Annotated in this window: 113 protein-coding genes and 3 pseudogenes (2 of these 116 running past the window's edge); 26 read left to right on the top strand and 90 right to left on the bottom strand. The window is 52.5% G+C overall.

Going from position 1 to position 114122, the window contains the following annotated elements; translation table 11 throughout:
* The 4 genes from ABC395_RS10195 to ABC395_RS10180 all read right to left on the bottom strand — a co-directional run.
* Positions 1 to 315, bottom strand: the 5' end (the start) of a protein-coding gene (locus ABC395_RS10195; protein WP_413002712.1) for an MFS transporter. 882 nt of this gene lie to the left of the window's left edge; 315 of the gene's 1197 nt are visible here — the first part of the coding sequence; its start codon is at positions 313 to 315; its stop codon lies beyond the left edge, outside the window.
* Between the two features lie 246 nt (positions 316 to 561).
* Positions 562 to 2088: a sensor histidine kinase gene (locus ABC395_RS10190; RefSeq protein ID WP_413002710.1), complete on the bottom strand. Its 1527-nt coding sequence runs from the start codon at positions 2086 to 2088 to the stop codon at positions 562 to 564.
* A complete protein-coding gene (locus tag ABC395_RS10185) occupies positions 2075 to 2803 on the bottom strand; it encodes a response regulator transcription factor (protein WP_413002709.1) in 729 nt (242 codons plus the stop codon). The genes ABC395_RS10190 and ABC395_RS10185 overlap by 14 nt, the downstream gene beginning before the upstream one ends.
* The gene (locus ABC395_RS10180) at positions 2800 to 3342 is read right to left on the bottom strand and encodes a DUF309 domain-containing protein (RefSeq protein WP_413002707.1); all 543 of its coding nucleotides are present in this window, start codon (positions 3340 to 3342) and stop codon (positions 2800 to 2802) included. The genes ABC395_RS10185 and ABC395_RS10180 overlap by 4 nt, the downstream gene beginning before the upstream one ends.
* A 231-nt stretch (positions 3343 to 3573) precedes the next feature.
* On the opposite strand from ABC395_RS10180, the gene ABC395_RS10175 reads away from it, so the two are divergent.
* The 4 genes from ABC395_RS10175 (at position 3574) to ABC395_RS10160 (ending at position 6687) form a co-directional block, all read left to right on the top strand.
* Positions 3574 to 3735, top strand: coding sequence for a DUF1540 domain-containing protein (locus tag ABC395_RS10175; RefSeq protein WP_413002705.1), 162 nt, complete (start codon positions 3574 to 3576; stop codon positions 3733 to 3735).
* A gap of 214 nt (positions 3736 to 3949) precedes the next feature.
* On the top strand, positions 3950 to 4381 hold the full coding sequence (locus ABC395_RS10170; RefSeq protein WP_413002703.1) for a hypothetical protein: 432 nt from the start codon (positions 3950 to 3952) through the stop codon (positions 4379 to 4381).
* A complete protein-coding gene (locus ABC395_RS10165; protein WP_103994948.1) occupies positions 4378 to 4653 on the top strand; it encodes a DUF2653 family protein in 276 nt (91 codons plus the stop codon). The genes ABC395_RS10170 and ABC395_RS10165 overlap by 4 nt, the downstream gene beginning before the upstream one ends.
* Before the next feature lie 132 nt (positions 4654 to 4785).
* A complete protein-coding gene (locus ABC395_RS10160; RefSeq protein WP_413002700.1) occupies positions 4786 to 6687 on the top strand; it encodes a glycosyl hydrolase family 18 protein in 1902 nt (633 codons plus the stop codon).
* Between the two features lie 59 nt (positions 6688 to 6746).
* Here the strand turns inward: ABC395_RS10160 and ABC395_RS10155 are convergent, their stop codons facing one another.
* The 10 genes from ABC395_RS10155 to ABC395_RS10110 form a co-directional block, all read right to left on the bottom strand.
* Entirely contained in the window at positions 6747 to 9743 is a 2997-nt protein-coding gene (locus ABC395_RS10155; protein ID WP_413002699.1) for a KAP family P-loop NTPase fold protein, read from the bottom strand.
* A gap of 46 nt (positions 9744 to 9789) precedes the next feature.
* The gene (locus ABC395_RS10150; protein WP_413002697.1) at positions 9790 to 10335 is read right to left on the bottom strand and encodes a restriction endonuclease; all 546 of its coding nucleotides are present in this window, start codon (positions 10333 to 10335) and stop codon (positions 9790 to 9792) included.
* A 422-nt stretch (positions 10336 to 10757) separates the two neighbouring features.
* A complete protein-coding gene (locus tag ABC395_RS10145; protein ID WP_413002695.1) occupies positions 10758 to 12356 on the bottom strand; it encodes a basic secretory protein-like protein in 1599 nt (532 codons plus the stop codon).
* A gap of 198 nt (positions 12357 to 12554) precedes the next feature.
* Positions 12555 to 12914, bottom strand: coding sequence for a GIY-YIG nuclease family protein (locus ABC395_RS10140; RefSeq protein ID WP_413002694.1), 360 nt, complete (start codon positions 12912 to 12914; stop codon positions 12555 to 12557).
* A gap of 44 nt (positions 12915 to 12958) precedes the next feature.
* Positions 12959 to 13855: a vWA domain-containing protein gene (locus ABC395_RS10135; protein ID WP_413002692.1), complete on the bottom strand. Its 897-nt coding sequence runs from the start codon at positions 13853 to 13855 to the stop codon at positions 12959 to 12961.
* 209 nt (positions 13856 to 14064) lie between these two features.
* Positions 14065 to 15168 carry an AAA family ATPase gene (locus tag ABC395_RS10130; RefSeq protein WP_413002690.1) on the bottom strand — a complete coding sequence of 368 codons (1104 nt, stop codon included), beginning with the start codon at positions 15166 to 15168 and terminating at the stop codon, positions 14065 to 14067.
* 24 nt (positions 15169 to 15192) lie between these two features.
* The gene (locus ABC395_RS10125) at positions 15193 to 15672 is read right to left on the bottom strand and encodes a DUF6530 family protein (protein WP_413002688.1); all 480 of its coding nucleotides are present in this window, start codon (positions 15670 to 15672) and stop codon (positions 15193 to 15195) included.
* 159 nt (positions 15673 to 15831) lie between these two features.
* Complete coding sequence (locus ABC395_RS10120) at positions 15832 to 16233, bottom strand: hypothetical protein (protein ID WP_413002686.1); 402 nt, start codon at positions 16231 to 16233, stop codon at positions 15832 to 15834.
* A gap of 37 nt (positions 16234 to 16270) precedes the next feature.
* On the bottom strand, positions 16271 to 17065 hold the full coding sequence (locus ABC395_RS10115; protein ID WP_413002684.1) for a hypothetical protein: 795 nt from the start codon (positions 17063 to 17065) through the stop codon (positions 16271 to 16273).
* 60 nt (positions 17066 to 17125) lie between these two features.
* Positions 17126 to 17536 (bottom strand): GNAT family N-acetyltransferase, encoded by a 411-nt coding sequence (locus ABC395_RS10110; protein ID WP_413002682.1) that lies wholly within the window; start codon positions 17534 to 17536, stop codon positions 17126 to 17128.
* A gap of 73 nt (positions 17537 to 17609) precedes the next feature.
* Between ABC395_RS10110 and ABC395_RS10105 the strand changes: the two genes are divergently transcribed.
* Entirely contained in the window at positions 17610 to 18071 is a 462-nt protein-coding gene (locus ABC395_RS10105) for an SMI1/KNR4 family protein (protein WP_413002680.1), read from the top strand.
* A gap of 219 nt (positions 18072 to 18290) precedes the next feature.
* Here the strand turns inward: ABC395_RS10105 and ABC395_RS10100 are convergent, their stop codons facing one another.
* The 16 genes from ABC395_RS10100 to ABC395_RS10025 all read right to left on the bottom strand — a co-directional run bounded on the left by ABC395_RS10100 (position 18291) and on the right by ABC395_RS10025 (position 33723).
* The gene (locus tag ABC395_RS10100) at positions 18291 to 20093 is read right to left on the bottom strand and encodes a helix-turn-helix domain-containing protein (protein WP_413002678.1); all 1803 of its coding nucleotides are present in this window, start codon (positions 20091 to 20093) and stop codon (positions 18291 to 18293) included.
* Between the two features lie 436 nt (positions 20094 to 20529).
* Positions 20530 to 20943 (bottom strand): hypothetical protein, encoded by a 414-nt coding sequence (locus ABC395_RS10095; protein ID WP_413002677.1) that lies wholly within the window; start codon positions 20941 to 20943, stop codon positions 20530 to 20532.
* Positions 20918 to 21451 (bottom strand): MauE/DoxX family redox-associated membrane protein, encoded by a 534-nt coding sequence (locus ABC395_RS10090; RefSeq protein ID WP_413002675.1) that lies wholly within the window; start codon positions 21449 to 21451, stop codon positions 20918 to 20920. Before ABC395_RS10090 ends, ABC395_RS10095 begins: the two co-directional genes overlap by 26 nt.
* A gap of 45 nt (positions 21452 to 21496) precedes the next feature.
* Positions 21497 to 21892, bottom strand: coding sequence for a hypothetical protein (locus ABC395_RS10085; RefSeq protein WP_413002673.1), 396 nt, complete (start codon positions 21890 to 21892; stop codon positions 21497 to 21499).
* 307 nt (positions 21893 to 22199) lie between these two features.
* A complete protein-coding gene (locus ABC395_RS10080; protein WP_413002671.1) occupies positions 22200 to 22655 on the bottom strand; it encodes a TlpA family protein disulfide reductase in 456 nt (151 codons plus the stop codon).
* A gap of 25 nt (positions 22656 to 22680) precedes the next feature.
* Positions 22681 to 24450, bottom strand: a complete 1770-nt coding sequence (locus ABC395_RS10075; RefSeq protein ID WP_413002670.1) for an ATP-binding cassette domain-containing protein — start codon at positions 24448 to 24450, stop codon at positions 22681 to 22683.
* Positions 24447 to 24941 (bottom strand): hypothetical protein, encoded by a 495-nt coding sequence (locus ABC395_RS10070; RefSeq protein ID WP_413002668.1) that lies wholly within the window; start codon positions 24939 to 24941, stop codon positions 24447 to 24449. The genes ABC395_RS10075 and ABC395_RS10070 overlap by 4 nt, the downstream gene beginning before the upstream one ends.
* 385 nt (positions 24942 to 25326) lie before the next feature.
* On the bottom strand, positions 25327 to 26295 hold the full coding sequence (locus ABC395_RS10065; protein WP_413002666.1) for a GNAT family N-acetyltransferase: 969 nt from the start codon (positions 26293 to 26295) through the stop codon (positions 25327 to 25329).
* A 290-nt stretch (positions 26296 to 26585) separates the two neighbouring features.
* On the bottom strand, positions 26586 to 27446 hold the full coding sequence (locus ABC395_RS10060; protein WP_413002664.1) for a carbohydrate ABC transporter permease: 861 nt from the start codon (positions 27444 to 27446) through the stop codon (positions 26586 to 26588).
* A gap of 18 nt (positions 27447 to 27464) precedes the next feature.
* Complete coding sequence (locus ABC395_RS10055; RefSeq protein ID WP_413002663.1) at positions 27465 to 28367, bottom strand: carbohydrate ABC transporter permease; 903 nt, start codon at positions 28365 to 28367, stop codon at positions 27465 to 27467.
* Positions 28368 to 28450: 83 nt separating this feature from the next.
* Positions 28451 to 29872, bottom strand: coding sequence for an ABC transporter substrate-binding protein (locus ABC395_RS10050; protein WP_413002661.1), 1422 nt, complete (start codon positions 29870 to 29872; stop codon positions 28451 to 28453).
* Between the two features lie 32 nt (positions 29873 to 29904).
* Positions 29905 to 30819 carry an N-acetylmuramic acid 6-phosphate etherase gene (murQ, locus tag ABC395_RS10045; protein ID WP_413002659.1) on the bottom strand — a complete coding sequence of 305 codons (915 nt, stop codon included), beginning with the start codon at positions 30817 to 30819 and terminating at the stop codon, positions 29905 to 29907.
* A gap of 259 nt (positions 30820 to 31078) precedes the next feature.
* Positions 31079 to 31375: a hypothetical protein gene (locus ABC395_RS10040; RefSeq protein WP_413002658.1), complete on the bottom strand. Its 297-nt coding sequence runs from the start codon at positions 31373 to 31375 to the stop codon at positions 31079 to 31081.
* A 26-nt stretch (positions 31376 to 31401) separates the two neighbouring features.
* The gene (locus ABC395_RS10035) at positions 31402 to 32265 is read right to left on the bottom strand and encodes a MurR/RpiR family transcriptional regulator (protein WP_413002656.1); all 864 of its coding nucleotides are present in this window, start codon (positions 32263 to 32265) and stop codon (positions 31402 to 31404) included.
* Between the two features lie 442 nt (positions 32266 to 32707).
* Positions 32708 to 33214: a pantetheine-phosphate adenylyltransferase gene (gene coaD, locus ABC395_RS10030; protein ID WP_413002654.1), complete on the bottom strand. Its 507-nt coding sequence runs from the start codon at positions 33212 to 33214 to the stop codon at positions 32708 to 32710.
* Entirely contained in the window at positions 33211 to 33723 is a 513-nt protein-coding gene (locus tag ABC395_RS10025; protein WP_413002652.1) for a phosphoesterase, read from the bottom strand. The genes coaD and ABC395_RS10025 overlap by 4 nt, the downstream gene beginning before the upstream one ends.
* A gap of 456 nt (positions 33724 to 34179) precedes the next feature.
* Here ABC395_RS10025 and ABC395_RS10020 point away from each other — a divergent pair, with 456 nt between their 5' ends.
* From ABC395_RS10020 to ABC395_RS10005, 4 genes are all read left to right on the top strand, one after another.
* On the top strand, positions 34180 to 34434 hold the full coding sequence (locus ABC395_RS10020) for a FeoA family protein (protein ID WP_413002650.1): 255 nt from the start codon (positions 34180 to 34182) through the stop codon (positions 34432 to 34434).
* The gene (locus ABC395_RS10015; RefSeq protein WP_413002648.1) at positions 34431 to 35162 is read left to right on the top strand and encodes a FeoB small GTPase domain-containing protein; all 732 of its coding nucleotides are present in this window, start codon (positions 34431 to 34433) and stop codon (positions 35160 to 35162) included. The genes ABC395_RS10020 and ABC395_RS10015 overlap by 4 nt, the downstream gene beginning before the upstream one ends.
* Positions 35140 to 36546, top strand: coding sequence for a nucleoside recognition domain-containing protein (locus ABC395_RS10010; protein ID WP_413002647.1), 1407 nt, complete (start codon positions 35140 to 35142; stop codon positions 36544 to 36546). The genes ABC395_RS10015 and ABC395_RS10010 overlap by 23 nt, the downstream gene beginning before the upstream one ends.
* A gap of 165 nt (positions 36547 to 36711) precedes the next feature.
* Positions 36712 to 36870: a hypothetical protein gene (locus tag ABC395_RS10005; protein WP_413002645.1), complete on the top strand. Its 159-nt coding sequence runs from the start codon at positions 36712 to 36714 to the stop codon at positions 36868 to 36870.
* A 501-nt stretch (positions 36871 to 37371) separates the two neighbouring features.
* Here the strand turns inward: ABC395_RS10005 and ABC395_RS10000 are convergent.
* From ABC395_RS10000 to ABC395_RS09990, 3 genes are all read right to left on the bottom strand, one after another.
* On the bottom strand, positions 37372 to 38556 hold the full coding sequence (locus ABC395_RS10000; protein ID WP_413002643.1) for an anhydro-N-acetylmuramic acid kinase: 1185 nt from the start codon (positions 38554 to 38556) through the stop codon (positions 37372 to 37374).
* A gap of 223 nt (positions 38557 to 38779) precedes the next feature.
* Positions 38780 to 40237, bottom strand: a complete 1458-nt coding sequence (locus tag ABC395_RS09995; protein ID WP_413002641.1) for an amino acid permease — start codon at positions 40235 to 40237, stop codon at positions 38780 to 38782.
* Between the two features lie 296 nt (positions 40238 to 40533).
* Positions 40534 to 41067, bottom strand: coding sequence for a hypothetical protein (locus ABC395_RS09990; RefSeq protein ID WP_413002640.1), 534 nt, complete (start codon positions 41065 to 41067; stop codon positions 40534 to 40536).
* A gap of 224 nt (positions 41068 to 41291) precedes the next feature.
* Here ABC395_RS09990 and ABC395_RS09985 point away from each other — a divergent pair, with 224 nt between their 5' ends.
* Both ABC395_RS09985 and ABC395_RS09980 read left to right on the top strand, forming a co-directional pair.
* Positions 41292 to 41756, top strand: coding sequence for a MarR family winged helix-turn-helix transcriptional regulator (locus ABC395_RS09985; RefSeq protein ID WP_413002638.1), 465 nt, complete (start codon positions 41292 to 41294; stop codon positions 41754 to 41756).
* A gap of 13 nt (positions 41757 to 41769) precedes the next feature.
* Positions 41770 to 43065, top strand: a complete 1296-nt coding sequence (locus ABC395_RS09980; protein ID WP_413002636.1) for an MFS transporter — start codon at positions 41770 to 41772, stop codon at positions 43063 to 43065.
* Between the two features lie 166 nt (positions 43066 to 43231).
* Here the strand turns inward: ABC395_RS09980 and ABC395_RS09975 are convergent, their stop codons facing one another.
* On the bottom strand, positions 43232 to 43705 hold the full coding sequence (locus tag ABC395_RS09975; protein WP_413002634.1) for an ArpU family phage packaging/lysis transcriptional regulator: 474 nt from the start codon (positions 43703 to 43705) through the stop codon (positions 43232 to 43234).
* Between the two features lie 240 nt (positions 43706 to 43945).
* On the opposite strand from ABC395_RS09975, the gene ABC395_RS09970 reads away from it, so the two are divergent.
* Positions 43946 to 44374 (top strand): helix-turn-helix domain-containing protein, encoded by a 429-nt coding sequence (locus tag ABC395_RS09970; protein ID WP_413002633.1) that lies wholly within the window; start codon positions 43946 to 43948, stop codon positions 44372 to 44374.
* 386 nt (positions 44375 to 44760) lie between these two features.
* Here ABC395_RS09970 and ABC395_RS09965 read toward each other — a convergent pair whose 3' ends face one another.
* The 20 genes from ABC395_RS09965 to ABC395_RS09870 form a co-directional block, all read right to left on the bottom strand.
* On the bottom strand, positions 44761 to 45159 hold the full coding sequence (locus ABC395_RS09965) for a phage holin, LLH family (protein ID WP_413002631.1): 399 nt from the start codon (positions 45157 to 45159) through the stop codon (positions 44761 to 44763).
* 256 nt (positions 45160 to 45415) lie between these two features.
* Complete coding sequence (locus ABC395_RS09960; protein ID WP_413002630.1) at positions 45416 to 46186, bottom strand: N-acetylmuramoyl-L-alanine amidase family protein; 771 nt, start codon at positions 46184 to 46186, stop codon at positions 45416 to 45418.
* Positions 46187 to 46254: 68 nt separating this feature from the next.
* Positions 46255 to 46656, bottom strand: coding sequence for a hypothetical protein (locus ABC395_RS09955; RefSeq protein ID WP_326055742.1), 402 nt, complete (start codon positions 46654 to 46656; stop codon positions 46255 to 46257).
* Positions 46657 to 46689: 33 nt separating this feature from the next.
* On the bottom strand, positions 46690 to 46902 hold the full coding sequence (locus tag ABC395_RS09950) for a hypothetical protein (RefSeq protein ID WP_413002628.1): 213 nt from the start codon (positions 46900 to 46902) through the stop codon (positions 46690 to 46692).
* Between the two features lie 47 nt (positions 46903 to 46949).
* Positions 46950 to 47276, bottom strand: a complete 327-nt coding sequence (locus ABC395_RS09945; RefSeq protein ID WP_413002626.1) for a hypothetical protein — start codon at positions 47274 to 47276, stop codon at positions 46950 to 46952.
* Positions 47277 to 47296: 20 nt separating this feature from the next.
* Positions 47297 to 49753, bottom strand: coding sequence for a phage tail-collar fiber domain-containing protein (locus tag ABC395_RS09940; protein ID WP_413002624.1), 2457 nt, complete (start codon positions 49751 to 49753; stop codon positions 47297 to 47299).
* Positions 49753 to 50316, bottom strand: coding sequence for a phage tail protein I (locus ABC395_RS09935; RefSeq protein WP_413002622.1), 564 nt, complete (start codon positions 50314 to 50316; stop codon positions 49753 to 49755). Before ABC395_RS09935 ends, ABC395_RS09940 begins: the two co-directional genes overlap by 1 nt.
* Positions 50309 to 51433 carry a baseplate assembly protein gene (locus ABC395_RS09930; protein WP_413002620.1) on the bottom strand — a complete coding sequence of 375 codons (1125 nt, stop codon included), beginning with the start codon at positions 51431 to 51433 and terminating at the stop codon, positions 50309 to 50311. The genes ABC395_RS09935 and ABC395_RS09930 overlap by 8 nt, the downstream gene beginning before the upstream one ends.
* Positions 51433 to 51765, bottom strand: coding sequence for a GPW/gp25 family protein (locus ABC395_RS09925; protein WP_413002618.1), 333 nt, complete (start codon positions 51763 to 51765; stop codon positions 51433 to 51435). The genes ABC395_RS09930 and ABC395_RS09925 overlap by 1 nt, the downstream gene beginning before the upstream one ends.
* Entirely contained in the window at positions 51762 to 52151 is a 390-nt protein-coding gene (locus tag ABC395_RS09920; RefSeq protein WP_413002616.1) for a phage tail protein, read from the bottom strand. The genes ABC395_RS09925 and ABC395_RS09920 overlap by 4 nt, the downstream gene beginning before the upstream one ends.
* The gene (locus ABC395_RS09915) at positions 52148 to 52564 is read right to left on the bottom strand and encodes a phage baseplate assembly protein V (RefSeq protein ID WP_413002614.1); all 417 of its coding nucleotides are present in this window, start codon (positions 52562 to 52564) and stop codon (positions 52148 to 52150) included. Before ABC395_RS09915 ends, ABC395_RS09920 begins: the two co-directional genes overlap by 4 nt.
* Position 52565: 1 nt before the next feature.
* The gene (locus tag ABC395_RS09910) at positions 52566 to 53597 is read right to left on the bottom strand and encodes a phage late control D family protein (protein WP_413002612.1); all 1032 of its coding nucleotides are present in this window, start codon (positions 53595 to 53597) and stop codon (positions 52566 to 52568) included.
* Complete coding sequence (locus tag ABC395_RS09905; protein WP_413002610.1) at positions 53594 to 53803, bottom strand: tail protein X; 210 nt, start codon at positions 53801 to 53803, stop codon at positions 53594 to 53596. Before ABC395_RS09905 ends, ABC395_RS09910 begins: the two co-directional genes overlap by 4 nt.
* Positions 53800 to 56385 carry a phage tail tape measure protein gene (locus ABC395_RS09900; protein WP_413002608.1) on the bottom strand — a complete coding sequence of 862 codons (2586 nt, stop codon included), beginning with the start codon at positions 56383 to 56385 and terminating at the stop codon, positions 53800 to 53802. The genes ABC395_RS09905 and ABC395_RS09900 overlap by 4 nt, the downstream gene beginning before the upstream one ends.
* A gap of 6 nt (positions 56386 to 56391) precedes the next feature.
* Positions 56392 to 56544, bottom strand: a complete 153-nt coding sequence (locus ABC395_RS09895) for a hypothetical protein (protein ID WP_413002607.1) — start codon at positions 56542 to 56544, stop codon at positions 56392 to 56394.
* Between the two features lie 2 nt (positions 56545 to 56546).
* Complete coding sequence (locus ABC395_RS09890; protein WP_413002605.1) at positions 56547 to 56894, bottom strand: phage tail assembly protein; 348 nt, start codon at positions 56892 to 56894, stop codon at positions 56547 to 56549.
* A gap of 39 nt (positions 56895 to 56933) precedes the next feature.
* Positions 56934 to 57455, bottom strand: coding sequence for a phage major tail tube protein (locus tag ABC395_RS09885; protein WP_413002603.1), 522 nt, complete (start codon positions 57453 to 57455; stop codon positions 56934 to 56936).
* Between the two features lie 14 nt (positions 57456 to 57469).
* On the bottom strand, positions 57470 to 58918 hold the full coding sequence (locus ABC395_RS09880) for a phage tail sheath family protein (RefSeq protein WP_413002601.1): 1449 nt from the start codon (positions 58916 to 58918) through the stop codon (positions 57470 to 57472).
* A gap of 103 nt (positions 58919 to 59021) precedes the next feature.
* Complete coding sequence (locus ABC395_RS09875; RefSeq protein WP_413002600.1) at positions 59022 to 59495, bottom strand: hypothetical protein; 474 nt, start codon at positions 59493 to 59495, stop codon at positions 59022 to 59024.
* Positions 59496 to 59934: 439 nt separating this feature from the next.
* Complete coding sequence (locus tag ABC395_RS09870; RefSeq protein WP_413002599.1) at positions 59935 to 60387, bottom strand: NUDIX hydrolase; 453 nt, start codon at positions 60385 to 60387, stop codon at positions 59935 to 59937.
* A gap of 302 nt (positions 60388 to 60689) precedes the next feature.
* Here ABC395_RS09870 and ABC395_RS09865 point away from each other — a divergent pair, with 302 nt between their 5' ends.
* A complete protein-coding gene (locus tag ABC395_RS09865; protein ID WP_009675610.1) occupies positions 60690 to 60917 on the top strand; it encodes a hypothetical protein in 228 nt (75 codons plus the stop codon).
* A 114-nt stretch (positions 60918 to 61031) separates the two neighbouring features.
* On the opposite strand, the gene ABC395_RS09860 is transcribed toward ABC395_RS09865, so the two are convergent.
* Complete coding sequence (locus tag ABC395_RS09860) at positions 61032 to 61187, bottom strand: hypothetical protein (protein ID WP_181024366.1); 156 nt, start codon at positions 61185 to 61187, stop codon at positions 61032 to 61034.
* Between the two features lie 244 nt (positions 61188 to 61431).
* Between ABC395_RS09860 and ABC395_RS09855 the strand changes: the two genes are divergently transcribed.
* From ABC395_RS09855 to ABC395_RS09840, 4 genes are all read left to right on the top strand, one after another.
* A complete protein-coding gene (locus ABC395_RS09855) occupies positions 61432 to 62916 on the top strand; it encodes an aldehyde dehydrogenase family protein (protein WP_413002597.1) in 1485 nt (494 codons plus the stop codon).
* Positions 62917 to 63100: 184 nt separating this feature from the next.
* Positions 63101 to 63571 (top strand): DinB family protein, encoded by a 471-nt coding sequence (locus ABC395_RS09850; protein WP_413002595.1) that lies wholly within the window; start codon positions 63101 to 63103, stop codon positions 63569 to 63571.
* 449 nt (positions 63572 to 64020) lie between these two features.
* A complete protein-coding gene (locus ABC395_RS09845; protein ID WP_413002593.1) occupies positions 64021 to 64917 on the top strand; it encodes a LysR family transcriptional regulator in 897 nt (298 codons plus the stop codon).
* 277 nt (positions 64918 to 65194) lie between these two features.
* Positions 65195 to 66493: an NCS2 family permease gene (locus ABC395_RS09840; RefSeq protein WP_413006719.1), complete on the top strand. Its 1299-nt coding sequence runs from the start codon at positions 65195 to 65197 to the stop codon at positions 66491 to 66493.
* 127 nt (positions 66494 to 66620) lie between these two features.
* On the opposite strand, the gene ABC395_RS09835 is transcribed toward ABC395_RS09840, so the two are convergent.
* Positions 66621 to 66821 carry a hypothetical protein gene (locus tag ABC395_RS09835; protein ID WP_103995322.1) on the bottom strand — a complete coding sequence of 67 codons (201 nt, stop codon included), beginning with the start codon at positions 66819 to 66821 and terminating at the stop codon, positions 66621 to 66623.
* A gap of 134 nt (positions 66822 to 66955) precedes the next feature.
* Between ABC395_RS09835 and ABC395_RS09830 the strand changes: the two are divergent.
* Positions 66956 to 67454 (top strand): annotated as a pseudogene (locus tag ABC395_RS09830) (Crp/Fnr family transcriptional regulator).
* Positions 67455 to 67498: 44 nt separating this feature from the next.
* On the opposite strand, the gene hmpA reads toward ABC395_RS09830, so the two are convergent.
* The gene (hmpA, locus tag ABC395_RS09825) at positions 67499 to 68728 is read right to left on the bottom strand and encodes an NO-inducible flavohemoprotein (RefSeq protein ID WP_413002592.1); all 1230 of its coding nucleotides are present in this window, start codon (positions 68726 to 68728) and stop codon (positions 67499 to 67501) included.
* Between the two features lie 194 nt (positions 68729 to 68922).
* Between hmpA and ABC395_RS09820 the strand changes: the two genes are divergently transcribed.
* Complete coding sequence (locus tag ABC395_RS09820; RefSeq protein ID WP_413002590.1) at positions 68923 to 70557, top strand: glycoside hydrolase family 10-like protein; 1635 nt, start codon at positions 68923 to 68925, stop codon at positions 70555 to 70557.
* 38 nt (positions 70558 to 70595) lie between these two features.
* Here ABC395_RS09820 and ABC395_RS09815 read toward each other — a convergent pair whose 3' ends face one another.
* Together ABC395_RS09815 and ABC395_RS09810 are read right to left on the bottom strand one after the other, a co-directional pair.
* Complete coding sequence (locus ABC395_RS09815; protein ID WP_413006718.1) at positions 70596 to 70700, bottom strand: hypothetical protein; 105 nt, start codon at positions 70698 to 70700, stop codon at positions 70596 to 70598.
* A gap of 117 nt (positions 70701 to 70817) precedes the next feature.
* On the bottom strand, positions 70818 to 71186 hold the full coding sequence (locus ABC395_RS09810) for a DDE-type integrase/transposase/recombinase (RefSeq protein ID WP_413002588.1): 369 nt from the start codon (positions 71184 to 71186) through the stop codon (positions 70818 to 70820).
* A gap of 560 nt (positions 71187 to 71746) precedes the next feature.
* On the opposite strand from ABC395_RS09810, the gene ABC395_RS09805 reads away from it, so the two are divergent.
* On the top strand, positions 71747 to 72544 hold the full coding sequence (locus tag ABC395_RS09805; RefSeq protein WP_413002586.1) for a hypothetical protein: 798 nt from the start codon (positions 71747 to 71749) through the stop codon (positions 72542 to 72544).
* A 532-nt stretch (positions 72545 to 73076) separates the two neighbouring features.
* Here the strand turns inward: ABC395_RS09805 and ABC395_RS09800 are convergent.
* The 7 genes from ABC395_RS09800 to ABC395_RS09770 form a co-directional block, all read right to left on the bottom strand.
* Positions 73077 to 73487 carry a hypothetical protein gene (locus ABC395_RS09800; RefSeq protein ID WP_413002585.1) on the bottom strand — a complete coding sequence of 137 codons (411 nt, stop codon included), beginning with the start codon at positions 73485 to 73487 and terminating at the stop codon, positions 73077 to 73079.
* 158 nt (positions 73488 to 73645) lie between these two features.
* A complete protein-coding gene (locus ABC395_RS09795; RefSeq protein WP_413006717.1) occupies positions 73646 to 73927 on the bottom strand; it encodes an IS3 family transposase in 282 nt (93 codons plus the stop codon).
* A 474-nt stretch (positions 73928 to 74401) separates the two neighbouring features.
* Positions 74402 to 74602 carry a hypothetical protein gene (locus ABC395_RS09790; RefSeq protein ID WP_413006811.1) on the bottom strand — a complete coding sequence of 67 codons (201 nt, stop codon included), beginning with the start codon at positions 74600 to 74602 and terminating at the stop codon, positions 74402 to 74404.
* Positions 74544 to 74687 carry a hypothetical protein gene (locus tag ABC395_RS09785; protein ID WP_413006716.1) on the bottom strand — a complete coding sequence of 48 codons (144 nt, stop codon included), beginning with the start codon at positions 74685 to 74687 and terminating at the stop codon, positions 74544 to 74546. Before ABC395_RS09785 ends, ABC395_RS09790 begins: the two co-directional genes overlap by 59 nt.
* 462 nt (positions 74688 to 75149) lie before the next feature.
* The gene (locus ABC395_RS09780; protein WP_413002583.1) at positions 75150 to 75857 is read right to left on the bottom strand and encodes a DNA alkylation repair protein; all 708 of its coding nucleotides are present in this window, start codon (positions 75855 to 75857) and stop codon (positions 75150 to 75152) included.
* A 219-nt stretch (positions 75858 to 76076) separates the two neighbouring features.
* A complete protein-coding gene (locus ABC395_RS09775) occupies positions 76077 to 76433 on the bottom strand; it encodes a HesB/IscA family protein (RefSeq protein ID WP_413002581.1) in 357 nt (118 codons plus the stop codon).
* Positions 76434 to 76571: 138 nt separating this feature from the next.
* Complete coding sequence (locus tag ABC395_RS09770) at positions 76572 to 77954, bottom strand: MFS transporter (RefSeq protein WP_413002579.1); 1383 nt, start codon at positions 77952 to 77954, stop codon at positions 76572 to 76574.
* A 166-nt stretch (positions 77955 to 78120) separates the two neighbouring features.
* On the opposite strand from ABC395_RS09770, the gene ABC395_RS09765 reads away from it, so the two are divergent.
* Positions 78121 to 78780, top strand: a complete 660-nt coding sequence (locus tag ABC395_RS09765; protein ID WP_413002577.1) for a helix-turn-helix transcriptional regulator — start codon at positions 78121 to 78123, stop codon at positions 78778 to 78780.
* Between the two features lie 429 nt (positions 78781 to 79209).
* Entirely contained in the window at positions 79210 to 79575 is a 366-nt protein-coding gene (locus tag ABC395_RS09760) for a hypothetical protein (RefSeq protein ID WP_413002576.1), read from the top strand.
* Between the two features lie 232 nt (positions 79576 to 79807).
* Here the strand turns inward: ABC395_RS09760 and ABC395_RS09755 are convergent, their stop codons facing one another.
* The 5 genes from ABC395_RS09755 to ABC395_RS09735 form a co-directional block, all read right to left on the bottom strand.
* Positions 79808 to 81286: an Lsa family ABC-F type ribosomal protection protein gene (locus ABC395_RS09755; protein ID WP_413002574.1), complete on the bottom strand. Its 1479-nt coding sequence runs from the start codon at positions 81284 to 81286 to the stop codon at positions 79808 to 79810.
* A gap of 435 nt (positions 81287 to 81721) precedes the next feature.
* Complete coding sequence (locus tag ABC395_RS09750) at positions 81722 to 82135, bottom strand: hypothetical protein (protein WP_413002573.1); 414 nt, start codon at positions 82133 to 82135, stop codon at positions 81722 to 81724.
* Positions 82123 to 82341, bottom strand: a complete 219-nt coding sequence (locus tag ABC395_RS09745; RefSeq protein WP_413002571.1) for a hypothetical protein — start codon at positions 82339 to 82341, stop codon at positions 82123 to 82125. Before ABC395_RS09745 ends, ABC395_RS09750 begins: the two co-directional genes overlap by 13 nt.
* 27 nt (positions 82342 to 82368) lie before the next feature.
* Positions 82369 to 82827, bottom strand: coding sequence for a hypothetical protein (locus tag ABC395_RS09740; protein WP_413002569.1), 459 nt, complete (start codon positions 82825 to 82827; stop codon positions 82369 to 82371).
* Positions 82828 to 82903: 76 nt separating this feature from the next.
* Positions 82904 to 83860: a helix-turn-helix transcriptional regulator gene (locus tag ABC395_RS09735; RefSeq protein WP_413002568.1), complete on the bottom strand. Its 957-nt coding sequence runs from the start codon at positions 83858 to 83860 to the stop codon at positions 82904 to 82906.
* Positions 83861 to 84198: 338 nt separating this feature from the next.
* Between ABC395_RS09735 and ABC395_RS09730 the strand changes: the two genes are divergently transcribed.
* Positions 84199 to 85074 (top strand): SDR family oxidoreductase, encoded by an 876-nt coding sequence (locus ABC395_RS09730; RefSeq protein ID WP_413002566.1) that lies wholly within the window; start codon positions 84199 to 84201, stop codon positions 85072 to 85074.
* 97 nt (positions 85075 to 85171) lie between these two features.
* Here the strand turns inward: ABC395_RS09730 and cysK are convergent, their stop codons facing one another.
* From cysK to ABC395_RS09705, 5 genes are all read right to left on the bottom strand, one after another.
* The gene (gene cysK / locus ABC395_RS09725; RefSeq protein WP_413002564.1) at positions 85172 to 86107 is read right to left on the bottom strand and encodes a cysteine synthase A; all 936 of its coding nucleotides are present in this window, start codon (positions 86105 to 86107) and stop codon (positions 85172 to 85174) included.
* 104 nt (positions 86108 to 86211) lie between these two features.
* A complete protein-coding gene (locus ABC395_RS09720; RefSeq protein WP_413002562.1) occupies positions 86212 to 86985 on the bottom strand; it encodes an ankyrin repeat domain-containing protein in 774 nt (257 codons plus the stop codon).
* 66 nt (positions 86986 to 87051) lie between these two features.
* Positions 87052 to 88344, bottom strand: coding sequence for a hypothetical protein (locus tag ABC395_RS09715; RefSeq protein ID WP_413002561.1), 1293 nt, complete (start codon positions 88342 to 88344; stop codon positions 87052 to 87054).
* A 117-nt stretch (positions 88345 to 88461) separates the two neighbouring features.
* A complete protein-coding gene (locus ABC395_RS09710) occupies positions 88462 to 89151 on the bottom strand; it encodes a response regulator transcription factor (protein ID WP_413002559.1) in 690 nt (229 codons plus the stop codon).
* The gene (locus tag ABC395_RS09705) at positions 89129 to 90640 is read right to left on the bottom strand and encodes a sensor histidine kinase (RefSeq protein WP_413002557.1); all 1512 of its coding nucleotides are present in this window, start codon (positions 90638 to 90640) and stop codon (positions 89129 to 89131) included. The genes ABC395_RS09710 and ABC395_RS09705 overlap by 23 nt, the downstream gene beginning before the upstream one ends.
* Positions 90641 to 90917: 277 nt before the next feature.
* Here ABC395_RS09705 and ABC395_RS09700 point away from each other — a divergent pair, with 277 nt between their 5' ends.
* Complete coding sequence (locus ABC395_RS09700) at positions 90918 to 92813, top strand: sensor histidine kinase (protein WP_413002555.1); 1896 nt, start codon at positions 90918 to 90920, stop codon at positions 92811 to 92813.
* Positions 92814 to 92887: 74 nt separating this feature from the next.
* On the opposite strand, the gene ABC395_RS09695 is transcribed toward ABC395_RS09700, so the two are convergent.
* Positions 92888 to 93499 (bottom strand): L,D-transpeptidase family protein, encoded by a 612-nt coding sequence (locus ABC395_RS09695; protein WP_413002554.1) that lies wholly within the window; start codon positions 93497 to 93499, stop codon positions 92888 to 92890.
* Entirely contained in the window at positions 93447 to 94847 is a 1401-nt protein-coding gene (locus ABC395_RS09690; protein ID WP_413002553.1) for a hypothetical protein, read from the bottom strand. The genes ABC395_RS09695 and ABC395_RS09690 overlap by 53 nt, the downstream gene beginning before the upstream one ends.
* A 306-nt stretch (positions 94848 to 95153) precedes the next feature.
* Here ABC395_RS09690 and ABC395_RS09685 point away from each other — a divergent pair.
* Positions 95154 to 96009 (top strand): annotated as a pseudogene (locus tag ABC395_RS09685) (manganese catalase).
* A gap of 74 nt (positions 96010 to 96083) precedes the next feature.
* On the opposite strand, the gene ABC395_RS09680 reads toward ABC395_RS09685, so the two are convergent.
* The 12 genes and pseudogenes from ABC395_RS09680 to ABC395_RS09625 form a co-directional block, all read right to left on the bottom strand.
* Complete coding sequence (locus ABC395_RS09680; RefSeq protein ID WP_413002551.1) at positions 96084 to 98513, bottom strand: glycoside hydrolase family 95 protein; 2430 nt, start codon at positions 98511 to 98513, stop codon at positions 96084 to 96086.
* A 128-nt stretch (positions 98514 to 98641) separates the two neighbouring features.
* On the bottom strand, positions 98642 to 100561 hold the full coding sequence (locus ABC395_RS09675) for a cache domain-containing sensor histidine kinase (RefSeq protein ID WP_413002550.1): 1920 nt from the start codon (positions 100559 to 100561) through the stop codon (positions 98642 to 98644).
* Positions 100558 to 100917, bottom strand: coding sequence for a helix-turn-helix domain-containing protein (locus tag ABC395_RS09670; protein ID WP_413002548.1), 360 nt, complete (start codon positions 100915 to 100917; stop codon positions 100558 to 100560). The genes ABC395_RS09675 and ABC395_RS09670 overlap by 4 nt, the downstream gene beginning before the upstream one ends.
* The gene (locus ABC395_RS09665) at positions 100865 to 101578 is read right to left on the bottom strand and encodes a response regulator (RefSeq protein ID WP_413002546.1); all 714 of its coding nucleotides are present in this window, start codon (positions 101576 to 101578) and stop codon (positions 100865 to 100867) included. The genes ABC395_RS09670 and ABC395_RS09665 overlap by 53 nt, the downstream gene beginning before the upstream one ends.
* 134 nt (positions 101579 to 101712) lie before the next feature.
* The gene (locus ABC395_RS09660; RefSeq protein WP_413002544.1) at positions 101713 to 103263 is read right to left on the bottom strand and encodes an extracellular solute-binding protein; all 1551 of its coding nucleotides are present in this window, start codon (positions 103261 to 103263) and stop codon (positions 101713 to 101715) included.
* Between the two features lie 112 nt (positions 103264 to 103375).
* Positions 103376 to 104248 (bottom strand): carbohydrate ABC transporter permease, encoded by an 873-nt coding sequence (locus ABC395_RS09655; RefSeq protein WP_103995007.1) that lies wholly within the window; start codon positions 104246 to 104248, stop codon positions 103376 to 103378.
* A 16-nt stretch (positions 104249 to 104264) separates the two neighbouring features.
* On the bottom strand, positions 104265 to 105215 hold the full coding sequence (locus ABC395_RS09650; protein WP_413002542.1) for an ABC transporter permease: 951 nt from the start codon (positions 105213 to 105215) through the stop codon (positions 104265 to 104267).
* Positions 105216 to 105276: 61 nt separating this feature from the next.
* On the bottom strand, positions 105277 to 105912 hold the full coding sequence (locus ABC395_RS09645) for an SGNH/GDSL hydrolase family protein (protein ID WP_413002540.1): 636 nt from the start codon (positions 105910 to 105912) through the stop codon (positions 105277 to 105279).
* The gene (locus ABC395_RS09640; protein WP_413002538.1) at positions 105906 to 106928 is read right to left on the bottom strand and encodes a glycoside hydrolase family protein; all 1023 of its coding nucleotides are present in this window, start codon (positions 106926 to 106928) and stop codon (positions 105906 to 105908) included. Before ABC395_RS09640 ends, ABC395_RS09645 begins: the two co-directional genes overlap by 7 nt.
* On the bottom strand, positions 106915 to 108753 hold the full coding sequence (locus ABC395_RS09635; protein WP_413002536.1) for an alpha-L-fucosidase: 1839 nt from the start codon (positions 108751 to 108753) through the stop codon (positions 106915 to 106917). Before ABC395_RS09635 ends, ABC395_RS09640 begins: the two co-directional genes overlap by 14 nt.
* Before the next feature lie 38 nt (positions 108754 to 108791).
* Positions 108792 to 109110 (bottom strand): annotated as a pseudogene (locus ABC395_RS09630) (cupin domain-containing protein).
* Positions 109111 to 109388: 278 nt separating this feature from the next.
* Entirely contained in the window at positions 109389 to 111692 is a 2304-nt protein-coding gene (locus ABC395_RS09625; RefSeq protein WP_413002535.1) for a heparinase II/III domain-containing protein, read from the bottom strand.
* 251 nt (positions 111693 to 111943) lie between these two features.
* On the opposite strand from ABC395_RS09625, the gene ABC395_RS09620 reads away from it, so the two are divergent.
* A protein-coding gene (locus ABC395_RS09620; protein ID WP_413002533.1) for a discoidin domain-containing protein crosses the window boundary here: on the top strand, positions 111944 to 114122 show its 5' portion. Its footprint extends 590 nt past the window's final position; 2179 of the gene's 2769 nt are visible here — the first part of the coding sequence; it begins with the start codon at positions 111944 to 111946; the stop codon falls past the right edge of the window.

Genomic DNA, 114122 nt, shown 5'->3' with positions numbered 1-114122 from the left:
CGTTCCGAGACAATTCATAAAATTGATGACCAGCATGGCCGAAAACGGCGGCAGCGACCACATCATAAACTGGGAACCGGCAATAATCAGGCAAGCCAGCGCCAAAATTTGCTTTTCGCTAAAACGGTTCAGTAAAAGAGTCGCAATAGGCACTCCCACGAGAAACCCGATGGAGCCCCAGAAAACAAGCTGTCCTCCCATCGTGTATGTAACTTCGTAATGCTTTAAGATTTGCGGTAAAACGGAACCGATCGTGGTGATAACCAGTCCCGCCAGAAAATACATGACATAAGATGCTTGTGCAAAACGTTTCAACTCCGACTCACTCCTCTATCGACAGGGCCGGTTCTTTCCGGTCTTAGCGCCCGATCGTATACTGGTTCAGCGCTTCTATCCCTGCTTTCCCGGATTAACGCATCCCCTCTATGCTAGTAAAGGAAGCGGAATTTTACAACGGAAATTTTTTTTCTCAAAAATATCCAACGTTAAAGTTTCATGATTTAAACACTTCTTGAAGTCGTTAGCTTGAAAGAGGAACGATTTGTAAAAGAAATGTGAAAATCACCCAGTAGAGGAGCCGCCGTCCGGCTTTCTACCCGGATAGCCGCCGCTGCCGCCTGCCCATGGAAACTCCACGTAAAAAGAGGTGCCTTCCCCGGGACGGCTCTGTACCGTAATGCGTCCGTTCATCGCTTCGACCAGATGCTTTACAATCGTCAGGCCGAGTCCGACGCCTTCCGTCGTTCCGCCGCGGGTCCGGTCGACTTTGTGGAATTTCTCCCAGATCCGCTGGGTCTCCTCCGCCGTCATCCCGATTCCCGTATCGCTGACGGTGAGAACCGCTTTATCCGCTTTCCGCTCCAGCCGGACCTTGACCGTCCCGCCTTCAGGCGTGAATTGCACCGCATTGTACAGCAAATTGTGTACAATTTGCGCATAGCGGTCAGCGTCGAGGCGGGCGAAAAGCCTTTCCCCGGCCGGCACGTCGACCTCCTCGGCAAGCTCCAGCCGCTTGCGGGCGAAAATCTCCCGCATCACGTCCAGCACTTCCCCGGTCTGCGCCGCCATGTCCACCGGCCGCAGCTCGCGCAGTCCGGCCCCGTTCTGGATGCGGGCCAGATCGAGCAGCTCCTGCACGAGCCGCTCCAGACGGCGGACTTCCGACTCGCAGATGCGGAAGTAGTGGCCGTACTTGTCCGGCTCGATAATCCCGTCCCGCATGGCGGAGATGAGCCCTCGGAGCGAAGTCAGCGGGGAGCGGAGCTCGTGGGACACCTGCGCCAGAAATTCCTGGCGCGTGCCTTCCCACTCCTGAAGCCGGTCGACCACGCGGTTGAAGCTCTCCGCCAGCTCGCCTACCTCGTCCTTCGAGGTGACGGGCACACGCAGGGACAAGTCTCCCTGCTCGATGGCCGAGGCGAGCTCGTTCATCTGCTTCAAGGGGGCCGTCATCCGGCGCGAGATGAAATAAAGCAGCAGTCCGACGGCCAGCAGCGAGAACAGAAGCGGCAGCAGGATGATCAGCCGGATGACCGAAATCGTCCGGTGTATTTCGGCCACCGGCACCTGCAGGAAGACGACGATCGTTTCGCCCCCGATCTGGGCCGGCGCGTAGTACGTCAAGAACGTGTCCTTCGGCCGCTTGTCGCCCGGACGCTTCTCGCCCTGCGGCTGATCAAAGAGGAAGCCGGACTCGCCTTCGAGCCCGCTTCCCAACGTTTTCTCCAGAGTCGGAGGCAGCTTGAAGGTCTCGGATTCGGTGGACCCGTTCAGAATAACTCCCCTGCCGTCCACGAGAAAAATACGCCCGTTCACTCCGCGCGCGACGATCCGTGTCGCCATCCGCAGCTCCCGGGTGGACAGGGTTCCTTCCTGGAAAGGAGCCAGCAGCTTCGTTACCTCCACGTACCCTTTTTTCAAAAACTCCTGCTTGTCTTTGTAAAAAAAATTTTGGAAATACATGTTCCAGAACAGGGCCAGTCCCACGAAAAACAGTACGCATACGGCAAGGAACAGAAGAAAAACCCGCAAATACAAACTGCCGAACCGGCCCCGCCAAAACTCAAGAAGAAGCTTAGTCCTTCTCATGCGCCGTCACCTCGAACGAATAACCGATTCCCCAAAGCGTTTCGATCCGCCATTCGGGACGGCTGCCCAGCTTTTTGCGCAAATTTTTGACATGGGCATCCACCGTTCTCGTACCGCCCGGAAAATCGAACGCCCAGACGCCGGCGAGCAGATCGTCCCGGGAAAACACCCTCCCCGCCCTGCAGGCGAGGAAATAAAGAAGCTCCGTCTCCTTCGGCGTCAAATCGACCCGGCTGCCCTCCAGCTCGACCCGGTAACGGGCGAAATCGATGGTCAAGGTGCCGATACGGATCGGCTGAGGCAGCGACGGATCGGCCGGAAGGGCGGCCGCCTCTTCCGGCTTGCTGCGCCGCAGAACCGCTTTGACCCGCGCGATCAGCTCGCTGGGATCGAAAGGCTTCACGATATAGTCGTCCGCTCCGACATCGAAGCCCTCCAGTTTATCGAACGCCTCCCCGCGCGCGGTGAGCATAATCACCGGCACGTCGCAGAGCGGCTTGCTCATGGCGCGGATCGAGCGGCACACGTCGAAGCCGGACCCGTCCGGCAGCATCACGTCGAGAATCACGAGCGACGGATTGTGCTCGCGCAGCAGAGGGAGCACCTCCGACGCGTGATCCGCCAGCAGCGGCCGGTATCCGGCATGCTCCAGATAGAGGCGGGCTACTTCGGCAATATACGGTTCGTCGTCGACGACCGCGATTTTCTCCTTCACAGCGCCCCGTCTCCCTTCCGCTTCAGCTTCCTGGCTTCCAGCTGTCGCGCTCTTTCCTCCACGACATCGCTGCGGTCCCGCAACTTGTGGCGGTCGATCAGCATGAGATTGCTTCCGTCGCTCGCCGCTCCCCAGTCGAATCCCAGCCGTGCGCACTGCCGCTTGCACGCTTCCAGCAGAAGGGGATCTTCCACCGGAAGATCCAGATCCGCATACGGCACGGCGTCAAGCTCCGCCTCCCGCACTCGTTGCCGCACCCGGGCAACCAGTTCTTCTCCGGCCAGGCCGAGGCCTTTCAAACTTTCCTCATTCAGATAAGAAAGAGAGCTGCCCAACATTTTCACAGCCCCCGCCTTGTTCCCTCTACGCTGATGGTAAAGACCGACGGCCACCTGAATCAAACCGACCAAAGTATCCGCATACGGATGATCCGGGTTTTCCTTCCAATATTCTTCTAATATCTCATGACATTCAAAAAAATCACGGTCCCCGTGAAAATGAACCAAATAATCCACTATTTCTTGCGGATAACACTCCATATTTCGTTTCCCCTCATCCCGGTTTATCGCCGACATCATGCTTTCATTTCCATGTTAACCAAAATACGCGGCATCGTCCAACACCGCTTCGGACAGATAGCCAGAGAGACCGGAACATCGCTTGAAAAAATTTGCCGGACAACTCCAAAAATTATTTTTTTGGCCTGGCACGTATAAAACCATGCCGAATACGACCACCCTAATAAAGCTGGAAAAGGGAGGTGAATCAGCATGGCTAAAGATGTTTTGTGCGAAGTGAATTCCTGCAAGTACTGGTCCAACGGAAACAAATGCGAGGCCGAATCGATTTATGTCGTGAGCCACCACGACGGCAATAAGGCGCGTCATTCCGAAGAAACCGACTGCAAAACGTTCAAATCGAAATTGTCCTGATGCTTTCCGAAAAAGAGAGGCCTTTCACGGGCCTCTTTTTTTGTTTTCCTCAAACATTGTAACCAATAATGATAATTATTATCAGTGATTGCCGAAATTCTTGAACTCTCCCCTAAAATTTTTATAAAAAAGTGAAACCGGACCCCACTTCCGCACGTATAGCATGTTTGCGGACGAGCATCGTTTGCATAATTATTTAAGGGGGACATTTATTTTGAAGAAATGGTTGCTTTTAGTTATGGCCTGTATGCTTACATTTTCGGTGACTATGCCCGGAACCGTCGAGGCCAAGAAGTCGTACAGCTCCACCAAAAAATCGTATACACCGTCCACAACCAATAAATCCAACGATACAGGCGTCAACAAATCCACACCAAGCAATTCGTCCAAAACGACGTCTACCGCTCCGACTCAAAAACGAGGATTTTTCAGCGGCGGTCTGATGAAAGGCCTTCTGATCGGCGGTCTGGCCGGCATGCTCTTCGGAGGATTGTTCGGCGGTATGGGAATGCTCGGCAACGTACTCGGCTTCATGGTCAACATGCTTGCCATCCTGCTCGTCGTAATGGTGATCCGCCGTATTGTCGTCTACTTCATGGACAAGCGTAAAGCCGATAAGCTGAAGGAGAAGCACAACCTGACATGAAACTGACCGAACAGGAAATCACAAACGCGTTATGCGTAAACATGGCGCAGCGCAAACAGCTCCACCCTTCCCAGGTCGAGGTCGTCCTCATGTGGGACGAGGATCTCGGTTTCTCGGCGGAAGTATTTGCGGAAGGCCGCAATCAGATCCTAATCGAGGCTAACATTTATGAGGCCATCATGCAGTATCTGAGCCAGCAGCAGCTCCGCGTTTTCCGCGACCAGATCCAGCTCGATCTCGAAGACGAAATCGTCGCTTATATCCACGAGTAGACGAAGAGGTAGGAAAAAGCCTTTTCCGGCAGAAGCCGGGGAGGCTTTTTCTTTTTTTATGCCAAAAAACGCAACTAAACGGCCTGCCTGAACGTCAAATAGTAGGAAGATTGATAGAAAGAGGCGTGATAAATGAAAGCAGTGCGTTGGATACTAACAGGAGCCGTCGTCGTCAGTCTTTGCTCCCCCCTGCAGGCTCAGGCGGCGGACAAAACCACGAAATACCGGGTTTACCAGAACAACAAAATCGTAACGGAGCTCTCCGACTACAGTCAGGCCGAGGCTTACGCCAAGCAGTTCAAAAATTCCCACGTCGAAGAAATCTCCACACGCAAGTGGCTTTGGAACAACTTTCCCCGCTATCAGGTGTTTCAATATGATTTCACACAACCTCAATGGACGTTTCCTACCCTGGACGCGGCCGTTGCCGAAGCTAAGCGCTGGGGACATGCGAGCGTAAGAGATTTGCAGAGCGGCGGCTGGGTTTGGAACAACTATCCCAGATACCGTGTTTATCAAGGGGACAGCACGCAGGCATCGTGGGATTTCACGACGCTGGCCGACGCGACCGCCGAAGGGCGTAAATGGAGACATGCCCACATTATCGATCTGAACACGAACAAATGGGTCTGGGACAATATCAGTGCCGCGGACAAAAGTTCGTTGCGCTCCGGAACGCCCATATACCGGGTCTATCAGGATACATATTCGGCGCCCGCCTGGAGCTTCGCTTATTTGGAAGACGCCGTGACCGAATCTCTCAAATGGGGAGGCTCCAAAGTCGTCAGAACGACCGACAATGCGGTTGTGCATACGAACGAGGCTTCCTACAAAGTGTATCAGAGCGACAATTTCCTGAGTGAATTCCAGTCGCTGGACGCGGCTGCGGCCTACGCTTCCCGCTGGGCACACAGCGAAATCTCCTACAACGGCAAAATTATATGGAGCAATTATCCGTATTATCAGGTTTTGCAGAACAATACGCTGATCGGAGATTTTAACACCATTCCCCAGGCGCTGGAGTACGCATCCAAATACTCGAACAGCACGATCCGCACCCTGGATCGTAATGTTATCTGGGATAATCTCCGCAAAATGCAGTACTGGGGCTGGACGGGCTCTTCCGCCGCATCGACCATCCAAGCGCAAGCATCCGGCACCGTCGGCCTTGATGTCGTATCGCCTACCTACTTCCAGCTTGCGGACGCGAGCGGCAAGGTCGACGATAAATCCGAAGCGGCTACGGTGGACTGGCTCAAAAAACAGGGATTTACCGTGTATCCCCTGATCAACAACCAGTTTAACGCGCAGATGACTTCGGAATTCCTGGCGAATCCCGCCGCTCAGACGGCCTTTATCCGCCAGATCGTCGATAAAGCCGCCGCTTTGAAAGTGGACGGGCTCAATCTCGACTTTGAGAGTCTGAACGCCAAAGACCGGGCGGGTTACACGGCTTTCGTCAAGCAGTTTGCGGATGCCGCCCACGCGAAAAAACTGAGCGTTTCGGTCGATCTGCCGCGCGGAAGCATCAAATGGAACGAGAAAACCGCGTATGACCATGAGAAGCTCGCTGCGTACGTGGATTACATCGCCATCATGGCCTACGACCAGTACTGGAAAGGCAGCACGGAGCCGGGGTCCGTATCCGGTCTTCCTTGGGCGGAGCAGGGCGTGATCGAATTCCTGAGCTATGGAATTCCGCGCGACAAGCTGATCATGGGCATCCCCTACTATGTCCGTGACTGGACCCTGGATGCCGCAGGCAAGCCTGTAGAGAACAAGGCGATCCTGCTCAAGGACATCCCCGCGCTCATCACGGCCAAGAAAGCCGTTAAAACGTGGGACAACGAGTTCAAGCAGTACCGGGTGGACTATACGGAAGACGGCAAAAAGCACGTGTTCTGGCTGGAAGACAACGACACGGTCAAGCAGCGCCTCGCTATCGCGCGCAAATACGACCTGGCCGGCGTCGCCGCCTGGCGTCTCGGCTACGATACCCCGCAGCTTTGGGAAATGATGCTGCGGGAGAAATAGAAAAAGCTGGCACCTTAAGGGGTGTCAGCTTTTTTTCCTAAATAAATGCGGAAATAGGTTTATAACGAATCGTCTTCTTGCAATAATTCATCAAGCACTTTATAAATGTCTCCCAAACGATCGGTATATGACGTTTCATTTTCAGACATATTAAATTCAACATCTGTTAAAATAGATTCCTTAATTTGAATAATACTCCTGTGGGTTCTCCAATAAACTCTAATTCGATCTTTATCAAGTACTTTTGCAAATTCCTCAATATTAGGGATAAGCTTCACTGAGTATCCAAATGTGTTTTGCAGATTGATAATTAAAAAATACAGAAAATAATCATAACCCTTTTCATACTTTTTTGGGTTAAAGCAAGTTTCAAAAAGATATTTATTAACACATTCCTTGATACCATGTTTATCTTTGTCATCTTCAATATCGTAATAGCCACAAGGAATACCACTACTATATATTGTGCTCCCCAATTGATAAATAATAAAATTTAATAATCCAGATTTTAAACCCACTAATCTTCTATTTAATTCGCTATTAGATATTTTCGATTTAATAAAGTCGTAAGAATTACCACAAATAGCTTCTGTTGAAAGTTCTAAAACTTCCTCGAAAATATTTTTATTTTTGTCAATGTATCTTTCTTTGAAAACCCCGAAGATATATTGAGAAATTTCACGCATTTCTCCGATAACTATGTCTCTCTCGTTTCCCTCAATAGGATTACTTTTTCCGCCATGTTTAGATAAAGCTCTTGACAAATTAAAAATATCCCCCCCTCTATCAGCGCAACAATATAGACGGAATGACAATAAATCATGGAGACCAAGGATACCTCGTTCTTTTTTTGCCATTCTCTCTAGAATTCCAATCTGCGAATACTGGTTTTCTCCAAAAATCCACTCTGCTATCTCAAGAACATTATCATTGCTATTATGCCAATGACTTCCATCCTCGTCGATCCAACCTACTTTATCTAATAACTTCACTATGAAAAAAATGAGAGTATGTCTCCGTAAACCAACATTAAAATTTTCGATTTTAAGTGCTGAATAATGTGGCAAGTTGTCTAAAAGATATAGAAGGATTTCTTTTGTTTTTTCTGATGTAAATTCATTATGAGGTGAATTTATCAAAACTCGCCAAATTTGTTCGTGGTTTTTCTCACCACCTGAAAATGAAAATTCTTCTCGCTTTAGAACCTCGCCGATATTCTTTTGATTCAAAATCTCATTTTTTATATTTACATAGAATCTATATTGCTCTGTGTGGATAGGACGGGACAATTTAATTATTAAATTCAAATATTGCTCAAGATTCCTACTATTTGATCCCCAATGCGATCCATTAAAACAAGCATATGAAGTTAATTGTTCCTGTGAAATATTACTTATCGCTTTCAATCTTTGATTTACATCAAAGATTTTATTTAGAATAAATTTTTGATTTTCAGTCAGGCTTTCTATATAGCAAGTATATTTCGTGGAATTTTTAAACGAATCTTCTTTAGCATGTGAATCAGTATCTATAGGATAATCATCATCATATTTAGTAATAAGTGAAAAAAATCCTCGTTTACCCTGTGCCTCAGTATTATATATTTTTCTGAATATATTGGGATAGTTAATGTAAATTATCAGCAAATGAATAAGATCATGTTTGTCTAGGTCAGTGTTTGAGAAATCTAACTGTTCAACTTCAAGTAAAAGAATTGTATTTACTAATCTTTTCAATTTTCTCGCATCACCTACAAAAGGAATGTACAAATAATATTCATTTGAATTAAATATATCTTTGAGTCCCTCAACTGCTTTTGATACCACTTCTGGATTGCTTAGTAGGTTTCTAGCCAAGGATTCATCTTTGTGTTCTGTAAAATAATTTAATAAAAGCTTATGATCTAAGTATAAACTCGTTTTTATATTGATGAATTTCTCCAAAAACTCAATAATTTTTTCGGTATCTAATTTTTGATGTTCAAGTGCTGTAATGTTCTCTGTATCGTAACAAAGCACATAAGATATATTAGGGAGGATAAAAGATTTTTTAATAACAAACAAGATTTCTTTTATACTTGAAAAATTTAAACGATCTAAGTCATCTACAACAATAACTATTTTTTTATCTATGCTTCTTAAGACACTTTCTAACTTTTCAAATGTTTTATCAATGGATGAGTTATCGAAAGGTACCCCAAATCTAATTCCGAAAAATGAAAAAGTTAACTTAGCATCATTCAGTAATTTTACATATTTTGAGATAAGTGATTCTAATTCGGGTACAAAAAAATTATCTTTGATTACTTTCAATAGACCATCCACAAATTTTTCCAATATGTTGTCACTGTTTTCAAACCTTAGTGGATCGAACGTATATACAATAATTTCATCTTTGTAGTTTTTGTTCCAATGTTCTTGACATAGATTCACAAAAGTAGATTTACCTGTTCCCCAGGGTGCATCAATTCCGAAAACTAAACTTTCAGATGAACCATTATTATGTACTCTGTCGGCAAACCTTTTTGCTGTTTCGAAAAATTCAAATGCGTCATCATTTACATTTTGTCCTTCTCTATCACTCATGAAACTCGAATCTTTATCAATCTTTTTTATCGTTTTAATTTGCAGACTTCTTAATGCTATAGCTGTAAAAAAAACAATTGGAAACAATAATAATACAAACATATGTAACCAAGAAAGAGAAGTTACCCATCTTCGAAAGAAATCTATCCATAAACCACCTAGTATAAACGTCGAAAAAGCACCTAAGGCAAAAACAATTAGAAGGTCAATTCTCCTGCTTTTTATAATGATCCTAGATTGCCGCCATACTTCTCTTCTAAAAAAAAAAGTGCCCGCTACTAGGAGATAAGAAGCGACAATAATCCAGAACCAGACCTCCTTTTGGTTTTCCACAGAAATATTTTTAAAACTTAGGAAAATTACTCTAATACCAAGTGCAATTTCCGCCAATAAAACCCCTAACAGAAATAATTTACATAGCAGGTAATAGTTTGTTTTAATTAATTCATATTTCTTGTTTATTTCCTCCATGTAATTCTCCCCTTATGAACAATATTTCCTTATTTCAAGCTTCACATTATTCTGATCCAGTCAATAAAAAATCTAATAAAGACTGGACTTTTTTACCATGTATAAAGTCAATAGGACAGTATAGCTCTAAGTCATAAACAGCAAAAATAAATTTAGGGATTGAAAAATGTAAAGGCCAAGGAGGCAATGCCGAATTTTGAATGGTCATCAAGAACCCATCAACAACTTGCATAAGTGCAATACCATGATTCTTTGCATAATCCATTGCTCCTTTTTGAAAACTAGAAGTCGAAATAAAGATACCTTTATTTGCTCCAATACTTCTGATCGTGTCATGTAATATTTGTATTTGTGATCGCTTTATCTTATTTTTGTATTTCTTGCATTCTACTACTGTTTTGTATTTCACACCGAGGACTTCAAATTCAATTAGTCCATCAAGCTGGTAGTGGCCATCACTTGCAAGGTATACATGATTATGTTTTATCATGCATTCACTCAAATTAGTTGTTAGGCTATTTAATAATTCAAGGCAATAAATTTCAAATTCTTCTGCCGACAAGTCAGTATTTATATTCTCAAGCAAATTCATATTCCCACTCACTCATTTCACCAGAGGCTATTTTCTGCTCAGCAATAATGCAAATAATTTCAGGAATATTGTAACATACAAAAAGAGACTTCTTGGGAGTTTTCTATAAATATTTCAAGTCTGAATATCTTCGGCTCCTTACCTTTCTAACGAAAGTCAACTGTTATATGCTGTAGAACAGACAACCATTTTTACAACCACGGCCACTAAATGTTTCATGTAAAACTAAACAGCCTTAGTGCGGTAGAATACCGGACTAAGGCTGTTTAAGAAGGCATTTAAAGTCTATCTGCTTGACAAGGTAAATTTCCGGTTGCAGCTTTTTTTGTTTTGTTACTTAATAGTTAGATGAAACATAATCTTTTTCACATTCTACCATATCAAACAACAGCGCTTAACCTTTAATCCCCAAAACCGCACCACTAATCAGACAACGTCGCCTGATACTGACTCCAAAGCGTATTCACGTCTGTCCCCGTAATCACTTTAAACTGATTTTCTTTCCAAAGCTGAATTCCATTGGCATTCCCGAGGAGGTTGTAAGGGATCGCAGCCGCATTAAGTTCACGGATGAAGCCGCGTTTTTTCGTATCTTCAATCCAGCGAAGGAAATTCGCGGTTCCTTTTGTCTGCCAGGTTCCACCCTTGGTCGCGCCGTAACGGTCGTGATAGCCTGTCTGGTAACGCAAGCTGTCGGCTATCGCTTCGACATCAAAGTTGCTGTACTGATAAACATGGCCTATTTCATGATAAAGAATGCCGATGATTTCTTCACGCAGTGATTTGGAAGGGCTGGCTACGAATTTTTTCAGATACTGGGAACTGAAGCCGACTGTCTTCTGCTCAGCGTTTCCTGATGTCCAAGCCACTCCGGGAACGTCCTCGATGGTCACCACGATTTTTTTGACGTCAACAGGGGCGTCTGCGGGATTGCTGTATAACAGCTCGTGTACTTTACGGGCGACGGCCAAGATTTCTTTCTCGGCATCGGGAAGGGCATTCGTGAATAAGCTGCCGCCACCTGTTGGATCCAGGTTCTTTACTTCGATAACCGGGTTGACGGCATGCCCGATATCATTCGTACGGGAAAACTCAACTTCACCCAATTGGATGGAGGTTCCGCTGTGATTTTTTATGTTGTTGAGCCTGTAATACCGGTAGGCCTTAGTATTGTTCGTCAAAAGATAATGCTTGCGCTGGTGCCGGACGTTGAAGTTCTCGCTGCTTTTCGTGTCTATTCCGGTCCAGGTCTTGTTGTCATTGGAGCCTTGGAGAACCCAGCTTTTGGGATCGCGTTCGGGTCTGTCATTAGCTGCCGTAAGCGCATAGCCATCGAGTGTCACCTGTTCGCCAAAGTCGAACTTAAGCCATGCGGTATCGTCTTTAATTAACCATTTGGTAACGCTTGTTCCATCCACCAGGTTCTCTTTGATGTTGGTAGGCGTATGTTCTCCGCTTGCCGTAACTGTGGGCTTGGTCGCACTCCATTTTTTTGCGCTGCCGTCGTAGATTTTGATTTCGGCCAGCTGCAGGATGCCGCTTCCGCTCTGATTGTTAAAATTATCGAATTTTACGTATTTATACGCAGTCGTATTGGTAAATGAATAAGTTTTCGTCTCATGCCGGGAAGAGAAACTCTGGTTTTGCCGTGTGTCCAGCGGAATCCAGTCCGATCCGTCGTTAGAGCCTTTTAACACCCAGCTTTTCGGGTCTCTGTCAGGTACGTCCTCGGCGGAAGTAATGGTGTAGGAGGTTACGGCTTTCGGAGCGGAAAATTCATATTGAAGCCAGGCCGGACTGCTGAATGTCAACCATTTCGAAAAAACATCCTGGTCAAACGCTTTGTCCTTCCCTTGGTGCGGCGCATACTCTCCGCTAGCCGTTACGTTGCCGCCTAAAGCCAAATTGGTCGGTATAGCGATCGAAGTCGGCTGTGCTGCTGCCGCAGATGAAAGGTTTACACTGCTTCCGAAGGCTATTCCTACTGCCGCCGCTAAAATAAGACCTTTGAATTTCCTCACGTTTTGTCCTCTCCTCTATCCTTTTATATGGTAATTACAGGTAAAATATACCATATTAGGATTGGAGCCTCAATTGACGAGAATTACGGAAATTTCTACAGGATCATAAAAGTGTTCATTTATCGCAGGAATCCATTTACACCGACGGTACATTCAAATGTAAACCTGAATAATTTATTCTCCGCTGTTCTCTAGCCGTCACCCTTCAAGCGGCTTGTTATATCCCTTGTCCCCGTAAGGCTCCAGTTTCTCCAGCCACCGCTTTTTCAACTGCTTCCGCTCCCAGCGCATGTCTGTAATCTCCGAAGCTTCTTTCTGCTCCAGCACCTCGAAGGCAAAGTTTTCAGCACCTAGTTCCTTCCAGTCTTTCTGAAGCTGTAAGTTGGCAAACCTGCCCATATCCAGTTGAGCCTGAATGGTAATCCATTTGTTTTTCAGATTGGGATAGGTGTCCACGTATATTTTACCGTTAGTTTTGTTGAGAATTTGAATAGCGCCCATATAGGTCTTCACCTGCTTATACTCTTCCAAAAGCTCTTTGCGCTTGTTTTTATCCATGTCTTTTTCTCCTTTCGCGTTTTACCGTCTGACAGCAGCAAGATTTACACATACCGGGCGATAATCCGGACCAGTTTAGCGGGCAAGTCCGCCAGATTCGTGATATCCAAAAATTTTTCGCTGCCATAAATTTGATGAATGACATCCTTGTCCTGGCCGATCGCGGCCGCAAGAAAAGTAACTCCTCTGCGTTCATATTCAGCCATGGTCTGCTGCATGTCCCGGATGGCATAGGCTCCGGTATAATCATCCATCGCTTTGGACTGCCCGTCGCTTATACTGATGAGCAGTTTCGTCTGCTGCGGGGAAGCGGCTAACCGGTCGGCTATTATTCGAAGCGCCATCCCGTCGCGGTTGTTGCTGCGGGCCCGGATTCCCGTCAGTCTGTACCGGTCGCCTGGATCAGTTTTGTCCGGATCCGCATAGGCGTAGACGGACATTTGCTCCAGTCTGGAAGCGTCCGCCGTATCCCCGTAGATCAAGACCGGAATATGACACAATTGACAAAATTCATAGACCGCTATCACCGCACGCTTGGCGGCTTCCAGTCTCCCGAAAGCGGACATCGATCCGGATTCATCGACCCTAAGACCGACGACAAGAGAAGGAGAATCCGCCGGCGGAATTTTTTTGGCGAAATTTCTGAAATCCCGGTACACCGTGCTGTCCGCCTGAAATTTGCTGCCGTAATATTGATGCCTCGCAAATTCCGAGGAAGTTTCGTGCTCCAGCAGCGGAAGTGTTTTCCGGGCGATTTCCCGTACGATGGGCATGAGCTCCGCACTTAACCGCGCATATTCCGCTTGGGAACCGGCATCGTAATCCGGGCGGTGAACGATAAGCTTCACCTTGCCGTGAATGGAGCCGGACACAACCTCCCTGGCGTCGCGGTTAAGTTTTTGGCGAAAATCCCGCTCCTTCTGCTTGGCCTGGTCCGTCATCGGCTCAGGATGAGCCTGATGATACTTCGGAGCCCCGTCCTCTTCCCGGTCTGAGCTTTCCCCACCGGTTGAGTCATCCGAAACCTCGGATGTATTTTCGTCACTATCGGGGGATTTCTTTAAAGCGATCCCTTGGGCATCCTGCTCATTCTCCTGTTCAACATCCGGGAACTCGGTGGACCCGCCTGTTTTCAGCTCCGCCTCATCCGTTATTCTTTTTTTTTTGCTTCGGCATCGATCTCGTCCAGCCCGTCCAGCAGCCCCCGGCTTTTTAACGCTTCTTCCAACAGGGAGATCTCTTCGGGGTCGGTCGTTATTTTGTAGATGACTTTGTGGTAAAGGGATTGTTTAGCCGAAGCGCCGCCGGCCACGGCATCCGCCCAATAGAAGAAGGAGCGCATGCCCGCTACGCCCTTAATCGCGTTGGCCCGTGCGGTTTTATCCAGCACAATAATGATCTCCGCTAACCTATTCAGCGTCTTTTCATTGCGGAAGCCGGTTTTGGACATGGCCCGTTCTACCATAACTTCTATGGCCGGCAGGTCCATTTTTTCCGTATGCTGAACTCTGTCGCGCAGGGCCTCGTTTAACGGACGGGTTCCCGCATAACTGCGGTTCGTCGTGATGACCGCGATGAAATCCGGATGTCTGCGAATGATCTCCGTTGGGAGGTTCATACTGCCATCCGGCTCCAAAGCGGAGTTGAGCGCCATGAGCACCGCGGCATCCCGGATCACGGTCGGTTCCTGAATTTCGAGAAGATATCCGTTTCGATAAGCCCTGACGATTTCGGAGGGGTAAAAACGGTACTCCACCGTGTTGTCGGGAGAATTTTGCCGGATTTTGTCCAGCAGCTGTTTCAGCTTTAAGGCAGCCTCCTCTCGGGTAACTTCCAGCACGTTCATCACGACTTCAGCCGCGCTTTGAAATCCGTCGCTTTCATACAATGCTTTCAAAACGGTTTGCTCCGCGGATTCCATCTTCCCCAGCCGTTCGGGCGCAATGACGGGCAAAATAGCCCCGATAATATCGGTTTTGTCCATATCGGAGAAGCAGGTCACTTTCGTATAAGGCAGCCCCAAATCAGCCGATAAGGCTTTGGCAAGCTGCGTCTTTCCGGATCCGGCGTCGCCCTCAAGCAAAATAGTGGCGATTTTCATTTCTCCGCGGTTCCAGTTGCGTTTGATTTCTTTGCAAATCCGGATTTCCTCTTCGCTGACCTTGTGAGAGGCCGGTTTTTTCCAAACCAGTGCTTCTTCCGCATCCGTCAGTTTCCTGTCGGGAGACACGTAATAATCCTGGTTGACGTTCATTTCTTTTCACCTCTTTAAAAAGGGTCAATACCCCATTTCCTCCAGCAGCCGGGATAACACGCGAAGCCGCTCCCCGATCATTTCGCCATCCTCGCTAAGAGCCTGGGCAAACAGCTTGATGTCTTGATCCAGCATGGGATTGTCTTCGCAAACGGATACACTCATCGCATCCCCCTGCAGACCGATCCGGTCAATCACAGGGTTCTCGGGATCATACATTTTCGGAAAGCGGTAGGCGTCCTGAAAATATAAGCTGCTTCTGCAAATCAAAATGGCGAGATCAAGCACGCGGTGCATGGGCAGCTCTTCGGATTGCCTGGACCACTTCTCACCCGTATGTCTCCATACTTTGGCCGATATATCGACTTTGCCTCTATCGTTCCACTGAGCCAGTCCCAGAGACAGCCCTTTGGCGTCCGTGTTGCGGGCGAGCCGTCCATCCACCTGCTCGTAATTTTCTGACACGATGACCGGTTTATGTTTTAACGTTGTCGGTATTTTCAAAATAAACACGCTCCATTCGGATTTTACTAATTTACTAAATTACTGATTTACTAAATCTAAAGTTATCTTACTCTTTGTTCCAGCGAATGTCAATCCGGTTATTCGTTCACAAACAAAAGGCCGGCAAACCAGTCGGTTCAGCGGCCCGTATAAAGTGGATTAAGTTGAAGGGGAGGATTTAGTGCTACTCCTGAATATTAGTTTTGTAAATTGCAGCGCAAAATAAAAAATCATGGAAGCAACTAACCCAAGCTTTAGAACAAATTCCTCCAAAAATCCTAAATAAATGTTATACACCAATGAAATCAAAGTACCTGTAATTAAAAACAGAATGAGTAAAGCTAGCTTTCTCTTATATTCTTTCAGAAATAAACGTTGGCTCATTTTGTCCAATACAAAAGAAACAGGAGTGCCGATCAACAAAATTAAAGGAGTGCCGTAAAAACCGAATAAGATTAATAGAGTTGGAAAATCAAGTAACATCTTGTCTAGAAAGTATGCACTCATGGAAAAAATAAAAAGTATGGATGTTATTAGAGCAGCCATTACATATTTGATCATTATTACTCCTTTCAAATTACTATCTTATTAGTCTTCCTTACAAAAACGCTCCGAAGTAGTACTCCAGCGCTTCCCGTGAATAACCGTCATCCCCCTGCCAGCCCGCCACGGAGTTAAAATCATGATCCCCGCCCCGGCGCCTGCGGGGTGTGTCCCCTTCTACCAGCAATCCGGCATATCCCCATATTTCCATGACCACATCCCGTTCATTCTTGCTCGAAGGGAGGACATCTTTCCAGCGTTTTTCCAGCTTCCGGGCACTATCATGAGCTTCACATTCCTGAATCGCTCCCGTCATTCCGTGTAGAATGGCCACATCCTCCGGCGTTACGTCGAAGGCTTCCTCTTTGCTGAACAATTCGAGATCCAGCCAGCAGTAAAGAAGCCAGTTCAGACGAATGCCTCCCCATTTGATCCGCTCGAAATTCAGTACGTTCAGATCCGCATGGACATATTCGCGGTCCGACATGATCCCCCGATAATTACAGTCCCCGCAGCTGTTGTAATTGGGCCGCACTGCGCTGCGCTCTCCATACGTATGCAGAGGGAGCCCGGCTGTTAACGCCCAACTGGAAAGCGCGCTTCGCAGATGGACCTTTTTAGTGGAAAGACTATGCAGAAAAGCGGCGGCCACTCGTTCTTTCGTAACGGTTTGATGAAGGTCGTGAAGGCGCTTGATCAGCTCATCATGCTTAACCGTAAGAGGATCAAACATAAGTCCCTTGCTTTTGGCATATTCGAAATCATCGCCGGCATAAACTTCCGGCTTGTTTTTCCAACCGGCGGCAGACCAGAAAGTGGCTGCCAATATTTTTTTCGCTTTTTTATCCACACGATTCACGTCCTTTTATCCGCATCGCCACCCTATCGGCCGCTTGCAATCTGTCATCGTTTATGGAAGTTTTTTTGTCAGGATAATTTCCATAGGTTCATTATCGAGCAGCAGACATCCCGCGTCCCGGTACCCCAGCTTCCTGTAAAAATGCTGTGCTTCTTCATTGGCCAAGGTAGAGGTCATCACCAGCTTGAATCCGCGATTAGTCATTTCTTTTTCCCAGAAAAGAACAACTTCCTTACCGAAACCTTTGTCCCGATACGGTTCGTCAATCCAGAGCATGTTCATAAACGGGGTGTTATCCCAAAAATAGCCGTATCTCATCCAGCCGATGTTAACATTCTCCTCACTGCGCAGCAGGTAAATTTCCTTTTCCCGGATTTTGGGCAGGATCAGATTTTCTTGAATATGAGGGTGGCGATCACGTATGTACTCAAAATCCGCGGCGTCTGCCGAAACAATTTGCATGGTGTTCTCCTTTTAATAGATTATACTTTACTTATCATATACCATTCGAGTGTGAAAGAAAGAGGTGCAGCCTATGGAAAACCAATCAGTGAAAAAAATCGAGCAGCACTATGGAATCGTCTTCCCTTCCGATTATTTGAACTTTCTGCAAAACGTACAGAAGCGGGGATATAACTTCGTTGAAAACGGAGATTTTACCGATTGGGAAGTCCGATTTTCCGAACTCGATGAACGCTTCATCCAAACAAACCGAGACCTTACGGATGAAGTGAATCCCGATCCCAAACGGCTCATTCCTTTTGCGTGGAGCGTAAGCAGCGGCAACAACTACTTGTTCGATTACCGCACGAACCCCTCTTCCCCTGCCGTTGTTCTCATGGATCACGATGAAGCGATGGTGCGGGAGGACGCGGAAAGCGAGTCGGAAACGCCCGAAGAGGCGCAAGAGCTGATGGAGCAGAACGTAAGGGAGATAGCCGGCAGTTTTGCCGAATTCGCTTCCCGGCTGCAAGCCTATACAGCCACAGCCGATTAACTGTATTTCGAGGCAGCCGCAAACGATTCCAAGCGTAGAGGATACCTGTCCGGACGTTTTTTCATCATCAGGACACCCTGCAAGGGAAAGAGTCCGTTCGTTATGTAATCAAGAGACACCTAAAAGGCGGTCCTCCTCTGTAAAAAGGAGACCGCCTTTTCCGTTTTTCATGTCGGGATTATCTCCGAAAAACGATTCACTTCTATTCATCCCAGACATTTATTTCGGCTGCAGCAGGCTGTCCATTACAAAATCCAGCTGCTTGTCCAGCGAATAAATGTCATTGTAGTACGACAAACCGAAACTGATCTCGAACAGCCGCCCTTCCTTCACTGCGGGAATTTGTTTCCAGGCGGGATTTTGGGACAAATCCACCATCCCTTCGTACGCCGAACGGAACACATAGTCGCCCGAGTATTGATGGAGCACTTCCAACGAGACGTTCTTCGAGCTCCCCGCTTTGCTCCCGGCATCGATATCTTTTTGAAGGACAGCAGGCGCTTTCATGCCTAAATATTCATAGATGACCTGGGAACCGCGGCCGTAGTTCCGTGATGAGACGACAGCCATGCTGCCTTTCCCGCCCTCCATGATGGTAACGGTCTTCTCATAAATCCCCGCCTGCTTCAGCTTTTGCTTGCTTTGTTCCACCTTCTTGTGGAAGTCGGCCAGCAGTTTGGCGGATTCCTTCTCCTTGCCGAGCGCTTCAGCAAGCTTATTCAACCGTTCTTCCATCGTCATCTGTTCATAAGGAATGTAGACGGTAGGCGCGATTTTGTTCAGCATTCCGTAAGTCTCTTCCGAAGGGACGATAATCAGGTCGGGTTCCAGGGCAAGCACGGCTTCCGCACTTGGTTTGAACCATTCGCCGAGCGCCTGGACCCCCGACAGCTCCTTCTCAAACGCCGCTCCTTTGTACATGTCCGATATCCCCACAGGCATCACATCGAAAGCCAGCACATCGCCCAATAAATACAAAACGACGACCCGTTTCGGATTCACGGGAATTTCGACGTCGCCTTTGGCGGTAGAAATGATCTTAGTCGCGGGATTGCTTGCCGCAGCCTGATTGCTCCCGGTGGCGGCAGTAGAAGCCGGACTGGTCGAAGGAAGCGAATTGCTGTTCGCGGAACCGCTCGTCTTTCCCGCCGAACACGCACTGAGCAGGATCATCAAACATAGCAGCAATGTGATTGCCGCGGAAGGTTTTCTGCTGTATAACATGGGGAAGTTTAGCTCCTTTTTATATTGAGAATGATTATCATATTCAATATAAAACAGCGTATCTTTTCCCGCAATGTCAAATACGGCCGTATCGGATGGCAAATCAGGACAGCTTCCCCCGTTTCTTTTTTCTGTACGGTAGCGAATCGGCGCAATTCCTGTCTGTTTTTTGAACATTTTAGCCATCGAATAACTGTCGGGATAGCCGATGCTTTCGGCAATCTCCTGCAATGTCATCTCCGTAGTCACCAGCATTTCCTTCGCCTTCTTCATGCGAAGCCGAACCATATAGTCAATCGGGCTCTTACCGGTTTTGCGCTTGAACAGTCTGCTTAAATGCCGGGGGCTGCTGTCCAGCAGTTCCGCTAATCTCTCCAGGGTAGCAGGTTCCGTATAATTCTCTTCCAGATAGCGGCGGGCTTGCTCCGCGACATCGGCTTTTACCGCCGGAATTCGGCGGGCTTGAATCTGGGCCAGCAGTTCGTGCACGAACTGATAAAACAACGCTTTTACGTGAAGCCGCTCCAGATGCCCCTGTATCACCCATTCCTTATGCATAAGCTGTATGGTGTTCAACAGAGAAAGCGGTTGATAAGGAGCACAGCTATACTGCAGCTGAAACGGATTGCAGCCATTCATCATTTCGGCCGCTTCCTTCCGTAAAGGGACAGGGAAATACGCTTTGTAATACAGCAGATAATAGCTGAATTTATTTTCAGCCGCATAAATGTCTACACGACTGCCTTTCCCCCCGTGCAAAACATGAAAACCGCTTATGTGTAAAAGCTCACCATCCATTCGTACATACCCTGTTCCGCTTATCGTGTACATGAAACAACTGGCCGGCAAAATCAACGAGGAGATCTCCCCCGCCGCAACCGACGCTATAAAGCGGACGTCTAAAATTTTAACGGAAGTCTGATTCCAAAAAAATAAGTGGTCGTCTACCCGCATCGATTTATCACCCCCTGGAACAAATGCTGGTTTATTTGTCCGTTTATTATAATTGATAATGGTTATCATTATCAATTATACATTTTTAGCAGGACTCGAAAATCCGGGAGCTTCCGCTAAAGATTTGGCAAATGAGGAAATCAAATGGCCCGACTTTTTGTATATGCCGGACAAAAAAGCACGCTCCTTCCTCCATTGAGGAAATTTGCGTGCTTTTGTCTGCTCACCGAGAAGGTAACTGCGGGAGTCTCGTATAAATTATTTGTTTCACCATTACTGCCTATGAGGATACGTACGCCAGGTATGCTGCCGCTTCGTCGTAAATATCGTATCCGTCGCCGCGGGTCACAATCATCCCGCTTCTGTTGGAGGAAGGTATCCTGCTGCCATCTATCACCTCATGCGCTGCCCATTTCTTTTCTCTTGCGGCGATCAACCAGGAAGGGGCATGGATCACTACGATAGTTCCCGGAACGTCAGCACTCGCCGAAAGCAGGGAGTCAATCTTTTTAAACGCAGGGTCTTTGTAATCCATGAATAAAATCCTCATCCCCTCTCCTTGTGTTCTAGAAAGTCGTTTGATCTCTTCGATCCTTGCAGTTACTTCTTTATGCTTTTTACGCTTGTGAAGAAACAAAAACAGGATGCCAACAAGAAACCACACCAGATTACCTAGGAACAGAAGATTGCCCACTGCGCTTCCTCCTCTTCCTATCGGTCCACTCAGATTGAATGAGTCCGATCGATATCGACAAAGCCATTACGAAAAGAAGCGAGTTGATCATGGCGTCTCTATCCTGCTCGGGAGCGGGCAGCAGCATATCCACTGCCAACAAACTTATAAGAATGGCGTTGCGGTACACGGGAGAACGATTCAGAAACGCGATATCTCCGTAACAGGCGCAAGCGTCGACACCCGTGAGTTTTGTTTTCCGCCATGAAAAGTAGGCGAACGCCCCCAGCAGAATGATGGCGGCAGGCTCCTTCCAACCTTCGAACAGCCCGCAGGCAAACGTAATAAACAAGGCGCATTCTAAAGAAAGTACGGCAAAAGCCGCTGCCGGAACGAGAGGGCGGGGCAGGCTGCCATAGGAATACAATTCGATCCGAAAATTGCGAAATCTCATGGCTTTTATGTAAAACGGCAGAAAAAAAAGAACCGACATAGTCATATCCAGAATATAGCCAACCCACTGAATCATAAAACCATCACTCTTTTCTCGTTGTCCCTTGGCCGAACTAAATAGTCAAGAGACTTTGCATTCTTGCAGACGAATCGTTAACGGGTACCAGGCCGCTTCTTCTCCGTTTACCATACACCGGATATAAATAATGCCCGGGTCCGTCACGATCAAATTCAGTGATAAATCCTGATCAACACCGGGAACTTGATCCTCGGCTCTGTAATTACGCAGAACGGTAGCCGGTGTACGGTCAATAATTTCGCCCGAAGAGTTTGTAATGATCAAAGCGGTATCGACAAATTCATGACGCGGCAGATCAAACAATTTGATCAGGACATGCAGTTCTACCACATACGGCAGCGCCGGAATCGATACCTGATTCAACACGGTGCCTAAAGCATGGCCTCCCAGCGAGGCATTATTCGTAATCTGATCGCAGACGAGCAATTGAGCGTTCAATACAAGACACCCCTTTGAAAATGGAATAAAAGAGAAGGGACTATCGCCCTTCTCCTTTGTAGTGCTTAGTAGCAGCAGCCGGCGTTGAAAGTGCAAACGATTACTCTGTTGGCAGCATCATTACAGGCAACAGTTTTAGTGGAAGTCAAAATTTTAGGGTATGAAGTACCGTTGGATGTGCAGTTGCCGATCAGGCAGGCTCTTGACTCACTCAAAACTGTTCCTTGCGGACATTCACAAGCCATCTTATTCACCTCCTTTCAATTAGAAAGTTGTATCGTCAGGCGCAAGCACCGTGATACCGGTTTTAGGAAGACGCGATTCGGTTGAATTGCACGATCTGTTTAAAATCATCGGCGTTGTAAACAACACCTTTCGCCGCAACTAAGTCCGACTCGTCCACAAGTAGCATAAAAGGCAAGGCGGTAACTTCGAAATAAGCCTCCATATCGCTCTGATCCATCGTGCTTACCGGAAAGTCCCAGCCGAAAAACTCCCTCATACTCCGATGATCCTCTTCGTCACCGGTAGTAAACAGACGGATAGAAAACGTCGGGTAAGTTTCCGCGATCTTTTGGAGATGCGGCAGCAGATCTATGCAATGGGTGCAATAAACAGAGGCGAACAACAGGACCCGGATGGTGCCCGTTTGGTTCCAGGCCGCCCCTATACTTTCCTTCAAATAGTCCGGAAGTTCAGGCAGCGATGAGCCTAGAGGCAGGCCCGTATCCGATAAGCGGGATGATGGGACAGATGACGTCATGAGTATTTCCCTCCTTGTAAGTTCGTTACACATACCACTGTTTCTGCTGATTCCATATCTCGCTGTACAGACCTTGACGTTCCAGCAATTCCCTGTGATTACCCGTCTCGGCAATTCGTCCGCGTTCCATCACGATAATGCGGTCCGCATTTCGCGCGACTCCGACCCGATGGGAAATGAGGAGAACGGTTTTTCCTTTAAAATGGCTCAGAAGCTCGTTCATCAAGCGCACTTCGCTAAGCGGGTCCAAAGCGGCGGTCGGTTCATCGAACACGACAAGGTCATCGTCATCCCGGACGAAAACGCGGGATAAAGCGAGTCTCTGCCACTGTCCTCCCGACAGGTTGACGGCATCGTCATCCAGAAATCCCAAGCGGCTGTCCAGCCCGTTTTTGAAGGCATCAGCCAGACCTACTCTGGCAAGCATTCGTTCGAGTTTCTCCGAATCTTCGATTTCACCTATATTGCCCGCAGCCACATTTTCTCTTACGTCCGTCATGTACCGGATAAAGTCCTGAAATACGGCGCTGCTTTTCTGCCACATATGAAGGCGGTCCATGTTCTTCAAGCTGACACCGTCGTAAAAGATCGAGTCCTTTTCCGTCTGATACAGCCCGAGAAGCAGCTTAATGAGCGTCGATTTGCCGGAACCGTTCTCGCCCAGAATGGCGACGACTTCCCCTTTCTTGATTTCAGCGCTGATTCCGTTTAGAGCAGGACGGTCTTGATTCGGATATTGGAAGGATAAGTCTTGAATCCGGATTTCCTTATCGAATACAAACGGCTTGCTTCGGACGTTTTTCTCGGCACTGACGGCTACCTCGTTTTGCTCTTCGATCAGGTTCAACTTCTCGATATGCGTGCAGTATTCTTTTAATTGCGAATATGAAGTGAACAATGAGCTGATATTGCTTTCCGTCATGCCGAGCGCCATCGTTATGGCCACATAATCACCGATGCTCAAGGTGCCTGTATAAATTAGGTAAGCTGTTATGGCGGTGACTAATCCGGTGTTCAAGATGGAGACAAGCTCCCCGCGAAAAGTTCGTTGATGATTGATTTTCTCGAGCTTAATTTCCAGATCCGCGGACTCCGCTTTCTTGTCCAGCCAGCGTTTTCGAAAGTACGGAAACAACCGGAATAGCATCATTTCTTTCTGAGTCTCCGAAATTGTGAGTAGGTCGTAATAATAATGATGGCTTCGTGTATTCCTCATCAACTGCTCATTAATCTCAACCCGCCGGCGTACGGCCATCAGATCGTAAACGCCTCTCCACGTGCCGACCAGAAGAGCGAGAATACCCAAAAGCCAATAAGAGTGAAGAAGAAAGAACAGGCTGAGTACGGCGAGAATGAGCTGTTTGACCAGACTGATTGCAATCAAGTATGTATCGTAATATTTGTTGTTGCTGTAAGACCAGTAAGAAAAATCTCCCTTGAAACGCGGGTGCTCTTTCTCGATCAGTTCCGTCTTCTCTACAAGATCGATGAGCTTGCCTTCGGACTGGATGGCAAACATCAGGCTCATCTTACGGCTTTTCAGCTGTGCGTACGCATCCAAAGCCGCCCGGAGAAGTTGAAGCAGGATTAAAAGTGCAATGCCGCCCATCAGCAGATAGAAGTTTTTAATCGTCAGCTGATCCACGATTAACTTGCTGAGATAAACGCTTACATTCGATTGAACGGCGGAGAAGACGTAAGCGAATAAGGAGAAGAGAACTATGATTTTGTTAAACGCGTATACTCTAGAAAAAGCATTCCATGTCGTACGGATTGTAGTTGCGAGCGATCTCATTCGTTCAACTGCTGATTGCGGTAGACGCGTATCAAGGGAGCAGCGGCACGGTTCAAACTGTCTATCTTGTCAAAAACTCCCGCTCCGACCGCCTGTCCGACTTTGTTGAGCACAATCGCATACGGAACCGCGTTTACCATAAGCTGGCTGTGCAGTTTTACCGTTTCGCACCGATGAAGCCGTACCTCAGGGGTGAGTTCTTCACGCAGGTCTTCCACTGACTCCGGGCTTCCTTCGAAAAGGATGCAATAGTTAAAGCCGGGGTGACGGCTCATAAAGGAAGTCGCGAAGTCCATGTTGCAGGCGGAACATGCGGCACTCATCAGGAATACGATCGTTCCGTGTTCGGTATGCCTCATCCATTCAAAGGATACCGGATCCGATTTGGCAAAAAGGATAAGTTCTTCGGGGAAAAATTTCCCCAGCTTGTAATGCTCGATTGTTTGTTTTAAAAATCTTCTATGATCTTTTTCCTCTTGTACCGAATGCACTTTATTCCCTCCCGGTAGAATGGACTGTGTAATTCTTTTGGTGAAGCGCTTTCCTTTATTTGATTTCCTTGCTTATATCTTATCTTTTATCCATTTTAACTTTAAGTAGGTTTTCATTACTTTTTTTGGTACTTTAATGACTTTTATACCTAATACATATAAATATTCTAATATTTAGGATATACATCTAAATAATTCATTCAGAAGAAGCGATTATCTTAGCGCTAAGGATGTTTCTTCCGATTCATTAACACTTTCATCAACTACGCAGTATACAAAAAAAGACATCCTTCTATAAGGATGCCTCTTGCCATCGGTTCAAATCCTATTTTTTTATCAAAGCATAAGACGGCCCCTAAGGGATTCCGCAGAGCGCGTTAGCGCCCTACAATGCTTTGCGCATGACGGCGAATTGCTTTACCGTCGTAAATCCGGCCTTCTCGTATATGCGGATGGCCGGGTTCGTGCTGCCGGTATACAGGGACATGTAATCCGTTCCTATATCCTTGAACGCTTCGCACAGCCTGAAGAAAAGCAGGCTGCCCAGCCCGTGCCCTTCATGCTCCGGATGAACGCCGATGCCGGCAAAATAGCCGCGGCCGTTTTCCTGCCGGATAACGGGACCGGCGAAGCCGACCGCTTGTCCCTGGCGGGCCGCGATAACGACAGGCACGCCGTTTGCCGTGCTTGCGGCAATTTCCTTCTGCCACAGCGGGTTGTCGAAGCCCTGCAGCATGGCTTCTATGCCCTTATGCCGGGCAGGGTCGAACAGCCCGGCGGAGTAGCCTCCGGCAGCGGCCCGCGCTTCCTTGGCCCGGATTTCGTCCGGGATGGAGAATGCCGCCAGGTTCAAGTACATGGCGCATTCTCTGGCCCGCTCGGCATAGCCTTCGCCGAGCAGAAATTCATGCAGGCGGCTGCCCGCCGGAACTCCCGGAGCATTGTTGTGTTCATGTCCCGGCGTATCCGGGATATACCACGGCAGCATCATCGGATTGAAGAAAAGAACATCCGCCTGCTTTTTGCCGAGCTGCCGGAACCGCCTTTCCAGAGCTTCCAGCAGCAGACGGTAATTCGCATCGGTCTGACGGTCCGCCGAGAGCACGATGCAGGTGATATAACCCGCGGCATCGCCTAAAGGAAGGTCGTCGCCCGTGCAGCCGCAGGCGAAACCGACGATTGTTCCATCCGCCTCCCGCATAACGAACGTATTCTCCTCGTCAAAATAAGGACTGGACAGGAAAATCCCGTTAAAGCTCCGGCCCGTCATTTCTTTGTAGCCGTCCTTAACGGCCTCCGTGTTCCACAGCCGGATTACCTCATCCGTAAAGGATTGATTCCATGATTCGATCATCTTGACACTCCCTCTCCCTTTTACCTCATAGACCTGTAATGTCCGCCCGCTGTAAGCCTATCCGGCTTTAAAACATCCCGATTCCCTGCCTGTGCCTATAAAAAAACGGGCTTCCGTAATCCGCCGAGATTCTCGGACAAAGCTCCCGCACGGGCATCGGAAAATGTCCGGATGCCTTCGTGCGGGCCCGCTTTTCGGAATAAAAGCCCGTCTTGTTTGAGTACGCTGCGGTTCCGCCATCCCTGCTCCGTCACAAAAAGAACGGAAATAGCAGGATAAGCGTGTCCGTATTACCCCTTCACCGCACCTACGGTGACCCCTTCAAGGAAGTATCTTTGGAGGCTGAAGAAGAGAACGAACATCGGCAGGGCGGAGATAGTGGCACCTGCCATCATCGGCGCGAAATAAGTCGTGTTCGCAAACCGGAAGTTTTTAAGGCCGACCTGAATGGTCTGCATATCCATCGTATTGGTTACGAGGAACGGCCAGAAGAAGGTGTTCCAGCTGTCCATAAACGTCAGGATCGCCATGACGGCCAATACCGTTTTGGACAACGGAAGAATGACCCGGAAATAAATCTGGAACTGATTGCAGCCTTCAATCTTGGCGCTTTCGATAATCTCGGTCGGAATGCTGCTCATGAACTGCTTGGCAAGGAAGATGTTATACACGGTTACCAGGCCCGGCAGAATAAGCGCACTGTACGTATTCTGAATATGAAAGATGTTTACGATCAGGATATAAAGCGGAACTTGTGTAACCTGATACGGAATCATCATCGCGATCAAAAGGATGGTAAAGAGCATCGCTCTGCCCTTGAATTTGATTTTCGAGAACGCGTAACCGGCCATACTGGCGAAAATCACATTGGACACCATCACGGTCGTGGCTACGATCAGAGAGTTGAGCAGCCAGCGGATGGAATACTCGCTATAATCGAAGAAAAACTTGTAAGATGCCAGAGTAAATTTGGTAGGAAGCAGGGAATAGCTCACCGCACCAGCCTCGATCGGATCTCCGAAAGAAGAAATAAGCATAAAGTAAATCGGGAAAATCGTAGCCAGCGCAAACAGGGTAAGGATTACGATAATGACCGCATTCCGGCTGTATCTGGCTGTGCGATTTCCTGCGTGATTGTTATAGAGCGCCATAGCTCGCCCCCCCTTTCCTCAATATTCCACTTCTTTGCCGAGGAATTTGAACTGAACCAGTGAGATCCCCGCTATAATAAAGGCCAAAATCAGAGACTGCGCGGCCGCTTTGCCGAAGTCGAAGTATTTGAACGCGTTGTTGAACACGAGCAGGCCGACCATCGTCGTCGCATTGTCCGGACCGCCTCCCGTCATGAGATACGCGTTCTGGAAAACCTGGAACGAGCCGATCACACCTGTCACGAGCAGAAACAAAGTAGTCGGTTTCAAGCAAGGAATAACGATGTACCAGAGCTTTTTAAAGAAGTTCGCTCCGTCAAGCTCGGCTGCCTCGTAATAGCTCTCATCGATACCCAGCAGCGCGGCCAAGTAAATAATAATGCTTGTGCCGTGACTGGACAGCCAGGCCATGAGAACCAATGAGAACATTGCGGTAGCGCTTGATCCGAGCCAGTTCTGATTGCTGATTCCGATATAGCTGATCAGTTTGTTCAGTATACCCGACGGCATCGGGTCGAAAATCCACAGCCATACGACCGACAAGGCAACGCCGGAAGCTACGGCAGGCAAATAGTAAATCGCTTTAAACGTCGTCTGCAGTTTTTTCTTCAGCGGAAGAATGAGAATCGCGACCGCAAAAGAAAGGAACAGGGCGACAGGTACCGTCAGAACCGTATAGATGATCGTATTAACGACGGATTTCCAGAACAGCGGGTCTTTAAAGGTCGCGGTATAGTTGTCGAACCCGATAAAGGTAGAACCCAGCGGTCTGTATTTCTGAAAGCTAATGATAAAGGCACTAATAACCGGGTAAGCCGTAAACAGCGCATAGACGAGAAGCGCAACCGCGATAAAGGCATAGCCCCAGGCGCCGTCTCCTCTGATTTTCCGTCTTTTAACCGGTTTTGCTGGTTGAGTCATCTCTCGCACCCCTCTCCATCCTGTAATTCATTCTACATATCAGATAGCCGCATGTTAGTCACACGGCTATCCGATTGTAACCTCTATTCTTTTACGACACCGTCCGCGCCGAACGCCTGCACCGCTGCCGATTTAACCGCTTCGTACATTTTCTCCGGAGTCGTTTCGCCCGAAATGAGCGCTTGAAGCTTAGGAATGATCACTTCTTCTTCCAGTTTGATCGCTTTCGCGCCCAGGTCGGCCGGGATGTCCGGACGGGCAGGAGCCGCGTTCTTCAGCATCGTTTCAACCGCCGCTTTGTTATCGGCATCACGGTTAACGGTCATGCTTTCGGCTTCTTTCTTGCCGCTCTTCGTGATGTGAGCGACAAACAAGTCGTTGTTCGTCGTTGCCGCTATTTTACCGCTTGCAAGGAAGTAGGCCGCTTTCACGACGTTGGCTTTATGCGCGGCCGTCGGTTCTTTCGATCCGCGGAAAGTCACATAACCGTCAACCGCTACACTGGACTGTTGTTTTTGTCCGGCGAAGGTCGGAACCGGCAGAACCGTGTATTCAACCGGAACGCTTCCTTTGACGGCGCTGCCGTCATTGGCTTTCAGCTTCTCGTTGTTTTTCTTGGCGGAGTTCTCGAAAGTCGCCAGGCCTTTACCGGTAATCATCGTTTGACCGGTCAGGAACATGTTCCAGCGCTTGCCGGCGTCGATGGAGCTGAGCTCTTTCGGCATGGAGCCGTCATCGATCATCGTGCGGATGTCTTTTAACACTTCCAGATAGTTCTTGCTGGTGTAAGCGTATTTCAGATCTTTGTTGAACGGTGCAGGCATGCCCGCATTTTTGATCAGGATGTTCAGATAATCTTTCGACGCTACGCCCGCAGTCGCAAACACGAAGCCGTAACGGGATGTTTTGCCGCCTTCGGAAACGACGCCCTTCTTGATCGCTTCGCGGAACTCGTCAAACGTCCAGCCTTCTTTCTGGACTTTCTTCCAGTCGATGCCCGCTTTCTCGAGGTATTCGCGGTTGCCGCCGATCGCGTGAACTTCCATATACGCCGGGAAGCCGTAAAGGCCGTCGCCTTTCTTCATATACTCAAGCGGAGCCTGATCGAAATCTTCCACCATTTCTTTGGTAGCCACGTCTTTGATGTCCATCATCATTTCCTGCTGCATGTACTTCGAAATGCCGTCAGATCCCATGAACGCGATATCGGGAGGGCTGCCCGCATTCACCTGCGTATCCAGCTTCTGTGTAATGTCTTCCCAGCTTGCGGGTTCGATTTTCAGCGTCAGGTTCGGGTACAATGCGTTGAAATCTTTTGCCATCTGGGCAAAATTGTTCTGGTAGCTCGCGGACACCGGCGGAAGCAGGGCTGTGATGGTGTCTTTGGCGTTCGGATCGCCCGCCGCGCCGCCTTCTTTTTTACCGGAATCTCCGCAAGCCGCCAGTGTGGACACTGCCATGGTTAATACCAATACCGATGCTGCTGCACGCAATTTTCTTTTCATGAATAACAAGCCTCCCCCAAGGATATGAAAATTTACACCACGTTTGTCGTGGTTCGTATTGCCGCTTTTAAACTGCCCTCGCACTGATCAAGCACCCGCTGCGCCGAAACGGCGTCCAGGCCGCTTTTGATCATCATGATCGCCAGCTTGCAACTCATGGAAGCGCTTTCCAAAACCACAGCGGCGGTCTTGTCATCCACGCCCGTGGCCGCTTTTATGATTCGTACGGAGCGGTCTTTCAGTTTGATGTTGCTTGCTTTCAGGTCTACCATCAGATTGTTGTAGGTTTTGCCGAGTTTCACCATCGTGCAGGTCGTAAGCATGTTCAGGACCAGCTTCTGTGCCGTACCCGCTTTCAATCGGGTCGATCCCATAATGACTTCCGGCCCGACAACCGGTGCGATGCATACGTCGCAAACGGATTCGAGTTTGGAATGCTTGTTGTTCACAAGACCGATGGTCGCTGCTCCGATTTCCCTTGCCCGGTTCAAGCCGGCAATGACAAATTGTGCGCTTCCGCTGGCCGTAATTCCGATAACCGCGTCTTTATCCGTTACGCCGCACCGTTCGATCAGGGCGATGCCCTCATCTCTATTGTCCTCAAAACCTTCCACAGCTATTCGTAGTGCCCCATCTCCTCCGGCGATATGCCCCTGCACCCGCAGAGGATCGATACCGAAAGTTGGAGGACATTCAGATGCGTCGAGTACACCGAGCCTGCCCGAAGATCCCGCTCCGATATAGAACATTCTGCCGCCGTTTTTAAGAACCCCGTGCAAAATATCAACCGCTTTCACAATTTGCGGTATTTCAGCGGCAACCGCGGCCGGAACCGTCGCATCCTGTTCGTTCATCATATGCAGCATCTGTTCCGTCGTACATTCGTCTATCATTTGTGTCTTCTCGTTGATCTCTTCGGTCGTTAGTCTCGCCAAATACTCATCCACAGCTTTCTCCCCCCATCTGTTTAGTTCAACTTCTTGATTTCATCTTAACGAGAAATTTCAGTTTGGTCAACAGTTTTTGAAATAATATTTTATGATGAAACATTTTATTGTTTTTTTATTTTCTTTTTCTCCTTGCCCTGCGGCATTTTCCTTTTCTTTTCGCGCAAAATAAAAAGGACCTTATCCCGGTCCTTCCTTTGTCTTATTCAAGATAGCCTCCGTTTATGCCAGGACGGCGACCGCGGAGCGGGATACGGCTTCATTGGTCGTTGTCGTCTATGAGTCCGAACTCGACTTCAGAAGGCAGGTCCATGTCGTTCATACCGGACAACATTATCTCATGAAGACGCGGCGCATACTCTTTGGTCAAAATCATACCGCCCAGAATCTTGCAAAGGGTTTCCAGCTCTTGCGGGTCCCATTCCGCCAAGCTCTCTGCGGTAAACGGCACCGGTTTGCCGAATACTTCTACACTCGCGACGGCAAACCGCGCTTTCTCCACCGCGGAAAACCGCTTGAGCAGGGCGGCCGCTTCATCCGCTTTCGTGCCGGACATTTGATTCCCCACCTCTCCGTTTAATTTTAACGCCGCTGCTTTCCCGCCACGATATTGTGCGTTTTGGTTAAATATTTTTTCACGTGTTTGTATTCCGCACTTGCCACACCGGCGAAAAGAATATCTACTACCGTGAGCATCGCAATCCGCGAACCCATCGCGCCGCTGCGGATCGTAATTTCCGGTGTGGAAATGCTAAGCAGGATGTTCGCCTGATCCGCGAGCCGGCTTTTCGTATACTTCGTGATGGCGATCAGACAGGCGCCGTTCTTTTTGGCGATTTCCAGCGCATCGAGAACTTCGACCGTTTCTCCCGAATTGGAGATAAAGATGGCCGCATCCCCCTTCTCCAGCAGTGTTGCCGCCGTCAGCATGCTGTGCCCGTCCGTATAGGTGTGGCACATCTTGTTGATCCGCGAAAATTTCTGTTCCGCATCGATTCCGACCAGACCGGACGCCCCGATTCCGAAAAAGGCGACTCTCCTGCACGAGCGGAGGACGTCAACGGCCCGCGCGATTTCGCTCTTGTCGATTACCTGGAGCGTATCTTCAATGGACTGGCCGTTGGTCCGCGAAATATTCACGATAATCGTGGACAGGTCATCGCCGGGCTGGATATCCCGGTACGGATTCGTTTCCTCTTCGTGCATGGAGCCGAGTGAAGCGGAAATACTGACGATGAAGCTCCGGTAGCCGGAGTATCCCATCGTTTTGCAGAACCGCAGAACGGAGGCGTCGCTGGTTCTCGTCAGCTGGGCCAGATTTTTGATCGAGAGGTGCGGGATTTCCTCCACGTTCTCCAGTATGTACTCGCCCACCGCTTTCTCGACGGGTGTGAGGCTCGTTTTCATCTGCCGGATTTTAATTAAAACGTTATCATTTATGGCCATATTTTTCCCTACTCGCTATAAATTCTTGAAGCTGAACCGGTAAGAAGAGAAGCTGGAACGGCGATGGACATGGTTGACCTCTAAAATAATTTCATCATAAGCGCAATTATTATAAAATACAAGATTAATAGTTAAAATTGAAAAATAATAGCAAGAAGAAGAAAACGGCTCTTACGGAAGAGTAATACCACTCGCCCATAGAAAAAAAGCCCGCAAAATGCTTCGGCAGGAAACGGCTGCAAGCCATTTTCGAAACGCCCGTCATCCAAAGCGGATACCGGCCGAACTCAAATAAAGGGGCCGAATCCGGCAGAGTCTTCGCCGGGCAATGTCTTTCGCCACGCCCAAACGTGACGTCCGGGCACGTACCGCCCATACACAGCCGTTTCCGCAGGCATACGCTGTTGAAGAACGGAAAAGAAACGGAAGGAACGGGCCCGGCCTACCCGTTTCCGTTCCCGCGCTGACTATTCTCCTGCTCGTAAATGTTCATCCGCTCGAAAGCGGCCTCCACCATGAAAGCCCGGGCCAGCTCGGATTTGCCGGTCGCAATGAACATCCGGACCAGAGAACTGCTTGTCTGCATGTTCGGCGTATACGGCGATAAATAGACCGTATCGGCTTTCGTCGTGTTCCGGACGTACTGCTCCAGCTGCAGCTCGTACTCGAAATCCGTCGCGTTGCGGATGCCCCTGACGACCGCCCTGGCACCCGTTTCATTGACATAGTCGGCTACGATGCCTTCGAAAGCGACAATTTTGATCTTTTTGCCGGGAGGAATGGAAAGCCTGACCAGCTCGGTTCTTTGCAAGATCGTAAAACGGTGCTGCTTGGCGCGGTTGTTGGCGACCAGAATGTGGAGCTCGTCGAACAGGTTCGTGGCTCTCTCGATGACCGACGTATGCCCGAGGGTAATGGGATCGAAGCTTCCCGCGTATACGGCTATCATGCCTGCTCCTCACTGACGACAACCGCATCCCGGATCTGTTCGAAGTTCAGCGGCGTATAGTCCCAGTGCTCCACGCACACGTTGAAATAGTTCTTGCCTTCATACTTCTGTCCGTGGATGTGACCGTGCACATTAACGTATGGCATGTGTTTGTTCATATAAAGCGGTTCGTGCGAAAGCAGGAAAAAGTTTTTGTAGAGAACCGGATATTCGCTCACTTCATCAAACCCGGCGTCCAGCCACCAGGAACGGGATCTGCCTCTGTCGTGGTTGCCGAGGATAAGAACTTTATAGCCGTTCAGCCGGCGGACGATTTCCCCCGTCCTTTCCTGATTCAGAAACGAGAAATCACCCAGATGAAAAACTTTGTCTTCGCTGCCGACGACGGCGTTCCATTTGTCAATCATGACAGCCGTCATTTCGTCCGCATCCGCAAAAGGCCGTGACTCGAAATCGATAATCAGTTTATGCCCGAAATGATGGTCGGAAATAAAAAAATCGTTAGACATACGCCGCTCCTCCTTACATATATTTCCGGAATGTTATTCCAGTGGGACTTTATACTTGTTAGTTTACCAACTTCGCCGCAAAAAGGCACGAACGGTACGTTCACCTCCAGCCGGCAGACCAAGACGCGGCACGCCGATACTTTCCGCCAAACAGCACGGCCCGTTCCGGGTCCTTTCTTTTCATCAAAATAAAATCAAGTTTTTTTGGGCGGACAAGGTCCCCCCTATTTTCTTTTACATAAAATGTGGCTAACAAATTAGGACATTCGTCCGTGCGGAGGTAAGATTCATTCCTTCCCCTAAAAGTTTTGCCCTCAAGAAACTTTTTGTTGACAGACAAAAACTGTTTGCCTATACTAACATCATAAAGCAGCGTTAACAGATGGCGGATTTCCATAAATAAAATTTTGCACTCGGCAAACAGTTTGTCCGAAGGGAAAAAAAGAGGTGGACCCTATGTCTTTAACTGAATTGTCATTGGACCAGGTCAGTGTCGGAAGCGCCGTCCGGTTAAGCCGGATCGAAGTACAGGGAGGTATGCGCAGACGGCTCCTTGATCTCGGATTCGTTCCGGGCAACCGCGTGGAAGTGATCCAGCGCAGCCCGCTCGGCGATCCTACCGCTTTCCGCGTCAGTAACACAACCATCGCGCTGCGGAAAGAAGAAAGCTCGCTCATTTACGCGGAGCCGGAAGGAGGCGACAGTCTGTGAAGAAATATACCGTAGCACTGGCCGGCAACCCGAATACCGGCAAAAGCACGCTGTTTAACCGGCTGACGGGACTTCGTCAGCATACGGGCAACTGGGCCGGCAAAACCGTCTTGACCGCGGAAGGCGAATTCGAACGGAACGGAATCGCATACAAGCTCATCGACCTTCCCGGCACATATTCCCTGTATTCGAATTCGGCGGATGAGGAAGCCGCGAGAGATTACATTATTTTCGAGCAGCCGGACGTCACGCTGGTCGTGCTTGACGCGACCTCGCTGGAGCGGAATTTGAATCTCGCGCTGCAGGTACTGGAAATGACCAGCCGTACGGTTGTCTGCATCAATCTGATGGATGAAGCCGAGAAGCTCGGCATCCGGATTGATCTGGACCGCATCCGCGAGAGGCTCGGCGTACCCGTTGCCGCTATTTCCGCCCGCAGCAACAAAGGCATCGGCCCCTTGCTCGATCTCGTCGAGAAGGTCGCGGAAGGCGTCATCCGTCCCGAGCCCCCGCCTATCGAATACAGCGAAGAAATCGAGCGGCAGGTGCGGGAATTGGAGCCCTTCGTCCGTGAGACGCTGGGCGCCCGCTTTCCGGCCCGCTGGATCGCGCTTCGTCTGCTGGACGGAGACGAGAACCTGCTCGCTTCGCTGAAGCAAAGGCTCGGCGAAGCTTCGGAGGCACAAGGACAGGGGGTAATGGGCTATGGCCACACCGCATGCAACTAACCGGCCCGATCCGCTCGATTCGCTGCTGTCGATGGCACAAACGATTACGAGCGGCAGCTCTATCCGGGACGAAATTGTAAGCGACATCTATAAAACGAGCCGCGAGATCTGCGGCGCGGCCGTCCGCTACGAGGACAGGAAGAAGCTTGCGAGCACACACAAGCTAGACAAGATACTGACTTCCAAGCTGTGGGGCTATCCCATTATGTTTGCGGTGCTCGGCGCGATCTTCTGGATCACGATTGCCGGGGCCAACGTTCCGTCCGGCTGGATCGCGGATTTCTTCGGCGTCATCGAAGGCTATCTGACGGCCGGATTCCAGGCCGTCCATGCCCCCGCATGGCTCCACGGCATCCTTGTACTCGGCTTTTTCCGCGGAACCGCCTGGGTGATCTCGGTTATGCTTCCCCCTATGGCCATCTTCTTTCCGATTTTCGCGCTGCTCGAAAACTTCGGCTATCTGCCCCGGGTCGCGTTTAATATGGACCGCCTGTTCAAGAAGTCGGGCGGTCACGGCAAACAAGCCCTGACGATGTCGATGGGCTTCGGCTGCAACGCGGCGGCCATCTTGTCCACGCGGATCATCGAATCCCCGCGCGAAAGAATGCTGGCCATCCTGACGAACAACTTCGTCCCGTGCAACGGCCGCTGGCCTACGCTCATTTTGCTGTCGTCCCTGTTTATGGCGGCAGGTGCGGCAGGAGGATGGCAGACGCTGGGAACCGCTCTGTTCGTCATGGGGCTCGTGCTGTTCGGAATAGTGGTCACCTTGACCGTGTCCTGGGTGCTGTCCAAAACAGCACTGCGCGGTGTGCCCACGCACTACACACTGGAGCTTCCTCCTTACCGGAAACCCCAGATGTGGAAAACGATTCTGCTCGCCTCCCGCGACAAATCGTGGGCGGTGCTCAAACGCGCCGTTATCGTGGCGGCTCCCGCCGGTATCATCACTTGGATTCTGGGCAACATTATGATCAACGGAACGAGCGTTCTTGCCCATACGGCGGCATTCTTCGATCCGTTCGCCCATATGATCGGTCTGGACGGCTATATCGTCATGGCGTTTATACTCGGCCTGCCGGCCAATGAAATCGTCCTCCCCATCCTGCTCATGGGTTACATGTCTTCGGGAGCCATGGTAGATGCGGACGGGATGGACAATATCAAAGACCTGTTCCTGCAGCACGGCTGGACCTGGCTGACGGCTCTTAATATGATGCTGTTTTCGCTGCTTCACTACCCTTGCGGCACGACCTTGTTTAATATTTATAAAGAAACCAAGAGTACGAAATGGACCATTCTTTCGGCCCTTATCCCTTTGGCCATCGCCATCCTCGTTACTTTCGCCACCGCGCAAGCGGCCCGTGCTTTCGGATGGGTGTAACATTTTTATAAAAAAAGAGAACGGAACGGACTCTGTGTGAGTCTGCCCCGTTCTTTTTTATTTTTGCGAATAGGAAACTATAGAAATATTTCCTCGTAAAGGAATAAAAGATAATTATTTCTTTTATGAGGTGTAATTATAAACTTTATCGTGTGAGGTGCAATAATGAAATTTATCGTTTGGCTGCTTAAAGTGATTTTTGTCCTGCCGGCCGTTATTATTACAGAGTTCGTATTCGGTCATCAGGGAACCCTGTTTCTCAAAGAAACGGCCAAACGAGACGATGTTGGCGGAGAACTGTACAGCAAGATCGAAAAACGGTAAGCAAGGATAATCCGCTAAGCCTCCCTATAAAAGCACAAAAGGAGACCGTCCCTAGGGCGTTCTATTTTTTGTTGTTTCCGGAAGAACACGATAGTCTTACCGGGCCGTTTAATACCGAATACGCTCTAAACGGTTGAATGTACTATTCAGGGATACGGAAAGTCCCCCGCGAGCAAACGCAAAGAGACACCGCCATGATCCGGCTGTGCCCCGTGCCCCTGTATAAACATATAATTTACCGTCTCCGTGACGAATTACGACGGCCTCAGCGTGGTCCGCAAGAGCAGTCCTTCCGGTCATGAAGCGGGCGATTTTCCGTACACGTTGCAGATGCGCCGAACGATAAGGAGATCAATCCCACAGGCATGTGGTTTGACCGTCATGTGACGCCGAGCACCGCGCGCTGCGAGCTTGCACGGTGCTGCAGACCGTATCCCATATGCTTAGCAACTCCGTTATGCCGAACCGCCTGGTTTGCTGTTCCCGAGCAAGAGTTCCGGTTTACGGAAGCGCAAGCTTGCCCATCACGGTCGGCCGCGATGCCCCTGTCGCCGACGGCAGATTGTTGGGAATGCCGCGCAGAAAGTCATTGCCGAGCAGCGCGAAGATGACGGCCTCCTTGGCGTCATCGTGCACACCGAGCGCGCCCGAGGTCAGCACCTGCTGGTCCGGCAGAAGCTCCGCCAGCATCGACAGCAGCGTCCGGTTGTGAGCGCCCCCTCCGGAGACGATGACTTCGTCCACGCGGCAGCGCGGGAACACGAACCGCCGGCAGCTCTCGGCAATCGTGCGGGCCGTGAACGCCGTGGCCGTCGCCACGATGTCCGCGTCCGCGAGACCGAGGGCCTGCGCCCGCGCGACAAAATCGGCCGCGTACGATTTGCCGAACACTTCGCGGCCGGTTGATTTGGGCGGCTTCAACGAGAAGTACGGATGTGTCATGGCGTCTGCGACCAGCCCTTCATCCGCACGTCCCTGCGCCGCCCACGAGCCGCTTTCGTCATAGGAATGCCGCCCGCCCGACAGCTGATAGACCACTTGGTCGATCACCATGTTGCCCGGCCCCGTGTCGAAAGCGAACACATCGGACGGCCCCGCCTGAGGGGGCAGGACCGTGCAGTTGCCGATGCCGCCTATGTTCTGGAGCAGGCGGCCTTTCGTTTCATGGCGGAACAAGATGAGATCGCCATAAGGAACCAGCGGCGCGCCCTGTCCGCCGACCGCCATATCGGCCGGCCGGAAGTCGCCGACGACGGGAACGCCCGTCCGCTTGGCAAGGACGGACAGGTCGCCGAGCTGGAGCGTCGAGCGGACGAGGTACGGATTGTCCGCGTCCTCCTCGGGGATGTGCCAGACCGTCTGTCCGTGGGAGGCGATAAATCCGATGCGGTCCATGGACAGACCCGCTTCTCGCGCCGCCTCCAGCGCGGCTTCCGCCATCCGCTCGGCGAGGAAGACGTTCATCCCGCAGACGAGCGCGACGTCCGAGCGGTCGACAGAGCAAAGATCCTTCAGCTTTTCCCGCAGCGCGTCGTCGTAAGGTCTGCTGTAGAAATGCAGCAGTTCCATCCGGGTCTCCGTTCCGCTTCCGTTTATCCGCACAACCGCGGCATCGATTCCGTCGAGCGAAGTGCCGGACATCAGCCCGATAGCGGTGACTTCCTCTTCCTTTTTGCCGAGTATCATGTATACCCCTCCCAAGTTTCGTCTCCGTGCATGCGGAAAACTATGTGGAACAGGCCGCACGGGTTCCGGTTGGCTTCATTATAGAGGGGTAGAAATATTTTTTCAATTAAAATGTTATTTATAAACTTTTATTTCATGTCTGATTCTTTCTGCCTCTTACCTGAACCCTTAACATGAATTACATGACTCAGCGGCGAGATTCGCGTTTGTCCGCCGCTTTTGCTCACTTCGACTTTTTCCGAAAAAACACATCCTCTTTCTCGCGGATAGAGAGGGCGGGCGTAAACACCCATTCCTCTTCGGAACCGGGGATCGCTTCCGCTTGCTCCTGCTCCTGTTCCTGCCCCCCTGTATTGTCTCCGGCTTTGTTCCACTTGCGGATCATGATCCAGGTTACAAGCCCGATGGCGCCGATAAAGCCCAAGCTGACATAGAAGCCCGGGCGGCTGCCTTGATGCGCCAGCGTTCCGCTGACGGCAAGCAAAATAAGGGCGATGCCCGCAAACCGCTTCGTTTGTCCCAGCGCTTTCAGACGGAGCAGTTTTCCCGCCGTTATCAGTATAAACAGCCAGTTGTAGATGAGCAGCAGTCCCGCCGCGGTAGTAATGTATTCGTACACGCCCTCGGGCATGAGCAGGGCCAGCACGATCGAAGCCGCCATCCCGCAGGCCGTCAGACCGAGCGCCGGGATCGGGAGATTTTTTTTCCAGCGGCGGGCGAACAGCTTCGGGGCATCCTTATCTTCCGCTAGCGTCACCAGCATGGTGGTCACCGCGAAAAGCGAAGCCACCATCGTGGAAAATCCGGCGATAATCAGCACCCCGTTGAACACGTGCGGGATAAACGGCAGCCGGTAATGGCTCAGCGCCAGCACGAACGGGCTTTCTTTCGTATGGAAAACGCTCCACGGCAGCAGCGTGACCGCCAGTCCGAGCGAGAGCACATACACGACGGCGAGCAGGAGCAGCATAATTTTCCCCGCCTTCGGCGCTTCTTCCGGCTTCTGCAGCCTGAGGGCCATCAGCCCCATAATTTCGATGCCGCCGAATGCGTAGAAAGCGAAAATAAGCGATGACCAAAGTCCTGCCGCCCCCGCGGGAAACAGCGTTGAAGCTTCTGCGGGAAAGCTCGGCGCCCGGCTTCCGCGAATGACGCCGAACAGGGCAAGCGCCGCAATGACGAGAAACATCACGATGGCGGAAATTTTGATCACGGCAAACAAATTTTCCATCCGTTCGAACCCTTTTGTGCCCAGCAGGATAATGCCGAGCCCGAGAATGCCGTATCCGGTCGCAAATATCCACATGGGAACCGCCGGAAACCAGAAACGCGAAAACAGGGACAACGCCGTCAACTGGCTGCCCATGATGAGCAGCTCCGAGCTCCAGTACACCCACCCGCTGCTGAAGCCGGCCCAGCGGCCGTACGCTTTTTTGGCATAAGAACGGAATGAGCCCTTGATAGGGTCTGCCGCAGTCATTCTTGCCAGGACGTCGAATACCATATAAGTTCCGAAGGCGGCCAGCACGAACGAAATCAGCACGGCGGGCCCGCCGATCGTAATCGCCAGGCTGGAGCCGAGGAAATAGCCGGTTCCGATCGTAAAAGCGACACCCAGAAGGGAAAACTGCCACCATTTCAGCTTTTTTTCGTTTTCTCCGGCCGTCTGTTTCTTTTCCACGGAAGTCTCTCCTTTGTAAATGAGTCATACCTGTCTTTTAAGAAGAGTTCCCCTCCGGCAATCTTTGTATGCCGAATGAGTCTTGCCTTCTGTAGGCGCACAATTCCGGAGAGCGGACGGTCCCGCCCGCCTTATACCGATGCTCTGAAGCGATTGGCGGAACATGTCCGCAAGCAAAAAAACAACCGTCTGCAGGTTGCAGACGGCCGCTGAGCTTGTTTGGCGTTTTCGGTAACAGATCGTTAATGGTGTTTTGTCCTCGTTTGTAAAGGGATTGGGACTTTACCCCTAGTCCGTTATCTCGCGACGGGGTCAGCCGGTTTTCCTTTGGCCAAGTAAACGGTCACCCAACAGGAAACGGCCGCGGTAAGGGAAATAACGACGCCCATCAGGAGCCCGACAAACTGCATGAAAGGATCTTGCTCCGCAGTAGCAGGCGGCAGCAGGAAGATTTGCAGAAGAAGATAGACGCTGAGCACCCAATAAAATGCGCTTCCGATCCCGCCGATGATGCGCTTCTCTTTCTTTGAGCTCCCTCGCGAGATGCTCATTTGAATCCAGATCAGAAAGCTGGTTAACACGCCGATGCCCGCAAACAAAAACAGCGACAACGTGACATTCATCATCATGGTGAACACAACTAGCGCCGTAATGACAAGGAAAATCACCATGTTCACGATAAATAAAAAGCCTCCGTACGCGTAAGGGGATTCCAGTCTGGCCGAAGCGGCCAGTCTCGTAAACCACGGGATCGGACGGAACGTAATTCTCCGAACAAGGATGATTTGGAACAGGACAATAACCAGACCGATCAGCAATAGAACAGTCACTTCCAAGCACTCTCCCTTTTTACTCTGCATGTTTTCCTGATTATAGCAAAGGCGGATACGGTGCAACAAGACGAAGCTCGTTTTTCAGGGATTTGGGGTTTCAGGTCTTTCAGGTCTTTCAGGTCTTTCAGGTCTTTAGAGGCTGTGCTTCCCGCTTTCCATTGACAATGATAGTTGCTTAACATATAGTTGTTAAGACAATTATTTAGCGCGGAGGGAATCAGATGACAACGGAACCCATCTTGTACAAGGACGGCTTGAACGATTCCTTGGGCTTTTTGCTCGGCGTGGCTTACCGGAAAATTTCTAATGTGCTGGCGCAGCGGCTGAAAGAATACGACATCACACCCGAACAATGGTCGGTGCTGTACCGGGTCTACGAGCATGACGGCCTCATCCAGAAGGACATTGCCGCCAGGTCGGGCAAAGACAAGCCGACGACGACACGCATTCTGGACTCGCTGGAGGCGAAGCAATTTATAAGGAAGCAGGTCGGGCAGGGCGACCGGCGTTCTTTTCATATCTACAGTACGGACAAAGGCCGCTCCCTGATCGAGGAAACAAAGCACCTTGAGCAGCAGACCATCCGGGATGCCGCCGCGGGGTTGTCTCAAGAACAATACGACCAGCTCATTTCTTTTTTGCACGGGATTATCGGCAACCTTACTTTGACATCAGAAAGCGAATAGGAGTGTCTGCATCATGTCTAAACATCCAGAAAAGCTGGAACTGCTTCACCATCCGGATACGGGGAAAAGTGAACCGCTCTGGACGAAATCGTTTATTATGCTCACGTTTTGTTATTTTCTTCTGTTTCTCTGTCTGCAAATGCTGCTCTCTCCCTTCCCCACCTATGCGAAGGACCGGTTTCATTCGGGTGATTTCACCTTAAGTCTCTTAACGAGCCTCTTCGCCATCTCGGCCATTATTACCCGGTTCGTGACGGCCGCCCTTATGCGCCGGGTTCACCGCAACACGCTGCTGTTCTGCGGAGTGGCTTTCGCCGCCGTATCGACGGCGGCTTATTCGTTCGCCGGCTCCATGGGCATGCTGCTGGCGCTGCGCGTCTGCTTCGGCATCGGTTTCGGGATGGCCAGCACGGTCATGCCGACGCTGGTCTCCCAGATCATTCCCCGCCGCCGAATCGGCGAAGGGGTCGGGTACTTCGGGCTGTCGAGCAGCCTCGCGATGTCCGTCGGGCCGACCATCGGCCTCGCCATGATCGGCAGCTACGGCTTCGGCCCGCTGACCGCCATGGGCACGGCCGCCGCCGCCCTGATCGTGCCGCTGCTGCTCGGATCGCGGAGCATTCCGCCCCAGCCGGCGGCCGCGGCTGCTGCCGTATCGCCTGCCGGTGAGGCTGCGGACGGCTCTGCCGGCGGAGCCGCGAAGCGCAGCGGCTTCAACAAGAAGCTGCTGCTGCCGGCTCTGCTCAACGCGCTGCTGTCGGTGACCTACGGCGGCCTGCTCAGCTTCATCGCGTTGTACGGCAAAGAAGTGCATCTGGAGCAGATCGGTTTGTTCTTTCTCTTCAACGCGATCACTGTTCTCGTTGTCCGCCCGATCTCCGGCCGCCTGTTCGACAGCAAGGGCCATGCCGCGATTCTCATCCCCGGCGCCTTCATTCTGATCGCGAGCCTGCTCGTTCTTTCCGTGGCGACAACGATGCCGGTGCTGATCGTCTCGGCCCTGCTTTACGGTCTCGGTTTCGGGGCTCTTCAGCCGACGACGCAGGCTTGGATGCTCCGCGAAACGCCACCGGAGCAGCACGGCACCACGAACAGCCTGTTCTACAACTCCATCGATTTCGGAGTGGCTGTCGGCTCCATGCTGCTCGGTCTCGTCGCCTCCGGCACAAGCTATGCGGTAATGTACCGCTATGCCGCCGGTGTAATGGGACTGTTCCTTCTTGTCTATGCCGTTTATATGTTGACACGCCGCCGGAATTCGGACACTCCCGCCGTACCGGCAGTGACCGACATGGAAATCTCCTCTTGAGCGGCGGCTTGAACCGGCGTGATTATTACACCCGGCTTCCTTTGTAATCCCGGCACGGAATCACCTGCTTGCGCATGAGGTGAACTCCGTGCCTTTTTTGTGCGGTGCAGCCTTCGCTTGAGTGTGTTGGCCGGACGCTGGCGGAGACCGATAGCCTGCTTTGCGACTAGCCCGTAGCCCCTTCGCGCTGCTGCCCGGCGGTCCCCGGCACCCCGATCGAAAGCATAAGCGCTAGTTTATAAAAAGCTTTCCAGCGGATAGACGAATAGGTCACCGCACTGATCGGCGGATCGAAACTATGATTGTAAACGGCGTAATCTTTGACATAATCGTCCTTCATATAACGTTCTTCAATCAGCAGCCTTTCTTTGGGGTGGAGACGGCTTACCGCCATTTCGATTCTTTCGCAGTAACGGCGCCGGCGTTCCGGTTCTTCCACGTTATAAATCGCTATGCTTGCGGTCTGATCGCTTGTGACATTCGTCGGCCCGTGAAATTTTTCCGTATAGCTCGAAGTAATCGTCGCGGTTCTTTCTTCGAAGGTGATCGTTTTATACATCCGGTATTTGAGCAGCGCTCCCTCAACGGCTGTTTTCGTCTTTTTCCGGTCAAGTTCCGGCATCTCGATACTCGTTTTCATAGGCGGTAAGCCCTCCTTTATAGGTTGAATCTCCTCTAGCGGCAAGCTTCACGGATTGGCGCTGCTGCCTTCTTTTTCCTCTCTTAAGTATATTACACAATAACGTTATTTCATAATTCAGTAATAATTTAAATACGTTACACGAACAAGTGTTCCCTTTAAAAAGCTCTTGTTTTCTTGACTATTCTTAGTTTTTTAACTACTATTACAGTATTCTGGAATAGATAGAGGGTGAATCTCATGACACTTATCGATACTATAAAAGGATTGATGAAAGAACAGGGCCTTACCCAATATAAGCTCGCGCAGAGGGCCGGAATTCCGCATTCCACGATGAGCACTTTACTGAACGGCAGCATTAAAAATCCGTCCGCCGATATGGTCGCCCGGATTGCCGAGGTTTTGCAGGTCACGACGGATTATTTGCTCGGTCTTTCGAATCATCCCACCCACGAGCATTCCCCTGATCAGACGGACAAAAAAGAAACCCGCAGCCAGTCCAAAAACTCCGACCCGCACCGCAACGAGAAGGAGTTTGTCGATAAAATCGAACTTTCGGATGAAGAATTGCTGAAACAATTCAGTCTGGAACTTGACGGTCGGGAGCTTTCGAAGTCGGAGACGAAGAACATAATCGCTTTTGTCCGCACGCTGCGCCAGAATAAGTAGCGACCTTAATCAAGGTTTTCAGCTCGATGCCAAGTATGACCGCCAATGATTTCAGGTCTACTTTCACGGGTGCGATAGGTCGTCACCTCCAAGATGATGGTAGAGATCCGTGTGAGATGTACGCTTATTATACCACAAAATACCCCTAAATAGGAACGTAAGTTCGTATTTTATGTGCACAAAACCAATTATCCCCTGTCGACTTTGAGCCTCAAGCTTTAATAGCCTTTCTATTTCGTCGTTTTCAACTCCCTGACTGACCCTTGTGATTATCAGAAAATATCCAGCACAAACATCCGAAAACAAAAAAAGCCCTTCCAACCGGATTCGGTTGAAAGGGGTAACGGTATCTTGAATGAGACTCTTTGTGCATTGTTATTCGGACATTAACCGGCTGACGGTGTCGTGCCGGATTCTTTCGGTTCCAAAGTTTTATCCGTTTTAATTTGAGCGGGATTATACTCCATCCAGGCTTTCTGAATCGCCGCGAGAAGCTTGTCCGGCGTTACGTTCAGTCCTCTTGCTTGAAGTTCGCTGGCGGCATATACGATGGCCGCGTTCATTTTTTCCTTTCCCGTTAAAATCAAACCCTGCGTTTCCGCAAAAGCCATCGCTTCCGATGCCACTTTCATGATGATTTCCTGCTGTGCCGCATTCGTTCGAGCCTGAAGCCAGGCAATTATCGACGTTTTAGCCGCGTGAATGAGAACAGTCAAAACTCCGGCCAATGCCGTCACGAGCGCCAGAATGACCGGTGTCAGCAAATCCGTCAACTGCTGTGCCATATGTGAATTCCTCCTTCAAATGTTTAATTGAGCCGATCCAACCGATCAAACTGCGGCTGCCGGAAGCTCCATACAAATAACATAACTGATGGAAGTCCGGCGTCACGTGACACCGCACCCAGCACACGAGCAATGGCACCGTATTCCAGATCCATGGGTTAATAACCCGGTAGGTGAAGGCTTGAATGCGTGTAAAGTGTGCGGGCAGGCAATCAGGGGGACGAAAATTTCCACCGTTCCCTGCAATGTGACACGCTCAGCCGCGCAGTTTATCGGCCATTCGCCGGATAAGAAGAGCGGTGTACTCGGGGTCCGGCGTCTTTCCTCTGCTCAATATGCTGTTCCAGTACGCGGGTGAATCGATTACTCCGTGTTCGTGAAGTTTGGCGATTGCCGCTTCCAGCGCTTTGGATGAATCGGGCTGCGCCTGCGGCCGGGATTTGTCCGGGGACACGGGAATCGGCCCCAGCGAAAAAGCCTCGGCCAGACCTTCCGCTGTCGAAGCGGCCAACTGATCCAAAAACGCCTCGTTTTTCAAAAGTGAGGCATCCGCCGCCCGATCGATAAAACCGTATTCCAGCAAAACCGCCGGCATGACGGTATGACGAAGCACGGCCAGATCGCCGGATTTGCGGCCGCGGTCTTGGAGCCCGTACTTGGCAAACGCCGCCGCCACCTTGGCGTGAATGACGGAACGGAGGGCTTCAGTCCGGGAACCCGCAGCCGTGCCGCTGTACACGAAGGATTCAAACCCCGTACCTCCGCCCGCGTTGATGTGGACCGAAACGAAATAATCGGCTTGAAGCCGGTTGGCAAATGAGCATCTTGCTTTCAGATCGGCGGACTTGTCCGTATCGAAAGCCATGTCATCCGTCCGTGTCATGCGGACATCCGCTATGCCCCTGAGTTTATTCGCAATACGTGACGCGATTTTCAGCGTCAGTTCTTTTTCCATTAATCCGCTGCCGATTGCGCCCGGGTCGTTCATCCCGTGTCCGGGATCCAGGACAATGACTGGTTTTTTCATCGGTCATACCCTCCTTACCAAATAGAAAAAGCCCTCAGCCGTTAAGCCGAGAGCCGGTGTCCGTATAATCAGAACGGGATGAAGCTGAATAAATACGCGATCACGGCCGCAATCGTAACCGCGATTACATATTTTGAGAAGCTCATCCAGGCCAGCTGTGCGCTCGTCCTTTCTTTCTGTCCTTCCAGGCGTTCAGAGCTGCCGTCCCGTGTTACCTGCTGTAGCAGTTCGGCGTTGTCTCTGGTCATCTGCTGAAACACGTTGAACATCCTCGTTTCGAAACCGTCAAATCTCGTCAGCACCTGACCGACCAGGGTCTCTGTCCTGGCCTGGCCGGCATACAGCTGCCGGATATCGGCTTCGTTTTTTTGCTCGCATCTCTTCAGCTCCTCGATATCCGCCCGGAACTGCTGGCTTTCCATGTTCAGTCTTGCGAGATGCTCGCCGAAGTTTTCAGGGGCGATGGCCATCGTTATCGTCACCTCCCGTCATAGGCAGGCTGTTTACCTGCCGGTTTGGTGTTCGGGATGGGAAAGATCCTGATTTTCCCGGCTGATGTCTGGACGTTTAGAATATACATAATCAAGAATACGCTTTTTGTCCTCCACTATTAAATTGTAACTGTCTACAATATCTTCAATTATACCTTGTTTGTTGTTATACCTTGTGATGCAAGCATTCGCAAAAATACGAATTTTAAAGTCGTCCATCAGCATAACGCCGCCTCCATAAATTAATTTAAAAGGGGCCACAGGCCCCACCTTTATGCAGAAAATAATTCAACAAGCGCTAATTCGATATCAGCTATACGGGAAGCATTAGCCTTTGCTTCTTCCAGCTCTTTTTGCAAAAATCGGATCAATTCTTCTTGAGAAAGCGGTCTGTCTTCGAGTTCGTGCCAGGCTAGTCCTGTCAGCGGATTTACATACATAACCGCTTCTTTTCCTGAGGGAACCTCTTTTACTTCCTCATAATCAATTACAATACCCTCTTGCAGTTCCTCTTCCGTCAATAAGTCGGGACGGTAATCTATAAGCGATATTCGAGCTCTATCTTCACGTACGGATATATATTTAACAAATACTTTCATAGGTTCCACCTCGTTCTCATTTATGGTTGTTCAAATTTGATTCGTGTCACAATTCTGTATAAATAACCATTACCGTTACTATTGTTTAATACAAGAACCCCACCTAACGAGTCAGGAGTAATACTCGAATAGTTGGATGCGTTTGAGACAGTGTACCTAGCGCTCATTATATGAACAGCATCTTCCGAATAATGCTCCAAGGTGTTCTTTACAAAAGTGTAAAAACCTGCAACCGTACTAGCCCCACATTTTGATACTTCTGAAGTGCCTGTGTTGTAAGAATATTTTGAACCGTCCGGCCTGATATAACCGATGTACATTGGTTGATCGGACCAAGAGTTATTTTTATAAACGTATCCAATGGAGCCTTTTGCTGTCACCGCCCAATCCGTATTGTAATTGCCCAACTCATATTGGGTAACTACATTTAATCGAGCGTCCATCTTCCTAACATAGTACATATAAGGTGAACTATTAGATGAATAGTAATCATAATAGATGTGGCCCGTGGGACCGACCATCAATTTCCCCTCAAAAAATTCAACTCCAATACGAGGGACTGTCCGCACTAAATTCAAATTCAGATCAAAGTATGAAATACTCCCATAGCTGTCCACTCCATAAAAAGCATCGTTTGCTGCAGCAATTGCTATAAAGGATAGCCCGATCTCCTTTTTAAATATCAAGTTTAGTTCTAAATCGTATACAGCTGTTGAATAATTCCCAGAAGTACTATATACATAAATCCTTTCTTTAAAAATTGCTATTCCATTAGCGGATGATACAGGCACGCTCTTGATAAGTGACATGTCTGCAAGTTCAACCTTGTTTACATTGGAACCATTAATGCAATAAAGCTTGTCTTTATAAGTAGCAAAAGTATTTCTACCGGTATTACATGCCGTCCATTTACTCCATGAAACGGAATCCGAGGAAAATCCAACCGGCACTCCCTCCGCTCCACCCAGACCGGCAGGTTTCCATTCGCCTCCATTCCAATACTCGAGTTTCCCGCCATTTACTCGAACGGTTTCATTTGTTACGACTTGCCGCCATGGATACCAGGTCGTTACGCCGGCATTCGATTGCCCTCTTCGAACAAACACTTTGTCCGTATTGAAGTCATGAGCTGTCTGCTTCACCCAATTCGTATCATAGGTGTGTGAAATCACCTCATAGTAATACCATCCTGCACCAGGTGCGTTCGGGCAGCCTTCACCATTATAAAAACCGGTTTGTTTGATATTATTGAGGTCTGTTCCACTGATTACCGTTGTTTTCCGCGTTAATAGTTCATCGCCGTTCCATTTAGCCATTTGTCCTTGCTGGGTGATTAAATTAATACCGCCATCCGTGTATTCATTCACGATGTGAAAATTATGGATGCCTGCTCCCGGATATCCGACATACCCTTTTCTTCCTTTGGAAGCTCCTTCGGGATATAAGGCTTGGTAGACGTGACCCACCCCAAATAAAGATAGCGCGTCTCCATCACCCGTAAAATTCCCTTTAGAAAACTCGCTTCTGGCACTGCTGGATATAGCAGGAGCCAACGTTTTCCAAACAGGAGTAAACTCAGTCCCTGCAGTTGTGGCGATCCGTCCGGTGTCAAAATACTCGATATTTCCGTAATTCAGCCGCAGACCCGTGGCTCCGAGAGTGGCATGGGTATTGGAATAGCGGTGTTTTCCCCCTTGATCCACGTAACAGTTATTCCCCCATACGGTCTGCCCGCCGCTGCTGGCACTTAAATCGCCCCATGCGTTAACAGAGACTTGCTTGCCGGTCTGGTTAGTCGTATCGACGACAATCGGACCTTTGATCGTTCCGTCCGTTGCCTTCTCAATAAAAGCCGAAGAAGATTTTCCTTGGAGGAAATCGGCATCAAGCCCGCTGCCGGATCCGTCCACTTTTTTCAACTCGGTTAAAATTTCCTCGCCGCTTAGCGTTATGTCGATTGCCGCGATACGATCATCCGTATATTTTTTGGACCGGTCTTCGGCATCATGAAGATCGCCTTGAGTCGCATAAACGAGGGAACTGTCTATGGTTGCCGTCACATTCGCCGCATTGCCCACAACCACGATCGCGTCGATGGACTTCTCGATGATGTCCGCGCCGCCAACAGGCGGAATATATTCCGCATTACTACCTGCGTTGCCGTAGCAGTAAAGGATTTCTCCCTCGTCCGGGTCTTGTGCATAGATGCCGATTTCCCGGAAATAAAAGCCGGTTGTCACATCCTGGTTGGACAGAACGGCCCCGATGACCGCACGGCCATGGGTTTGAATTTTCAGCTTGGAAATCGCTAAAGATTTCTTCTCGCCGATCAGCTTTGTCAATGCCGGAATGGACTGCCCGCCGAGCTGCCCGTCCCCTACTCCCATCCGGGTATAGTTCAGCGTTACGCCTACTTGGGCTTTAGCTTGTAAATTACGCCCTTTGTTCGTCAATACAAATCCGCCAAAGGCTCCCATTATCCCACCTGCCTAATTGTCATTTTTTCGCCCATATGAAAAACGCCCCCGACATACAGAGGCATTTCTTCCGTCTGGGATAAAATCACACGCTCGAGCCGGGCGCTGAGCCGTTTAACGGACTCGACCGCCCGGTAAAATTCGCGCGCTCTTTCCTGCGTCACTTCCGGGTTGTTCGTGATGACGCGAAAACGGAAAGGCTGACCGCCATATTCGAACCATTCCTCGACTCTGCCTTCGCCGAAAAGCGCGGCGACCAGCTCTTCTACCGCGGAAGGCGTTCCTTTGCGTTTGTGCCAGCGGAAAGCGTTCCGGACGAGTTCACGCTTTTGCTCCAGAGGAAGCTCCGGCTCGTAGAAATCGACGTGAAACTGCCACGCCAGCTCATCCGCCTCTTCTTCGGTCAGTTTGTCCAGACGGTCGTAGAACGTCAAACGTCCGATTTCTTCGCTAAGCTGCCGCAGCTGACCGTCCAAGGAGAGAGCCGCCGCCCTAACGGTTTCGTCTCTCTTCAAATTCGGCGGCAAAATGTCCAGTAGACTTGCGTGTTTAAGCTCAATCATCGGCAAGCCCTCCGTAAACGATGTTCACCTTGCCGTCCTGAGCGACTTTAAGGGCGGAAAGCTCCGTATACGCCGGGCTGGCGACATTCACGCGGAGGGCTCCGGCCGCCATCACGCGGCCGATCAGTTCGGAGGGGTTAATATCCCGGCCGAGTCTGGATTTCTGCCAGAGCCGATACCCCTCGACCGCTCCCGTGACGGCCGCTTGAATCGCCGCCGAATCGGCGGCACGGCTGCGGCTGACCCAATAGGTCAAGCCGATGTCGTAGGTCACCGTTTCCGGAGCCCGCACGGTGACATGATCGGTGAGCGGCCTCACCCGCCGGTCGTTGACGGCCTCTTTTACCGCATCGAGAATGTCCGCGGTCGGCAGCTCGCCGCCGCTCAGCAGCGGCAGCACAACGACTTCGCCTTCGGCGGGAGACTCAACCCCTACATCCACGATGGCAGGATTCGCCGATTTCGCCCAATATTCGTACGCGCCTTCCGGGCCTGCCGTTGAAAACGACTCCGGAGCCGTACGGATCCGTTCGCGGTAAGCGTCGTCCGATTCCGTCTCGGAACCTCCCGAAGATTCCGTCGTATTCCGCACGCTGACGACAAACGGAATCGGGTCCACGAGGACGTTCAGAATCCCCGGCTCAAACCCGTTGCCTGCCGTCCCCGGTACCGCGCATTCCGCGGATACGGACGCCTTAAGCTGTCCCGGCACAATTTCGGCGACTTCAGTCGTCACGAAATAAAGGGCGCCGCCGCTGCCCTGAGGCCCGACCCGGGTTCCTTTCGGAATCACCGTGGCGGAATTGAGCGGCATGGACAGTGTGAACTCCACCGTCGTAACGGCCGCCGCCGCTTGAAGCCGCTTTGTTTCGGTCATCTCCCCCATATGATCGAGAAGGGTTCCCCTCGCATATCTAAGCAGATTTTGCCTCGCCGTCTGGTTGATCAGCACACGCTGATGCACGATCATATTCGCCAGCGACATCAAAAAAAGGCGTTCGGGGTCCGCCGGAAAAAGCTTGCGGCCCGTAATCGCCTCATGTACGGCCAGAATTTCCTGAATCGTTTCCGCCGCATCTTCCTCTATAAACTGAACAGCGCCTTCGTTCAAACTCATCACCCCTCTCTCAACCTGAAGCGGACGACAGGGACGAGCCTGCCTGCGCTTCCGCTCGTTTCATCTTCGTAAAAACCGATTTCTTCCACCAGAGCCCTGGGCTCCTGTTCCAGAATCGCAGTCATCACGCTGCCGCCCATTCGCGCTTTCGCAACGGGTAGGGGTTCGTCAAGATCCTGGAAAGGAATCCCCATCCTTCTGGCAAAAGGTGCCGACCCCGCAGGCAGACTGAGAATCGTCCGCAAGTTCTGGATGACTTCTTCCGCTTCGCTCTTAGGACCGAAATAAAATCCGTCCGGTTCCCGCATGTCTACGGTATAATCATTTCTCATACATATTCCTCCAAAGAAACGGAAGCCGACGCGAGTAAAATATTGCCCCGGTTATCGATTTTATCCCAGGATTGCTCCAGAGACGTGATGACCCAGAAGGCTACGCCCAGTCCTTTGCCGCCTATAGTGAGAGACATCGCTTTGCCCGAGCGCTCGGTCTCTACCAGCTTGTCCAGCTCCTTGCGCGGGTTAATCCCGTACCGGAGGTCGAACCGCATCGTAAATGAGATTGTATCGAGCCCCGGACCGATCCACTGCGTTCTGGCTTTTTTACCGAGAATCTCGTGCTTGGACCAGCGGCTGGAACTGCTTCTTTTAAAATCGTCGAAAGTCCGTATCGTGTCGGCAGTCGCAATAAACACAATATCGCCCAATGTGCCGATCATAGCGCCTCACCGCCTCTCGTTAATGTTCCCGTCACGATCAGATCGCCCTCGATTTTCACGCTGCCGGCGGGTTTAACATGGAGCACGCCCGACTGCCGGTCGTAATAAACGCTGCTGCCGTCTTCAAACCATACGCCGCGCTGCGACGGTAAACCGGGAGGTCTTCTACCCGCCGTAAAAAAAGTCCCCAGGCAGAAACCCGCCTGAAGACCGCTGCCCGCAAAGGCGCAGAGCACATTCTCGCCGACCGCCGGCAGGCTGTTTCCCCGGGCCCATCCTCCCACGGGAGAAACGACCGGCAGATCGGCCGTAACGTAATGATTCCGGTCCGGAAAAGTCACCCGGACGGTCCCCTCCGAAGCCTGGACGCTGGATACGATGCCGGCCCGGATTACAGGATTATCTGAAGCCATCTCACCACCCCAGTACTTTTCGGATTTCAATATCGGTCGTGTAGCCGCTGCTGCCCATTTTGTGGCTTGCACTCTCGATCAGGTATTTGCCGTCGAACCGGTTCCATCCCTGAAGAAGAATGGTAACCCCCGAGGCCATACGAACATCTCCGGATAAGGAGAGACTCGCTTTTCCCGCTTCTTTGTTCTTCTCGCGCAAACTCTTGGCCGCAAGACGCATAGCCGCCGCCTCGGAGTCCACCTGTTCGTTGATTTTCAGCACAGGACCTTCCGCCGGAGCGCCCGGAGGCACGTACAGGGCCTGATAAGTTTTGTTTTTCACCGAGTCCGAATAGGTGACCTCACAAGCCCGGTAAGCGGTATAAGCGGTGCTCCAGCCGAACTTGTGACTCGCAACGGCGTCTTCTCCGCGGACGAGGGTCAGCGCCGGATCTTTTTTCTCATACTCCGCCTCATCAAATAAGACGAGCTGGCCTTCGGACACTTTTACCGCAATTCCCTCTTTCATGGCCTGCTCGTTCAAAAAACCCAAATCGGACTGATCGGTCTGTTCCAGTCTCTCATAGGAAGGATTGACGTCAGCCGAATAAAACAGCGTCAGTCCGGCTGCTCTTGCCACATCGCCGGCCAGTGTGCGAAGGGTGACATTTTCCCACGCTTTCGTGCGCTTCTCCTGACGGATCCCGGAATCGACGGGCAGCGAAACCGCCTTAATGCTTACGGTGTCCGGCGGACCTCCGAAATCGAAGGAATCCACTTCAAACGTTCCGCAGGGCAGCTTCTGCTCTTCCTCCGGATAGCTCCAGCCGAAGGTCCTGATTTCGGCCTTGATCGTATCACCTGCTGACGGCGACCAGGGTCCCTGCCAATTTTGCAGCCGGTCCTCAAGGGAAAGCTGAAGATCGTCGAGCGATCCCGGCGCCGCATCGTTGTACGTAAAATCCACAAGGAAATCCGCCAGGGATTGGGTGATGTCTTTGCCGTTATATTCAACGGCCAGTTCTACCCTTCTTGCGTCCAACGTGTCATTCATAGGGGGTCCCTCCTTTTCCAAGGCGGGAGCGTATCCGACGATTGAGCCGGTCTAGGCGGAATCTCAAGAAAGATCCCGGCGGGAAAAACGACGATTGCCGCATGTACTTCGTTGGAATTCAGGAGGAGCGGCATAAACCGCTCGCTCCCGTAAAACTGATAAGAGAGCCCATCCCAGGTATCTCCTTGAATCGTGGTGTAAATCATACAAAGCTCACCCGCGCTTTTTGACGTAAATAGGTGTTGAATTCTCTTTCAAAATCCCGTCTCGTTCTCTGCTCCATCTGCTGGACAGCGGCCTGATCGGCATTTCCGTAGAAGTTATAGGACGGGTTAAAAACAAAGGCCCCGCTTCCGGACGCGCCTCCGGCTGGCGAAACGCCCAGCATCCGGCCTGCGGCCGCAAACAATCCGCGGCTGCGGTCCGAATTGTTGATCGGAATAATAACCTCGCGGTCTCCTCCTTCGCCGATCCAGGCGATCGTCGGGCTGCTTACCACGCCGCCTTTTGCAAATCCACCTATGGGGGTTATAGGCGTAATATTGGCACTGTATGTCTTGCCAGCCGCCCACGGAGACCATTCCGGAATTTCAATTTTGATATTGTTAATAGCTCTGATAACTTCGTTTATCATGCCAATAACCCCATTGATCGGAATGGAAATCGCATTCCCAATGGTGGAGAAAATCCCTTTTACCATATCCATAAGTCCCTGCCAGGCGGCCGACCAGTTACCCGCGAATACATTCGTGATAAAATCAGTGGCTCCGGTCAAGGTTTGAATCACGCTGTTCACGATGGAGCCGAAACTGTTCATTACGGTGCTGACTCCGCCTTGGATCATCGTGAACACGAATTGCACGGCACTGAAGATACTGTCCAACACCGGCTTAATAATGGTGAACAACGTACTGAAAGCCTGAATAATCGCGTTGCCCAACCCGTAAATAGCCGGCAGCATATCCGACACGGCTTTAGTCAGGACAGGGAATACCTGGACGCTCAAAAATGTGAAGATTTGAGAGATAATCGGCCATATTTTGCCCATTAAATAAGCTCCTACGGGTAAAAGAGCCGCCATTGCGGAAGTAAACAGGGTGTAAAAAACGGCACCGACCTTCATGATAACCGGCAGGATCTGCTGCACAATGCTTCCGATGGAAAGAAAAATACTCTGAATATGAGGAATAAAGCTTTGCCATGTGCCGATAAACAGATCTTTCATGCCGGATACCTTATCAAAAACAGAGGCAATGCTCTGCACAATCATCACAGCATCACTGTCCCTGAGTCCGAGCATTTTGGCGTAATCGAACGCTACACCCATCATTTTACCGTCAAAACCGTTCTGGAACAGGTAGGCTACATTGTCTGCCACGCCCGTAATAACAGGACCCACCGTGGAAGCAATACTGCCGAATACGTTCTTGACGATAGGGCCCACTTTCATGATGACCTCGCTGAGCTTCTCCAGTAGCGGAATCGCCATGTCTGCAAGGGGGAACAGGAAATCGGCGGTCAGTTGTCTCCCCAGTCCCTTGAACGCATCGCCGATGGTGTTATATTTGACCGAAGCCATTTCATTCATGGTGTCCTTCGTCATGTCGAACTCGCTGCGCGTGCTGCCCATGGCCGTCAGCACATCGTCGCCGAGATCCTTGAACGATTCCCCGAACAATTGGACACCGAGCTTGCTTTTCAATATAGGGTCCTGTACGTTCCCCAGAGCTTGAGCCACTTGTTTAAAAGCGACTTGCGCTTCAGGTCCACCTGCCGCAAAGGTTTTGACCATTTGCCCGGCATTGAGGCCAAGCGCCGCAAAAGCGTTCCTGCTTTCTTCTCCGCCTTCTTTTGATTTCTCGCTGAACGCTTTGACAGAATCCCCGATAGCCCCCAAATCAAGAGAACCTGATTTCAAGCCCGCACCGAACGTATCAAACATCTGGCTGGCGGAAAAGCCGATCTCTTTAAAAGAAGAACCGTACTTGTCGGCCGATTCCAGCAGTTCATCCGTTCCCAGCCCCTTTTGGGAGCCCTGAGCGAACAAGTTATAGGCTTCCTTACCGGAAATGCCGAATTCCTTCATGACGGATTTTGCCGATTTGGCGGAGTCTTTAACATCGGTCTCAAACACGTCGCTGAAAATCATCGCGTTGCGTGTCGTTTCTTCAAGCGCCGTACCCTGCTCGCCGGTCAGTTTTTTAACCTCCGTCAAGGTACCGACCACATCGCCCCAGCCTTCGCCCAAGTTTTGCTTGTATAAAGACGTTGCCGAACTTTTGATTTGAGCCATTTCCGCTTCTCCGGCACCTGTAGACGCTTGAGCCTGATTTAAAGCCGACTTGTATTCATCAATCTTCCCCACCACGTTTACCACGACGTCAGCAACCTGTCCGAATACGTTAAACCCTTTTTTGAATGCTTCCAGCGCTTTCTGTGCGCCCCCGATTGCCTGCTCGGTCTGTGCCACATCCTGGCGGATGGGCTCGGTTAGATTAGCCGGCACCTCAACCTGGTTCACACTGCTGAGTTCATCTTTTAAAGACATGATAAGTCCGATCGTCGTTAAAATATCCCCAAATTCGAATTCGAATTTGCCGAATTTTAAAGCCGGTTTTGAGGCCGATTTTTCAGCGGAACCCGCAGCGGAAGAGCTGCCGGAATCCGTAGTCGCCACGGCGGTCGAAGCAGCACCTGAACTTCCGCCCGATGAAGAACCGGAACTACCCGACGAACCCGACGTTTTTTTAGGTTTGGCCGCCTTCTTTGCGGATTTTTTTTTAGCCATCTAGTCTCACCCCCTTTTTGCCAAAACTTCTTGGATCGGCTCCGTCCATTCCAGCAGCTCGGCTACCGGCAGACTTAGCCAGTAAGGAATGGGCGTCTTGGTGGCAACCGAGAAGGAGGCCACCAGCTTGCGCAGGGTGTGTCCCCCTTCTTTGCCCATTCCTAGCCCAGCAAAAAATTTTGTGCCCTAACAATAATTTTGGAGAAATCCTTGCCGGGAAGCGCCTTAATCAGATCCACCGGGACTTTGGCCGCTCGGGCGGCTACCAAAGCCTGATACGCCTGGGAAATTTGCTTCACCGGCACGACTTCGTTTCCAGAGGACATCGTGTTCATTTGTCCCTCGCAGGAGAGCAGATCTCCGCCCGTCAAGCTGTCGAAATCGAGCAGCAGCTCGGTATATTCGGTTCCCTCAAAAGTAAACGGCCGACTGAGCTTGTAGACACGCTCATCGACCGTTTCGTTTTGACCTGCCTCTACGGATGGATTTTTGGTTTTATTTTCAGACATGTGGATCATTTCTCCCTTCGGATATCAGTTGAATTTGAATTAAAGTGCGAGATCCGCACGGACGGATGCGAGCTGGTCTTTGCCGTTTACGACAAAAATGTAGTTGAATTTGTCCACTTCCAGCATAACTTTGCCGCCTACGGACACTTTCAGGTAAACGACTTCGAATTCAGTGGAACCTTCCATAGCCGCACCGACTTCGAGACTGCCGAGCGTACCGGTTTTCGGGAAAGCCCGGACCGTAATCTTGGCGCCTTCGGTCGCGTAAATACCGGTCGCCGTATTATAGGACTGCTGGGAAGCGCGGAAATCGAGCGCATGCGCTTCGGGAGCGAGAAGCTCCAGAGCGGCCGGGTCCATCGTGTTCCAGGTTAGCGAACAGGTCATCGGACCGAATTGGCCGATCGTCGGGCTCTCGACTTCACCCGCGATACCCGCTCCTTTTACGGATTCGGAAAGATACTCGAGGCTGGGCAGTTCAACGGTCGCTACCCCCAGAAACTGACTGCCGTTCTTATATACCGTATACCCTACAACTTTATCGCGTACTTGTTTAGCCATTGTGAAATTCCTCCTTAGGATTGGATGGCGCCGAGATACTGCGCATCATATTCGATTTTGAACTGGATTTCCTGAGCCGGGCTCGGCGGTGTAACGAAAATATGGAATTTCAGCTTGCCGTTCATCAGATCGGCTGCGGGATTCTCTTCTTTGATAAATTCCACGCGGCCTCCGAGGATATAACCGCTCGCCTGAAGACCGTTCATCCAGATATTCAGGGAATCCGTCACGGATTCAACGAGACGTTTGTTGGCAGGGTCATCGACATGCTTCCAGTACGTCAGGATGACCGAGTTCTGGATCCAGTCGAACATGCGGCGGACCGGAATAAACGCATTCTGAGGGTCCGTAATTTCCGGGAAAGCGGCCGTGCGGTTGCCCCAAGTCTTCCAGCCTCCGACAAAGTTCAGCGCGGTGAAGATGCCTTGATTGTTCAAATATTCGGCTTCGTCCGGTCCCAGCGGAAGCTCGGTGCCGTTGTCTAGTACCGTTCCGTCAGCTTGGAGCAGTTTATTGGACGGCGATCGGTGCGGCACGCCGTCGCTCTCCAGATCGGTCCGGCACATCACGCCGGCCAGGTGCGTGGAGAAGCGGTACGTACGGCCTTCCTTGGTCACGTTCGGATAAGCGGCGATTTGACGCTCGCTGTTATACCCGTTTTCTTTCTTGAAAACGGCAAGGTCCGTGAAAGGACGGTCGGCAGGCAGATCAGTCAGCGCCATCGCTTTGAAATGACCGTTGATGCTTTCCGCTTTAGCGGCCAGAACGGATGCGACTTGCGGGTCGTGAGAGAAGCCGGGAGCGAGAACAAGCGTCGGAACGAGCTGAAAGCGCGGGAACACCTGCTTGATCAGGTCCAGCCCGGTCACTTCGCCCGTTGCGGCATCGGTTCCGCCGATAAGATCGGCCGCCGTCACTTTGGAGCGGTCCAGCTTGTCGTAGCCGACTTTAAGCGCGGTTGCCGCCGGGCTGATCGCGCCGCCTTTCACAACGGAAAGCAGCAGACGGCCGTTTTTATCAAAAGCGAGCGTGTAATCTTTCTCTTTGATGTAAGTCGTCGTACCGTCCGCGGATTGGACCGTTACGCTGGAAGGCAAAATACCCTCTGCGCTCAGGACGGCCATTCCCGCTGTCACAACCGCTTCGGACGGAGCGGCGGACGTTTTATGCTCGGCCGGATCGAGAACGTTGATCAGCACAACCGGCGCCTGCTTGTACAAACGGAAATGCGAGTACATGAATTCACTCAGCGTGTAAGCTTCCCAGTCTTCCGAGTAGCCGAAAGCATCCACAGCCTCATCCCAGCTTTTGCAAAGGACCGGCGTATTCACCGGCGCTGCGGCCAGTTTCGAAAGATGAACGGGCGCCGTACCGAATACGACCGGAATGGTCGCCTGCGGAGAGACCGGGGTCATGACCGAGAAAGGCACCTCGCTTGTATAAATACCGTGACGTTCTGACATAGTTAATAATCTCCCTTCGAATGTAGACAAATTGGTTTAGATGGAATTCTTACTCACTAATCTTTAAAAACCTGAAGCTGCGTCTCTCCTGAGTTTCTACGAGCTAATCGTAGATCAGGTCTTCGCGGACCGGCGCCGGCACGTTCCATTCGGTGACCATTTCGGCCGTCCACTGCGGGTAAGCCTGCGTATTGGCAAGCTTCCATTTCAACGGACGCTGTAGCTCGAACATCCCGCCGATGACTTCCTTCTTAAGAACGGCCTGTCGTACTTTCTCGATCAGATTCAGCACGTCCGCATAACCGAACGGGTCTGTCGAGGAGGTTCCGAAATGAAGCCGGACCTTAACGGAGCCTTCTTCATTCCCGTCCTCGCCTTCCAACGCCCTGAGCAGTACAAAAGGAAACAAGCCCTCCGGCAGCAGTTCCGCAGGTTCGTCCGGCTTCGCCGGCGGAAACTTTTCGGCTCCGGGAAGCCAGCCGACATGGACGGTTACGGGCCGTTCGCCCGTCCCGGTGTCCCGCACCGATTGTTCCACAAAGCTCTTAAGCGTCTGAAGCAGCATGTTCGTGCTCACCGGACTTCACCTCCACGGATGCGGCTCCGGACGTATTCCGGCCAAAGCCGCTGCCTCCATTTATCGCGGTGCGTTATCGTATTCACCGCCTCCTTTCTATCGTTAAAAATCCTTCATCCCCGGCTGGCGGTTACGGAAGGATCTTCGGTTCAGGCAATCGGGAGAGCTTTCGGATGATCCGGCGAAACAAAAAAGCAGCCCGGCTTTAAAAGCCGCTGGCTGCTGATTGAAATGGTTTCCGGTGTTCGTGTCTCTCTCTCGATTTCCTATGTTATAAATATACCTGACCCTGAAGCAACTAACACATGATTTTCCCATAAAAAACAAACAACAAAAACATAGCTTTTTTAAAGTAATTTTATCGGGCAAAGGCGCAGCCCTCTCCGCTGTGCATCGGGCACTCCAGCCACCGCAAGCTGCGCGGCCTTCCCGCAATCAATCATGCCCGGTCAGGATCGGCCGCCCAGCCGAAACTCTCGAACCAAAGGCCCTCCCGCCGGTTCAAAAGCGCTTCGCGTACATAGGGCACCATCTCGGCGGGAAGACTCTTTTCCGGAAACCAGCGGAGCTCTTCGCATTTATGGGGTTCCATGTTGCCGATTTCTCCCTGCCAGCTGTGCGCCCTCAGGAAAAAGTCGATCCACTCGGAATTCGTGTTTTTGCGGTGCATAATGCCGGTGATCTCCAGATCCTCGGGCCGGATGTCAATTCCCGCCTCTTCCTTCGCTTCCCGCACGGCGGCGGCTTTCACTTCTTCTCCGCCGTCGATTCTTCCGGCTACGACACTCCACTGGCCGTCCGCGAACCCCGTATTTTTTCTCTTTAATAGAAGCGTTTCTCCATTGCGGGACAGAAAAACATGAACGGAACCGTAAAATATAGGTGTTCTCATTTTTTTAACCTCCATGCTATTGAACATTAAGCAAAACTTTTCTGAAACATATTTCGTTTCATATTATGAAAAACCGTTTAGTAGTAAGTGGAGCTTTGCAGATTGACCTGCAAGCTCCCGATTTTTGACTTTAAATTTATGAAAACAAACGCTTTTCCCCTTAAATTTCAAACATTCTGTGGCGGAGGTTGATCGTTTCCAAAAAAAATTTGAAAAATCTATCGTTTTTTTAAGTTTCCTTTAATATTCGTAATCTATACTATTTTCAAAGATTGATCTATCTTACAGGAGGTAGAAATCACATGAAAACCATAATCGTATTTAACAATCAAAAAATACCCGTCTTTTATACAGAAGCGAGCAAAAAAGCGTTAAGCTTACTGAAAATTGCCCTTGAAGCGAAGTGGAACAACGGAAAACGCGCTGTAAAGACTTGTCTGGAGAACCTTATCTCCATCGAAATCGAGGGAACGGAAGCGATTCTGCATTCCCGCCGCGAAAGCGATACGCTGGCTTTGTCTCTCTATTAAAACGCAGTAACCGCTATTGCGCCGCAAACAATTGATCAGGCCTCTTACATACGGCCCCGCGAAAAAGATCCCTTCCGGGATCTTTTTTGTATGTATCGCGGTAATTTTCGCGGCTTACCGTTTTTCGTTAACCGCTTCATTGCGGAGCGCCTGTTCGAAATCGGCGATGGTTTTTTTAAGCATCGGCCCTTTATGGCCCGAAAGCATCCGTTTGTTTTCCTTCTTCAACACCGCCAAAATAAGCTCCTTCTGATCCCGGCTGAGCAGCATGATCCCAACCTCCCTTTCCCCGGCAAATCTTCTGCACGTCATCCTGTAAGGCCGGCTGCCTTTCCTTCCCTTTTACGGGAGTCTCCCTATTTTATCATGTTCGCCGCTTACCGGGATAGACCCGGAAACTTTGCAAGCCTCCTGTCATATTTTCCGCGCTAGTTTGATATAGATACAATATCACGGATGACAAGCTAAGAGAGCTGAGCCGAGCATGATACCTTTCCTAAGGAGGCAGTGTGAAATGAACGAACTGACCCTGACGGTCCGACCCAAAATCCAAAGGTTCCTGAACGGAACGAAGCGGCTATTTATCGACGGGGAATTCGTCGATTCTGTTTACGGACGCACGTTCACGACCCCGAACCCGGCAACGGGCGACATTTTGGCGGTCGTAAGCGAGGCGACCGAAGAAGATATCGATCTGGCGGTAAAAGCCGCCAGACGCGCTTTCGACGAAGGCCCCTGGTCCTCCGTCAGCGCCGCGGAACGGAGCCGGCTCATTTACCGGCTGGCCGATCTCGTCGAAGACAACCTGGAAGAGCTCGCCCAGCTTGAGACGCTCGACAATGGCAAGCCGATCGCGGAAACGCGCGCCGCCGATCTGCCGCTGGCCGTCGAGCACCTCCGCTACTTCGCCGGCTGGTCCACGAAAATCGTCGGCCAGACCATCCCCGTCAGCGGCGGGTATTTCAACTACACGCGTCATGAGCCGGTCGGAGTGGTCGGGCAAATTATCCCGTGGAACTTCCCCCTGCTCATGGCGATGTGGAAGCTCGGCGCCGCGCTCGCTTCAGGCTGCACCGTCGTGCTCAAGCCGGCGGAACAGACGCCGCTCTCGGCGCTCTACCTCGCCGGCCTGATCCAGGAAGCGGGCTTCCCGCCGGGGGTGGTCAATATCGTGCCGGGCTACGGGGAGACGGCGGGACAGGCGCTCGTGGGCCATCCGCAGGTCGACAAGATCGCCTTCACCGGCTCCACGGAAGTCGGCCGCTCCATCATGCGGCAGGCTGCGGACCGCTTGAAGCGGGTGACGCTGGAGCTGGGTGGGAAATCCCCGAACATTATTCTTCCCGATGCCGATTTGTCCAGGGCCATTCCGGGGGCGCTTTCGGGAATCATGTTCAATCAGGGGCAGGTCTGCTGCGCGGGCTCACGCCTGTTCATCCAGAAGAAAATGTTCGACAACGTCGTCGCCGACCTCGTGCTGTATTCCCGCAAGCTTAAGCAGGGTGCGGGTCTGAGCCCCGACACCCAAATCGGGCCGCTCGTATCCGAAGAGCAGCAGAACCGGGTGCTCGGCTACATCGAGCGCGGTCTGGAGGAAGGCGCCGAACTGCTGACGGGAGGAACGAACCCGTTCGAGGAAGGCTATTTCGTGGCGCCGACCGTTTTTGCCGGTGTCCAGGACAGCATGACCATCGCCAAGGAGGAAATATTCGGCCCCGTCGTGACGGCTCTGCCTTTCGAGGATCTGGACGATGTGATCGCCCGGGCCAACGATACGGATTACGGACTGGCTGCCGGGCTGTGGACCGAAAACGTCAAAAACGCCCACTATATCGCCGGCAAGCTTCGCGCCGGTACCGTCTGGGTCAACTGCTATAACGTTTTCGACGCGGCTTCCCCGTTCGGCGGTTACAAGCAGTCCGGCCTCGGACGTGAAATGGGGTCTTACGCGCTGAACAATTACTGTGAAGTCAAAAGCGTCTGGATCAATCTGAACTGAACCTGATTTTACGACGCGGCCGGCATCAGGCTCTGTCCCTTTGGGACAGAGTTTTTTCATGCACAAAATAAACCGGGATAATAATCGATATTTCCGATTGATCTCATCAAAACTTTCGGATTTTCCGATACCGATTTTGATTGTAAACTTGAACAAACGACTTACAACAAATGGAGGTATTCCCATGAAAGAAATCGCCGCAAGGATTCATAACAGGACTTATGAGATCGCATCGCTATTGGAGACGGCGGAGGAGTCGCTGCTCACCAGACGTCCGGGACCGGATAAATGGTCCGTTAACGAAATTCTCGGACATCTCTGCGATTCGGCTCTCAATAATCTGCCCCGGTTTATCGTAAGCCGGTATGCCGCTCAGCCTGCCGTGTTCCAGCCTTATCAACAAAATTTCTGGGTAACCGCGCAGAATTACCGGGATACGCCTTCGGATGAAATTATTACCTTGTGGGGAAGCCTGAACCGCCAGGCTGCGCGGGCTATCGTGTCCGTTACTCCGGAGCAAGAGAATCTGCTCTGCAAAATCGGAGAGAACGAGCCCGTTACACTCCGCTGGCTTATCGAGGATTACGAAGCACATCTGGAACATCACTTGGGCCAGATTATCCGGTTGAAAGAGCAGCTCGAAGGAGAAATTTAACAAACGGCCGCTCCGGAAATATCCCGTAAGCTTTTATACCCCGTGAGCGTGAGGCTCCCGGCGAGCGGTATTTCCCGGCGTGAAGGAGCCGGTCGGCCACAACCCGAGTAATCATCTCCGGCACCAAAAACGAGAAGCCTGTTGATTAAATCAACAGGTTTTTTTCCGTACCCCGATGAACCTGTGCCTGCCTGCGGCGCTGCAATTTCCAGCGGCCCCGGAACGTCCGGCGGGCCAAATTTGCTGAACCCCCCTAGCGTTCCTCCTTGTTTTCTCCTCTTTTATGCGGCTTCACGAGCTGCAATATATGCTGCATTGGCTCGCATCCGGTCGCATCTTTCTTAAGTGTTGCCTGCTCCCTTATCCGCATTTTATAATGAAAGCCTGATAATAAAAAATACATTTTATTACTAATCACTCATTCCTTGAAGTATATAAGAGGAGGATCTATGGAAATTTTGCAGCTCCAGTATTTCCGTACCGTGGCCAGGCTGCAGCACATGACCAAAGCCGCCGAGGAGCTTCATATCGCCCAGCCGGCACTCAGCAAAACGATTGCCCGTCTTGAGAACGATTTGGGCGTTCCTTTGTTTGACCGCCAAGGACGGAAAATCGCACTCAATGCGTTCGGGAGAGCCTTCCTGAAAAAAGCGGAGGTCGCCCTCAGCGCGCTGGAAGAAGGCCGCAAAGAAGTCGCGGATATGGCCGGCATGGAGCAGGGCAGCATCTCCATCGCTTCGCCGGTCCTTAACCGGCTGTCGGGTCCCTTGGGCGAATTCCTCGCCCGGTATCCCGATATCCGGCTGCGGCTTACGCAGGTGCCGACGGAGGATTTGGCCGGTATGCTCGAAAACGGGGAAGCGGATTTCTGCTTCACCGCTTATCCGGTCGCCCGGCCCGGAATCGTCGAGGAGCCTGTTCTCAGCGAAGAGGTTTTTCTGGCCGTACCGCCCGGACACCGGTTCGCGGACCGCACGGGCATCTCTTTGCGCGAAGCGGCCGGGGAGCCTTTTATCGGGTACAAAAAAGAGCACGTCTTTCGTCAAAGAGACGACGCGCTGTTCCGGCAGGCGGGCATGACGCCCGATTTTGTCTGCGAAGTAAACGAACCGTCGGCCAAAGCCGCGCTCGTCCGTGCGGGACTCGGCGTCGCGTTCGTCGGAGCCTGCAACCGCAGTGAAGAGCCGCCGACGGCGCTGATGGTCCGGATTCCGATCTCGGAACCGGCCTGTTCGAGCTCTTACCTGCTGGCCTGGCACGAGAAACGCTATTTATCCAAAGCCGCTCAAGCATTCCGCGATTTCATCCGTCACTATTTTTCGTCCGGTATGGATACGGAGACTTGAAACGGCGAGAATCCGGTAACGTTACTACAACCCGCCGTTCCTCCGCATTTTGTTAAGAGAGATGCAGATCCGTATGTGTCCGTTCGCCTTCACGCGATTTGAGAATCGTGAGACTTCCTTCGGCCGATACTTTGGGAAGAAAGCCGCCATACTAACACAATAACGGTAGCTTCCTTGGGGGTTTCTGGTTATAATGATTCAAGCGAAACGGATACGGATGTAAATACCTGGCGTTTCGAGGGTGGGCCGAGGGATACTTCAGAAAGAAGGATGAATGTTGGTACGTTTTCTCGATCGCCGGTTCGGGCTTGAGGCCCACGGAACGACTGTGCGCCGCGAGCTCTTGGCCGGATTGGTGTCTTTCGTGACCAGCGTCTATATTATTATTGTCAATTCCGCGATTCTTGCGGATGCCGGTATCCCCGTTCAGGCGGGGATGATCGCCACCATCGCCACTTCGTTCGTCGGCTGCTGGCTGACCGGCTGGTGGAGCAACACGCCGCTCGTTGTCGTCCCGGGCATGGGAATCAACGCCCTATTCACGTACACCGTCGTGCATACGATGGGACTGTCTTGGCAGGAAGCGCTTGCGGCCGTCTTCGTCTCGGGGCTTCTCTTCTGTCTGGTCGCCTTTACGGGGCTGGCCGGACGGATCTCGCAATCGGTTCCGCACACGCTGAAAGAAGCTATCGGGGTCGGTATCGGACTGTTCCTGACGTTTATAGGCCTGCAAAAAAGCGGAATCGTCGTGCCGAGCGCCTCGACGTATATCGCGCTGGGCAATCTCGGCAGTCCCGAAGCGGTCGTCACCCTGCTTACGCTCGCACTCATGACCGTGCTGTACGTCCGCGGCGTGAACGGCAGCTTCCTCATCGCCATCGTGTTCGGAACCGCCGTCGCCTGGCTGCTCGGCCTCGTAAACCCGGCTGCCGGCGGACCCGGGTTCGGACTGCGCGATGCCGCCGCCGTGTTCGGCGCGCTATCGTTCGGAAGCCTCTGGACGGTGCCGTTCTGGATCGCGGCCTTCTCGATGGCGATGGTCATCGTCTTCGAGAATCTGGGCCTGATCCACAGCCAGACGGCCAGCTTCGGGCGCCCGGACACCTACCGGCGCGCCTTCCAGGCCGCGGCCTTGTCGAACGCGGCCGCCGGATTGCTCGGCTCGAGTCCGACCGTATCCGCGGTCGAAGGCTCCGCGGGCATCGCTTCCGGCGGGCGCACGGGGCTGACCGCCCTGTTCACGGGCGTGCTGTTTCTCGGCTCCTACTTTGCGGTGCCGCTGCTGCAGGCCATTCCGGACAGCGCGATCGCTCCGGTGCTGATTATCCTCGGCTCGCTTATGCTCGGCAGCATCAAAGCGATTCCTTTCGAGGATTTCAGCGAAGCGTTTCCCGCGTTTCTCGTGATCGCGCTGATCCCGCTCACTTACAGCATCGTCGACGGGATCGCTTTCGGCTTTATCGCTTACCCGGTCGTAAAACTTGGGGCGGGCAAAGGCCGCCAGGTTTCCGTCACCCTGTACGTCATTGCTCTTCTCTTTCTCCTGTACGAAGTTTTGCAGGTCATGAGCAAATAACGGAAGCTTTGGAGCAATCGGGTTTAGCCGGCTTCCGCGGCGCTCTTTTTCCGGCATAAAAAAACGCCTGTCCGCGCTTCCTTCTCGGAAGACGGGCAGGCGAATTTTTTGACTCGAAGCCGCACGGTCACGAGCTCCATCCCGAAGCCATGACGATAAACGTAACTAGGGCCGCCAGACCGACTACGAGGTAGACGGCTCCCTGGACTTTCTTTTTCTGAAAAAACCGCATGATGCTCATGCTGACCATCGACCCGATAAAAAGGATCAGCAGCAGGCTCGTTACGAACATGCCGGTTGTTAACGCGTCCAAAGAAGTTGTTGCCACGACGTTTTCCACCTCGATAAGATTGGTTTTCCGGTATCCTGTAAAGATCCTTTCTCGATTATAACCGGAAACAGGGCGAAAACGGTACATTCTTTCTACATTTCTATGAACAAAAAAGAAAGGCGGGGGTCCGGATGATTCTGCATAAAGGCGAAGTGCTGTTCCGGCAGGGGGAACAAGGACCCTTATTCCGCATCCGGAGCGGTCTGTTTAAAGTCGTGCGCCTTCAGGAGAACGGGGAACAGTTTCTGTTCAACATTCTGAACCCCGGGGAGTCTGATCCCCCACCATTCCCTGCTCACGCCCAAAGAATACCATGGGACCGCGATTGCCCTAATCACAAGCGAAGTCGAGGTCATTCCGGCCGCGCAGTGGTACGCGGAGCTTCAGGAGAACCCCCTGCGCTACCGGGACGCCGCTCTTGTGCTGCAAGACAAGCTGAGAGCGATGCAGCAGCGCATCGACCAGCTTACCGCGCTCACTCCCGCCCGCAAAATCGAGCTGCTCGGGCAGTGGTTCGCGCGGTATGTCGGGGACATTCCGCTTGGCGACGTGCTAACCCAGGAAGAGATCGGTCAGCTTGTCGGTCTGCGGCGCGAAACGGTCAACCGGCTTCTGCGGAAGGGACGCTGAGCGCCAAAAAAACGGGTCCGCCATGGAGGCGGACCCGTTTTCTTTTACAGGTTAAGGGACGGTCCGAAAAATTCATAATGGAGAGATTCCGCCGGAACGCCCAGCTTCCGCAAGTACCCGATCATATCGCGCATAAACGATACGGGGCCGCAAATATAATAGTCGGCCTCCGCTCCTGCTTCCGCCGTAATTTCCTTCAGCTTCTCCGCCGTCAGCCGTCCTTCCGAATGGAAAGCGCCTTCCGATCTGTCTTCGTCCGCCGGCCGCGTATAACAGATATGCGTGCGCAGACCGTTTTCCGCCGCCCCGGTTATCCCCTCGTCCCGGAGCATATCCTTCATGGCGTGCAGTTTGCCGCAGGCCGCCGTGTGGATGAACGTAACGGACCGCGCCGGCTGCTCGGCCCGGATCGTTCTGAGCATGCTCGTCAGCGGAGTCAAGCCGACTCCCGCGGACAAGAGAACGACCGGCGTATCCGCGGAACGGTCCAGCGTGAATGCCCCGGCGGGTGCCGAGAGCAGCAGCGCGTCCCCCTCCTGCACGGCTTCGTGCAGATAAGTCGACGCGATTCCAGGCTCGCGGGTATCCGTACCCGTTTCCTTCTTCACCGAGATCCGGTAATACGGCTGTCCGGGGCGGTCCGACAAGCTGTACTGCCGGTTCACGAGATGTTCGCGCCCGGGGATCTTCATCTGCACGGTCACATACTGCCCCGGCTCGAAAGACGCCAGGGGTCCCCCGTCCTCCGGAACGAGATAGAACGACGTGATGTTTCCGCTTTCCGCCCTTTTTCCGCTTACCGTAAACTTGCGGAATCCCGCCCAGCCTCCCGGCTGATGTTTCGCCTCATCCGTCATCTCCGTCTCTACGCCGATAAAAGCGCCCGCGATCACGGAGTAAGCCTCTTCCCAGGCACCGAGAATTTCCGGCGTCGCCGCGTCGCCCAGCACCTCGGAGATAGCGGCAAGCAGATTCTCCCCGACGATCGGATATTGGTCCGGCGTCACACCCAGACTTACGTGCTTATGGGCGATTACCTTAACGGCCGGCATAATCTCATGAAGCCGGTCGATATGAACGGCGGCCGCATAAACCGCATTGGCCAGAGCCGTCTGCTGCCGCCCCTGCTTCTGGTTGCCGTGGTTGAACAAATTCAGCAGCTCCGGGTGGCTTTTGAACAGCTTTTCATAAAACCGGGTCGTAATGGCTTTGCCGTGCACTTCGAGCACCGGTACGGTGGATTTGATAATAGCTATCGTTTCGGGTTTCAACATAAGTAATCTCCCCTTCGTCTTCGTTCTTGTTTACAGTATAAAAAATCACACCCCTTTCTCCGGTGATTACGATCACACCGCTTATTGCAGCTTTGTGAACACTCTAGCAGCTCTTTCTTCGGCTTTTTTCGTCATAGAGTCGGTTTTCCCTTCATAGGATGAAGTATCATCTGCAAGGAGGATCTCTTTAACTCATGAACAAAAAGCACATCGCCGCACTGGCCGCACTCGCCTTTACAGCCGCCTTGCTCGTGATTTTGACCGGCTCTCTGACAGGGCGGAAAACGCTTCTTGCCCAATCGCACGGCGCCGCTTCGGGAGCCCCGGCCGCTTCGGTTGCACAGGCGGCAAATCAGGCGTTATCCGCCCCCCGGCAGCTCCGTGCCGTCTGGATCGCCACGGCCTGGAACATCGACTGGCCGTCGAGCCAGGGACTGTCCGCCGCCAAACAGCAGCAGGAGTTCACCGCCATGCTGGACGAAGCCAAAAATGTGGGCATGAACGCCGTTATCGTACAGGTCAAGCCCAACGCCGATTCTCTCTATCCATCGGAATACGGCCCCTGGTCCGATGTCCTGACGGGCAGGCAGGGCCAGTCTCCGGGGTATGACCCGCTCGCCTTTATGGTCGAAGAAGCGCACAAGCGCAACCTGGAATTCCACGCCTGGTTCAACCCGTACCGCATCGGCAAAACCAAAGACACCGCGAAGCTCGCCGCCGATCATCCGGCTCTGAAGCACCCCGACTGGGTAGCGTCTTATGCGGGCACCCGGTATTATAATCCCGGCATACCGGAGGTCAGGGATTTTGTCGCCGCCGGCATTGCCGAGGTCGTCCGGAAGTACGATATTGACGCCGTTCATCTCGACGATTATTTTTATCCGTATCCCGAGAAAGGCAAAGATTTTCCCGACGATTCCGCTTACCGGAAATATGGGAACCCGGAGTCCAGTTCCAAGCCCAATTGGCGCAGAGACAACGTCAACCGGCTCGTTAAAGCCATTCACGCCGCCATCAAAAAGGAGAAGCCTTACGTCAAATTCGGCATTTCCCCGTTCGGCGTATGGCGCAACCAGAATATGGACCCGACCGGATCGGAAACGACGGCGGGTACCACGAATTACGACACGCTTTTTGCGGACACAAGGGCGTGGATCAATGCCGGCTGGGTCGATTATATCGCCCCGCAGCTGTACTGGAACTTCGGCTTCAAACCGGCGGCCTACGATAAGCTGGCCGACTGGTGGATCAAAGAAACCGAGGGCAAACCAGTCCAGCTGTATATCGGGCATGCCCCCTTCAAAATCGGCCAGCAGGACCCGCCGGGCTGGCAAAACCCCGACGAGCTGCCGGACCAGCTCAAGTTCAACGCCCGCAGCGCCGGCAAAATCAGCGGCAGCATCCTGTTCAGCCTCAAGGATATTCGGCGCAATCCGCTCGGCTTCCGCGACCGGCTGAACACGGAGCTGTACGCCAGCCCCGCGCTGGTGCCGCCCATGCCGTGGCTGGGAAGCACGGCGCCTCAGCCGCCGGAGGCGCTCTCCGCCGAAAGCACGGCGGACGGCGTGCGGCTGGACTGGCGCGAAGGCGGCGGGAGCCCCGCGTACTACGCCGTCTACCGTGCCGAGGGAAGCGGCCCCGATGCCGCGCGCCTGATCGGCACCGTCCGCAGCGGCGGAAGCGGGGCGGGGACGTTCACCGACCGCGCCGCTCCGGCCGGGAAGCCCCTGCGCTACGTCGTGACCGCGCTCGACCGGCTGCACAACGAAAGCACGGCGAGCCGGACCGCCTCCGCCGACGTGCCCGGCCGGTTCGCGAAGGCGAAGTAACGCAAAGACCCTCCATCCGGTTATGGTCAAGACCCTATTTAACGGACATTGAAAAAAGCCCAGGCTGCAAGCTGGCGTCGATACTCCATCTGCGTCAGCTTGTTTAGTTTTCGCTGTGGACGATGATGGTTGTAAAAATGGATGTACTCCGAAATTCTTTTTTGTGCTTCATCAAGACTTCGGATATTTTACAGATAGAGCACTTCCGTTTTGAGATGCGAGAAGAAGCTCTCCATGGAGGCGTTGTCTAAACAATTGCCTCATCTAGACATGCTGATTCGGACGCCAACCTTTGGCAGCATGTCGTAATACACGTGAGACGTGTACGGGAATCCTTGATCGCTGTGAACGATCAATCCGGTCACGTCTTTGCGCGTTTCAAACGCCTTTGCAAACGTTTGAAGAACGAGCTCATTGTCATTATGCGTACTCCTATGACTGGCTACAATCTCATTGTTGAACAGATCTTTGATTGCGGAGAGGTACAGCCACGTCGTTCCGACGCGGTATAGCGTGACGTCAGTCACCCATTTCTGGTTGGGAGCGGTCGCTGTAAATTCTCGCTTCAGAACATTCTCCGCGACTCTCTCTCCGATGGACGACGCATAGCTACCCCCCAACGCCTGCATTAACCTCAACACTTTCATGTGGTTGATCCAGATCCCAAGGTTCAAAGAGAAACAGCTGCACCTGCCGATAGCCATATTTGCCATCATACTTGAAGTATATCGTACGAATGAGATCCTTGAGCGAATTTTCCCGATCCTGCTCTTTTCGTTTCTTACAGGCATAGAATCCACTTCTGGATACACCGAGCAGGCGGCAGAGTTCCGTGACGATTCCGCTTCCCGCTGCCTGCTCGACCCCCTCGTATTTTCGCTTTACACCTCCTGCATCTAAATTCCCAAGCACTTTTTAGCAAGTCGTTCTCTCGTTTCAAGCGAGCCAATTGCCGATTTTCATTGACGTACGATTCATTCGCTGCTCCCCTTTGGTCGAAGAGGCCATACTAGCCTTGCTTCTCTTAAGTTACGTCATCAAGTCATAAAAACGAAAACCGTTAACCCAAAGCAGAAAATTGGAGTCAGAGCTGCGCAATTTCAATTCTAAATATTCCATAAATTACAATTTTATGGTAAATTAAGAATGGAAGTGAGTTTCCAAAAATATATTTATAGGAGTGATTGGAATGAGAATATTTAAAAGTATCCGCGTTGTTGGTCTAGCTCTTGCTCTTACCTTGTCCGTAGTTCCTACGCTTTCGGCAAATGCTAGCCCTGTTCTTGACCAAAAAGAAATAAGAACATTGACTGGCCAAGTATTAGCTTTAGTGCAAGAAGGCAAAGAATCTGAAGTGGAAAATCTTCCACTGTCTAAAAAATACAAGGAAATCTTTGAAAAAAATCCCGATTTGAAAACAAAGTACATTAACAGCCTTGATGTTACTAATGCTGCACATAATAGAGAATTAAGGGATACCGCCAAGACATTTAAAAAAGGAGATAGGACATTTACAGTTTTCGAAGACGGTAGTTTCTCCGTAACCAAAAACACAATTAACGCACCAAAAGTGGAAAATGGAATTGTGGCTACAGGAAGTTCTTCAACGGGGGAACAATGGTATTCAGCCTTTGAAGGACAGTCTTTTGTAAATGATTCACAAACTGATCTCTGGGCCGTAGTCAAATCCGGTGAACTGCACCTAAGAACCAACTATAATATTTACAGTACATCTGCTACCATATCTGACGTAAATTATGCTGGCACTTGGACAGTATGGCCTCTGACTTTAGTTTCAAGTACTACTTCTACTCAAATTAATAACCAAAGAACAGTAAACTCGAAAGGTGAATTTGTACTTCAAAATAACTGTGGATCTCAAGGAGCATGTACTTCTTTAACCCATGTGGGGTATACGTACATTACAGTTCAATACGCCGGGGACGGTACTATCAAATTTACTGTCAAATCGGATTGGAATTGGTAATACGTTCATTAAGTGAAGAAGCCGGACTTTTGTTAAATTAACGAAAGTCTGGCATTCTTTTTACATCTTATAAGTAGTGGGAAAGCAGTACTCTTAGCATCGACCCACGACTATACCGTTTCCTATGACATGTGCCTAGATTTTCTTTGGCTATCTCCGTAAACCAGGACACTCTACCCCTTAGATAATTAACACTCTGCTCAGCTGAAAACTAATCGCTTTACTCCGTGGAAAACTAACAACAGCCATGGTTACGTAGGGGTTGCCCGAGCCTAACCAAAAAATAAGCTAAGTCCCAATTTTGGGAAGGTCAAAAAAATCCCTTGTTCAACTTTACGGATTTCCAATAGCCGGAACTTAACCCACCATACTAAGGAATCCCTAAGTAAGGAAAACATCTCCCCCGACTTACTTCCATGTGATGCTGGAGCAACCTGACATACTCTCTCCCCAATGGCTCGGAGTTCGGGCTTAACGAGCCCTTCCTCCACCTTAAATTTTGGTTTGCATTTATTAAAGCCTTTATGCAAACCTATTTGAGCCACAACCGAATCGAAAGCAAAGTAAAATAAGCCTTAAACATGTTCGCTGTTTTTTCATAGCGTGTGGCCACCCGTCGATAATTCTTCGCTTTGTTAAAAAAGCATTCGATAAGGTGTTGTTCTTCATATCGTCTAGCCACTCGCTTTGATAAATTGGCCTGTACTTTTCGCGCCTTTTTGACGCTCGCATCCATCATGATCATCGCTAACTCGAGTCGATTCGCGGACTTAAGATGCTTACTGTTTCGCCATTCGGGTCTTATTTTCGTTAAGAAAACGGCAGCAGGAATTTCAACTGGTGTCTCCTCCCTGCTTGCTTTATAGGTTCCTGATACGAAAGCGACCGTTGAAAGTCTCACTGCTTCAGGATTAAACGGACTTAGAGACTTGCGTAATTTCATGGACAATAACCCAAAATACGATCTCATCAAAATCGAGATTCCGTATCTTGAATTTGAATATCCAGATAGCAATGACAACTGGCGCATCGTTCAAGGTAAACCGGCAATTACACGGCTGCATACCTCTTCTTGTTGGATTACAGCGTAAAGATTTTTTTTCAACCTTTAGCATCCTGCGTTAGCCTCAGCACTTTCTTGTGGTTGATCCAAATCCCATGGTCTTCAAAGAGAAACAACTGCACCTGCCGATAGCCATATTTGCCATCATACCTGAGGTATATTGCCCGAATGAGATCCTTGAGCGAATTTTCCCGATCCTGCTCTTTTCGTTTCTTACAGGCATAGAATCCACTTCTGGATACACCGAGCAGGCGGGCAGAATTCCGTGACAGTTCCGCTTCACGCCGCCTGCTCGCCCCCCCCCCGTATTTTCGCTTCACATCCAAATTTCCAAGCACTTTTTTAGCAAGTCGTTCTCTCGTTTCAAGCGAGCCAATTGCCGATTTTCATCGACGTACGATTCCTTCGCTGCTCCTCTTTGGACGAAGAGGCCATACTCGCATTGTTTTTTATAGGGGGCCATCCACTTTTTCACCGGTCTTGGTCATGGATGTCCAAGTGAGTTGTAATTCTTCGATACGTCCAACCTTCTTCAACATGAAGGCGAATGGCTTCCTTCTTTGGTTCCTCCGTAGTGCTTGAACTTTTGTCCTTTTCTCGCTGGATAAAAAATGCACCCCCTAGAATTTCATCGGAATTACCCAAGGGTTTTTCCAATGTCCATTCTAAGGGGTGCATTTCAGTACTTTCCGGTTGGAGGGTCTTTGCGCGCGGGGCGCCGACAGGGCGGCAGCGGCTGGCGGTTTGGTTTACCCGTACAGGCCGCCGGTCCTGTCTACGTCCCGGTAAATGATCTATGTGCCGGTCGATCCGAGTACCCGCCCCGCGGGAACGTGGTACCGGCAGATGCCGTCGATATTGTCCTGCAGAACGCCTCCGCAGCTTTCGATCACGCGGCGAGACGGCACGTTATCTTCATTGACGGTCAGCAGCGCTTCACTTATGCCTTTGACGGCCGCTTCCCGAAGCAGGAGACTGCAGCAGCAGCTTGGCATAGCCTTTACCCCGTTCCGCCGGGCGGATGACATAGCCGATGTGGCCGCCCCGCTTTTTCAAGGGTCCGTTCAGTGCATGGCGCATTTTCCCGTAGCCGACGGGCCTGCCGTCCGCATAAAGCCAGTAAACCGTTTGAGGGACAAGCCCTTCCGGCAGACTGCCTGGCGCGGGCCATGTTATAATTTTTGACCAGGAGATTATGAAACTCGTCCAGGGTTTCGCTGTAAAAGCTGTTGACAAACCCGTTGGCCCCCAATCCGATCTCACGCGTCATTTCAAAGATGTCCGAGCCTTCCTCCACATTCAGTTCGCGCAGTTCTGCATTCATACGGGCAGCTCCTTTACTCCTTTTGAAAAATATACGGGATTTGGCGGCATAAAAAAAGCCCCCTTTTATAGAAGGAGACTTTAGGACCATAAACGTATGCGTCCGTTGAACCAGGAGCCGTCTGCCAAAAAGACACCGCGGTCGAGGAGAAGCTAGGGGTAACCGGCGTTCTGATTAACCGGTAACATCGGGGACCGCAAAGAATGCCAAACTATCTTTTAGCATCTTACATATTTACGTTTGAAGCCAAGCCGGCCTTTACTAACCGCCTTTTCTATATTTTCGGAAGCATGCAAAAACTTGCTTTTTTCCTTGTCCGCACGGACTTCTACCGGACCTGCCGCTTTGGCGGTTTCGACCGCCTTGTCATGGAGCGGCTGATAGGACACTCCCACCGTGTAAATAAAATTGTTCATCGCGTATTTAGCTCTTTCGGGAGAATCATGAATCGTATTTTTCACCATTTCCAGCATACCTGCCAGCTTGCTTTCGGAAAATTCACTGTCGTGCCTGCTTCCCAACAGCCAGCAATAGCAGCTCCAGCCCGCCGACATTCTCAGCTCATGGCCGCTTGCGATCCATTTATCCGCAACTTTTTGCGCGATATCGGTTTCTGCCAGCGTTACGGCCACTACATAATCGGACAGCATATAAAAATACGCGGCCTCTATCCAGCGTTCAAAATCCGAATCCGTCATTGCTTCCGGGTCCGCTATTACGCCGGCAAAGTACATGGCGTCATAATTCCCCGTGTTGTAAAGCTCCTCTGCCAGCGGCTGATTTTTTTTAATTATCTTTGCCATGGGTTTCATTGCACCCGTAGCCACGCCAAAGAGGGGTTCGTGCGCGCCGTTGGACATGTACATTTTTTTGGTTCGTTCCTTGCCGAGATTTTCAAGTTCCCGCATGACCGTTTCTACATTCATTGTGTATCCCTTCCTTATTTCGCAGGGTTTCGTCACGTTTATTATAACCGATACCGGATAAAGATGATTTGCCTTATGGCTCCGCTGAGAAGCTGCACTGCTTATTATACAGACATTTTCCCGCTAAAAAAATATTGACGCATATTCGTGTCCTGATTTGGCGACAAGAATCTACGTCAATAAGTTAATAAGAGCTTTTCAAGTCCTGTTTCCCCGTTTTTAATCACATTTCTTGGCTTCCCCGCGGTAATTTTCCATTCTGAAACTGGCTCCGCACCCGCACGAAGCTCTTGCCTTAGGGTTATTCATGGTGAAACCGCCCGTCATTCCTCTTTCTTCATAATCAATAAGAAGACCTTCAATATATGGAAGACTGTCCGCGTGAACCAATATACTAAATTCCCCTTTATTTAATAAGATATCACCTTCTGTTACCTGCTCATCCACTATAAGCGTATAGGATAACCCGCTGCATCCCCCCTCAACCACGCCTATTCTTATGAAAGAATTTCGGGGATCGGCGCTTGCTAAGATTCCGGCGATTTTTTCCGATGCCGCTTCGCTGACCTGTATCATCGTTCTCCTTCTCCTTTGAACGTGGTTTTTGTTGGTTCGTAACAAGAGCAGATCTATAAACGGTTTGTTTATATAAACCGGTCCGTGTCACAAAGAACATGGACCGGCTGTTTTTGTAAGGTTCGGAAGGCTTGTTTGTTAGTTTGCCGGTCTGATGCGGGTGCTGGCGAATAAACTCATCCCGATTAATAAGAGATGAAAACCCATCGTCACAATTAATCCGGATTGCAGGGACATCCCTGCGGCTTGACATACCACAAGAATCGAACCGCCTATCCCGATAACCACGCCCGGTGTAAAAGAATCCGCGAATTGCAGATTTGCCGAAGTTTCGCCAACATCGCCATTCCCTGTTTGGGAAAAAGCCACAACGCCGCTAATGGGATGCGCAAGTCCGATTCCGATCCCGGCTATGATTTGACCGATAACCGCAACGGCAACCGTCACGACGGGCACCCAGAATACCAAAGCGATTCCGATGGCTAGCAGCAGCACACCCAGAATAATTCTTGCATTGCGTCCGCGGCCCTGGTCTGCCGAATCCCAGCGTCCCTGCAAGTAAGCAATGAGACACCAGCTTAGTGCGGCGCTTGCCACGATTAATCCGGCCTGGGAAGGAGTGATCCCTTTCACGTCTATTAAAGCCAACACGAGGAAATTTTGTGTGCTGGTATAGGCCGCGAAGAATAACCCCCGTGTCGCCAGTATAGCGGGCATGCCTCTTCCGAATGCAAGAGTTCCTTTGGGCAGCAATTTACGCAGCGGATATCCCATGAGCACCAAGCCGATCAGGACTAAAACAAATCCCGTCACAGACGGCAGCATGCTTAGACCGACCAAGAAAATTCCCGTGCCTATCGTTAACAGTAAAGCCAGCCAAGCAGCCGAAGTCCCGCTTTTTTCTTGTGTCCTCCGCGTCTTTAATTTCCTGAACGCAGGCAAACTTAGCAGCGCCGAAACCGCCAGAATCGGCAGGATTCCCCAGAAAACCAACCGCCAGGACCACTGATCCGCGATAAGACCCGCCACGTATGGACCGAGCATGGACGGAAGTACGTAGGCGGTACCGAATGCACCAAGGATTTTGGCACGCAATTCATCCGGATAACTCAACGAGATAGCGGTGTACACGCAGGTCATCATAGCTCCTGCACCTAACCCCTGCATAGCCCGCGACCCGATCATGGTGTACATATCGCCAGCCGTCGCGGCCGCGATCAGTCCGATGACAAACAAAATAAGCGCGAAAGTGAACGGTGCCGCAGGGCCTTGTCTGTCAATGATGCGGCCGACGACCAAAGTCCCGATAATCTGTGCAAGCAGATAAGTACTGAATATCCAGCCGAACAGACCGAGGCCGTTCAAGTCACCGGCAATGGAAGGAGCAATCGTCGTTACCGACAAACCCTCGAACCCCACTGCCATGACCGACAATATGATTCCTATGGAGAGGGCAAAATAGCGCGGGCTGAAAATACTTTGCGGAATGCTTTCTGGAATGCTTTGAGCATGGGACGACATGAACGATAACCTCCAAGAAAATTATTATGTATACATCGTATCCGGATACTTAGTAAACATTTATGTTGATAAAGTTTAAATTACAGTCCGGTTTTGACTTTGTCAATATTTTTATTTAAAATGTAGGCAGCGATATAGAATCGGCTGCTTAATAAGGAGACTCGTCATGAACCGAAATGAAATGAATAAGGCTGCCTCGACCAAAACACGGAGAGCGATCATTGATCTGTTAAAGCAGCAGGGAGGAATGGATGTTGCGGCACTTTCCTCCAAATTTTCGCTATCCGGAATGGCCATTCGTCAACATTTAAATGCACTGAAAGAAGAAGGTTTCGTTACCTATGAAGAGGAAACACGTCCTATGGGACGGCCGACAAAGCTGTGGAGATTAACTCAAGAGGCGGATCGTTTTTTTCCAAGCGGATATTCCGAGTTATCGGTCAGTCTGATTCATTCGATGAAAGAGGCTTTCGGAAACGAGGGGCTGGACAAGCTGCTGGCTGTGCGGAATAAAAAAATGCAGGAACAATACCTCCGGTACTTTAACAGCGCATCCGGCTTAAAAGAGAAGCTGGACAAACTGGCCGAAATTCGAACCGTCGAAGGCTATATGGCCGAGGTTAAAGACCAAGGCGACGGCAGTTTCTTGTTTGTCGAGAAGCATTGTCCGATCTGTGAAGCTGCTGCTGCATGTACAGGGTTATGTAAGAACGAGCTGCATTTATTCAGCACCATTCTCGGAGAGCGTGTTCTTGTCGAACGTGTAGAGTATATTTTGGCCGGAGGAAGAAACTGTGTATACAAGGTTAGGGAGAATCATCCGTAACCTAGAGAGCAAGGTACAACAATTGAACCCCGTTAATTGAAGTTGCGCACAAAAAAACACCGCAGTCCTTGAGGACTGCGGTGTTTGAGTATGCCAAATAAAAGTTACCCGCCGAAGCAAGACAAAATGTCCTTCTCGAACTGGAATCGCGAGAAATCAACTTTTCACCTGATCGCTCTAAACAGATTTTCGGCTACTTCATATCCCCCGGCGGAACGGATTAGCTGAGCTGTCCCGCAAAATTCTGCGATACGCATACTATTTTTGCTGTTCCCTTTCCGGAAAGTTCCGGCCAGCCGAACTAATCTCCTAAACAAAATTGAACTTTCATTACTTTTATTGGTAATATAATGACTTAATGTCAATGAATAATTGACCTAATAAATTGGCGATGTTATCTTTATTTTACAAATATAGGAGGTGTTTAGAATGAAAAAAAGTTTATTGTCGTTAGGTTTAACTGTCGTACTGACTGTGGTAGGTGCAAGCTCAGCATTAGCTGTCCCTGGTGATTCCACTTCCCTGACTGTGACACAAGCGGCGCCGGACTACACGAGAAACATTGCAGGGGCAAATAAGGCCGGTAAAATCACACTTCAGTCTCAAGGAGTGGCGACTGCCGATCTGTGGCAGGCTTGTCCGGGGGGAGGAACTAAGCTTCTTACTTTGAATACTTCGCCTTCAAAAACTGAGGATTCTAGCGTCGTTTATATGCAAGAAGGATGTTATTACTATTCAAAAGTAACATCATATAGTTCTTCATCGGCCACGGTTTACCTCAGGAATTTCAATTAATCCATCCCACCATGCCTGATTTGTCATGGCACAGACTGGGCAACTGCTGGATATAGACGACTCCAACAATCGGGTCGCCAGCACCAACGTCATACATCTATTTATTTTAAAAAATGAAACAAGCAGGGCACTTGCCCTGCTTGCTTTTAATGTCCATGTCAGGGTGTTAGATTTTAGGCGGAATCATACTTCAAATATGGATTTGAACGGTCTCCGGATGTTTCCTGCTCCTCTAAAGCTCCACTACCTTCGTCGCGATATGATCGCAAAATTCACGGTCGTGCTCCACAAAAAGTATCGTCGGCTTGTGCTCAAGCAGCAGCTCTTCGATCTGCATCCGTGAAATAACGTCGATAAAGTTAAGCGGCTCATCCCAGATATGCAGGTGAACGGGCTCGCAAAGACTTTTGGCGATCAGCACCTTCTTCTTCTGCCCTCCGCTAAAAGACGAAATGTCTTTCTCGAATTGAACCCGTGCGAAATCCAGTTTTCTCAAGATCGCTTTAAACAAGCTCTCTTCAATACCGTTATCACGCGCAAAGTCGGATAAGCTGCCGCGAAGATGGGCGGTGTCCTGCGATACATAGGATATTTTCAGCCCGCTCCCTTTCCGGAAGGTCCCGGTATAGTTCATATCTTCGCCGAGAATGAGCTTCAAAATACTGGATTTTCCGGAGCCGTTCTTACCCGAAAGCGCAATCCGCTCTCCCTGCTCCACCGTAAAGCTGACCTCGCTGCAGACGGTCTTGTCCCCGTATTGAATCGACACGCGTTCAAGCTCGGCGAGCTGGTTTTTGTGATAAAGGAGCTGGGAAATTTTCAAGCTTTCGGAGCTTTCGATATTTTTCAGAAGATTGGAACGTTCTTCTACCGCGGACTGCTGTCTTTGCTCGATGGTTTTGGAGCGTTTCATCATTTTCGCGGCTTTATGGCCGACGTATCCTTTATCCACCTTGGAACCGGAATTTCGTGTCCCGTTTTTCGTTTTCTCCACTTCGTGCGACCAGCCGCTTGTCCGTTTGGCCGCTTCCGATAAGCGCTTGATGTCTTTGCGCAGTTTCTCATTCTCCGCTAGCTCAAATTCGTCCTGCATTTCTTTGTTTCTCCACCAGTCCGAAAAATTGCCTTTCTGGATTTCGATGTTGGTTTTGTTGATGGACAAAATGTGATCGACACAGTGATCGAGGAAAGCCCTGTCATGAGAGACCAGAATATATCCGCTTTTACTCCTCAAATAACTGCTGACGAGTTTGCGTCCTTCCATGTCCAGATGGTTCGTCGGCTCATCAATAAGCAGAAAACTGTTTTCCTTAAGAAACAGAGTGGCCAGCATGACCTTTGTCTGCTCCCCGTTCGATAACGAGTCGAAAGGCCGGTCAAGTACATCCTCCGAAACTTTCAGCAGAGAAAGCTCGCGCAATAGTTCCCAATGAACATAATCCGGAAAAATGTCCTGGATCACATCCAGCGTCGGATTTTCCTTATGATCCACCGGATATGGAAAATATTCAAACTGGACTTGAGCGGAAATCGTTCCGCTGTATTCGTACTTGCCCTGCAGCAAGTTAAGAAACGTCGTTTTCCCCCGGCCGTTTCTTCCTGTAAAACCTAATTTCCAATCGGTATCGATCTGAAAGCTTACCTCTTCGAATATGTTATCGTAACTGCCGTCATACGCGAAAGTCAGGTTAGAGACTCTAATCAATGACATGATTGAATCCTCCTCCTTGGAATAAAAAAATGAGCTGCAAGAAAGTTACCCTTCCCGCAGCTCAAATATGAAACAAATCCGACCCGCGACGGGGCCAGACCTGTATATCCGATTTGAGTGAAAAGGAGATGTAACTTTCTTGCAGATAATAAATAAAACAAGCGAAAAATTCGCTTTTTGTTTTATCATTACGCGCGCAAGAAAGTGTACATTATCCTCTTCAACTCCTTTAGTAAATTATTGACATCTTAGCATACCCGCACTCTGTTTGCAACCCGTTGCCGTTTTGTGCGGATTCTTCTGCCTGTTTGCCGCTGCCCTTACCGGACGAAGCCGGGGTTACACCGAACGGGCCAGACGGAAGCCGAGGTCGTCTATGCCAAAGGTCGGATGGCTCCGGCGGCGGTATGCTCCGCTTTAAGCGGGAGCCGTATCCTAAGAGGATACCGAATCATCTTCCGGAACAGAGTCCTTTCGGAACCGGGCGGCAATAAGCTTTTCATGCAGCAAATGGCCCGCATACATCCCTCCCATGATGAGCAAAAACCCCGGCGGTCCTTTGCGCAAGGCCGTCTGCCAGCCTTCGTAATAGGCGAAAACACCGGTTAACATACTTATGCCGAGCCCGAACACAACCAATATCTTTTTGCGGGATTCTTTTGGGGGAACATACAAAATTTTTTCATGAAGCCGGATATTCATCGCTGCCAGAGTCATCAGGACGAAAAAGACTGTTTTACCCGGGTGCTGGGATTCGAAGAAGATGTACTGATATGACAAATAAAACGCGACTCCGTACGTACCCGCAAAGATTGCGTTATACGCCAGCCTGATTTTCAGCGGGACCATTCGGCTTCCCTTATTTCCGGCCGTTGCACCGCTGAATTCGGTTTGGATGCCATGTACGTATCGAGAGCTTTGTTCGCTTTGAGGGCGAGCCTGATCAGCACGATCAAGAGAATGATCCCGAGTACAAGCAGGACCGCGTATCCCGCCGTCATCAGCAATTGAATCAGAATGAACGGATTGACCGCCCCGGCTGCACTACTTTCCACTTCCATCTTCCTTCCGGTATTTAAGGTTTATATCCATCTTACGAAGCTTTTGCGGGTAAACGCGATATTCCGGGCCTCCGCCCAGCCTTTCAGCGCCTCCATGCCTTCTTCATCCTGTAAACGGAACGTCAAATGAGCGGGAACGTCGAAGCGGCCTTTGAGTTTAATGCCGATCACATCGCTGCCGAACTTCCCCCACCTGCGGATTTCTTCGATTTCATCGGGTTTCACTATCCGGCCTTCGGCAATAAGCGCGTGGGGTTCCAACAGGACGAGGGACCGTTTCCGAAAAGCCCGTACCGCCTGAACGGCTAATAAAACAGCCCAGATCAGCAAAAGACTGCCGAAGACAAAAGCCTGCTGCATATTTCCTCTGTACAGCGTCATTACGAAACTTGTGAGCGAAATGCCGGCAAGTATAAGCTGCATGAATAACAAGACGGGTCCATCCACAGGCTTAACGGAAACGGGAACGGGTTCTTTCATGTTCAGTTCCACTCCTTCGACGGGTCTTCCAGTCATCTGTTATATTTTACCATCCAGAAAATCTTCTTGGTAGCTCTTATTTGCTCTTGTCATAAAGCCCGACTATTGTATTCGCTTCCGCGATTAATTCCGAACGAAGTCCTTCCGGTGCGAGTACATACACCCCGCTCCCGTAGCCGAGCAGGATTCCTACAGCGGATTCGAGCGTATTGAATTCGATGTCAGCTTCTACCCAGCCGTTATTTTCTTCGCTTTGATGCCGTATTTTTGCAAACCGTTCTTTTGAAAAACGGTCGAGCACCGTCTCCCTGATCTTGATTTGTGCGGGATAACGAGGCAGCCGCGCTTGAAAATCTTTAAGCGACTCTTCCCAGTATCCGGCGAGATCGAATGACGGCGGCCTTGAAAAATATTCATCCGTAAATTCCGCGCCAAGCAGCCGGGAAATTCTGTAGGTCCTCATCTCTCCGTCCGTTTCGGCGGCCGCATACCAGATGCTGCCTTTGGCGACAAGGCCGAGCGGACAAATGATCCGCTCCGCGGACTCGCTTCCGCGCCGGTAACGGATGCGCAGCTTCCTCTCTTCCCATACCGCCTGCTGGACAAGCGGAAGATAGGGAAGCTCCTCGGCCGAGCGGTGCCAGCCTGCGCCGTCGATATGGATGCGCTGCCGGACGCGCTCCGTTTCGTGCCGCAGGGACTCGGGCGAAGCCGCCAGCAGCTTCTGGAAGGCGCTGTCGTATTCGCCGCTCATGCCGAGATCCGTCAGCAGGGCGGACGAGTTCGCGATCAGCAGCGTTGCGATTTCCTCCGCTTTCATGCCGGTCAGACGGGTGCGGTATCCTTCCGTCAGGGACCATCCGCCGCCCGAACCCCTTTCGGCATAAACCGGAATCCCCGCCGCGCTAAGCGCCTCCATGTCCCGGAAAATGGTCCGTTCCGACACCTCAAGCTTCTCGGCGAGTTCGCGGGACGACATTTTCCCCCGGTTTTGCAGCAATAATAGAAGAGACAGCAATCGGTCGGCTCTCATCGTTTTATTCCTCTTTTCTGACCGGCTCGGTTCCACGGCCGTTTTTTTCTCAGCGGTGCTGATTGGGTTGGTGTTGGTGTTGGTGTTGGTGTTGGTGTTGGTGTTGGTGTTGGTGTTGGTGTTGGTGTTGGTGTTGGTGTTGGTGTTGGTGTTGGTGTTGGTGTTGGTGTTGGTGTTGGTATTGGCGCGGGGCTTTGCGTTTAATTTACTATAGCAATTATGACAAAGGTTGTCATATATCCGCTTTTATACTTGAAAAAGAAGGCGGGCGGCTAACTGACCGCTGTCTGCACAGACACCTAATCCGCTAGTAGTTGGGATAAAAAGGAGAGATCGCGATGAAATCAAAAGTACTGGAAGGAACGATCGCCGTAGTGGCGGGAGCGACGCGCGGCGTCGGACGGGGCATAGCAGCCATGCTCGGGGAGGCGGGAGCGACCGTGTACTGCACGGGCCGCAGTATCCGGGGAACCCTCTCCGACATGGGCCGCAGCGAAACGATTGAGGAAACGGCCGAACTTGTGACCGCTAAAGGAGGGCGGGGAATCGCCGTCCGCGCTGACCATACGTCAGAAGAAGATGTCAAGGCGCTGTTCGAACAAGTTAAACGGGAGCAGAACGGCCGGCTTGACCTCCTGGTAAACGACGTGTGGGGCGGCGATCCTTTGACCGAGTGGGGAAAAACATTCTGGGAGCATTCTCTGCAGAACGGAATTCTCATTCAGAAGCGCGCGGTTCATTCCCATATGCTCACCAGCTATTATGGCGCCCCTTTGCTGGCATCCCGGAAGCAGGGCATGATTCTCGAAATCACCGACGGTTTCGACTACCGCTACCGCGGGAACTTGTATTACAGTCTGGCCAAAGTTTCCGCCATCCATCTGGCAGAGGCGATGGCCGAGGATCTGCGGCCTTATGGAGTAACGGCGGCAGCCGTCACACCGGGTTTTCTCCGCTCGGAAGCGATGCTGGATCATTTCGGCGTCCAGGAAGAAAACTGGAGAGACGCCATCGCGCAGGAGCCTCATTACAGCGAGTCCGAAACGCCGTACTATATCGGGAAGGGAATCGCCGCGCTTGCGGCCGACCCCGATAAATTCGCGAAGTCCGGCAAAGTGCTGACAAGCTGGGGCTTGTCGGACGAATACGGCTTCAGCGATGTCGACGGCAGAAGACCGCATTGGGGCCGGCATGCGGCGGAACACGGCTTGTAGGAAACGAACGGCGGGACGCTTAACACGCCAAATAAGGCAGCCACGATTCAGGTGGCTGCCTTGAATTGTTAGATGCGGCTCCGAAGATAGGCCGGTGCTACTCTTCCTGGAACAAATCGGTAGACAGGTAGCGTTCCCCGGTATCCGGCAGCAGGACTACGATCGTCTTGCCCTTGTTCTCGGGGCGCTCCGCCAGCACGGAAGCCGCATGAACGGCCGCGCCCGAAGAAATCCCGACGAGCAGCCCTTCGCTTCTCGCGAGCAGCCGGGCTGACGCGAGAGCTTCCTCGTTCGTCACCGTCACAATTTCGTCGACCACGGAGGAATCGAAATTACCCGGCACGAAGCCTGCTCCGATTCCCTGAATCTTGTGCATGCCTCGTTTCCCGCCGGATAGGACAGGCGAATCCGCCGGCTCTACGGCGACGATCGCCACCGCGGGATTTTTCGCTTTCAGCGCCTGTCCGACCCCGGAAACCGTTCCGCCCGTACCGACTCCGGCGACAAAAATATCGACCTCGCCGTCCGTGTCGCGCCAGATTTCCTCCGCGGTCGTCCGGCGGTGTACGTCCGGGTTCGCCGGATTCTCGAACTGCTGCGGCACGAAGGCCCCCGGCAGATCGGCCGCGAGCTCCTCCGCTTTGCGGATCGCGCCCGACATCCCCTCTTCCGCGGGTGTCAGCACAAGCTCGGCGCCTAACGCCGCAAGCAGCTTCCTGCGCTCGACGCTGAAGCTCTCCGGCAGCGTGATCATAAGCTTGTAGCCGAGGGCCGCGGCCGCGAAAGCGAGACCGACGCCCGTATTGCCGCTCGTCGGTTCGATAATGACGGAATCCGGCCGGAGCAGCCCTTTCTCTTCCGCGTCTTTGATCATCGCGTATCCGATGCGGTCCTTTACGCTGCCTGCCGGATTGAAGTACTCCAGTTTAGCCAGCAGCCGCGCCTCAACCCGCTGTTTTTTGCCGTAATTGACCAGTTCCAGCAGCGGTGTGTTGCCGATCAACTGCGTCAGATTCGTTGCAATGTTTGCCATGTATCTATCCCCCGTTTGGAATGCTTTATCCCTATCATGTTAGTCGGTTATCATCCTACGATACCACCAACGGGGGAAGATGACAAATAGGGACAGCCTGCCTTTTACCGGCCTCCGGCCGCTTTCAGCATCGCCGCGATCTCCCCGAAATTGCGGGAAACGGCGTGCCGGTACGGCGTGACGCCGTCCTCGTCGGGCAGATTCACATCCGCGCCGTGCTCCAGCAGCAGACGGACGATCGTCTGGTGAGCCTCTCCCCCGTCACCGAGGATGACGGCTTCCAGAAGCGCCGTCCAGCCGAGACGGTTTACATGGTTGACGTCCACTCCAGTCCGGGTAAGCAGCTCCCGCACAATATCGGTATGCCCCCGTTCCGAAGCGGGAATAAGCGCCGTCCCCCCGTACCGGTTGGTGAGGGCGGGATCGGCACCGGCGGATATGGCCAGCCGCAGCAGTTCCATATCTCCTTCGGCTCCGGCATACAGAAACAAATTATCGGAGCGGTCGTTGCGGATATTCACATCCGCTCCGGCCTCCAGCAGTACCCGGACAGCTTCTGGCCGGCGGTTGACCGCAGCCGCCATAACGGCCGTATTCCCCTGGCTGTCCCGAGCGTCCGCATCGGCCCCTTCCCCGATCAGCGCCCGGATTTTGTCCGCGTCGCCTTTCGCAGCCGCATCGAGCAGACGCTTGTTTTTCTCACTAGAAATTTCCGTCATTTCATTCCCCTCCGTTTCCTGTATTTGCGATTGTTGAGAAACCGGCGATTGCGCCGTTCCCGGTTCCGGACCGCCTGCATCTCCGCATCCGGTCAGCATCGCGGAGACCAGGACCGGGAAGATCAGAACCGGAATGAAACTGTTGAACCGTACGGGCATCGGCAGCCGCCTCCTTCATCCGTATAGGCAAAAGACCTCCGCAGAGGTCTTGTCTAAAGCGTGTGTTTAGCTGCTTTTCATTTCAAAGCATCGGTATTCAAACTGATCTTGCCCTGCTGGGTTGCCCACGCGCCGGAAGCCGTGACGGTGTAGGTCTTGCCGGGAGTCAGACTGCGTGCCCGCAGGCAGATCGAACGTGCCGACCGCTCCCTTGCGGCTCGTCACCTTGTAGACGGCCGTCAGTTTCTTGCCGTCCCCGTCCGTCAGCTCTACGCTGCGGCCTGAGAACAGCTCGTCACGCGGGTCTGCCGTGAGTGTAACGTCGACGGAGGCGGGGCTGACGGCTTTTGCGGACGCGATCACAAGCGGTGCCGCCGCCCGGGCGGTGAAACTTCCTTCCGTCACGGTGGCCCAGTCCGACGTTACGGTATATTTTACCCCTGGAGTCAGGATCTGTCCCGCGGGAAGTCGGAACTTAGGCGCCTGTCTGTCATCCGTTGCCTGCGTATACGGAACATACGCGGCGCGGATCGGCTGTCCGCCTTCCGGCGTAAGGGTAACGGACATATCGCGGAGAGAGGAAATGATCTCGTACGATTTTCCGCCGCTTGCGTTGCGGTCGTTCAGGTACATTTCCAGTCCGCCGCGCGTACCGAAGTACGACTCGACCACATAGCCGTAATCGACGACTCCGTCTTTACGGAACGATTCCAGCTCGAACGTGTCCGCCGTCACCTGCCGGGCTGCCGCCAGTTTTACCGTATGGGCGGAACCCGTAAACTTGCCGGCGGCTTTGCCTTTGTAGGTCAGCGTGTATGTTTTGCCGGGCTGCTGGACGGTGACGGGTACCACATACGTGGAGCGGGCTCCGTTCTTAAGCTGCGGAACGTTGCGGATCGTCATTCCGTTATCGAACCGGAAGTTCGTTTTCGCTTTGTCCAGATTCACGTCGGCCGCCGTCAAGGGGGAATCGAACGTGATTTCGAGCGTTGCGGCGGATAACACCCGGATATCCGTCACCGCGGCGTGCTCCGAAGGAATGTGAGCAATTGCTTTCATGCCGATCCGGGCCGCCTCGCCTCTAGTGACACGCGCATCGGGTTCGTAGTTTTTCAGCCACTGCTGAATGACCAGCGGTTTCTTCTCCGTCAGTTGGGCGATCCGGCCGACAAGCTCCTGCTGGGTCAGCATCAGTCTCCCATGATCCGAGTAATGCCCTGCGGCAGGCGCGAGCTCACCGTTCACGGATGCGGCCGGAGTAGCGGCGGATTGGGCGGAAGCGGGAGCGGCATTTAGGGGAAGCAGGACCGAAGCGGCTACAGCCGAAACCGTCAGCAGTTGAACCAGCGTTTTTTTCATATAAAATTCCTCCTGTAGGGTGCATGATAAGTTCTGGATTTCATCCTACAGAACGAAACTAAACTCCCCGAAAACAAATTCGAAACTTTTTCTAAACAGTTCAAGACAGCTCTTCCGTTAACCCGAAAACCGGTAGCCGACTCCCCAAATCGTCTCGATATATTCCGGCGCGGAAGGATCGGCCTCGATTTTCTCGCGGATACGCCGTACATGCACGGTTACCGTCGCGATGTCCCCCATCGAATCCATCCCCCATATTTTCTCGAAAATTTCCTCCTTGCGGAAAACCCGGTTAGGATGCCTGGCGAGAAACAGCAGCAGATCGAACTCCCTGGCGGGAAGCGGCACTTCTTTGCCCCGGATGTAAACCCGGTGGGATTCCGGTTCAATGGCCAGTTCCCGGATACGGATCTCGCCCGGCGCCGTCTCTTTCAGCCCGACCAGCCGTTCATAGCGCGTCAAATGCGCCTTCACGCGCGCAACCAGCTCTCCCGGACTGAACGGCTTCGTCATGTAATCGTCGGCGCCCATACCCAGTCCGCGGATTTTATCGAACTCGTCTTTCCGTGCGGATACGATGAGAATGGGCACTTCCGTGGCCGTGCGGATTTGACGGCATACCTCGAAGCCGTCTTTTCCGGGAAGCATCAGATCCAGTACGATCAGATCGAAACCTTCCGTAAGCGCCTTGTTCAGCCCGTCGTCTCCCCGGGTCGAAATCTCGACCTGAAATCCGTGCAAATTCAAATAATCCCGGTGCAGTTGGGCGATCGTCGCCTCGTCCTCAATAATCAGAATTTTTTTCATCGTGATGAGTTCCTTTCAGCAGCGGAAGCCGGATTACAATGCGCGTACCCGTCTCCGGATGGCGCGCTGACGCGTCTTCCGAAGCATTCTCCGCAAATATGCTTCCCCCGTGGTTATCGACAATTTGTTTGGCGATGGCCAGCCCCAGCCCCTGGCCGCCCGATTCCCGGTTACGGGACGTTTCCGCCCGGTAAAACCGGTCGAATACGTGGGGAAGCGCCTCGGGATCGATTCCCGGTCCCGTGTCGGTAATTTCGAGCACAGCCGTATCCCCGTCCCGGCGGAGTTCGAAGGCAATCGTTTTTTGCGGCTGCTCCATGAACTTGAGACTGTTTCCGACGACGTTGTTCACGACCCTTTTCATATGCATGGGATCCATCCGGACGTATAAAGGCCCAGGGGAGTTTCCGCCTGTTTCCAGTCCGATGCCTTCTTTTTCCAGCTCGAAACGCAGCTCATACACCACGTCCGCGACGAAACGCGTCAGATCCACTTCCTGCAGGGCAAACGGGACTTTATTCAAATCCAGCCGGGAATACAGGAACAGCTCCTCGATAAGATGATCCATTTCCTCCGCTTTGCTGTATATGATCTCCACATAGTTCTCCAGTTTGTCGGGCGTATCCGCCACCCCGTCCCGGATTCCTTCCACATAGCCGCGTATGGCGGACAAGGGCGTTTTCAAATCATGCGAAATGTTGGCGATAAGTTCCTTGCGGTTTGTTTCGTACTGCTTCTGCAGCTCCTCGGATTCCTGAAGTTTTCCTCTCATCTCCTCGAAAGCCGCGGATACCTGGCCGATCTCATCGTCACCCGGCTGAATCCGGAACCTCAAATCTCCCCGCTGGATGCGTGCGGCAGAAGCGCGCAGCAGATTAAGCGGCCGGATCATCCGTCTGGTGAGGAACAGATAGATGTAAATGTTCGAGCCGACGAGCAGCAGAAACAAAACCGACACGAATAGAGGCAGCAGCTTGCTCATCAGAACCGCGAACGGGCTGACCTCCCGGAAAACGAACAGCCTCCCCGGCTCCCCGTCCGCAAACCGGAAGTCGTACTTCGCGTAGCCGAAAAAGTTTTTTCCCGCCTGCAGCGTGCTTCGCATATGCACGTTTTCCGCTTCGTACGGAGGAAGCAGTTCGTCTATCCTCATTTCCGCCAGACCCGGAGAAATAAAGGCGCTGCCGGACCCTTTGCGGATCAGAAGAGAAGCGTGCGCAACTTTAAGCTGAAAGTCGTATTCTTTGTAGATATCCGGCAGGAGCAGCTCCTCCGGCTTCGTTTTGGAAAGATGCTTGAGATCCAGAAAAAGCGTTTCCTGTTCGGGGGTAAGCGGCTTCAGCCGGAGATGAACGTTGTAAAAAGATGAAATGCCCCTTACGTCTCCCGTTACGGCTGTCGTGACGATAAAAGCGGCTGCCGTAAAAAGCAGCACGGTAGTAACGAGAAGCAGAGTGAAGGAAGCGAGCAGGCGGGCACGGATGGACATGATTTTGCCTCCAGGTGATTTAAAATCGCGAAGTTTTCTTTACAGTCTACCAAGGAATTTTACGGCGATCAAAACAAAATTTTCACAACAATATATTAACGAATACTTGATATGATTAAGATTTTTTTGATGTAAGCGGTTTATTTTAGCTTATTTTTCCTAGTTTTATGCTTGATTTTGTAATTTTTAGTCGAAAAATAAGCGATTTCGGGTAGACTTCCCACCCTTTCATCCTTTACTATGAAAGTACAGGAATACGAATACAGGAGATATGCGAATGCAACATGAAGCTGGGAATTATGATGTGCTGCTGGTCATTCTCTCGATCCTGATGTCCGTGACGACTTCCTACGCCGCGCTGGACATGATTGACCGTCTGCTCCGCGGCGGCCGCTCTTTCCGTAAAATGATGCTGACCGCTGTCGTAACGGGCCTGGGCCTCTGGTCCATGCATTTTCTGGGCATGCTGGCCATGAATTTTCCTTTCGAAGTTCATTATCACCTGCCGCTGCTTGCCGTCTCTTTAATACTGCCTGTTCTCGCCGTTTTCCTGTCGCTGCTCATTCTGGACAAGGACCGCAAACCCGGAAAACGGTTTTTGGGCGCCGTCGGCCTGCTGGCCGGGCTTGCCTTCGTTTCCATGCATTATTCCGGCATCCTTGCCATGAAAATACAGGCCGTGTACCACCAGACGCCGGGGAGCCTGCTTGTATCGGTCCTGCTGGCCCTTATCGCCTCTTATCTTTTGCTGGCGCTGGCGGTCTACGCACGCGGGCTGCCTGACTACAACCTGCTTTCACCCTGGAAAACCGGGGGAAGCCTGCTCGCCGGAGGCGTTATAGCCGGCATGCATTACACGGCGATGGCAGGGGCTTCTTTTACGCCGTCGGAACGGGAGCTTTCTCTTACAAACAGCTCCATTATCGGGAATACGCTGCTGACCGTTCTTGTCGGTTTTACGACTTTTTGCGTGCTTTTCTGGGTTGGGTTCGTCCTCTACCGGGACCGGCAGAAAGTCCTTACCGCCTCGCGGTTCAACGAACAGAGATATACCGCGCTGTTCGAACACAGTCCCGACCTGGTCGTCTGCATGGATCCCGTCAAAAAAATGGTCGTCAGCGCAAATCCGTCCGTCTACGATAACACGGGCTATACGCAAGCGGAGCTCATGGTTCTCGCTCTTCAGGATCTTCTTTATTCCCGGGACGATAAGGTTAAAATCATGAACGCCCTCGCTGAAGCGGCTCAAGGACAAGCTTCCAAAATCGAAGTTTCCATCCGTACCAAACAGGGAGTGCGAAAATATCACCGCACATCGGTTTTTCCGCTCGATCACAACCGGCAGCTGCTCGTTTTTTTCGTATCGAAAGATATAACCGACAGGGTTGTGGTTGAGCAAGAACTTCGGCGAGCCAAAGAGCTGGCTGAAAGCGCTGTCAAAATGAAGAGCGAATTTCTCGATACCATGAGCCACGAGATCAGGACGCCGCTTACCGGCATTATCGGGATTAACCAGCTGCTGGCGGAGTCGGCGGAGTCCCCTGACGACCAGGAGCTGCTGGCACTTCAGGCCAAGAGCTCGCAGGCGCTGTTGAGGGTCATCAACGACATACTGGAACTGTCCAAAATGGAAGCCGGGCGCATATCGCTCCACCAGGAGCCTTTTCAGCTCCGGGAGCTTATCCGGGAGTGCCTTGACTTCTTTGCGATCATTATCCGCAATAAGGAACTCGCCATGGACACGTTGATAGACCCCGCGGTACCGGAAACACTTGTCGGCGATTACGGCCGTGTCCGCCAGATTCTCGTAAATGTAATCGGCAACGCCGTGAAATTTACGGATCAGGGCCTGATTTCGCTCGAAGTCCGGGTCTCGGAACGCGGTGATGAAGACTGCCTCCTCGAATTCGCCGTCAGCGATACCGGGATCGGCATCGACTGCAGCAAGCTCGACCGGCTGTTTCAGCCCTTTACCCAGCTTGACGGCGCCCCGAACCGCAAATACGAAGGGACGGGCCTGGGGCTTGCCATCTGCCGCAAGCTTGTTACGCTTATGGACGGCCGGATTTGGGCCGTTCCCGGCCGGACTGTGGGAACGGAATTCCGTTTTACGATCCGGCTGCGGGAGCTCAGCCATTTTATGCGCGAAGGAGACGGTCAGGAAGCCGGATAGATCGCCTGCGCTCGGCCAGTCATGCACAAAGAATGAAACCTCCTGACCTTAACGGTTTGGAGGTTTCTCTTTTTTTATTCCAGCAAGCCCAATTTTTCATAGACGCTTAGGGATACGACGCCATCCGCTCTGAGCCTGTGGTCCCGCTGAAATCTCCGCAGGGCTACGGTCGTCGAAGCCAGAAACTTCCCGTTGCAGACTCCGCCGTAATAGCCTGCGCTTTTCAGCCGGTTCTGAATGAGCTGAACATCCGCTCCGATATCTCCTTGGGCAAGCTTCCTCGGTTCATGGCCGGGATCTCCCAGAACATGCCCCGCGATCGTCACCTTCGTGCCGACAGGAATGAGGTCGTAAAGCTCCTCCACGTCGCGGTTTCTCATTCTGATGCAGCCGTGGCTCAAATGCTGGCCGATGGAATGCGGTTTGTTCGTTCCATGAATGCCGTACGCTCCCCACGGAACGTTAAGCCCCAGCCAGCGCGGTCCGAAAGCAGGACCCCAGTCCTTGCCTTTATAAATTACCCGATACTCGCCGACAGGCGTAGGCGTTGCCAAGTTTCCGACCGCGACCGGGTAAGTTTTAAAATGCTTCTTGTCTTTGAACACGACAAGCTTGTGCTTCAGAGGGTATACCTCAATCGAGAACGGCCCCCGGTCCGCAGCGATGGGAATGGCGGGCTCGACCATGTCTTCCGGAAACGGGCCGGGTATGTCCGCTCCCGCGGCAATTCCGGGTATCGGCATACTCAGCAGCAGGCAGATCGCGGCCAGCCCTATCCGTGCCCATCTTTTTAACTTCAAAAGCGGTTGTCTTTTGTTCATGTTTGATCTCCGCGGCATCATTCATTTTTTTACCGGGTGTCACGTCCGCTTTCGCTGCGCTTTTCCTGGACGGTCCCGCTCCGGATATTGAAATCGGGTCAATTCCCATGGGTCGTACAAAGAAGCGCGGATGAAAGCCGAAGCGGCAAATCGCTCTGCGCGGGCGTTCTCCCTTCTTCTCGAATGCGAGCTCGACCGGAATTTCATAAGCGTACTCCGGTTCAGGCTTGCCCGCATCTTCCGGTTCCCATTCCGTTAATCTGCGTACGGAAACGAAAGACCGGCTGTCTCTCTTCAAATCTTGAAGCAGCCCGCGGTTATGCGGACGGCTCAGCAGGTCCAGCAAAGCGTCATCATGCTGGTGAACGGCCGCGACAACCAGATCCGCCAATTGCTGCGGAGAAGCCTGCGCGGCAAAAATGTCCGCCCGGCCCGCGGCACGATGAACCATAAACTGGTGCACCGTGTCTTTGGAACGGGATTTGTGGGTCGTGCTCCCGGCAAAATGGATACAGGAATGTCCGCTGAACCCGTTTTCCGGAATGCCGTCTCCGCCATGCGGCATTCCGTTCATGGATGCGGCATAGCTTTTCCCGTTGAACCGGACGAGAACTGCCCGGCGGTCCCAGCTCCATTTTCCCCCGTAGACGGTCTTCATGACCTCCGTATCCTTCTTCGTCAGCGGCTGCACGTCCGCATGCTGCCGTCCGGCTCTGCGCTGAACCCGGAACGTAAGCCCGGTCTCCAGATCGAGCACTTCGAATCGGGCCAGACGGGGAATTTCTTTCTGCGCATCATTCCAGGAAACCGGCTCTCCGTAATGCTTATGGCGAAGAGCTTCCATCTTTCTCACAAGTTCTTGTCTGTGCGCTTCGTCCGGCCGAATCACTTCGTGCTCCATAGAGTCATAAATTTCTCCCGCCCGGCTGACCGGGTATATGCGTTCTCCGCCTCTCTCCCTCACTTTCACAACCGTGTCCGTAAAAGGAAAGTACGACGCCTTGCGGCGAACGCTCCCACCGAAAAGGCGGCCGGCGCTCAGTTCTGTCCCGGCTTCGCTCCGGTAAACCGCATCCGGCGACGATTGGACGGAAAGCACAATGCTCCCGTGGTCTCCGGGCTCAACCGCTTGCCGCATGGTTGCCGCTTCGGGAACGAGTAAAATTACACCGGCGGACAGAAGCAGGAAAAGGATTCGTATCTGTCTGCCCATTTTTTTATCACCTCACCTCGCTTCGCTTCTTTCCGTTTACCTCTCCGCTGACCATGGCCTTTCTTTCCCGGATAGTTTTCTCCAAAGCGCCGAAATCATGTGAGTCGGTGTGCAAATTGTCAGATTCGTCTGGCCGGAACATCCCCGGGTGAATGTGTCGGATTTCGGAACGGTTTTAAATTTATTTACTGTAAAATTCCATTATTTTGTTTTAGCCCGGACCGAACGGGTAATTAACAGTCGGGAAGCGAGTAAAATGTTTTTTATTTTCTTCTGGCATCTGAAATCGAAGGAGGAAGTTAACTTATGTTCCGTCATCAGAAAGAATTGCAGTTCGAGGTAAAAGTAGACCGACCGGACCCTATGCTGGCCCGTCAAGTGCAGGAAGTACTAGGTGGACAATTCGGTGAAATGACTGTCATGATGCAATATCTCTTCCAAGGTTTTAACTGCCGTGGAGAAGAAAAATATAAAGATATGTTAATGGATATCGGTACGGAGGAGATCGGACACGTCGAAATGCTGTGCTCCCTGATCAGCCAGCTCCTCGACGGCGCTTCTCCGGAAGATCAGGCCGAAGCGGCGAAAGACCCTGCGACGGCAGCCATCATGGGCGGTATTAACCCTCAGCATCTCCTCGTCAGCGGTTTGGGCGGCCTGCCGACCAACTCGCTCGGCGTGCCGTGGAACGGCGGTTATATCGTGGCGAGCGGCAACCTGCTTGCGGACATGCGCTCCAACCTTCATGCGGAAAGCCAGGGGCGCCTTCAAGTGGCTCGCTTGTACCATATGACCAAAGACGAAGGCGTACGTGCCACTTTCCGTAAAATGCTCGCCCGCGACCGTTACCATCAGTATCAGTGGATGGCCGCGATCAAGGAGCTGGAAGAGAAGAATGGCGTCGTGGTTCCGGCTTCCTTCCCGCCGGAAGCGGAGCTCGAAGCCCAGCCGCACGCATTTGAATTCTGGAACTTGTCGGAAGGCACAGAGTCTTCGGAAGGTTTGTGGGCAACCGGATCGGCGCCGGACGGAACGGGCGACTTCGTATATGTCGCGGAACCGGTTCCGCAAGGACAAGTTCCCGCACCGAAGGTTCCCGCATCCGAGACTGCATCACGATCTGGACGAATGGGAAAGCTTGAAACAAGCGGTTAAAAAATAAGAAAAAGGCTCTTCTCCTTGGGAGAAGAGCCTTTTTTTATCGTGTCTTTCGCGGGTGCGCGTGCGGCGCCGCGTTTACAGCCGGATATCCACAACCGTATGTGCGCCATGTTCAATTTCCATCACATAGAGGCCGTTGCTGCCGGAAAAGTCGCATTTTCCGGTCATTTCTGTGCCATCCCGGGAAGCGGTAAACGGCCTTTTGTACCCGACACGAAGGGTTCCGGGCAGGGAGGCGGTAATACGGCCTTGTATGAGTCGTCCGTCTTCCCACTCCATATCCGCCTCGTAGCCTCCCCGCGCGCGCAGCCCTTTGACGCGGCCGCTAGGCCAGGCGGACGGCAGCGCGGGCAGCAGATCCAGAAACCCTTCGTGGGACTGGAGCAGCATTTCGGCGGCGGCGGATGTCCCCCCCAGGTTCCCGTCAATCTGAAACGGCGGATGTTCCGTGAACAAATTGGGGTCGGCTGCGTGCCGAAGCAGAGCCGTCAGGTGCCGATGGGCTTCCTCGCCTTCTCTCAGCCTTGCCCAGTAATGGGCGATCCACACCCGGCTCCAGCCGGTATGTCCGCTGCCGCCGGCCAGCCGGTGCTCCAGCGTCACTCTGGCCGCTTGAGCCAAGTCCGGTGTACGGAACGGGGAGATAAGCTCGCCCGGAAACAGGCCGAACAGGTGCGAGATATGCCGGTGGCCCGGATCCTCTTCCTCCTCGTCGCCGAGCCATTCGAGCAGCTGCCCGTGCCTGCCCGTCGCGGGCTGCGGCAGACGGGCCTCCGCCGCCGTCAGTTCCTCCAGCAACGCGGCTTCGGCCGGGAGGGCGGCGTATTCGCGGACGGCCGCATGAGCACAGGTGGCGCTGGCCTCCGCGGCAGGCTCCGTGCCATCGGCGCTGCACGAAGGAGTCCGCTCCGGCCATGCGGTCCCGGACGCTTCGCGTTCGCCCGCCAGCAGCTCCGCCGCTTCGCGGACAGCCCCGAAAAGCGTGCGGGCGAGCTGAATGTCCATGGCCGGAGCCATGCACAGATAGCCGCTTTTTCCGCCGGGAAGCACGTATTTGTTCTCCGGCGATACGGAAGGGCCCGTGAGCAGCCCGCCCTGACCGTCCTCCGTCATGAAATCGAGCAGGAACCGGGCTGCTTCTATCATGACGGGATAAGCCCGCCGTGCCAGAAAATCTTCGTCCCCGCCGAACCGGTAATGCTCCCACAGATGAAGGGCAAGCCACACTCCGCCCATCGGCCAGACGGCCGCCCGCGGAAGCATCCCGTTGATGCCGCTTTCCGCCCACAAGTTTGAATTGTGGTGAACCACAAAACCCCTGCATCCGTAGAGACTCCGGGCGGTTTCTCTGCCGTTTTCGACAAGCCTGTCTATAAAATCAAACAGCGGTTCATGACATTCGCTCAAATTGCACACTTCCGCCGGCCAATAATTCATCTGCAGGTTAATGTTCAGCGTGTAATTACATTCCCACGGAGGCTGGTAATCCGCATTCCAGATTCCCTGAAGGTTGGCCGGAAGCGTGCCGGGCCGTGAACTGGCCAGAAGCAGATAGCGTCCGTATTGAAAAAAAAGCGCAAGCAGCCCCGGGTCCTCCCCTCCCTCGCGAACACGGTCAAGGCGCTTGTCCGTGGAAAGCAGCCGGACATCGTTATCCGGCGTATCGAGCTCCAGGCTCATCCGGGCAAAAAGAGGCGCATAATCCGCCTCGTGCTCCCTTTTGACCGCTTCGTAGCCCTTCCGCACGGCCTCCGCGACCTGCCGCCTGCAAACGGCCGCGGGATTTTCATGGCGGAAGCTTGTCTGCGCGGCGACATAGATCGTCGCGGCTGCGGCTCCCTTCACGAGGACGAAGTCACCGGCCGTACGGACCGTGCCGCCTTCGGCGCTCACGCCCGCAAGCGCGGCATACCGGACCCCGTCCGGTCCGCAGCGGCCCTGCATAAGCACCGCATGCGGACCGTCGGGCGCCGCTCCTTCGTCGAAGGGACGCCGCCCCAGATGAAACCGGAAGCTCAGTCCTTCCGGGTGAGTGGTTGCGAGGCGGAGCACAAGCACACCGGCCGGAGCGCTGGCGAACAGCTCCCGGGTGTAGCCCGCGCCTTGCGACGTGTATTCGACGCGGCACAGCGCCTTCGCCAGGTCCAGCTCCCGGCAGTAAGTACCCGCTTCCGGCTCATGCTCTCCGAACCAGATGCGCAGGTCTCCCAGCGGCTGGTAGGGGCCGGCGTATTTAGGGATGGGGGTCAGCCCCACATGAGCAAGCTCCTGCGCCTCGGTCACACGGCCCTCCATGAGCAGCCTTCTGACTTCGGGCAGAGCGGCAGCAGCCTCCGGATTCGTCCGGTCTTTGGGACCGCCGTACCATAAGCTGTCCTCGTTAAGCGAGATCAGTTCTTCCGCTGGGCGTCCATAAATCATGGCGCCCAGTCTGCCGCTGCCGACCGGGAGAGCTTCGGTCCATGCCTGAGCGGGCCGCGTATACCAGAGCTTGTTAGCAGACATGGTCCGCCTCCTTTACAGGCTTGCCGGTGCCATATTCCGAAAACAGGCACCCGCCTTATTTTTAATGTTGCTTCCTTGCTTCACATGCCACAAACATTCCGTACTTACGGGTTTATCGTTCTCCCGCTTTAACCGGTCTCTTCGGCATCGGCGGGACAGATCCGCCCGCCGCTTCCGGTTCCCGGCCATCCGACGAAGCTTTCGTCCGGGCTTTCCTTGGCGGGCTTGGAAACCGGCATCATCATCGTCATCTTCGTCCCGATGCCGGGCTTGCTTTCGATACGGAGGCCGAATTCGCCTCCGAACACGAGCTGGATCCGGCGGTGCACGTTCAGCACACCGATCCCGCCCCTTCCGCTCTCATCCATTCCGGCCGAAGCGGAAGCATCCGTCAACTGCTCTGTTTTTAGCTTGGATTGAAGTTTGTCCAGCGTCTCCCGGCTCATTCCCGTCCCGTTGTCTTCCACCGAAATCCAGAACTTTCCGACTTCTTCTCCGGCATCGATCCGGATCCAGTGGTGATCCTCCAGACCGTCCGGAAAAGCATGCTGAAACACATTTTCGATCAGCGGCTGCAGAGTAAGCCGCACCATTTTCTTAAGCAGAAACTGCGGCGGAACCGCGACATCCAGCTCGAACTCCCGGTCGTGGCGGTGCTTCAAAATAATCATATAGTTCAGCACATGATTCAGCTCGTTGGCGACGGTTATCTCTTCCAGATTCGTTTGAACCGAGTAGCGCAGCATATAGGCCATCGATTTGACGATTTCCGAAATTTCTTCGGAATCCTGCACGACAGCGTAGCATACGATCGTTTCCAGCGTGTTGTACAGGAAATGGGGATTGATCTGCAGCTGGAGAGCCTGGAATTCGGCCTGCTGCCGTTCGAGCTGGGTTTTCTGCTGTTTGAGCTCGCCTTCGTAAACCTGCTCCACAAGCTCCGACAAGCGCCCCACCATCAGGTTGTAGCGCTGCATGAGCTCCGTGATCTCGTCCCGCCGGTTCGGCAGCGGCACCGTGGACCATTTGCCCTGCTCCGTCTGCCGCATGCCCTGAATGAGCACGAGAATCGGCCGTGTGATCGAGCGGCCGAACCGGTACGCGAGCGCGACCGCGATAGCCAGCGTGAACAAGCCGATCAGAATCGTCGTCGTGCGGATGGCCGTCACCGGCTTTTTCAGCTCGCTCATCGGCATCGAAACGACGAGATTCCAGCCTGAGTAAGAGGATCTGCGGCTCATGTAAAGCCGTTCCTCCCCGTCCGGCCCTTTATGCAGGAAGGAGCCTGTCTCCCCCGCACTTACAATCCGGGGCACCAGCTCCGGCAGCGCCTGCGGACCGATTCCGTCCTTGGACGGCTGATAAATCATCTCGCCTTTATCGTTGACGATGAAGAAATAGCCGCCCTCGCCCAGATCGATCCCTTTCCAAAGCATGGAAAGATCGTTCGAACGGATTTCGACGGCCAGAATTCCTTTGTAGTCCGCCGACTGAAGTCCTTTAATCTGCCGGGACAGCCGGATGACACTGCCGTTCATCGCCGGAAGAATGCTGTCCGTCGTAATGCTGAGCGTTCCGTCCGGTTCCGTGACGCTCTTCAGACGCTCCATCTGGCCGAGTATTTTTTCCCGGGAATACGTTCCCTCCGCCTGGTCGTTGCTGTAGCCGTAAATTCCGTTGCCCGCAAAGCTTATCGCGTACATGGACACAATCTCGGGATTGCGGATAAAGATCGGCTGAAGCGCGGTTTCCCGGATCGTGCTCCAGAACTTGTAATAATCGTAGGGCTCCGGAACCGGAGGAAGATCGACGAATTTCTTGATATCCCGGTTGGTCAGCAGCGAAATCGTGAGCCGGTCGTAGCTTTTCACATACACATCCGTATGATGGAGCGCATTGGTTAAAATCTGGTTCATATGAAGCCGGTTTTGTTTATCCAGCTCATCGGACGCCTTTTTATACGTAAAGATCCCGACAGAGGTCAAGGTGATCAAAATTATCGAGAGCAAATAAAGAAAAATTTTGCGGGAAAGGTTCCATTTAATCATTTAATCCCCAACTGCTGCCGGTATTCCGAAGGGGAAAAGCCGGTCGTTTTCTTGAACATTTTCGTAAAATGCGGATAGTCTTCGTACCCGACTTTGGCGGCCACATCGACGATGCGGATATGCGGGATTGCCAGAAGCTGCTGCGCCTTCTCCATCCGTTTCTTGATCCGGTATTTCACAAACGTTTCATTGGTCATTTTCTTGAACATGGAGCTGAAATAAGTCGGAGTGAAGCCGGCCATCTCCGCTACCTCGTCGAGCGTAATTTCTTCGGCCAGATGCGTGTCGATATAAGTCTTTACTTCATCGAGCAGATTTTTGTAGGTGCCGCTGCGCTGCTGATGCAGCTTCCCCATGATGTCCTCCAGCCGGAGACTGCATCTGCTCGAAAATGTGGTCCTTGGAAACGCAACGCCCGTCCTCCCATTCGTTCTTGACCGGGAGTCCCCTGGCCTGGAGTCTCTTAAGAAGCAGCGCCATGCATTCCTTGATGAGCTGCCGTAGCTGGAGCATGTTCATTCCGCTCGCCAGACAGTTCTCCCTCCACTCTCCGATCAGCGTGCGCAGCCTGTCCTCTTCGAGGTTCCAGAGGAGCTGTTCCATCTGTTCGATCACGTCCACGCAATCCGACAAAGCCACGAACCCTTTCACCCGGTTTTTCATAAAATCGGCCAGCACTTCATGAAGATCCGGCGCCGTCACCGGCTTCAGCAAATAATGCTTCACGCCGTAGAACAGGCATTTCTGGGCGTAAGAGAAATCGCCGAAGCCCGAAATGACGATACACGGAATATGGCTGTACTGCTCGTGGATAACCCGGCACAGCTCCAGCCCGTCCATTTTCGGCATCCGGATGTCGGTAAACACCAGATCGATTTCGCGCTCCCGGATAATTTCAAGCGCGGCGGCGCCGTTGGCCGCCGTATGAATGCCCGCGAATTCGAACGGATAAAGCTCCGCCATTTTTACGAGGCCTTTGCGAATAATCGGCTCATCGTCGACGATCAACAAATGCATGGTAACAGCTCCCCCGTCGCGAAATATGTGCTTTTGCAAAAAAAGCGGGCCTCCCCTCTAACGTCTGCAAGGGAGGCGGATCTTTCGGGATGCCGGAATTTAAACGCTTTCATTCCAGCTTCCGTTCAGCTTTGTTAACGGGCGCGGTCAACCACGCCTTCTTTTTTGTTGTACCGTTCCGTAGCTTCCTTGATAATTTCTTTGCCGCCCTTGGCTTTGTATTCTTCGATTACTTTGGGCCAGTCGGAAATCGGGCGTTTGCCGTAAATCATCTGGATCATCTGGTCCAGAATGAATTTGGGACCCGTATCCCCGCCGGAAGCCAGGTCCGGATATTTCGTGAAGGAAGCCAGGCTCGTCGTAAACGTAATGCCGCCTACGCCCTCCTTGGACAGCACGTTATCAAACGCCCGGACCATATCTTTGCCGTCCTCCGTCAATTCGGACAGCTTCTTGTTGTAGGTAAGGTCGTGAACCATCCAGAGCGTCGTCTGCCGGTAATTTGCCTCGTCGATTTCTTCCTTCGTTTTCGGTTGTTTATAGTTGATCTTACCGTTCTCCTTCGTGTAGGTTTCCCCTTCAATCCCGAAGGTGAAGAACTCTTCCGCTTCTTCCGTACTCATCCAGTCGAAGAACTGGATAATCTTCTTGGCTTTCTCTTTGTCCACCTTGCTGTTGATATACTTCGCCGTGGAGATATATCCGTACACGCCGTGTCCGCCCTTGCCTTCGGGACCTTTGGGGGAGGGGACGATATCCACTTTGCCGTCCTTCACCGCATCCTTGATTTTGCCCCGGAAATTCAGCAGCGCCTCGCCGTTCGCCGACCAGATGCCGGATTTGCCGGCCGCGATATTTTTGTTGTAGTCGGTTTGGGAAACGGTTGCAAAATCTTTCGGAATGAGTCCTTCCTCATACATCGTTTTGTACGTCTGGAGAGCTTTCATCATATTGTCCACATCGAAAAACTTCGGCACGACTTCGCCGTTCATCAGTTCAAACTGATACGGCATAACATCGTAAGCGCCCAAGAACGTGTCCGCATATTTGAACTGCTCGCGGATCTGGTACGGATTTTCGACGCCCATTTTCTTGAACGCCCGCAGAACGTCCAGATACTCCTCGACGGTGACAGGCTGCTTCAGGTTCGCTTTCTCCAGCAAATCCGTCCGGATAAAGGTCGCCCGTCTCGACGGGTTGGTCAGCCAGCCGGGTATGCCGTAAATTTTGCCGTCGTACGACGTTTCCTCCCAGGCCTCCTTCGGAACAAGCTTCATCAGATTCGGCGCGTACTCCTTGAGCAGATCGTCCAGCGGCATGAACACGCCCGCTTCCACCGACCCGGACATCGAGGACGTTGTCGGGCCTCCGCGCAAATTGCTGACGACATCCGGAATATCGTTGCCTGCGAACAGCAGGCTCATTTTCTGATCGAATTCTTTGTGAGAAAGCGGTTTCAAATCCAGGTCCGTGTTTGTGCGTTTTTCCAGTTCCAGCACCCATTTGTCTTTGTTGATATCGGACGCGGATTCCAGATAGGCGTTGCCTCCCGTAGAGAAGGAGACGGAGAATTTAACGGGCCCTGCGCCCGCCGCGCCTTCTTTTGCCGGTTCTTTGGAATTGCAGCCCGCAAGCGTTCCGGTAGTAAGAACCGCCGCCAAAAGTACACCCAAGCCTTTTTTCATCAAGAATCCTTCCTTTCATCTCTTCCTCGTTATACGTCCCCGGTTACACTTTCATGATAAGGGCTGGAGATTTTTACGGGTATTGGGATTCTTATTTTGGCGTTGTGTTCTTTTATGATTTAATCGACCCGATAAGCATACCTTTTATGAAGTATTTCTGCAAAAAAGGATAAATAAGCAGGATCGGCACCGTCGCCACCACGATCACGGCCATTTTGATGCCTTCGGGCGAAATATTGAGCGTGTTCTCGAATGTGGACGTCATCTCCCCGAAATTGTCCGTAATGACGATTTCTCTCAATCTGACCTGCAGCGGAAACAAATTCCGGTTATTGATATAATACAAGGCATTGGAGTAGGAATTCCAGTGGGCCACCGCATAGAACAACCCCATTGTCGCCATAACCGGCTTCGACAGAGGCAGCACGATGCTCCAGATCAGCCGCATTTCACCGCAGCCGTCGATCCTGCCGGAATCGACAAGCTCGCCGGGCAGCCCCGAAAAGAACGAACGCATAATAAATAAATTGTAGGCGCTGATCATGCCGGGAATGATGAGTGACCAGACCGTGTCCAGCAGCCCCAAATTTTTGATAAGCAGATAGTTCGGAATAAGCGGCGCGCTGAAAATAAACGTAACGAGCACCATCAGCAGCAAATACCGGCGACCGATATATTCCGGACGGGACAGCGGATAAGCCAGCGAGGTCGTCGCAATCAAGTTAATGAGCGTGCCGGCGACCGTCACGAACACGGAAACGAGAAAACCCTGCCATACGGAGCTGTCGCTTAACACGAACGCGAAATTGGACAAAGTAAACTCCACCGGAAAAACGGACACCCTGCCCTGGTTGAGCGCCAGCTCGCTGCTGAACGACTTCGCCAGCACGTGGACGATCGGCAGGATCATACAAATTGCCACGACTGTCAGCAGCACGTAGTTAAACCCCTGGAATGAGCGCTCTCCCCTGCTTTCTTTCATCATAAAATGTCACCTGCCCCTAGTATAAAGATTCGCCTGTCGCTTTCTTGCTGAGACGGTTTCCGATCATGATAAGCACAAGGCCGATTAGCGATTTAAACAGGCCGATGGCGGTCGTATAGCTGTACTGTTTGCCCAGCAGCCCGACCCGGTAAATGTACGTATCCAAAATTTCGCCGCTGTTCGAGTTCAGCGAATTCAGGAACACATAAACCCGCTCGAATCCGAAATCGAGAAAATGCCCGATATGCAGCAGAAACATGATCGCGATCGTCGGCATAATGGTCGGAATCGTAATGGCCGTCGTCTGCTTCCAGCGGCTCGCTCCGTCGATTTTGGCCGCTTCGTAAAGCTCCGGGTTAACCCCGGCAAGCGCCGCCAAATAAATGATCGTTCCCCAGCCCGCGTCCTTCCAGACGCCCGAACCGATCAGAATGCTGCGGATATAGGAATCTTCTCCGAGAAAATATACCGGCTCCATGCCGAACCAGCCGAGCATCGTATTCACGATTCCCGTCGTCGGAGAAAGAATGCCTACCGCGATCCCCCCGATGATGACCCAGGACAGAAAGTGCGGCATATACACGACGGTTTGAAGAATCCGTTTGTAGACCATTTTGCGCACTTCGTTCAGCAGCAGCGCCAGAACTATCGGCACCGGAAACGCGATCACGATATCGTACAGCCCGATCAGGAGCGTATTCATGAAAATCTTCAAAAACTCGTCGTATTCGAACATCCGGACAAAATTGTCCAGGCCGACCCAGGGACTGCCCGTGATTCCCTTAAACAGGTTGTAATTTTGAAAAGCCATGACGCTCCCCATGAGCGGCACATACTTGAACACGATAAAATAAAGAATGCCGGGAATCGAGAGCAGATACAGCGCTTTGTATTTGCGCAGATTCGATCCGACTTCATGCCTCTGCACGTACCTGACTTTGTCGGACGGCTGAATTTTACTGGCCATAAGTACCTCCTGGGCTGTCGGAATAGGCGGATGAAAGACTTTATATGGTGTAGAGACCGGGTTAAAAAAGAACGCGGGACACGCCGGCCGCTTTCAGCCACGCATCCGCGATAAGCGCATGACCGGCGGGAGACGGGTGCACCCCGTCCGGAGCCCAGTACGCGCAGGGCGCCTTCGCCGAGGCCTGCGCGAACAAGCCGTCCAGCGGCACGTATGCCGTCCCGTATTCCCGCGCTAGATCCCGGACTCCGTGAATTTTCGGGTCGAGGTCTTCGCGCCAGCGCCGCCGGTCTTCGGGAACCGGCAGTACGAACGGCTCGATCAGCATCAGCCTTACGCCGGGAAGTCCCTCTGCCGTCCGGTCCAGAATGTCCCGGTAGCCGGCGACGAACGCTTCCGCGGATGTCGGATCGCTGCGGTCGTATCTTCTCCACGTGTCATTGACGCCGACATAGATCGAGACGACGCCCGGCTTCAGCTCCAGGCAGTCCGTCTCCCAGCGGGCCTGCAGGTCCCGGACCCGGCTGCCGCTGATTCCCCTGTTAAGGAACGTGACGCCCAGTTCCGGATACATGCTGCCGAACCGGGCCGCCGCCATCCAGGCATAGCCCCTGCCGAGCTCGCAGCCCGGCTCCCGTTTGGCATCGGTAATGCTGTCTCCCTGAAACAGCACGATATCGTTTTGTTGAATCAGCATGTCGGGGGACCCTCCTTGAGCGGAATCACCAGATTCCATGTTTTCGTGCAATCGTGAAAACCTCTCGTGCCGTCGGAAGCGGCAGCGAACAGATGAGTAGGCACACCGTCCTCCATGAGCAGAAACGGCCGCTCCAGATTGCCCGCCTGCCTCACGACACCGTCATCCCACAGAAAGGTGCGGGAATAAGCTTTCGGAGGATCGCACAGCGACCACGTCACCCCGTCCGGCGAAGAGGCGCGGATGCCTCCGTATTTTTCTCCGCACAGGCGGCCGGTCATGTCTTTGGCAATCATCGAAAAGCCGTCCTCCGTCTTCCACACAAACGGGTCTTCGATGTTGAAATCCCGTGGGAACAGGGGCCCCTCGGCCAGCCTCGTATACGGACCTTCGAAGTGAGGGGCCTTCGCCGCCCCAATCGTCATTTCCCCGTGACGGAAGCCTTCGTACTTCCTGGCCTTGTAAACCAGGAGGACCGAACCGTCCTCCAGAACGCAGGGAGCCGGATTCGATGTCAGGAAGCTGTCGAACCTGCCCGGGCGCACGTCCAGCACGGGTTCGTCCCGGCGGAGCCACGGACCTTCGGGCCCGCTTGCCGTGGCGATGCCGATCCGCTTGTTGGAACGGGCCACGACCGCTGCGGGATCGTCCAGACCAAGCGGCTCTCCCGGCTGCGGGTCGGCGAACGGATGAGTCGAACCCATGTAATAGAGCACATAAGTATCGCCGATCCGGACGATATGCGGATTGTGCGTGCTGCGGCCGTCCCAGTACTCGGCTCCCCGCGCGGGAAGCACCGTTTCCGCATACGTGTACGGCCCTTCGGGCGTATCGGAGACGGCGCGGACTACCTCGGACGAGACGAGCCAGCCGGGATGCATCGGCAGACTGTCCGGCCAGCGGGACGCAAACAGATGGTAGCGTCCGTCCTCGCCCTTCACGGCCGAACCGCACCAGACCCAATACCCCTCCATGCGGAATCCGCCCCCGACCGGAGCCGGCTTAAAGCTGAACATGCGGCTTCTCCTCCTCCGTTAACGCTTTCATAACGACCTGCTGCAAATTCATCAAATAACCGCCTCGTATGTTTTCGGCCCGTACGGTCAAGGTGTATGTGCCCGGACCCGGAATTTCGATGCCGCCGATCTCACGGACCGCAAAATCATACGGTCCTTCCGTGGGAACGACTTCCGCCCGGAGCGTATGATCTCCGCACGAGACGGAGTACCCCCCTCCCGAGACGCCGGATTCCGCCGCGTACGAGAGACGGACGGCGTATCTTCCGGGCTGCGCGGCCCGGAACGTCCATGAAAGGCTGTCGCCCGCACGGCTCCAGTCCGTAACGTTATCCCGGCCCTTCTTGCCGGTGTCGTAGCGCAGCCGCTCTCCGGCGGCTTCCCCGGCGAAAGCCGGGAAAGTCGTCGTGCCTTCCTCCATCAGCCGTTTGAGCGGGTCGGCTGCAAGTTCCCCTTCGTATTGGAGCACCAATACGGAAGAAGCGTTGTCCGGCAGGAGGCCGGGAAGCTCCACAAGCAGGTCCAGCCCGTTCAGCCGCCGGAAACGCGGCCCGGGCGCCGCAGGATCGTGCAGCCAGCGGACCGCGGTGACCGGGTTTGCGATGCCCGGCACGATCAGCCTGCCGCCGGGCGGCCGCCGCAGGATGTGCAGGAACAGCTTCCGCTGCCGCGGATCAGCCGTGCAGCAGCCCCACTCGGGGCGTCCGATCGGGCTGCCCTCCGTGCCGCGGACGCTAGCGTGATGGACGGCCATCCAGCGTCCGACTTCCCGCAGCAGCCCCCGCGAAGATTCGTCAATGCGCCCGCTGCCTTCGGGGCCGACATTGAAGACCGTATTGCCGCCCCGGCTTGCCGTCTCAACCAGAATCCCGATCAGCTCCTCCGGCGTTTTCCAGTTCCGGTCCGCATGACGGAAGCCCCACGAATCGTTCAGTGTGAAAATCGATTCCCAATCCGGCCGGGTTACCCGGACGCTGAGCTGGTTGTCTCCCGGATTGCCGTAATCTGCGTATGCGTCGGAACGGATCCGTTTGTTGATCAGGCAGCCGGGCTGAATCGAACGGACCAGTTCGGCGAACTCGCGTCCCTGCTCATCCGTGATTTTATGGCCGCAGTCGAACCAGAGAATGCCGACGGGCCCGTAACCGGTGAGCAACTCGCGGATTTGGGGGAACGCTTTCTCCCGCAAATACCGGTGAAATCTGCGGCTCTTCGCTTCATCCCGGGTCCAGCTTTCGAGCGTGTCCCAGGCCCCGATATTATCGGGGTAATCCCATGTATTTCCTTGGGAATCAGGGTGATGCCAGTCCATCGCATGGGAGTAATAGAGGCAGAATGTAATTCCGCCTCTTCCGCATGCCTCGCTTAATTCGCGGATCGGGTCCCGGCCGCTCGGACCGAGCCGCACGATGTTGTATCCGCTCGCTTGCGAGTCGTACATGGCAAACCCGTCATGATGCTTCGCCGTGACGATCATATATTTCATGCCGGCTTCTTTGGCGGCGGCGACCCACTCGTCCGCCTGAAAACCGCTCAGGTCCATGCCGGCGGCCACCTTCTCGTACTCCCGGACGGGAATACGTCCTCTAAGCTGAATATGCTCGGCGTAGGCGGCCTCGACTTCCTCCCCGTTCCATCTTCCTCCGAGCAGCGAGTACGGCCCCCAATGGACAAACATCCCGAAACGCGCCTCACGCCACCAGGCAAGTCTGCCATCGGAGCTTTTTCCGCCGGAAGCGCGCACCTCCGCCGCCGGACTATCCGGCGGGCGGCTGCGTCTCGCTTCCGCTTCGGCTCCGTCCATCAGCGGATCATTCTCCCGCACGATACATCCCTCACTTCATCTGTAGATTCGTATCCGGGTTAACGTTTGACGAGATCTTCCCGGACCGGCGTAAAGCAGTCCAGCAGAACGCTCGCCTCAAGCGCTTTCGCGCCGTGTCTGGCGTGTGGGGGAATGCAGACCGATTCCCCCGCCCCGATGACCTTTTTTACACCGTCGATCGTAAATTCCATCCGTCCTTTCATGCAGTACGACAGACTGCTCGTGAGGATGAGCGTGCTCATCCCCCTCCGCCCCCGGCTCAAAGTGGACTTCCATCAGCATCAGCGACTCTCCCGGCTGCATGATTTTGCGCTTAACCCTGGGTTCCGCGTCTTCCCATACGTTAATATTGCTCATCGTCTGTGTCCTCCTTGTGTGCGTCTCAGTTCCAGTTCCCGTTTACGGTCGCCGGATAATACCGGCAGTCCTGACAGTATCGGTAATTCCGGTAGTTTTGGTAGTTCCCGCAATTCCGGCAGTATCAGCAGTTTCGGTAGTTCACGTAGTTCACATAGTTCACATAGTTCACATAGTTCACGTAGTTCCGGTAGTTCCGGTAGTTCCCACAGTTCCCACAGTTCCGGGCAGTTCCCGCATGACCCGCAGCCCTTCCCGGCCTCCCGCGTGACTTTGTTCTAGAAAGCTTTCTGCACATCGATTTTCCTCGTCTTCCCGTTATCCGTAAAATAAAGCGAAAACACGAAGCCTTGGTCGTCCATAAAATACGACACGTAGCGGTCCTCTTCTCCCGGTTTTTTCGGCACGAGAAGCGTCACAAGGCGGTGGGAAACCGCCGGAGAAGACTCCGCCTTCAAATGCCACTGACGGGGAAGGCCCTCGATTTCCTTTTCGTCCACGCCGGAAAATTCATGGCTCTGGATAAGCCTCAGCTCGCCTGACGAGCAGAATACGAAGCGTCCATCCAGCGAAGCTTTTCTCCCGGTCACCCGGAAGGACTGCTCCCCCAATTCCATCTCGTTCATGGCGTGGTACAGCCATTCGATTTTACCGGGACGGTTCAGGTCGACGGAATCCACCACAACGAAATAGCTGTGGTCCACAAAATAAATCTCCCGCTCCACCCGCTTCACGTAAGGCACCTGCTCCAGATAAGCGGCGGTCACATCCATCTTCACGTAACTTCCGTTCCTGTCCCGCTTCGCCTCTACGACCGTGCCCGATGCGGCCATATTAAGCGATTTGTCCGTGTCCGCGTATTGTCCCGCCCCGTCGATCAGCAGGCTGTTTTTGGAAACCGTCTGCCTCCGCCAATTGCGGTGCATCGTGCTGTTAAACGCGACATAATACCCGGTCTCCACCGCGAGCGCTTCCCCGAACGCATGGATATAAAAAGCACCCTGGTCCGCGTGACTATGGCTCACGGAGCCATACTTGCTGGCCTTCGTCAGCAGCATGATCTGCTCTCCGGGGTCATCCATCCGGTGATGCATCGCCACCCAGCCGACATCGCGGAACCATTTCAGCTCTTCCGCATCCGCCGGCGCTTCCGCCCCTATCTGCGGGTACGCCTCCATGTACACGAGCTCGTCGAAGCGGAAATCCCACCAGCCGTGATTGTGGAACTGCTTCGCCGCTTCAGGGTCTGTCTCTCTGATTTTTTCGTAATACCACTGGTACCGGCCGTCGCCCGTTACACCCGCCAGGTGGCGCATGTTGTAGCCCGTTTTAGCGCCGATCTTCCCGCCCAGGCTTGAATTGTCGCCGAAGGTCGTGCGTGTGGAAGCGTTGGGATTATAGACATACAGCGGAAAATCTCCGGTTTTGTGAAAAAAGGGCCGGTCGAACAAGCTGAGTTCCGTATAGCCGCGAATCCATTCGATCGCTTCCAGCAGGGCCGCCATTCCGGTCGTCCAGTAATGGGGGCCTTCCGCCCACCCTCCGTCCTCGCCGCCCCAGGGCGTGTACAAAGTCCAGAAATACTCCAGGGTGTAATGAAGCCACTCTTCCGCTTCCGATTCTTCATGCAGAAGCGAGATGCAGCACGGCGTAAGCACGGACGAGAGCGACCGGACCGCATGACTGTCGTAAGGCACCTGGTGAATCTTGGACCGCCGGATCGCATGGACCGCCACCTGCCGGGTGCGGGCGGCCAGGCTCTGCTTCACCTGTTCTCTTTCCCCGTCGTCCAGCTCGCCGTACAGCCAGTCGTAGCCCCAGGCGAGCGCTCCCCCCATGCGGAAAGCGGCTTCGTCGTTATAGTCCCGGCCCGTAGGCCCGTCAGGGTCCCAGGAAGCGGCGGCCAGCAGCCAGTCTTTCGCCCGGTGAAGCAGACGGGAATCGTCCAGCACCTTTCCGGCAATGCTCAGGTGGCGGATTGCGTACAACATTTCCTGGCAGGTGACGTAAGATTGCCTCCAGAGTTCCACCGTCCGCCGGTTTCCCGGATAGGGCGCCGGTTCCTCATGGGGCTCCCGCTCCGCCCAAGGCAGAACCGACAGCTCGTAGAACTGCTTCCAGCCGGTCCCCTCGGGGTCGGCGGCGACTCTGTCCCGGTAGCGGGTGATCCCCTCTTCGCCTTGCAGCCATAACCGGGGTCTTGCGTAACCGCTTTCCTTAAATCGTTCGGCTTTGGCCGGTAGCGGAGTTTCCGGCACATTTTCCGGCACCGAAAATGAACGCGTGACGCTCCATTCGGACGCGCGCTTATCGTTCTCATACAGCGCATACCGCCAATAATACGTGCCGGGGGCGAAACTTTTTTCCGGCGTAAAAAAATTATAGGCAACCGGAGCATACGTCCGGGAAAGCTCTGCGGGGAAATCGTCCCGTCCCGAAATTTCCAGCACATAACAATCTTGCTCAAGTCTGGCGGGAATCCATGTAAAACGAGGCGGATTTTCAATCACCTTCGTCTGCGCGTCAGGCCTATATTGAACCGTCAGCACGCCGCTGCGGGGTTGGTACAAAGATTTGCTCATGTCGTCGCTCCCTCCGGTGGTCAGCCATTATGCCGCCGCTTCACATCTTGACCTGCTTTCATCTTCCTCTGTATCCAGTATAAAAGTGTTTGCCTCCCGTCTGAATAGAGTCAATTAAGATCGAGTTGTGCTTTTTTACGATTGGGGGCTGCCAAGCAACTCCTTAAAAAAAACCATATTTTTCTAAAGTGTCTCTCTGCTATAGTGAAGGTGTTTTTAAACCACTCTGCGAAAGTGAGGTGTTTCGGACCATGAACGCTTTTTCCGCCAACTCAAAAAAGCTGCTGGCCGTCCTGGCCGCCGCTCTCGTTCTGCCTCAGCCTCTGCTGACGCCGCCGGCAGCCCAGGCCCGGGAGCAGGCGCAGCGGGCCGTGCAAACCGTATCGGCCGCATCCGTTCAGACGGCAAACCCGACAGCGGCGGCAAGCTCCGAAGTAAGCGGCAGGGAAGCATCCAAAGCCGTCGACGGAGACGCCGCCACCTACTGGCAGCCGTCCGGCGCCGACCGCGAGGATATGAACGTGTGGCTTTCGGTCGATCTGGGTCAAAGTACACCCGTTAACAAAGCGGTGTTTTCCCTTAACCGGGCGGATAACCTGGCCTCGTATGCCATCGAGTATTCGTCCGACGGCCTGACATGGCATACCGCCTGCTCCCGGAACCAGCCGCCGAGCAAAGATGAGAGCGCTTACTTTGAAGAAGTTACGGCCCGCTATTTCCGGCTTAATCTGACCCTCGGCAAAAACCTGAATGTGAATGTGTTCGACTTTCGGCTTATGAAGGATGTGAATAGTGAAAATCCCGTGCCCAGCGACCTGAAACGCATCTATTTCGCAAACGACGCCGGTCAGGAAATTCCGATTAACGGAGAACTGACCCTTCAGAAAGACGCCGTAAAAACGTTAAACGTGAAAGGCGTCACCTCTTCCGGAAGCATCGTCCCTCTGCCCGGTCCGGCGGTAAGCTGGATTTCCGCCGCCAAAAGCATCGAAATCAGTCCGGCCGGTACGGTCAAAGCGCTCAAAACCGGCGCTGCGATGGTCAATGCCGAAGTCACCGTAAACGGAGCGAAAATCAAATCCCCCGACTTCTGGATTGTCGTAGAAGACCCCGCCGAATTCGAGGGGGAAGCGTTCATCGCCGGAACGAGCCTGTCCCATCCCACGCTCCGCACCGAGATCGGCCAGCCCGCGATTCTCGCAGCCGGCGAAGCCCTCCCCGCCATCGGGATCCGGGCCAACACGGCTCTGACGCTGAGCGGGGAAGTGCGGCTGAACGGCAGTCCCGCTGCGGGAATCACGCTCCCGGTTACCGCTTTCGGCAAAGGCCAGCGGCAGACGGTGCCGTTAACCGGACAAAGCACGGGCCCCGGCCTCTACGAAATCCGGCTGACGTTCTCGTCGCCCGGCAGACCGGATTACCACGATACCTTCTCGTTCACCGTGCCGGACGAGACGAAAACGGCCGGGACGCAGAGCAGCATCGCCTATCTGGGCGGGGACGGAAAGATGACATACGTCCCGGATTTCAAGGGCAACCGGATTCTTGATTTCTCCGGCAGCGGCTATAAAGGCGGCGGGGTCCCGATCCCGAACGTCCAGGCGAAGGCGGTCGTTTCACCTGGGGAGGGCGACGATACCCGCCGCATCCAGGACGCGATAGACGCGGTATCGCAGATGCCGCCCGGACCAGACGGCTTCCGGGGTGCCGTTTTGCTGACGAGAGGCAAGTTCGAAGTGTCCGGCACCCTGAAAATTACCGCCGGCGGCGTCGTCCTGCGGGGTGAAGGCCGGGATGAAGGCGGCACGCTCATTCTCGGAACAGGCGCCACGGCCCGTAATCTCGTCGAAATCGGCGGCACATCCGGCGTTGTGACGGATAATGCCTCGAAAACGACGGTAACGGACCTGTACGTTCCGTCCGGCGCGGTTTCTTTTCACGTGGCGGATGCAAGCGCCTTTAAAGCCGGAGACAAGGTCGTCGTCCGCCGGATCGGCAACAGCCGGTTTATCCATGAGATCGGGATGGATCACATTTATATGCGGCCCGGACAGGGAGGTACGCAGCAGTGGAGCGCGTTCAACCTCGATTTCGACCGGACAATCATCAAGGTGGAAGGCAGCCGGATCACCCTCGATGTGCCTCTGGCCAATTCCATCGATTTGAAATGGGGCGGCGGCGAGCTGTACAAATACACCGATGCGGGGCGGATCGAGCAGGTCGGCGTGGAAAACATGCGCGTCGATTCCGAATTCGACAAGAGCATTATCGATACCGTCATGGATAACGGAAAAACGGACCCGTACTATGCCGACGAGAATCATGCGGAACGATTCGTCGTTTTTAACAGCGTGAAGAACGGGTGGCTGCGCGAAGTGACCACAACCCATCTCTCCTACGCCACGGCTCTGGTCGGCCGCCAGGCGAAAT

Origin of the sequence: Paenibacillus canaveralius (assembly GCF_047238265.1) — a bacterium.
GTDB lineage: Bacteria > Bacillota > Bacilli > Paenibacillales > NBRC-103111 > Paenibacillus_F.
Note: the sequence above shows the minus strand (reverse complement) of the source record. Positions and strands in the feature narration are given on the sequence as shown.

Excerpts from the sequence above, each read along its gene's own strand:
- ABC395_RS10190 (WP_413002710.1), bottom strand. The coding sequence starts at position 2,088 with ATGAGAAGGACTAAGCTTCTTCTTGAGTTTTGGCGGGGCCGGTTCGGC.
- ABC395_RS10180 (WP_413002707.1), bottom strand. The coding sequence starts at position 3,342 with ATGGAGTGTTATCCGCAAGAAATAGTGGATTATTTGGTTCATTTTCAC.
- ABC395_RS10175 (WP_413002705.1), top strand. The coding sequence starts at position 3,574 with ATGGCTAAAGATGTTTTGTGCGAAGTGAATTCCTGCAAGTACTGGTCC.
- ABC395_RS10165 (WP_103994948.1), top strand. The coding sequence starts at position 4,378 with ATGAAACTGACCGAACAGGAAATCACAAACGCGTTATGCGTAAACATG.
- ABC395_RS10160 (WP_413002700.1), top strand. The coding sequence starts at position 4,786 with ATGAAAGCAGTGCGTTGGATACTAACAGGAGCCGTCGTCGTCAGTCTT.
- ABC395_RS10155 (WP_413002699.1), bottom strand. The coding sequence starts at position 9,743 with ATGGAGGAAATAAACAAGAAATATGAATTAATTAAAACAAACTATTAC.
- ABC395_RS10150 (WP_413002697.1), bottom strand. The coding sequence starts at position 10,335 with ATGAATTTGCTTGAGAATATAAATACTGACTTGTCGGCAGAAGAATTT.
- ABC395_RS10140 (WP_413002694.1), bottom strand. The coding sequence starts at position 12,914 with ATGGATAAAAACAAGCGCAAAGAGCTTTTGGAAGAGTATAAGCAGGTG.
- ABC395_RS10135 (WP_413002692.1), bottom strand. The coding sequence starts at position 13,855 with ATGACGGACCAGGCCAAGCAGAAGGAGCGGGATTTTCGCCAAAAACTT.
- ABC395_RS10130 (WP_413002690.1), bottom strand. The coding sequence starts at position 15,168 with ATGAACGTCAACCAGGATTATTACGTGTCTCCCGACAGGAAACTGACG.
- ABC395_RS10120 (WP_413002686.1), bottom strand. The coding sequence starts at position 16,233 with ATGATCAAATATGTAATGGCTGCTCTAATAACATCCATACTTTTTATT.
- ABC395_RS10110 (WP_413002682.1), bottom strand. The coding sequence starts at position 17,536 with ATGCAAATTGTTTCGGCAGACGCCGCGGATTTTGAGTACATACGTGAT.
- ABC395_RS10105 (WP_413002680.1), top strand. The coding sequence starts at position 17,610 with ATGGAAAACCAATCAGTGAAAAAAATCGAGCAGCACTATGGAATCGTC.
- ABC395_RS10100 (WP_413002678.1), bottom strand. The coding sequence starts at position 20,093 with ATGGATGGTGAGCTTTTACACATAAGCGGTTTTCATGTTTTGCACGGG.
- ABC395_RS10090 (WP_413002675.1), bottom strand. The coding sequence starts at position 21,451 with ATGATTCAGTGGGTTGGCTATATTCTGGATATGACTATGTCGGTTCTT.
- ABC395_RS10080 (WP_413002671.1), bottom strand. The coding sequence starts at position 22,655 with ATGACGTCATCTGTCCCATCATCCCGCTTATCGGATACGGGCCTGCCT.
- ABC395_RS10075 (WP_413002670.1), bottom strand. The coding sequence starts at position 24,450 with ATGAGATCGCTCGCAACTACAATCCGTACGACATGGAATGCTTTTTCT.
- ABC395_RS10065 (WP_413002666.1), bottom strand. The coding sequence starts at position 26,295 with ATGATCGAATCATGGAATCAATCCTTTACGGATGAGGTAATCCGGCTG.
- ABC395_RS10060 (WP_413002664.1), bottom strand. The coding sequence starts at position 27,446 with ATGGCGCTCTATAACAATCACGCAGGAAATCGCACAGCCAGATACAGC.
- ABC395_RS10055 (WP_413002663.1), bottom strand. The coding sequence starts at position 28,367 with ATGACTCAACCAGCAAAACCGGTTAAAAGACGGAAAATCAGAGGAGAC.
- ABC395_RS10050 (WP_413002661.1), bottom strand. The coding sequence starts at position 29,872 with ATGAAAAGAAAATTGCGTGCAGCAGCATCGGTATTGGTATTAACCATG.
- ABC395_RS10040 (WP_413002658.1), bottom strand. The coding sequence starts at position 31,375 with ATGTCCGGCACGAAAGCGGATGAAGCGGCCGCCCTGCTCAAGCGGTTT.
- ABC395_RS10035 (WP_413002656.1), bottom strand. The coding sequence starts at position 32,265 with ATGGCCATAAATGATAACGTTTTAATTAAAATCCGGCAGATGAAAACG.
- coaD (WP_413002654.1), bottom strand. The coding sequence starts at position 33,214 with ATGATAGCCGTATACGCGGGAAGCTTCGATCCCATTACCCTCGGGCAT.
- ABC395_RS10025 (WP_413002652.1), bottom strand. The coding sequence starts at position 33,723 with ATGTCTAACGATTTTTTTATTTCCGACCATCATTTCGGGCATAAACTG.
- ABC395_RS10020 (WP_413002650.1), top strand. The coding sequence starts at position 34,180 with ATGTCTTTAACTGAATTGTCATTGGACCAGGTCAGTGTCGGAAGCGCC.
- ABC395_RS10010 (WP_413002647.1), top strand. The coding sequence starts at position 35,140 with ATGGCCACACCGCATGCAACTAACCGGCCCGATCCGCTCGATTCGCTG.
- ABC395_RS10005 (WP_413002645.1), top strand. The coding sequence starts at position 36,712 with ATGAAATTTATCGTTTGGCTGCTTAAAGTGATTTTTGTCCTGCCGGCC.
- ABC395_RS10000 (WP_413002643.1), bottom strand. The coding sequence starts at position 38,556 with ATGATACTCGGCAAAAAGGAAGAGGAAGTCACCGCTATCGGGCTGATG.
- ABC395_RS09985 (WP_413002638.1), top strand. The coding sequence starts at position 41,292 with ATGACAACGGAACCCATCTTGTACAAGGACGGCTTGAACGATTCCTTG.
- ABC395_RS09980 (WP_413002636.1), top strand. The coding sequence starts at position 41,770 with ATGTCTAAACATCCAGAAAAGCTGGAACTGCTTCACCATCCGGATACG.
- ABC395_RS09975 (WP_413002634.1), bottom strand. The coding sequence starts at position 43,705 with ATGAAAACGAGTATCGAGATGCCGGAACTTGACCGGAAAAAGACGAAA.
- ABC395_RS09970 (WP_413002633.1), top strand. The coding sequence starts at position 43,946 with ATGACACTTATCGATACTATAAAAGGATTGATGAAAGAACAGGGCCTT.
- ABC395_RS09965 (WP_413002631.1), bottom strand. The coding sequence starts at position 45,159 with ATGGCACAGCAGTTGACGGATTTGCTGACACCGGTCATTCTGGCGCTC.
- ABC395_RS09960 (WP_413002630.1), bottom strand. The coding sequence starts at position 46,186 with ATGAAAAAACCAGTCATTGTCCTGGATCCCGGACACGGGATGAACGAC.
- ABC395_RS09955 (WP_326055742.1), bottom strand. The coding sequence starts at position 46,656 with ATGGCCATCGCCCCTGAAAACTTCGGCGAGCATCTCGCAAGACTGAAC.
- ABC395_RS09950 (WP_413002628.1), bottom strand. The coding sequence starts at position 46,902 with ATGCTGATGGACGACTTTAAAATTCGTATTTTTGCGAATGCTTGCATC.
- ABC395_RS09945 (WP_413002626.1), bottom strand. The coding sequence starts at position 47,276 with ATGAAAGTATTTGTTAAATATATATCCGTACGTGAAGATAGAGCTCGA.
- ABC395_RS09940 (WP_413002624.1), bottom strand. The coding sequence starts at position 49,753 with ATGGGAGCCTTTGGCGGATTTGTATTGACGAACAAAGGGCGTAATTTA.
- ABC395_RS09935 (WP_413002622.1), bottom strand. The coding sequence starts at position 50,316 with ATGATTGAGCTTAAACACGCAAGTCTACTGGACATTTTGCCGCCGAAT.
- ABC395_RS09930 (WP_413002620.1), bottom strand. The coding sequence starts at position 51,433 with ATGAGTTTGAACGAAGGCGCTGTTCAGTTTATAGAGGAAGATGCGGCG.
- ABC395_RS09925 (WP_413002618.1), bottom strand. The coding sequence starts at position 51,765 with ATGAGAAATGATTATACCGTAGACATGCGGGAACCGGACGGATTTTAT.
- ABC395_RS09920 (WP_413002616.1), bottom strand. The coding sequence starts at position 52,151 with ATGATCGGCACATTGGGCGATATTGTGTTTATTGCGACTGCCGACACG.
- ABC395_RS09915 (WP_413002614.1), bottom strand. The coding sequence starts at position 52,564 with ATGGCTTCAGATAATCCTGTAATCCGGGCCGGCATCGTATCCAGCGTC.
- ABC395_RS09910 (WP_413002612.1), bottom strand. The coding sequence starts at position 53,597 with ATGAATGACACGTTGGACGCAAGAAGGGTAGAACTGGCCGTTGAATAT.
- ABC395_RS09905 (WP_413002610.1), bottom strand. The coding sequence starts at position 53,803 with ATGATTTACACCACGATTCAAGGAGATACCTGGGATGGGCTCTCTTAT.
- ABC395_RS09900 (WP_413002608.1), bottom strand. The coding sequence starts at position 56,385 with ATGGCTAAAAAAAAATCCGCAAAGAAGGCGGCCAAACCTAAAAAAACG.
- ABC395_RS09895 (WP_413002607.1), bottom strand. The coding sequence starts at position 56,544 with ATGGGCAAAGAAGGGGGACACACCCTGCGCAAGCTGGTGGCCTCCTTC.
- ABC395_RS09890 (WP_413002605.1), bottom strand. The coding sequence starts at position 56,894 with ATGTCTGAAAATAAAACCAAAAATCCATCCGTAGAGGCAGGTCAAAAC.
- ABC395_RS09885 (WP_413002603.1), bottom strand. The coding sequence starts at position 57,455 with ATGGCTAAACAAGTACGCGATAAAGTTGTAGGGTATACGGTATATAAG.
- ABC395_RS09880 (WP_413002601.1), bottom strand. The coding sequence starts at position 58,918 with ATGTCAGAACGTCACGGTATTTATACAAGCGAGGTGCCTTTCTCGGTC.
- ABC395_RS09870 (WP_413002599.1), bottom strand. The coding sequence starts at position 60,387 with ATGAGAACACCTATATTTTACGGTTCCGTTCATGTTTTTCTGTCCCGC.
- ABC395_RS09865 (WP_009675610.1), top strand. The coding sequence starts at position 60,690 with ATGAAAACCATAATCGTATTTAACAATCAAAAAATACCCGTCTTTTAT.
- ABC395_RS09860 (WP_181024366.1), bottom strand. The coding sequence starts at position 61,187 with ATGCTGCTCAGCCGGGATCAGAAGGAGCTTATTTTGGCGGTGTTGAAG.
- ABC395_RS09855 (WP_413002597.1), top strand. The coding sequence starts at position 61,432 with ATGAACGAACTGACCCTGACGGTCCGACCCAAAATCCAAAGGTTCCTG.
- ABC395_RS09850 (WP_413002595.1), top strand. The coding sequence starts at position 63,101 with ATGAAAGAAATCGCCGCAAGGATTCATAACAGGACTTATGAGATCGCA.
- ABC395_RS09845 (WP_413002593.1), top strand. The coding sequence starts at position 64,021 with ATGGAAATTTTGCAGCTCCAGTATTTCCGTACCGTGGCCAGGCTGCAG.
- hmpA (WP_413002592.1), bottom strand. The coding sequence starts at position 68,728 with ATGTTGAAACCCGAAACGATAGCTATTATCAAATCCACCGTACCGGTG.
- ABC395_RS09820 (WP_413002590.1), top strand. The coding sequence starts at position 68,923 with ATGAACAAAAAGCACATCGCCGCACTGGCCGCACTCGCCTTTACAGCC.
- ABC395_RS09810 (WP_413002588.1), bottom strand. The coding sequence starts at position 71,186 with ATGCAGGCGTTGGGGGGTAGCTATGCGTCGTCCATCGGAGAGAGAGTC.
- ABC395_RS09805 (WP_413002586.1), top strand. The coding sequence starts at position 71,747 with ATGAGAATATTTAAAAGTATCCGCGTTGTTGGTCTAGCTCTTGCTCTT.
- ABC395_RS09800 (WP_413002585.1), bottom strand. The coding sequence starts at position 73,487 with ATGAAATTACGCAAGTCTCTAAGTCCGTTTAATCCTGAAGCAGTGAGA.
- ABC395_RS09790 (WP_413006811.1), bottom strand. The coding sequence starts at position 74,602 with ATGCCAAGCTGCTGCTGCAGTCTCCTGCTTCGGGAAGCGGCCGTCAAA.
- ABC395_RS09785 (WP_413006716.1), bottom strand. The coding sequence starts at position 74,687 with ATGCGCCATGCACTGAACGGACCCTTGAAAAAGCGGGGCGGCCACATC.
- ABC395_RS09780 (WP_413002583.1), bottom strand. The coding sequence starts at position 75,857 with ATGAATGTAGAAACGGTCATGCGGGAACTTGAAAATCTCGGCAAGGAA.
- ABC395_RS09775 (WP_413002581.1), bottom strand. The coding sequence starts at position 76,433 with ATGATACAGGTCAGCGAAGCGGCATCGGAAAAAATCGCCGGAATCTTA.
- ABC395_RS09770 (WP_413002579.1), bottom strand. The coding sequence starts at position 77,954 with ATGTCGTCCCATGCTCAAAGCATTCCAGAAAGCATTCCGCAAAGTATT.
- ABC395_RS09765 (WP_413002577.1), top strand. The coding sequence starts at position 78,121 with ATGAACCGAAATGAAATGAATAAGGCTGCCTCGACCAAAACACGGAGA.
- ABC395_RS09760 (WP_413002576.1), top strand. The coding sequence starts at position 79,210 with ATGAAAAAAAGTTTATTGTCGTTAGGTTTAACTGTCGTACTGACTGTG.
- ABC395_RS09755 (WP_413002574.1), bottom strand. The coding sequence starts at position 81,286 with ATGTCATTGATTAGAGTCTCTAACCTGACTTTCGCGTATGACGGCAGT.
- ABC395_RS09750 (WP_413002573.1), bottom strand. The coding sequence starts at position 82,135 with ATGGTCCCGCTGAAAATCAGGCTGGCGTATAACGCAATCTTTGCGGGT.
- ABC395_RS09740 (WP_413002569.1), bottom strand. The coding sequence starts at position 82,827 with ATGAAAGAACCCGTTCCCGTTTCCGTTAAGCCTGTGGATGGACCCGTC.
- ABC395_RS09735 (WP_413002568.1), bottom strand. The coding sequence starts at position 83,860 with ATGAGAGCCGACCGATTGCTGTCTCTTCTATTATTGCTGCAAAACCGG.
- ABC395_RS09730 (WP_413002566.1), top strand. The coding sequence starts at position 84,199 with ATGAAATCAAAAGTACTGGAAGGAACGATCGCCGTAGTGGCGGGAGCG.
- cysK (WP_413002564.1), bottom strand. The coding sequence starts at position 86,107 with ATGGCAAACATTGCAACGAATCTGACGCAGTTGATCGGCAACACACCG.
- ABC395_RS09720 (WP_413002562.1), bottom strand. The coding sequence starts at position 86,985 with ATGCCCGTACGGTTCAACAGTTTCATTCCGGTTCTGATCTTCCCGGTC.
- ABC395_RS09715 (WP_413002561.1), bottom strand. The coding sequence starts at position 88,344 with ATGAAAAAAACGCTGGTTCAACTGCTGACGGTTTCGGCTGTAGCCGCT.
- ABC395_RS09710 (WP_413002559.1), bottom strand. The coding sequence starts at position 89,151 with ATGAAAAAAATTCTGATTATTGAGGACGAGGCGACGATCGCCCAACTG.
- ABC395_RS09705 (WP_413002557.1), bottom strand. The coding sequence starts at position 90,640 with ATGTCCATCCGTGCCCGCCTGCTCGCTTCCTTCACTCTGCTTCTCGTT.
- ABC395_RS09700 (WP_413002555.1), top strand. The coding sequence starts at position 90,918 with ATGCAACATGAAGCTGGGAATTATGATGTGCTGCTGGTCATTCTCTCG.
- ABC395_RS09695 (WP_413002554.1), bottom strand. The coding sequence starts at position 93,499 with ATGGTCGAGCCCGCCATTCCCATCGCTGCGGACCGGGGGCCGTTCTCG.
- ABC395_RS09690 (WP_413002553.1), bottom strand. The coding sequence starts at position 94,847 with ATGGGCAGACAGATACGAATCCTTTTCCTGCTTCTGTCCGCCGGTGTA.
- ABC395_RS09680 (WP_413002551.1), bottom strand. The coding sequence starts at position 98,513 with ATGTCTGCTAACAAGCTCTGGTATACGCGGCCCGCTCAGGCATGGACC.
- ABC395_RS09675 (WP_413002550.1), bottom strand. The coding sequence starts at position 100,561 with ATGATTAAATGGAACCTTTCCCGCAAAATTTTTCTTTATTTGCTCTCG.
- ABC395_RS09670 (WP_413002548.1), bottom strand. The coding sequence starts at position 100,917 with ATGGGGAAGCTGCATCAGCAGCGCAGCGGCACCTACAAAAATCTGCTC.
- ABC395_RS09665 (WP_413002546.1), bottom strand. The coding sequence starts at position 101,578 with ATGCATTTGTTGATCGTCGACGATGAGCCGATTATTCGCAAAGGCCTC.
- ABC395_RS09660 (WP_413002544.1), bottom strand. The coding sequence starts at position 103,263 with ATGAAAAAAGGCTTGGGTGTACTTTTGGCGGCGGTTCTTACTACCGGA.
- ABC395_RS09655 (WP_103995007.1), bottom strand. The coding sequence starts at position 104,248 with ATGATGAAAGAAAGCAGGGGAGAGCGCTCATTCCAGGGGTTTAACTAC.
- ABC395_RS09650 (WP_413002542.1), bottom strand. The coding sequence starts at position 105,215 with ATGGCCAGTAAAATTCAGCCGTCCGACAAAGTCAGGTACGTGCAGAGG.
- ABC395_RS09645 (WP_413002540.1), bottom strand. The coding sequence starts at position 105,912 with ATGCTGATTCAACAAAACGATATCGTGCTGTTTCAGGGAGACAGCATT.
- ABC395_RS09640 (WP_413002538.1), bottom strand. The coding sequence starts at position 106,928 with ATGTTCAGCTTTAAGCCGGCTCCGGTCGGGGGCGGATTCCGCATGGAG.
- ABC395_RS09625 (WP_413002535.1), bottom strand. The coding sequence starts at position 111,692 with ATGAGCAAATCTTTGTACCAACCCCGCAGCGGCGTGCTGACGGTTCAA.